The organism is Spongiactinospora rosea, assembly GCF_003315795.1.
GTDB classification, from domain to species: Bacteria; Actinomycetota; Actinomycetes; order Streptosporangiales; family Streptosporangiaceae; genus Spongiactinospora; species Spongiactinospora rosea.
On record NZ_QMEY01000001.1, the window covers coordinates 555,747 to 666,470 of the forward strand.

Sequence of the window (110,724 nt, forward strand, 5' to 3'; positions counted from 1 at the left end):
TCCTGAACGCGGACAACCTCTCCAAGACCTTCGGGGTGCCGCTCGGCCTGGAGCGCGCCCCCGACGGCCGGTGGTACGCCAGGGCCCGCCCCCAGTACTAGACGGGCCGAATCGCCGCGTACCCCACCTTCTCAGGTCGATTCGCGCGCCTAACGGGATAGTAAAGCGAAGACCACATACCATTTCGGCCAGCTTCCCTCGCACGGTTGCTCAACGGAAGGGCCGCGATGTACGTGGAGATGCTGATCGCCCTGGTGGTCGTGGTGGCCTTCGCCGGGTTCGCGCTGGCCCGCACGATCAGGATCATCCCGCAGTCGACCGCGGGCGTCGTCGAGCGGCTGGGCCGCTACCACCGCACGCTGGAGCCGGGGCTGAGCCTGGTCGTGCCGTTCATCGACCGGATCAGGAACCTGGTGGACCTGCGCGAGCAGGTGGTGGCCTTCCCGCCGCACCCGGTGAACACCGAGGGCAACCTCGTGGTGTCGGTGGACACCGTCGTCTACTACCAGGTCACCGACCCCAAGGCGGCGACCTATGAGGTGTCCGGAGTGCTGTCGGCCATGGAACAGCTCATCGTGGTCACCCTGCGCAACCTGATCGGCGGGATGGACCTGGACGACGCGCTCGGCTCGCGCGAGCGGATCGGCGCGGAGCTGCGCGGCGCGCTGTCCGGCACGGCCTCGCGCTGGGGGATCAAGGTCAACCGGATCGAGCTGAAGTCGATCGACCCGCCCGCCTCGATCCAGGAGTCGATGGAACGCCGGATGCGCGCCGACCGCGACTCCCAGTCGTCCGTGGCGGCGGCGGAGGCCCAGAAGCGGGCCGCGATCCTGGCCGCCGAGGGCGAGAACCAGGCCGCCGTGCTGCGCGCCCGGGGCGAGGCCGAGGCCGTCGTCCTGCGGGCGCAGGCCGAGGCCGAGGCCCAGTCCATGCGGGCCAAGGGCCAGGCGGAGGCCATCGCCATGGTCTTCAAGGCCGTCCACGACGGCAAGCCGGACCGCGCCCTGCTCACCTACCAGTACCTCCAGACGCTCCCCGAGATCGCCAAGGGCGACTCCAACACGGTGTGGATCGTGCCCTCCGAGATCGGCCGCCTGCTCGACGGCATCGGCGGCCTGCTCGCCCCGGAGCGGGAGGAGGAGCCCGAACCGCGCAGGCGCCCCCGCACGACGCGCAAGCCCGCCGCCGACGGGACCCCCTGACCGGATGGGGACAGGCCGCCCCCTACCATCGGGCATCGGGGCGGTTTCAGGGTGAGGGGTATGTTTTGACACCGTGGGAGGCGGTCGCGGTGTTCGCGGCCGGGGTCGCGGCGGGCGGCATCAACTCGGTCGTGGGGTCCGGATCGCTGATCACGTTCCCGACCCTGCTCGCCTTCGGCTACCCGCCGATCGTCGCGAACGTCTCCAACAACGTCGGCCTCGTCCCCGGCGGCGTCACCGGCGTGCTCGGCTACCGGGAGGAGCTGGGGGGCCAGCGCGGACTTCTGGTGCGGCTCGGCATCGCGTCGGTCATCGGGTCGGTGGCGGGCGGGCTGTTGCTGCTCAACCTGCCGGAGTCGGCGTTCAAGATCATCGTCCCGGTGCTGATCGGCCTGTCGCTGGTGCTCGTACTGGTCCAGCCGTACCTCGGCAAGTGGCTGGCGGGCCGCAGGCGCGACCGGCACCCGCACGGCGGGCCGTTGCTGTGGCTGGGCGTGCTGGGCGCGGGCGTGTACGGCGGCTACTTCGGCGCGGCCCAGGGCATCGTGCTGATCGGCCTGCTCGGCATCTTCCTGGACGAAAGCCTGCAGAAGATCAACGCCGCCAAGGTCGTGCTGGCCCTGCTGGTCAACTCCACCGCCGCGGTCCTGTTCGTGTTCGTCGCGCCGCTGGACTGGTGGGCGGTGGCGATGGTGGCGCTCGGCTCGATGGTCGGCGGCTACCTGGGCGCGCGGCTCGGGCGGCGGCTGCCCCCCGCCCTGCTGCGCGGCGTGATCGTGGTGGTCGGGATCGTCGCGATCGTCAACCTGCTGATGGACTAGCGTCGGGGTCCAGCGGCAGGAGTACGGTGAACCGCGTGTCGCCCGGCACCGAACGCACCCGGATGTCGCCGTGGTGCTTGTTGACCACGATCCGGTAGGAGATGTCCAGCCCCAGGCCGGTGCCCTCGCCGACCCCCTTGGTGGTGAAGAACGGCTCGAAGATCCGTGGCCGGATCTGCTCGGGTACGCCCACGCCCGTGTCGGCCACCTCCACCGCGAGCATGTCGCCGTCGCGCGAGGTGCGCAGGGTGAGCGTGCCCTCGCCGTCCATCGCGGCCAGCGCGTTGTCGATCAGGTTGGTCCACACCTGGTTCAGCTCGGCGGGGTGGCCCGGCACGGGCGGCACCGTGCGGTCGTACTCCCGCACCGTGCGCACCCCCGGCCCGATCTTGGCCTGCATCATCGCGAGCGTGGCGTCGAGCAGTTCGTGGACGTCCGTGGTCCGGTAGGGCGAGCGGTCCAGCTGGGAGTACTGCTTGGCCGCCGCGACCAGTCCGGAGATCCGCGTCACCGCGTCGTCGATCTCGCCCATCAGCATCTCGGTGTCGATCGTGTAGGTGATCCAGCCGATCGCCGAGGCCAGGCCGTCGTCGCCGACCGCGGCGGACACCTTTTCCAGCCACGCCGTGTCGATGCCCCCGGCGACGAGCGTCGGGGCGATGTCCCAGGAGCCGGCGATGTCGCGCTCGTCCAGCCAGTCGGCCAGCGCGTCCTCCGCGTCGGCGGTCTGCATCGCGGTCATCTGCGGCGCGGTGGCGGCGCGCTTGACCGCCGCCTCCTGCAGCTCGACCAGCTCGTGCAGCCGGCTGCCGTCCAGCCGGCCGTCCGCGATCAGGGCGAGCTTGTGCCGCATCTTGGCGACCCGGTCGCGCAGCGACGAGGTGGCCCGCACGGCCGCCGCCGCGGGGTTGTTCAGCTCGTGGGTGAGCCCGGCCGACAGCGAGCCGAGGGCCAGCAGCCGCTCCCGCTCGCCGACGATCGTCTGGCTGGCGCGCATCCCGAAGAACAGCCCTTCGAGCAGGTGCATCGCCATCGGGAACCACTCGCGCACGGCGGGCCCGAAGACGCTCGCGGGCAGGGTGAACAGCTCGCTGTCGGTGATCGCGTGCAGGCTGTTGGAGTAGACCTGGTCGATCTTGTCGCCGATGTAGCTCTGCGCGGCCCCGCCGTACACGCCGCGCTGGTCGGTACGGCTGACCTCGACGTCGTCGCCGTGGATGCGGCGGCGCAGCGAGACGGTGCCGTGCAGCAGCACGTAGAAGCAGGTGGCGGGCTCGCCCTCCAGGTAGACGGGGGTGCCCGCAGGAGATCGCTGGACGCGCCCCTGCTCGGCGAAGTGGGCGAGCTGGGCGTCGTCCAGCGCCTCGAACAGGAACAGTGTGCGCAGCTCGGCGGGGGTGAGCCGGTCGGTCGCGGTCATCGCGCCTCCAGGTACCGGTGAACGAGGGACACCGCCATCGCGCCCTCGCCGACCGCTGAGGCCACCCGCTTGACCGACGTCGCCCGCACGTCGCCCGCGGCGAAGACGCCGGGCATGCTGCTCTCCAGGTGGTAGGGGTCGCGCGGGAGCGTCCAGCCGACCGGACGCCGCCCGTCGGCGAGCAGGTCGGCCCCGGTCAGCACGAAGCCGCGCTCGTCGCGCTGCACCACGCCGGAGAGCCAGTCGGTGCGCGGCTCGGCCCCGATGAACACGAACAGCCAGGACGTCTGGACCGTGCGCTTCTCGCCGGTCGAGGCGTCGGCCAGCACCAGGCGTTCCAGGTGGTCCTCGCCCTCGCCCGAGATGACCTCGGTGCACGGGTGGACCTCGATGGCGTCGATCGCCTCGATCTGCTCGACCAGGTACTGCGACATCGACTGCCGCAGGTCGGCCCCGCGGATGAGCATGTGGACGCGGCGGGCGTACCGGGAGAAGTAGACCGCTGCCTGGCCCGCGGAGTTGGCCCCGCCGACGATGTAGACCTCGCTGCCCGCGCAGTTGGGGGCCTCGGTGGCGGCCGAGCCGTAGAAGACCCCGCGCCCGGTCAGCTCGGCCAGTCCGGGGGCGGTGAGCTTGCGGTAGGACACCCCGGTGGCCAGGACGACGGTGTGCGCGGCGATCACGCTCTCGTCGGAGATGCGCAGCACCCGGGAGGAGGAACCGCCGCCCTCCAGCCCGATCGCCTCGCAGGTGGTGATCAGCTCCGCGCCGAACTTCAGCGCCTGCCGCCTGGCCCGCTCGGTGAGCTGCGCGCCGGAGACGCCGTCGGGGAAGCCCAGGTAGTTCTCTATCCGGCTGCTCTGCCCGGCCTGGCCGCCGGTGGCGCGCTGCTCGATGAGCACCGTGCGCAGGCCCTCCGACGCCCCGTAGACCGCCGCGCCGAGCCCGGCCGGGCCCGCGCCCACCACCACCAGGTCGTAGAAGTCGGACGCCGGGGTGGTGCTCAGCCCGATGTGCGCGGCCAGGTCGCTCACCGCGGGCGTGGCCAGCGACCTGCCGTCCGGCGTGATGACCACCGGGACGGCGTCGGGGCCGAGCCCCGCGGCCGACAGCAGCCGCTCGCCCTCCGGCTCGTCGGCCAGCACCCAGCGGTAGGGGACCAGGTTGCGGGCCAGGAAGTCGCGCACCTTGTACGACGGCGCGGACCACCGGTGCCCGACCACCCGCACGTCGCCCTCGGCGGAGGCGGGCGTGGACAGCCACGCGTCGAGCAGGCCGTCCATCACCGGGTACAGCTTCTCCTCCGGCGGGTTCCACGGCTTGAGGAGGTAGTGGTCGACATCGACGATGTTGATGGCGTCGATCGCGGCGTCGGTATCGGCATAGGCGGTCAGCAGGACGCGCCGCGCGGTGGGGAAGAGGTCCATGGCGCTCTCGAGGAACTGGATGCCGTTCATCTGCGGCATCCGGTAGTCGGCGAGCATGACCGCGACCTGCTCGCCCCTCAGTTTGATCTCGCGCAGCGCCTCCATCGCGGCGGGGCCGGAGTCGGCGCGCACGATGCGGTAGCGGTCGCCGTAACGGCGGCGCACGTCTCGGGCCACCGCCCTGGAGACGGCGGGATCGTCGTCTACGGTGATGATCGCCGGATTTGCCATGGCAACACTGTAATCACCGGAGATGACTAGGCTTGTTCGGCGGGCCTGACCTGGATGATGCCGTCCCGGCGTACCCGGGTCTGGAACACCGGCTGCGGCGCGGTCGCCGGGCCGTGCACGACCTTGCCGTCCGAGAGGCGGAAGGTGCTGCCGTGCCACGGGCACACCACGCAGGTCACGCCGCCCTCGCTGGTCAGGCGGCCCTGGTGGAGCGGGCCCGCCAGGTGGCTGCAGTGGTCGGCCAGGATGGTCACCGTCTCACCGCTGCGCAGCACGAACAGGTCGATGTAGCCGAGCCTGCGGGACACCGGGCGGCCGTCGGGCAGGTCCTTCAGCTCGCAGAGGTTGTGCCAGCCGAGCGGGACCAGGTGGGTGACCTGCTCGGCGTGGTTGGCCCCGGCCGCCTGCCGGTAGGCCATGTGCCCGCCGAGCATCCCGCCCAGGCTCGCCGCGCCCAGCCCGGCGTAGCCGAGCAGCCTGCCGCCGCGTTCGCGGCCGGCCAGGCGGAGCGCCAGCGAGCCCGCGTACAGGGTGAACGCGCTGAGGTTGGCGATGGCGTGGACGAAGCCCACCCGCTGCTGCTCGATGTGCAGCACGGACCAGTCGGTGATGCCGGCCGCCGCCGCGGGGGCCGCGCCGGCCAGCCCGGTGACCAGCACGGTACGTGCGGCGCGGGGGTCGGCGCCGGTCGCGTCGAGCACGGCGGTGGCCACCCAGCACCCCAGGCTGGCGGTGGCGAGCGGCGGGTGGGCGGGCGTGCCGGTGGGCACCCCGTGCAGCAGGTCGCGCAGCCCTCCCGGGCGGAGTCTGCCCCGCACGGCCTTGGCCAGCGCCCGGATCGTACGGTCCATCGCCGTCGTGCGTTCCAGCCGGTTGGTCAGGTCGAGCTTCGGGAGCATTCCCCTCCGGGATCGAGTGCCCTTTTGGATGGTCTCCTCCACGTTTGCCCCCTTTCCGTGGTGGGTCATCTACCCGTACCACGAGGGCCGAACACCGTCCAGCCGGGCGTCCCTAGGAGGCCGCCAGATGCCCCTGGCGGACCGACTGCTCCACGAGCCCGGCGGCGTAGGCGGCCAGGCCGGGGGAGCCCTCCTCGATGATCTTCACGTTGCGCATCACCTGCGCGGCGGTCACCTTGTACAACTGCCAGGTGCCGCCCTCGGTGCGGTGGTTGGCGATCAGCGGCGCGATGCGGTCGAGCGCCTTGGCGAACCGCGCCTCCGGGGTGCGCCGCTCCTCGAACTCGTCCCACAGCGCGCGCATCGCCTTGCCCTGCTCGGCCGGGAGCAGCCCGAAGATCCGGTCGGCCGCGGCACGCTCCCGCTCGGCCTGGGTGGCGAGCATGCCGTCGTCGTAGATGAAGGTGTCACCCGCGTCGATCTCCACGATGTCGTGGACCAGCAGCATCGCCACCACGCGGTTGAGGTCGGTGCCCGGAGGGGCGTGTTCGGCGAGGGTCATCGCCAGCATGCCGAGGTACCAGGAGTGCTCGGCGTCGTTCTCCCGCCGCGAACCGTCCATCAGCGTATTGCGGCGGATGACCCGCTTCAGCTTGTCGATCTCGATGAGGAAGTCGATCTGTGCATGCAGTCGCGCGTCGCTCACACGCCCAGCCTAGTCGGACGTTGATCAACAGGTGGGGGAGTTCGCCGCCCCGACGTCATACGTTGCATCCCCGGTCACCTTGGGTCACCTTGTGTCACCTCGGGCGGCCGGTCGGTCTCCATGGGGGCGGACAGGTGCCTCCAGCCCGCTTCGACCGAGGCCCGGCAGCCGTCGGGGCGGTCGCCCGCGCCGATGAACAGCGCGGTCAGCATGGCGGCGCCGTCGTCGAGCGACCGGGGGGACAGGCAGCCGCCGGTGACCAGGGAGACCAGCCCGTGGCCGACGACCCAGCTCTGGGTGGCCAGCCGCCGCGGGTCGATGCCGGCGCGGAAGCGACCGGTGTCCCGGCCCCGCCGGGCGGCCTGGACCAGGTGCCCCAAGGTGGCGTCGACGGCCTGGTGGTCTTCGAGCTCCAGGGTCTCGTCGAACATGATCCGGTACAGGTCGGGGTGGTCCATCGCGGTGCCGATGTAGGCGGCGGTCAGCGCGGTCAGGTCGTGTACCGGGTCGGCGGACGCGCGTACCAGCGCGAACCTCTCCGCCAGCCGGGTGAAGCCCTCCTGCCGCAGGGCCTTCCACACGCCGTCCATGCCGCCGAAGTAGGTGTAGACGGCCATCGTGGACACGCCGGTCTGGGACACCAGTGAGCGCAGGGTGATGGGCTCGCGCATCCGGAGCATGTGGGCGGCCCGCTCGATGATCAGAGTGCGAATCGAGGGATCTTTCATCCTGGCCACGGCACCAGAATACATAGCATTGCATTGCTATGTATTAAGCGGGCGACCCCGGAGGACGGACCTCCGGGGTCGCCGTACCGGCCGTGTGGCGCGTCAGCCGGTCTGGGGGATCAGCAGTGTGGTCCGCGGATCAGGAGGTTCTTCCATCTCCCGCGGAGAGTGCAGGCCGGGCCCGGTGTCCCGGGAGGAGGGGATGCGCATCCACCGCCCGCCGTCCAGACCGGCGGCGGCCGGGGTGCCCGCGGGCGCGCGGCCCTCCCTGCGGACGATCTCGACGGCGACCAGGTTGGCCCGGCGGCGGTGCCGCCACACCAGCACCTGGCGGGCCAGGCAGGCCGCCTCCAGCTCGCCGGAGAAGGCCTCGAAGTCCTCGGCGCAGATGCCCGCCCTGGTGGCGATGAACGCCCGCTCGCCTTCGGCGGTGGGCGCGATCCACAGCACCAGGGGGATCCGCCCGGAGGCGGTGTGCATCGGGGTCTCCAGGCAGACCCGCTGGATGCGGTGCCGGGAGTACAGGCACCAGAGGTGCGCGGCGACCCAGCCGCGGCCGAAGCGCGTGGCGGCCGGGACCGACACCGTGCCGGTCAGCGCGACAGCGGCCCACCAGCTGCCGTTCACGACGGCGCTCACGATGAGCGCGAGGACCGCCACCGCCGCGATGAGCAGCGCGAACTCGGTGCGCCAGCGCCAGGCGCGCACCAGCGACGGTGTACGGCCGGCCGCGGGCGCCTCGCCGCGCGAGGGGTAGGGGTTGTTCCTCGGGTTACGCTGCGACATTTCCTGGCACCTCCCGCTCTTCCCGGCCGTCCCGCGCCGCGAGGGCGTGCAGGCGGTCCGCCTTGAGCCGGTCGAACCTCGGGTCGCGGTAGCACCGCGAGCCGAAGCCGGTCCGGGTCACCGTCCACCCGATACGGTGCGCGAACTCGTCCTCTTCCATGCAGAGTTCGCGGTCGGCCCGGCCGATGAGGTCCTGAACCCAAGATTTGATTCGAGCGATTCCCTTGGTACCGTGAGAGTACATAGGAGGCTTCCTTCGCTTGGACTCGATGCGGAGCTCTTGTGGACTTACCGGGTCGGTGGCCGCCGACCCGGTTTTCCTTTGCGCCGCCGTGGCAGGCGCGTCTTGTGAGCGCGGGTCGTGCAAAGTTTGATCTGGCTGACACCCCCGTGCGCCGTCCGTGGCGCGGTCCATGACCGCGTTGCGGAGTGCGAGCGGGAGATTACCCCCTTATAGAGATGGTCTCTCCGGGCCTACTATCACGCAAGTACCGCCGCAAGGTAAAAAGCAGCAAACTTCTCAAGTTCGGTGCTTCGTGCGGTGCATGTGTCGTGCAATTTGCAGGAACGCCGCCGTGCGACACATGCGGGGAAGGCCGTGCGGGGCCCGCGCGGCGTCCCGTGGAACGGGCGTGGCCACAGGGGAATCGTGATGCGCACCCCCGTCTGATGCGCACAGCGTACGATGTCCTGGCGGTTTACCCGGGAAGCCGGACTTGCAACCGTTATCGGGGGGAACTTTGACACAATCCCCGATAGATCAAATGCACCATTCTGTGCAAGTTGCATGTAGGATAGAGCCCTGCGGGGCACCGGTCAGCCGCCGGTCCCGCTGTCCTGTGGCGACACACCCAGCGATACACCACGTACGGCGTCAAAGGGGGGCCGGGCGGTGCCCGAACGAGCCAGTCCAACCGTCCGTCGGCGCAGGCTCGGTCAGGAGCTTCGCCGGTTGCGCGAGCGGGCCGGTCTCACCGGCGACCACGTCGCCGACGAGCTCGGCTGGTCGGCCTCGAAGGTCAGCCGGATCGAGACCGCCAAGACCATGCCGAAGCGGGCCGACGTCCAGGCCCTCACCGCGTTGTACGAGGCCGGGGAGGTCAAGCAGCGCGAGCTGCTGGACCTGCTGCGGGACGCGTCGAGAAAGGGCTGGTGGGAGGACTTCCAGGACGCCCTGCCCCAGGAGTACACGACACTGCTGGGGCTGGAAGAAGAGGCCGTCTTCGAGCGAAGCTGGGAACCCCAGATCGTTCCGGGTCTCTTCCAGACCGAGGAGTACGCTCGCGAGGTCATCCGCGCCACCCAGGCGATCATCAGGCTGCCGCCCGCCGATCTCCGCGCCAGGGTCGAGGCACGCCTCGCCCGCCAGCGGCTGATCAGCAAGCCGGATCCGCTGACCACCTGGGTCGTGCTCGACGAGTCGGCGCTGTTGCGCCGGTTCGGTGGCGCGACGGTGATGCGCGAGCAGATCGAAAGGCTGATCGAGGTCAGTCAACTGCCGCATGTCCGCGTGCAAGTGCTGCCTCAGGACGCTCAGCATCCGGTCAACACCAGCTCGTTCATCCACCTGAAATTCCCGGAGTTCCAGGACGTCGTCTATCTGGAGCATCTGCACAGCGCCCGGTGGGTCGAAGAGCCGCAGCAGGTCTATGGCTACGAGCTGGCCTTTGATCACCTGCGGTCCGAGGCCCTCGGTCCGGACGCTTCCAGGGAACTCATGGAGAAGGTCATCGATCGCTGGAAGTGATCTTCCGGCATGTCAGATAAGAAGGCCGAATAAAATGTACCCGGTAGACCTTTCCGGCGCTGTCTGGAAGAAGAGCGCCCGGAGCGCGGCCAGCGGAGCCTGCGTCGAGGTCGCCCAGCTTGCGAGCGGGCATGTCGGAGTGCGCGACAGCAAGAACCGATCAGGTCCCGTCCTCGTCTTCACTCCCACCGAGTGGGACGCCTTCGTCGGAGGTGTCAGGGACGGCGAGTTCGACTTGTAAGCCGATTTCGTTGAAATTGATCTGAAAAGCAGGGAAGGACCCCCGGCGTACCGGGGGTCCTTCTTGGCTTTCAGGGCCGGATCAGGCCAGGCCGAGGCCCTTGGCGACGCCCTCGCCGAGGTCCTTGTGGATGTTGGTCCAGTATTCGACGACCCGCTTCTTGGTGTCGGTGGTGACCTCCGGGGCGGAGGCGTGGCCGACGATGTTGCCCACCATGTGCGCGCGGTCGGTCTCGGAAAGGACGTTCTCCCACAGGGCGCGCGGCTGGACGTAGTCGTCGTCCTCGGCGTGCCTGCGGTAGGCGCTGCGGACGATGTCGCCGGTCAGGTGGTAGTCCTCGCCCGCGTACAGCGACGGGTCGGCGACCGGGCCGTTCAGCGAGTTGGGCGCGTACACCGGGTCGCCGCCGTTGGCGAAGCGCATCGCGCCGTCCCGGTTGTAGCCGTGCACCGGCACCTTCGGCGCGTTGACCGGGAGCTGCTGGTAGTTGGCCCCGATGCGGTAGCGGTGGGTGTCGGGGTAGGAGAACAGCCGGCCCTGCAGCATTTTGTCCGGGGAGGCTCCGATGCCGGGCACGAGGTTGGAGGGCTCGAAGCCGGACTGCTCGACCTCGGCGAAGTAGTTCACCGGGTTGCGGTTCAGGGTGAACCGGCCGATCGTGATCTCCGGGTAGTCGCTGTGCGGCCACACCTTGGTCAGGTCGAACGGGTTGAACCGGTAGTCGGCCGCCGCCTCGAACGGCATGATCTGCACGTTGACCTGCCACGACGGGTGGTCGCCGCGGGCGATGGCGGTGTGCAGGTCGCGGATGTGGTGGTCGGGGTCGGTGGCGGCGAGGGCCTTGGCCTCGGCGTCGGTGAAATTCTCGATGCCCTGCTCGGTCTTGAAGTGGTACTTCACCCAGAACTTCTCGCCCGCCGCGTTGTACCACAGGAAGGTGTGCGACCCGAAGCCGTGCATGTTGCGCCAGGTCTTCGGGGTGCCCCGGTCGGTCATCAGGAAGCTGACCTGGTGGGCCGACTCGGGGGAGAGGGTCCAGAAGTCCCACTGCATGTTGTTGTCGTGCAGGTGGTTGTCCGCGCGCCGCTTCTGGCTGTGGATGAAGTCGGAGAACTTCTGCGGGTCGCGGATGAAGAAGATCGGCGTGTTGTTGCCGACGATGTCGTAGTTGCCGTGCTCGGTGTAGAACTTGATGGCGAAACCGCGCGGGTCGCGGGCGGTGTCGGCGCTGCCCAGCTCACCGGCCACGGTGGAGAAGCGCAGGAAGAGCTCGGTCTCCTTGCCCTTCTGGAACAGGTCGGCCTTGGTGTACTGGCTCACGTCCTCGGTGATGCGCATGACGCCGTAGGCGCCACCGCCCTTGGCGTGGACGACGCGCTCGGGCACCCGCTCCCGGTTGAAGTGGGCCATCTTCTGGATCAGATAGTGGTCTTGCAGCAGCAAGGGGCCGTTCGGCCCGACGGAGAGCGAGAACTCGTCGCTCGGGGCCGGGATGCCCGCGTCCGTGGTGGAAGTCGGCCGGTTGCTCATTGAAGCGGTCCTCCGGTTGATCGCTGACGGAGTACGGCTACCGCCTGAGAACTCCGCTAATTACCTCGACATCCAGGGCAGATGCCCCAGAACGTGATGTCCGCCTCGTCGATCACGTAGCCGGCGGCGTCCACGGGGTCCAGGCAGGGCGCCTGCCCGGCCACGCAGTCGACGTCGGTCATCGCCCCGCAACGCCGGCAGACGAGGTGGTGGTGGTTGTCGCCCACCCGCCCCTCGTAGCGGGCCGGGCTGCCCATCGGCTCGATCTTGCGAACCAGCCCGGCGCCGTGCAGCGCGGCCAACGAGTCGTAGACGGCTTGCAGGGAGACCCGCCCGACGCGCTCATGGACCTGCTGATGGATGGCGTCCACATCGAGGTGGTCGCCCTCGCGCACGGTCTGCATGATCGCGAGTCGCGCCGCGGTCACCCGCAGCCCGGCGTCGCGGAGCCGGTCGGCATCGCCCATGAGCCGACCATATGTCGTAAAGCTGAATGATTCAAGTTTTTGAGTCTTCCAAGTTAGTGGCCGCCTCACGTCCGGGACCAGGGCTTATGCCTGATTGGCGCCGGATGTCGGCTAGAGGTGGCATGCTCGGTTAGTCATGAAGAGGTACCTCCTTCCCCCGGCCCTCCGGCGCGCCCGTGCCCTCGTCGCGGTCACCGCGGCGGCGGCGCTGCTGACGGCGGCGTGTTCGGCGGGCGAGCAAGAGCCGGAGGGCCGTGCTGCGGAGTCATCCGTGGAGTCGGCCCCTCAGGCGAAGACCACCGAACCGAAGCCGGAACGCCGGCCGTACACCATCTCGTTCGGCGGTGATGTGCACTTCGAAGGCGTACTGCGGGCGCGGCTCGACGCGAACCCGCGTACCGCGCTCGGGCCGATCGCCTCGGTGCTCAAGAAGGCCGACCTGGCGATGGTCAACCTGGAGACCGCGATCACCACCGGGGGCACGCCCGCGCCCGGCAAGCAGTTCACCTTCCGCGCGCCGCCCACGGCGTTCACCGCGCTCAAGGCGGCCGGGGTGGACGTGGCGTCGATGGCCAACAACCACGGCATGGACTACATGCAGAGCGGGCTGCGCGACTCGCTGGCGGCGATCAGGAAGTCGCGCTTCCCGATCGTCGGGATCGGCAGGGACGACGCCCAGGCGTACAGGCCGTACCGGACGACGGTCAACGGCAACCGCGTGTCGATCATCGGGGCCACGCAGGTGCTGGACGCGGAGTTCATCCAGCCCTGGACGGCGACGCCCGAGCAGGGCGGCCTGGCCTCGGCCAAGGACGAGGACAGGCTGATCCAGGCGGTCCGTGCGGCCAGGAAGAACTCCGACACGGTGATCGTCCACCTGCACTGGGGCACCGAGCTGGAGAAGTGCCCGAACCCGGCGCAGCGGGCACTGGCCCCGCGGCTCGTCGCGGCCGGCGCGGACGTGATCATCGGCGGGCACGCGCACATCCTGCTGGGCGGCGGCTACCTCAAGGGCGCCTACGTCAACTACGGGATGGGCAACTTCGTCTTCTACAACTCCGGCCCGGAGACCGGCAAGACCGGCGTGCTCACGCTGACCGTGCAGGGCAGGAAGGTCCTCAAGGACCAGTGGACGCCCGCCCGCATCAACGGCGGCGTTCCGGTGCCGCTCACCGGGGCGGCGCGCACGCAGGCGGTGAAGGAGTGGCGGGGGCTGCGCTCCTGCACCGGGCTGTCGGCGGGCCGGGGCGACCGATGACCGCGTACGTGGCGGACGTGGGCGTTGTCGCCATACCGGATCGGCACGCCACTCAGCGTGAGCAAATGTGCCGTTAGCCTGAACGACCAGGGGGACAGCGGGCAAGATGGAGGGCGTGTCCATCTTGCCTGTGGAAGACACCGATCTCGGCATGGAGCCCACGCCCCTCCGCCGCCGGCCCGCCCAGCGCCGCAGCGCCCGCCGGGTCGAGCGGATGCTCGACGCCTGTGCCGAGCTCCTCGACGAGATCGGCTACGAGGCGCTCTCCACCACCCGGATCGCCGAGCGCGCCGGGGTCGCGATCGGTTCGATCTATCAGTTCTTCCCCGACAAGCGGGCCATCGCCCAGGCGGTGACCAGGCGCAACGTCGAGCTGTTCGCCGCCCGCGTGGGCCGCAGGTTCCTCTCGGCGGAGTTCGAGGGCTGGTGGGACGCGGTGGACGTGATCATCGACGAGTACGTCGACATGCACCGGCGGGTGCGGGGCTTCCGGTCCCTGCACTTCGCCGACGTCATCGAGCTCAACCTGCTCGACTCGGTGGCCGACAACAACACGGTCATCGCGGGGCGGCTGCGCGGGCTGCTGCTCCAGGAGTTCGGCCTGGCCGACAGCGAGGAGCTGGACCAGGCCATGCTGGTCGCCATCGAGGCGGGCGACGCGGTGCTCAAGCTCGCCTTCCGCCGCGACCCGCAGGGCGATCCGCAGTTCGTGGCCGAGGCCAAGTCCCTGATCAGGGGCTACCTGTCCAGCCACCTGCCGCCCCGCCGCCCCTGACGGATCTCAGCTCCGGCCGGTGTGGCGGGGCCGGGGCGGGATCCTGCACACCGGCGCGGAGCCGGTGGTGTGGTCACTGAGGTCGGTGCGGGGGAGCAGGTCGGCCTCAAGTATCCGCAGGTCGCGTTCGGCGGCGCGGACGGCTTCCAGCCTGCCGGTGAGATACCCGGCGGCTCCGGGCACGGCGGCGGCGAACAGCAGCCCGAAGGACACTGCGAAGATCGTCTGCCTGGAAACGTTCATCGCGACCTCCCACCGCTCGGTCAGAGTCGTAATGCCCATTTGTCGCGATTAGCACGCCGCAGTGTAGTGAATTATGTGCCGTCCGTTACCGAAGAGTGGCGGGGCTCGCCGTACCGAGGCAACAGCGGCTAATGTTCCGGCAAATCCGGGCGGCGGTCGATAGTCTCTCGCTGTGGCACATGTGACACGTGAGCACCTTGATCGGCTGCTTGAGCAGGGGCTGCTGGCCGACGACCACGTCCCGACGGCCAAGCGACTCGACTCCCTGGCGGCGAGTTATGTGTCCGGCGACGTGTCCCGGGCGGCGATCCTCGTGCTGGCGGCGGAGGAATGGCGGCAGGCCGGGCAGCCGGCCCGCGCGCTGGAGTGTTTCCAGCGCGCGATGGAAGACGGCGGGGAGGTGAGCGTCGATCCGCGTGCGGGCATCGCCGACACGCTGTTCGAGCTGGACCGGCCCGCCGAGGGCAAGGAGATGATCGAGGCGATCCGCGCCGAGGGCGGTGTGACACCGGCGACCTGTCTCAACATCACCGAGACGCTGATCGCGTACGACGAGCTGCGCGCCGCCCACGACTGGGCCACCGAGGGCGCCCTGGCCAGCCCGGAGGGCACCGGCGAGCGATCAGCCCTCCTCCGCGCCCGCTACCGCATCCGCGTCGATCTGGGCCTCCCCGAAGACGAGCTCGACGCCCTCGTCACCTGACGTCGGTCCCTGTCACCGCATTCGGCGCAGGTCTCTGAGTACGGCATGCCCACCAGGCCCCGCCTCGCCGTTGCCGCCCGCGCCCTGGTGTCCGGTCTTTCGCGTGTGCTGTGGCTGTTCGCCGTACCTCGCACCGGGTGATGGGTGGGGCCGGGAGGGCGGCCCCGGATGGGGTCACTGTGGGGCGAGGCCGCGGGTGAGGTCGGTGAGCGGGACGTCGTTGACGCTGATCGGGATGGGGAGCGGCAGCGGGTTCGTCGCCGGGTGGTGCGTGGCGGGGCGGCGGTGCTTCGCGGCGTTCTTGATGGCGTTCCTGGCGGGGCCGCTCCTCCTCCTGGTGGTGGGCGGGTCGGCGGCGTGATCGAGGCGGGCGGCCGCGCCGCTCAGGCCGTTCAGGCCGATCGGCGCGCCCCGGCCGGTGAGGGAGCCGAGGGCGGGGGCGGTCGGAAGGTCGGGGAGCAGGCCGCCGGAGCCCCCAGGAGGGCCGCCCAGGGCGTCAGAGCGGCCGGACGGGGCCGAATGGCCGGGCGAGGTGGTGGCGGGCCGGGAGGCGGTGCGCAGGCCCGTCCTGGGCAGCCCCGGGAGGCCGAAGCCGCCGGTGCCCGCGAGCGCGCCGCCCGGGTCGGCGATGCCGGTCACCGGCGTGGCGGGCACCAGCCCGTCCAGCCCCCGCAGACCGGTGGCCTGCTTGAGCGTGTAACCGGCGTAGGCCGGGTTGATCGAGCCGGGCGAGTCGACGACCGGCACCCCCGTACCGAGCCCGCACACCGGCCGCTGACCGGCGGCGGGCTTGACCAGCGGCAGCCCGCCCCGCCCCGGGCAGTGGGCGGCGGCCGCCGGCATGACGGCCGTACAGGTGAGCCCCGCGGCCATGGTGGCCGCCGCGAGCATCGCCCCGAATTTGCGTGTGTTCGACATCCACGTCCCCCTGATCGTGTTCGGTCGACAGCGATGGCCGAAGCTATCGCCGTTCCGGACCCGGCCAGGGGGCCTTAACCCAAAGCTGGGGAACTGCTTACTGCGGCACAGGCGACCGCTGGGCCTCGATGGACAGAGTGTCGCCCGCCTCGTCCAGGTCGACCACGACCTCGTCGCCGTCCTGGATCTCGCCGGACAGCACCTTCTTGGCCAGCCGGTCGCCGATCGCCGACTGCACCAGCCGCCGCAGCGGACGCGCGCCGTACAGCGGGTCGTAGCCGGTCAGCGCCAGCCAGTCGCGGGCCGCCGGGGTGACCGTGAGGGTCAGCCTGCGGTCGGCCAGGCGGCGGGCCAGCCGCGCGGCCTGGAGGTCCACGATCCGGCTCAGCTCCTCCGAGCCCAGCGCGTCGAACAGGATGATGTCATCCAGCCGGTTGATGAACTCGGGCTTGAACGACGCGCGGACCGCGTTCATCACCGCGTCGCGCTTGGCGCCGTTCTCCAGCGTCGGATCGACCAGGTACTGCGACCCGATGTTGGAGGTCATGATCAGGATGGTGTTGCGGAAGTCGACCGTGCGGCCCTGCCCGTCGGTCAGCCGCCCGTCGTCGAGCACCTGGAGCAGGATGTCGAAGACCTCGGCGTGCGCCTTCTCCACCTCGTCCAGCAGCACGACCGTGTACGGCCTGCGGCGTACCGCCTCGGTGAGCTGGCCGCCCTCCTCATAACCCACATAACCGGGCGGCGCGCCGACCAGCCGGGCCACCGCGTGCTTTTCGGAGTACTCGCTCATGTCGATCCGGGTCATCGCCCGCTCGTCGTCGAACAGGAACTCCGCCAGCGCCTTGGCCAGCTCGGTCTTGCCCACGCCCGTCGGCCCGAGGAACAGGAACGACCCGGTGGGCCGGTCGGGGTCGGCGATGCCGGCGCGCGCCCGGCGTACCGCGTCGGACACGGCCTGCACGGCGGGGGCCTGGCCGATCAGGCGCCTGCCCAGCTCGTCCTCCATGCGCAGCAGCTTGGCGGTCTCGCCCTCCAGCAGCCGCCCGGCGGGGATGCCGGTCCACGACGAGATCACCTGGGCGATGTCGTCCGGGCCGACCTCCTCCTTGACCATGGCGTCCTCAGGCTGCGCCTGCGCCGCCGCGACCTGCAGCTCCTTCTCCAGCTTGGGCACCTCGGCGTACATCAGCCGGGACGCCGCCTCGAAGTCGCCGTCGCGCTGCGCCCGCTCGGCGGCCCCCCTGGCCTCGTCGAGCTGCTTCTTCAGGTCGCCGACGTGGTTGAGCCCGGCCTTCTCCCGCTCCCAGCGGCCGACCAGGCCGGAAAGCTCCTCCTGGCGGTCGGCGAGGTCCCTGCGCAGCTTGTCCAGCCGGGCGCGGGACGCCTCGTCGGTCTCCTTGGCGAGGGCCATCTCCTCCATCTTCATCCGGTCGACCGCACGCTGCAGCTCGTCGATCTCGACCGGACGGGAGTCGATCTCCATCCGCAGCCGGGAGGCGGCCTCGTCCACCAGGTCGATGGCCTTGTCGGGCAGGAACCTCGCGGTGATGTACCGGTCGGACAGGGCGGCGGCGGCGACCAGCGCGCTGTCGGCGATCTGCACCTGGTGGTGGGCCTCATAGCGGCCCTTGAGCCCGCGCAGGATCGCGATCGTGTCCTCCACGGTCGGCTCGCCCACGTAGACCTGCTGGAAGCGGCGTTCCAGCGCGGGGTCCTTCTCGATCCGCTCGCGGTACTCGTCGAGCGTGGTCGCCCCGATCATGCGCAGCTCGCCGCGGGCCAGCATCGGCTTGAGCATGTTGCCCGCGTCCATCGAGCCCTCGGCGGCGCCCGCGCCGACCACGGTGTGCAGCTCGTCGATGAACGTGACGACCTGCCCGTCGCTCTCCTTGATCTCGGCGAGCACGGCCTTCAGCCGTTCCTCGAACTCGCCGCGGAACTTCGCGCCCGCCACCATCGCGCTCAGGTCGAGTGAGACCAGCCGCTTGTTGCGCAGGCTCTCCGGCACGTCACCGGCCACGATGCGCTGCGCCAGGCCCTCCACGACGGCGGTCTTGCCGACGCCCGGCTCGCCGATCAGCACCGGGTTGTTCTTCGTCCGGCGGGACAGCACCTGGACCACCCGGCGGATCTCGGCGTCCCGGCCGATCACGGGGTCGAGCCGCCCGGCCCTGGCCCGCTCGGTGAGATCGACGCCGTACTTCTCCAGCGCCTGGTAGGTGTCCTCCGGGGTCTCGCTGGTGACCCTGGCGTGCCCGCGTACCTTCTCGAACGCGTCCAGCAGCGCCGCCGCCGTCGCCCCCTGCGACTTCAGCAGCTCCGCGATCGGCCCGCCGTCCGCGGCCAGGCCGACGAGCAGGTGCTCGGTCGAGACGTATTCGTCCTCAAGCTGCCTGGCCCGCGCCGCGGCGGTGTTGAGCACCACCAGCAGGGCGCGGGAGGTGGTCGGCGCGCTGACCGTCGCGCCCTGGGCCTTGGGCAGGCCCTCAAGCTGCTGCTCGGCGGCGGTGCGCAGCTTCTTCCAGTCGGCGCCGACGGCCTCCAGCAGCGGCACCGCGGTGCCGCCGGTCTGGGCGAGCAGCGCGGTGAACAGGTGGGCCGGCGCGACCTCCGGGTTGCCCTCCGCCGCCGCTCTGCGGATGGAGGTGGAGATCGCCTCCTGGCTCTTACGGGTGAGCTTGTAGTCCATTTGCCAATCCCCCCGGGAAAAATGTCACGCCGGCGGTAGTTCGTACCGGATCAGCGCACGGATCATGGACAGCTCCGCGCGCAGCCGCTCCAGCTCGGCGCGCATGCGGAGGTTGTCGTTCTCCAACTGCAGGATGCGCTTGATGCCCGCGAGGTTGATGCCCTCTTCCTGAGAGAGCCGCTGGACCTCGCGGAGCATCAGGATGTCGCGCGTGGAATAGAGGCGGCCCCGGCCCGCCGTACGGCCCGGGCTGACCAGGCCCAGCCGGTCGTACTGGCGCAGCGTCTGCGGATGCAGCCCGGAGAGCTGGGCGGCGACCGAGATCACGTAGACCGGCGTCTCGTCTGACAGGTGGAAGAAGTCGGCATCCATGAGATCACTCGCTTCTGGCCAGCTCGATCAGCTCCGCGCGCGGGTCGGCCTCGGTCGTGGCGTTCTTGAACTCGCTGAGCAGGTCGCGCGCCTTGTCGTCGAGGCGCTGCGGCACCGCGACCTCGACGGTGACCAGCATGTCGCCCTTGGTGCCGTCCTTGCGGGCCACGCCGCGCCCGCGCACCCTGAACGTCCGCCCGTTGGGCGTGCCCTCCGGGATGCGGACGGTGACCGGCATGCCCTTGAGGGTCGGCACCTTGATCTCCGCGCCGAGCGCCGCCTCCGCGAACGTCACCGGGACGGTGATGGTGAGGTTCTCGCCCGAGCGGCCGAACACCGGGTGCGGCTTGACGTGGATCTGGACGTAGAGGTCGCCCGCGGGCCCGCCGTTCTCGCCCGGGGCGCCCTTGGCCTTCAGCCGGATCCGCTGGTTGTCGCCGACGCCCGCCGGGATGCGCGCCTGGATGGTACGCGTGCTCCGGCCGCGCCCGCTGCCCTCGCAGACCGGGCAGGGGTCGTCCACCAGCAGGCCCCTGCCGCGGCAGTCGCGGCAGGGCTCGGAGAAGGCGAAGTTGCCCAGGTTGCGGCTGGCCGCGCCGGTGCCCTCGCAGGTCGGGCAGACCCGCGGGGTGGTACCGGCCTTCGCTCCGGTGCCCGAGCAGGCCGTGCACGCCGAGGAGCTGGTGAGCCGCAGCGACACCGTGCTGCCCTCCGCCGCCTCGGTGAACGACAGGGTGACCTCCGACTCGATGTCCTGGCCCCGCCGGGGGCGGGTGGTGGACGCGGTCGTCCGCCCGCCCCGGTTGAACAGGCCGCCGAAGATGTCACCGATGCGCTCGCCGGTGCCGCCCCCGGACTGCGCCCCCCCGAACAGGTCGCCGAAGTCGAACGGGAACCCGCCCCGCCCGGACCCCGCGCCCCCCTGGTAGCCGCCAAGGCCGCCCGAGCCGAACAGCGCCCGCGCGTCGTCGTACTCCTTGCGGCGCTTGGTGTCGGACAGGACGTCGTAGGCCTCCGAGACCTCCTTGAACTTGGCCTCGGTCTTGGTGTCGCCCTGGTTGGCGTCCGGGTGGTACTGCCTGGCCAGCTTGCGGTATGCCTTCTTGATCTCCTCGGCCGTGGCGGTCTTCGGCACACCAAGGACGGCGTAGTAATCCTTCTCCAAGTAGTCCTTGGTGCTCATCTATGTCGTCCTTAGCACTGGGAGGGGTTGCGCTGTCAGTTGTCGTCGGATCCGGAGCCGGGACCGCCCGCCTCCGGGCCGGCCGGGGACGCCGGAGACTCCGGAGACTCGGCCTTGGCGGCGGCCCCCTCCTCGGCTGCGGACGGCTCGGACGGCTCGGCCACCGCCACCCGGGCGGGGCGGATCACCCGCTCGCCCATCCGGTAGCCGGGCTGGAAGATCTCCACGCAGGTCGGCTCCGTGACGTCCGGCGAGTAGCTGTGCATCAGCGCCTCGTGGACGGTCGGGTCGAACGGGTCGCCCTTGGCGCCGAAGGCCGACAGCCCCAGCTTGGTGAGCACCCCTTCCAGCGACTCGGCGACCTTGGCGAAACCGCCGGTCAGCTCGCCGTGGTCGCGGGCCCGGCCGATGTCGTCGAGCACCGGCAGCAGCTCCGCCAGCGCGGCGGCGGTGGCCTGCTCGCGCACCGCGACCCTGTCGCGTTCCACCCGCTTGCGGTAGTTGGAGTATTCGGCCTGGAGCCGCTGAAGGTCCCTGGTGCGCTCGGCAAGATCGTCGGCGATGTCGCCGCCGGGTGCGGCGGCACCGTCGGCCGGTGCCGCCTGCTCGTCGGCGCCCCCCGCGGCCGTCTCGCGTGCCTTACCCGTCTCCGGGTCGATCTTGCGCTTGTCGCGGATCACCGGCTCCTGGTCGGGCCCGTTCTCACGCGTGTTCACGGATCGCTCCCCTCGCCACAGCGGCGTCACTGGTCTCGCTTCGGCTGCTGGTCCTTGGGCTCGTCATCGACGATCTCGGCCTCGACCACGTCGTCGTCGGCCTTGCCCGAGGGACCGCCCTGCGCGCCGTCCGGACCGGGCTGCGCGCCGTCGCCGCCCTGGGCCTGCTGCTGAGCGTAGATCGCCGAGCCCATCTTCTGGCTGACCGTGGCGAGCTTCTCCGCCGCGGTGCGGATCACCGCCGTGTCGGTGCCCTCAAGGGCCTTCTTCAACTCCGCCAGCGAGTCGTTGACCTCGGTCTTGACGTCGGCGGGGACCTTGTCGTCGTTCTCCCGCAGGAACTTCTCGGTCTGGTAGGCCAGCGCGTCGGCGTTGTTGCGGGTCTCGGCCTCGTCGCGGCGGGCCTTGTCCTCTTCGGCGTAGGACTCGGCCTCGCGCATCATGCGCTCGATGTCGTCCTTGGGCAGCGCGGAGCCGCCGGTGATGGTCATCGACTGGGCGCGGCCGGTGCCGAGGTCCTTCGCCGAGACGTTGACGATGCCGTTGGCGTCGATGTCGAAGGTGACCTCGATCTGCGGGATGCCGCGCGGCGCGGGCGCGATGCCGGTCAGCTCGAACGTGGCGAGCTTCTTGTTGTAGGCCGCGATCTCCCGCTCGCCCTGGTAGACCTGGATGCCCACGGACGGCTGGTTGTCCTCGGCGGTGGTGAACACCTCGGAGCGCTTGGTCGGGATCGTCGTGTTGCGCTCGATGATCTTGGTGAAGATGCCGCCCTTGGTCTCGATGCCCAGCGACAGCGGGGTGACGTCGAGCAGCAGGACGTCCTTGACCTCGCCCTTGAGCACGCCCGCCTGGAGGGCCGCGCCGATCGCGACGACCTCGTCGGGGTTGACGCCCTTGTTGGGCTCCTTGCCGCCGGTCAGCTCCTTGACCAGGTCGCTCACCGCGGGCATGCGGGTCGAGCCGCCGACCATGACCACGTGGTCGATGTCGGAGACCTTGATCCCGGCGTCCTTGATGACCTGCTGGAACGGGCCCTTGCAGCGCTCAAGGAGGTCGGTGGTCAGGCGCTGGAACTCCGCGCGGGTGAGCTTCTCGTCCAGGTGCAGCGGGCCCTCGGAGGAGGCCGTGATGTAGGGAAGGTTGATCGTGGTCTCAGACTGGCTGGACAGCTCGATCTTGGCCTTCTCGGCGGCCTCGCGCAGCCGCTGCAGGGCCATCTTGTCCTTGCCCAGGTCGACGCCGTGGGCGTTCTTGAACCGGCTCACCAGCTCGTCCACGACCCGCTGGTCCCAGTCGTCGCCGCCCAGGTGGTTGTCACCGCTGGTGGCCTTGACCTCGACGAAGCCGTGGCCGTCCTCCTGGCCGACGTCGAGCAGGGACACGTCGAAGGTGCCGCCGCCGAGGTCGAAGACCAGGATGGTCTGGTCCTTCTCCTTGTCCAGGCCGTAGGCCAGCGCGGCGGAGGTGGGCTCGTTGATGATCCGCAGGACGTTGAGCCCCGCGATCGTGCCGGCCTCCTTGGTGGCCTGGCGCTGGGCGTCGCTGAAGTAGGCCGGAACGGTGATCACCGCGTCGGTGATCTTCTCGCTGAGGTACGCCTCGGCGTCGGTCTTCAACTTCTGCAGGATGAAGGCGCTGATCTGCTGGGGCGTGAAGTTCTTGCCGTCGATCTCGATCGACCAGTCGGTGCCCATGTGGCGCTTGACCGACCGGATCGTCCGGTCGACGTTGGTGACGGCCTGCCGCTTGGCGACCTCGCCCACCAGGACTTCACCGTTCTTTGCGAACGCGACCACGGACGGGGTGGTCCGCGAGCCCTGCGCGTTGGCGATGACGGTGGGCTCACCGCCCTCAAGGATCGAGACGACGGAGTTGGTCGTCCCCAGGTCGATACCTACCGCACGTGCCATGAGTACGTCCTTGTAGTCAAAGTTGAGTCGGTTCGACTCATACTGATGCTTACGTTGGCTCTTTGTCAAACGACTTGAGCCTACCGGACTCAACTCATGTGCGCGCAGCCGCATTCCTGTCGATCAGCGGGAACGCCTCACTTGGCGCCGTCCACGACCTTCCGGTCGCCCAGCGGGGCCTTGAGCGTGACCGTGGTGGTCTTCTGCACCGCGATCTCGATGCACGCGACGTTCTGGGCGTCGCGGGCGGGCCCCTCGTAGATGGTCGCCTTCACCTCCGCCGCGCTCTCCTCGACCTCGACCCGGTCGAGCGTACGGCAGGGCTCCACGCCGGACCACCACACCAGGCGCAGGCGCTCGCCGCCCGCCTCGGGAGTGGCGCTGATCCACGGCACCGGGCGCGGATCGATCGTGTCGCCCTTGGGCTCGACCGGCTCGGGGGAGCCGGGGCTCGGGATCGACGGGGTGGTCGATGGGGTCATCGATGGGGTAGAGGTCACGGTCTGGTGGGTGGGGGTGGCGGAGTCCGTGCCCGGGGCGCGCTCGGCCCCGCAGCCGAGGGCGAACAGCACGCATCCCGCCACCATCGTCGCCGTCATCATCCGCATACCTCTTTCAACGAATCGCCGGGACCCGTGGTTCAGGTGCCACCGCGCGCCGGCGCTCTACCCTGGACAGGGCCCCCTCCACGCCTCCCGCCGAGCGACAGAGCGAGCGACAGAGCAAGCCACAGAGGAGGAGCACCGTGCTGCGTCAGGTTCTGGCCGCGCTCGCGCGCAGCGGGCGCGCCGAGGCCGCCGCGACCTCCTTCCCGCCCAGTGTCCGCGCGGCCCGCCGTCAGATCGCGGGCGACACGCCGGACGACGCCGTCCGGGTGGCGCGCGACCTGCGCGCGGCGGGTCTCGCGGTCGGTTTCGACCATCTCGGCCCCGAGGTCGCCGACGCGCGCGGCGCGGAGGCCGAGGTCCGCGCCCAGCTCGCGCTGATCGACCGGCTGGCCGGGGCGGGGCTGGCCGCCGGGGCCGACATCGTGCTGCGGCCCTCCGCGCTCGGGCTGGGCCTGCCTGGCCGCGACGCCGACCGGCGGGCCACCGGCAACGCGGCGCGCGTCTGCGCGGCGGCCTTCGGCGCGGGGGCCACGGTCACCCTCGGGGCCGAGGAGCACGCGCTGGTCGAGCCCGCCCTGGCGCTGCTGGAGGAGCTGCGCAAGGAGTACCCGGGCGTCGGCGCGACGGTCCAGTCCTACCTGCGCCGGGCACAGGACCAGTGCCGGGCTCTGGCCGGTGAGGGCTCGCGGGTACGGCTGCGCAGGGGCGGCCACGACGCGCCCGCCTCGGTGGCCTTCAAGCGTCCCAGGGAGATCGACGCCTCCTACGTGCGGTGCCTGAAGGTGCTGATGGCCGGGCAGGGCCACCCGGTGGTCGCCGTGCGGGACAGGTGCCTGATCGACATCGCCAGCGCGCTGGCCGTGGTGAACGAGCGGCGGCCGGACGGCTTCGAGTTCGAGATGCGCCACGGCGTACGTCCGGCCGAGCAGCGGCGGATGGCCCGGCTCGGGGCGGTGGTGCGGGTCCGCGTGCCGTACGGCCCGAACTGGTACCCCTACCTGGCCCGCGCGCTGGCCGAATCGGCCGGCGGCAGGTGGCGCGTCGGGCGGGGGGCGCGCTGAGCCGCGTCGGTCAGCGGGGCGCGAGCCGCCACGTCCACAGGGCCTCGCCGGTGCCTCCGGCGATCAGCGTGTCCCCCACCAGGGCGACCGCGTAGAGGGACCGCCCGGGGGCCGCGCGCTCGCCGGGGAACGGCGTGCCGATCGGGGCCAGGGTCGCCAGGTCCCAGACCCGTACCAGCCCCTCCGACCCGGCGCTCGCCACGGCGGCCCGCCCGGCGACGTGCCCGGTGGACACCGTGCTCACGTCGCCGTGCCCGCCCGCGTCCAGCACGCCGTGCGGCCCTCGCGGGGCGAGCGCGGGCGGCGCGCCGCCCGCCTCGGTGCAGGGCTTCGCCGGGCGGGTCCACACGGGCCTTTCCGGCCCGGCCCCACCGAGCAGGGCCGCGCAGAGCACGACGACCCCGGCGATTCCGGCGAATCCCCGGAATTCCATCCTCATGACCCCAGGACGGTAGCGCCCCGCGCTACGGCTCCACTGTCACGATGGCCGTGTCCGCCCCGCGGAAGGGGGCGAGGGCTTCGGCGGCGTCGTCGATGGCGGTCTTGGCCGCGGCGGACAGGGTGGTGAACGGCTCGACCCGCAGAGTCAGCCGTCCGCCCTGTTTGCGGGGCCGCCACAGGGCGGCGATCTCGCCGTCCGCCAGGACCACGCCCGGGTTGCCGACCGTGCGCCAGACCTTCCGCCGTGACGCCTGGTCCGGGATCAGGCCGGTGCGGTCCTGGGTGGCCAGGTAGGGATCGTGGGGTGGCAGCAGGCGGATCCCGGTGGCCTGGGGCGGGTCGCGCAGCAGGTCCGTGTCGGCGGAAAGGACCCAGGCGGGCGTGTCCCGGTACCGGACCTCCGTCAGCTCCCCGGCCAGCGACTCCCAGCTCCGCGACGCGTACGCGGGCGACACCCCGGACCACGCCGCGAACTCGCGCGGTGTCGCCGGGGCGTGGCAGCGCAGGTAGCGCCGCAGCAGTTCGGCGCGGGCGGTCAGAGGGTCCCAGACGGGCACCGGCGCCCCCAGCCACTGCCCGGTCAGCGCGAACCGCGCCGCGCCCTCCCCTTCCGGTACGAAGCAGACCGTGCCGTACAGCCCCGCGACGTAGAGCGCGTAGCGGACCAGGCTCTGCCCGTACGTGTTCCGGCCCAGCCCGTCCGGCTCCTCCCACGGCCCCTTACGGACGCCCGGAACGCGGGCCGCGACCTGCTCGGCCAGCGCCACGCCCAGCTCGTCCTTGGTCAGGGCGCGGCCGTCCAGGACGGGACCGAGCGCCGCGAGCGTGTGCTCCACCGCCGTGCTCGCGCTCAGGCCGAAGGCCGCCAGATGCCGCTCCGCGCCCCGGATGAAGTGGCGGCAGGAGTCCTCGTCGTTGGGCAGCAGCCCCGTGGTGAACACCCCCACGTCCGCGACGCCCATCACGTGCGGCGCGCCCCGCAGGCTCCAGACCTGCGCCAAGATCCTGTCCCGCGTCAGCGCGGCGGTGACGTGCGCGGGCGTGAGCCCGTCGAGCCGGACGTGCAACGACTGCGCCGCCGAGCCCGGCGGGCTGTGCTGGATGCCCGTGGCCCCGGCCACGTCGGGCAGCGCGCCGACCGGCGCGGGACGTACCAGCCGCTGCCGGGCCAGGCGGAACCCGCGTGCGTGCCCCTCGCCGACCCTCAGCATCACCGCACGCTACCCGATGACCGGCACCCGGATACTGTCTGTAGGCTTGCGGTCGTCATACAGCGAGGTGGAACCATGATCGCGATTCTCGGCGCGGGCAAGATGGGCGAGGCCCTGCTGTCCGGCCTCGTCCGCGCCGGTGTCCCGGCCGGTGAGCTGCTGGCGACCGTCCGCCGCCCCGAGCGCGGCGAGGCGCTGGTCCGGCAGTACGGCGTACGCGTGGCCTCCAACGCCGAGGCCGCCAAGCGCGCCGACACCCTCATCCTCGCCGTCAAGCCCCAGGACATGGCGACCCTCCTGGACGAGATCGCCCCCTACGTCCCCGCGGGCCGCCTGGTGATCTCCGCCGCGGCGGGCATCACGACGTCGTTCGTTGAGGCCAGGCTCGGCGAGGACGTCCCGGTGGTGCGGGTGATGTCCAACACGCCGGTGCTGGTGGACGAGGCCATGAGCGTCATCTCGGCGGGCGCCGGGGCCGGTGAGGAGCACCTGAAGCTGGCCGAAGACCTGCTCCGGCCGGTCGGCAAGGTGCTGCGGGTGCCCGAGTCGCAGCAGGACGCCGCGACCGCGCTGTCCGGCAGCGGCCCGGCCTACTTCTTCTACCTGGTCGAGGCCATGGTCGACGCGGGCATCCTGCTCGGCATGCCGCGCGCCGCCGCGCTCGACATGGTCACCCAGTCGATCGTCGGCGCGGCCATCATGCTGCGCGACTCCGGCGAGCACCCGGTCATCCTGCGCGAGGCGGTCACCTCGCCCGGCGGCACGACCATCGCCGCCATCGCCGAGCTTGAGCGGCACAGCGTGCGCGCGGCCTTCCTGGCCGCCATCGAGGCCGCCCGCGACCGCAGCGGCCAGCTCGCCGCCGGGTGAATACCAGCGGGTGAAGGGGGCCTGCTGGGGCGAAGGGGTCGAACCCTACCATTGATCGGGTGACGATCCGTCGCGGCATTCCCCCGCTGCTCGTCGTGCTCGCCCTCGCCGGCTGCACCGCGGAAGAGCCGTCGGGCATCCAGCTCGGCACCGCCCGGCGCGCCCCGGTGAGCGAGGTCGTCGAGGCCCCCGCCACCATCGGCGCGCGGGCCGCGGCCACCCTGCGCGCCCCCGCCACCGGCACGCTGACCAAACTGCACGTCCGTGACGGCGACACCGTCGCCAAGGGCGACGTGCTCGCCAAGATCAGTTCGCCGGAGGCCCGCGGGCGGCTGTCCCAGGCCAGGCAAGCCGAACGTCTCGCGTCCAGGCCCTCGGCCCCCCGCCCGGCGTTCGCCGCGCCGACGCTGCGCGGCTTCGACGGGCGCGCTTTCGCGGGCCTGGACCGCAAGGTGCGCAGCGACTTCGCCCAAGCCAGGTCCGCCGCCCGCAAGGTCGGCGACGCCACCGCGCGCAAGCGCCTGATCGCCGCCATCGACCTCGCCGAACGCAGGCACCGCGCCCAGCGGGCCGCGCTCGGCGCGATCACCAAGGACCTCACCCGCTCGGTCAACGGCGTGCTGTCCCAGCTCACCGGCCAGCTCAGCACCGGGCTCGGCAGCCTCACCTCCTCCATGGCCTCGCTCCAGGCGGCCTCGCGCAGCCAGGCGAAGGCGGCGGTCAAGACGGCCGAGTCGGTGGTCAAGGGGCTCACCATCAAGGCCCCGTTCGACGGGGTGGTGACGCTCGGCCGTTCGTCCGGAGGCGGCGGGGCCACGGACGCGCTCGGCGGGCTGCTCGGCCGGCTTCCCGCCGGGCTGCCCACGCAGGCCCCGCCGGACGGGGGCGGGTCCGGCGGCGGGCCGGCCGTCGCCACGGGCGTACCGGTCGCGGCGGGCGACGCCATCGTGACCGTCACCGATGTCTCCGAACTGACCATCTCGGCCGATGTGGACGAGACCGACGTCCTGCTCGTCGAGCGCGGCACCGCCGCCCGGATCGAACTCGACGCCGTGCCCGGGGCCACGTACACGGCCAAGGTCACCGGGGTCGGGGTGACGCCGATGGCGGGCACCACCGGAGGGGTCAGCTACCCGGTCAGGCTCACCCTCGGGCCGGGCCGGTTCGACGACGGCAGGAAGGCGCCCGCGCCCAAGCCCGGCATGAGCGCGGTGGCCCGGCTGACCGTCAGGGAGTCGCCGGGCGCGCTGGCCGTACCGGCCTCCGCGGTGGTCACCAGCGGGCGCGACAGCGTGGTGTGGGCGGTGCGCGGCGGCGCGGCCGAACGCCGCGTCGTACGGCTGGGCGCGCAGGGCGACGCCCTGGTGGAGGTCCTCACCGGGCTGCGCGAGGGCGAGCGCGTGGTGGTCAAGGGGGCCGACGCCGTACGGCAGGGCCAAAAACTCCCGTGACCGCGCCACCCGCCTTCGAGGGCGAGGACCTGCGCCGCTCCTACCAGGCCGACGGGGTGGCCGTCGATGCGCTGCGCGGGGTGGACCTGCGCATCGAGTCGGGGGAGTTCGTCGCGATCATCGGCCCCTCGGGCTCGGGCAAGTCCACCCTGATGCACCTGCTCGGCTGCCTCGACCGGCCGACCTCGGGCACCCTGCGGGTCGGCGGCGTGGACGTCGCCACGCTCTCCGAGGCCGGGCTCGCCGAACTCCGCAACAAGACCATCGGATTCGTCTTCCAGTCCTTCCACCTGCTGCCCCGCACCTCCGCGCTGGACAACGTGGCGCTGCCGCTGGTCTATCGCGGCGTCGGCGCGGCCGAGCGGCGTACCCGCGCCAGGGACGCCCTGACCGCGGTCGGGCTCGGCCACCGGCTGACCCACCGCCCCGCCCAGATGTCCGGCGGCGAACAGCAGCGGGTGGCCATCGCCCGCGCCCTGGTCGGCGACCCCAAGGTGGTGCTCGCCGACGAGCCCACCGGCAACCTCGACACCCGCAACGGGGCCGAAGTGATGGACATCCTGGCCGGGCTCAACGCCGAACAGGGCGTGGCCGTGGTGCTGGTCACCCACGAGCCGGAGGTCGCCGCCCGCGCGGGCAGGCGCATCCACGTCCGCGACGGCCTCATCGAACAGGACGCCGGATGAGGGCCCGCCAGGCGTTCCTGATGGCCACCGAGGCCCTGCGGGTCAACCGGCTGCGCAGCGCGCTCACCATGTTCGGGGTGATCGTCGGCGTGCTCGCCGTGGTCGTGCTGGTGGCCATCGGCACCGGCGCCAAGGACGCCGTGGAGAGCGAGATCGCCGGGCTGGGCAGCAACATCATCCTGGTCGTCCCCGGGCAGATCGGGGTCGGCGCGCTGCCCACGCAGAGCAGGCTCGGCCTGGCCGACGCCGCCCACGTACGGCGGGCCGTCGGCGACCCGTCACGCGTCACGGTTTCGGTCGCCTCGGGGGAGACCATGCGGGTCGGCCGCAACGAGGCGTTCGTCACGATCACCGGCACCGACGAGAACATCCCCAACATCTTCGACCGCCCGCTCGCCAAGGGCCGCTACCTCAGCGAGACGGACGTGGACACCCGGCGGCGGGTCGCCGTGCTCGGCTCGGAGGTCGCCGTCCGCCTGTTCGGCGACATCGACCCGATCGGACGGCAGGCGACGATCTCCGGGGCCCGGTTCCGGGTGGTCGGCGTCTACCAGACCGTGGGGGCCACCTTCGGCGTGGCCCGCGACCAGGAGGTCCACATCCCGGTCACCACCGCCCAGCGGCTGCTCGGCCTGGCGAGGATCAACGGCATCGCCGTCGGCGCGACCGGCCCCGGCGAGATCGAGCCGCTGCGCCGCCGCGTCGTGGCCGCCCTGGAGGAACGCCACCCGGGTGAGAGGTTCTCCGCCGTCACCCAGACCCAGTTGCTCGGCACCATCGGCAGCGTGCTGGGCATGCTCACCGGCGTGCTGGCCGCCATCGCGGGCATCTCGCTCCTGGTCGGCGGGGTCGGGGTGTCCAATATCATGCTGGTCAGCGTCCGTGAGCGGACCCGCGAGATCGGCCTGCGCAAGGCCCTCGGGGCCAGGCAGCGCGACGTGCTCACGCAGTTCCTCATCGAGGCGGTGCTGCTGACCACGATCGGCGGCGTGCTGGGCATCCTGGTGGGCGTCGGCGGATCTCTGCTCATCGACGCCCTCACGCCCGTCCCCGCGACCATCACGCTGTGGTCGGTGCTGCTGGCCTTCGGCGTCTCGGTGGCCGTCGGGGTCTTCTTCGGCGTGGCCCCGGCCCGGCGCGCGGCCCGGCTCGACCCGGTCGCCGCGCTGCGCGCGGAGTGACGCCGGGCGGTGCCAGATGACCTCATGTGGCCTCCGGATGCCCGCAGGGGGCGGGGCGGCGCGGGAAGTATGAGCCAGGTGACCATGGTCTGGGAACGTCTGAGGCAAGGGCGCACGTGGTTGAGCCAGGGAGCCTGGCGGCGGGCCCGGAGGGAGTTCGCCGGGGCGCTTGAGGCGGCGGTGGGGGAGCGCGAGCGCGCGCAGGCGGCCGAAGGGGTCGCCGCGGCCGCCTGGTGGCTGGACGACGACGCGGAGGTGGCCGAGGGGTACGAGCAGGCGTACCGCTCCTACCGGGCGGTGGGCGACGTACGCGGGGCGGCGCGGTCGGCGGCCTGGCTGGGCAACGGCGCCCTCCAGTTGCAGGGCAGGCACGCCGTGGCCCAGGGCTGGTTCCGGCACGGCAGGCGGCTGCTCCAGGGCGTACCGCCCGGGAAGGAGGGCGCGCTGCTCACGCTGTTCGAGGGGGTGGCGGCGCGGCTGCGCGGCGACGGCGAGACCGCGATCAAGCGCGCCGAGGAGGTGGTGGCCGCGGCCAGGGGGCTCGGGTCCTCAGACCTCGCGGTGCAGGGGATGGCGCTGTCCGGCGTCGCGCGCGTCGATCGCGGCGAGGTCGGGGAGGGCATGCGGCTGCTGGACGAGGCGGCCGGAGCCGCCCTCGCGGGGGAGACCGAGGCCGGGTCGGTCTGGATGCCGGGCTGCTACCTGCTGCAGAGCTGCGTCCAGGCGCGCGACTGGGGGCGGGCCGAGGAGTGGTCGGGGCGGGTGATGGCGTTCTGCCGCCGGATGGACCTGGGCGCGCCGTTCGCGCTCTGCCGTACGCACTACGGCACCGCCCTGCTGTGGCGGGGCCGGTGGGCGGAGGCGGAGGCGGAGCTGACCGGGGCGGTACACGCACTGTCCGGCCTGCGGCCGCAGCACGCGGCCGAGGCCGTCGCCCAGCTCGGCGAGCTGCGCCGCCGCCAGGGGCGCAGGGAGGAGGCGGCCGAGCTGTTCGGCCGCGCGGGCGCCACACCCGACGGGCGGCTGGGCCTGGCCGAACTCCGGCTCGACGCGGGCGACCCGGCCGGCGCGCTCGACCTGGCCGTACCGCTGCTCGGCGCGCTGCCCCCGGACGCGAGCCTGGAGCGCTGCCGGGCCCTGGAACTGCTCGTCCGCGCGGCCACGGCGCTCGGGCCCGCCGCGGGCGCGGGCCGGGTCCGCGAGGCCGCCCGGGAGCTTTCCGGCCTGGCCGGCACGGTCGGCACCGACGCGGTACGGGCCGCCGCGGCCTGGGCGAACGCCCTCGCGGCCCTGCACACCACCGCGGCCGAGGACCCCGCCCGCGGCCTCCAGGACGCCGCCGCGCTGTTCGAGCGGGCCGGTGACGCCTACAACGCCGCCCGCGCCCGGCTCGACCTGGCGGCGGCCCTGCTGGCCAGGGACCGCCCCCGGGCCGCGGCCGGCGAGGCGGCCACCGCCCGGGAGACCTTCGTACGCCTGGGCGCCCCCGCCGACGCCCGCCGCGCCGCCCGCCTGCTGGCCAGGGCGCACCGAAGACCCGAACCCGGCCTGACCGCGCGCCAGCGGGAGATCCTGGCCTTGGTCGCGCTGGGCCTCACCAACCGGGACATCGCCGCCCGCCTGGCGCTGAGCGAGCACACCGTCAAGCGGCACCTGGCCAACATCCTGTCCCGCCTGGACGAGCCCACCCGCAAGGCCGCGGTCGCCCACGCCTCGCGGGCCGGACTGCTGTAGCCGCAACTCAGGCGTCCCTGCGCCGCAGCAGCACCAGCGCCAGGACCATGGCCACCGCCACCCACAGGCAGTAGACGCCGAAGCCGGTCCAGGGCGGGAGTAGGCCGTCGACCTGCGGCGACATGATCCGCGCCCCGGCGGTGCTGGTGATGTACTTCACCACCTGCGCACCGGTCTCGCCGGGCAGCATGGTGGCGAGCTGCGGCAGGACCAGCAGCAGGACGACGATGGCCACGATGCCGCCCGCGGTGTGCCGGATGATGGTGCCGAGGCCCAGCCCGAACAACCCGGAGGCGGTGACGTAGAGGGCGGCGCCGGCCACGATCCGCAGGCTGTCGCCCTCGGTCAGGGCGACGCCGTGCTCACCCAGGACGAGCTGCCCGGCGAAGAACGACACCAGCGACGTCACCAGCATCGCGCCCCCCACCGCGAGGGCGAACACGATGACCTTGGCGGCCAGCATCCGGCCCCGCCGCGGCACCGCGAGCAGGCTCGTGCGGATCATCCCCGTCCGGTACTCCGCGCTGATCGCCAGCACGCCGAGCGCCGCGACCACGATGCTCGCGAGCTGGACCCCGGCCATGCTGAGCGCCGCGGGATCGCCCAGCGGCCGCTCGTCGAGCGTGGCGAGCGCGACCTTGCTCATCAGGATGGAGAAGCCGACCATCATCAGCACGACGGTGAGCATCGACCACGTGGTCGAGCGCACCGAGCGGAGCTTGGTCCATTCCGAGCGCAGCGCGTCGATCATGACGCCACCGCCGTGTACTCCGCGCTGTCCTGGGTCAGTTCCATGTAGGCGGCCTCCAGGCTGGGTTCGACCATGGTCAGTTCGTGCAGGGGGATGCCCGCCGCCGCGGCGGCCTCGCCGACCTCCTCGGTCGTCTTGCCGGGCACCCGCAGGTGGTCGCCGGAAAGGCCGGTGGCCGCGCCGTTCAGCAGGGCGGCCAGGCCGCGCAACTGCGGGGAGCGGACCCGGACGTACCGCTGCGCGCTGCGCGAGATGAACTCCGACACCGTGGTGTCGGCGATCAGCCTGCCCCTGCCGATCACGATCAGGTGGTCGGCGGTCTGGGCCATCTCGCTCATCAGGTGGCTGGAGACGAACACCGTGCGCCCTTCGGCGGCCAGCCCGCGCATCAGCGTGCGGATCCACAGGATGCCCTCGGGGTCGAGCCCGTTCACCGGCTCGTCGAAGATCAGGATCTCGGGGTCGCCGAGCAGGGCCCCGGCGATGCCGAGCCGCTGCGCCATGCCGAGCGAGAAGCCGCCCACGCGCCGCCTGGCCACCCCGGTGAGCCCGACCTTCTCCAGCACCTCGCCGACCCGGGAGGCGGGCAGGCCGTTGCTGTGGGCGAGCTGGAGCAGGTGGTCGCGCGCGGTACGGCCGCCGTGCACGGCCTTGGCGTCCAGGAGCGCGCCCACCTTGCGCAGCGGGTGGCGCAGCTCGGCGTACGGGACGCCGTCGATGCGGGCCGTGCCGCCGGTCGGGCGGTCCAGCCCCAGCATCATGCGCATGGTGGTGGATTTTCCAGCGCCGTTCGGGCCGAGGAATCCGGTCACCCGGCCGCTTTCCACGGTGAAGGACAGCCCGTCCACGGCGAGCGTGGAACCGTACCTCTTGGTGAGGTGGTCTGCGGAAATCATGGGTCAAGCGTCGCCGCGGAACGCCCGGAAATCGTCGTCCGCGGGCACGGTCCGCGGCTGGGAGCCGGGGGCGATCAGCGGGCCCGGAGTGGGAGCAGGGTCCTAGTCAGGCGCCGGCGGGGCGTACCAGGCCCGTCTCGTAGGCGACGATCACGGCCTGGGCCCGGTCGCGCACTCCGACCTTGGCGAACAGGCTGGTCACGTGGTTCTTCACGGTGGAGGGGGAGAGCCGCAGATCGGCGGCGATCTCGGTGTTGGACCGGCCGCTGCCGATCAGCGTCAGGACCTCGCGCTCGCGTTCGGTGAGCGTGCCGAGCAGGCCGTCCCGGGGGGTGGCGCGCGGGCGCGCGGCGCGGACGAACGTGCCGATCAGCCGGGTCAGCAGCCGGGGCGCGACCGCCGACTCGCCCCGGTGCACGATCCGGACGCCCTCCACCAGTTCCTCGGGGGAGATGTCCTTGGGCAGGAACCCGGACGCCCCGGCGCGGAGCATCGCGACGACGTACTCGTCCAGGTCGAACGTGCTGAGCGCGAGCACCCGGACCTCCGGATGCTCGGTGACGATGCGCTCGGTGGCGGCCACGCCGTCCATGCCCGGCATGTGGACGTCCATGAGCACCACGTCCGGGCGCAGCGCGCCGCTCAGCCGTACCGCCTCCTGGCCGTCGGCCGCCTCCCCGGCCACCGCCATGTCCGGCTGCGCGCCGACGATCATGCCGAATCCGGTCCGGACGAGGGCCTGGTCATCCGCGAGCAGCACGTTGATCAACGCTCGGTCTCCGTTCGGGGGTCGGGGCGGGGCGGGCCGCGCGGCCGGGCACCGGCATGCGGGCGTGTACCCGAAATCCTCCATGCGTGCGGCGGCCGGTCTGCAACTGCCCCCCGCACAGCGCGACCCGCTCGGCCATGCCGCTCAGGCCGTAGCCCGCGCCGGTGGCGTCCCTGCCGCCAGGCGTCCAGTTCGTGCCGTCGTCAAGGATCTCCACGACGACCGCCTCCTCCTCGTAGGCCAGGCGGACGCTCGCGCGGGCCCCGGGGGCGTGCTTGCGGGTGTTGGTCAGCGACTCCTGGACGATCCGGTAGACCGCGTGGTCCACGGCGGCGGGCAGCGGCGCGGGCTCGCCCTCGATCATGAGCGCGGCGGGGAGCCCGGCCGTGCGGGCCTGCTCGACCAGCGTGGCGACCTCGGCCGCGCCCACGCCGGAGTGGTCCTCGGGCTCCTTGTCGTCCTCTGCGCGCAGGACGTGCAGCAGCTCGCGCATCTCCGACATCGCCTCGCGGGCCGTGCGCTCGGCGGTGACCAGCACCTCCTGGGCCCGCGCGGGGTCGGTGGCCATGGTGGTGCGGCCCGCGCCGACCAGCACGTTGATCACGCTGATGTGGTGGGCCACGACGTCGTGCAACTCCCTGGCGATGCGCCGCCGCTCGGCGCGGACCGCGTTCTCCGCCGCGTGCGACTCGCGGCGCTCGCGCAGCTCGTACCTGAGCCGGAAGAAGTGCCCCACCCCGACCGCGAGCAGCAGCATGATCCCGTTGCCCACCTGGTTGGCGCTGCCCCTGGTGGCCCACATGGCGACGCCCTCGGCGACCGCGGTGGCCAGGGCGGTGAGCCAGGCGAGCCGGGCGGAGGTGTACCGGCCGAGGGTGTAGAAGGCGACCAACGAGGCCGGTTCGGCCACGCTGAACGGGGTGAACAGGGCCGATGCGATGTCGAGGACGACGGTGACGAGAGCGACCAGGAGGGGTCTGGTCCGCCGGGCGAGGAGGGCGAGCGCGCCGAGGATCATGGCCAGGGCGTCGGCCCGTACGGCGGGCGAGTCGATCCGCAGGATGAAGCTCGCGGGCAGCCCGTAGAGGCCGGGCAGGGCCACGACGAGGGCCAGCAGCCAGTCCTGGACGCGCGGGTTGCGCAGGATACGCCGAATACGCCGTACGCCCGGGATTCGCATGGTTCGACGGTACGGCACGCGCGGTGGGCGCGGGCGTGTGCGATACCGTCGGGCCAGAGGGCGGGACCCGCGCGGCTCAGCCGTACGCGCCGGGCCGCCGACGCCGGAGCCGTCGAGCGGAGCAACGCGAATGAGCAGGTCAGTGCGGGTCGTCTGGGACGACGCGCTCACTTCCTACAACTTCGGGCCCGGCCATCCGCTGGCCCCCGTGCGCGTCGAGCTGACCATGGCGCTGGCCCGCGAGCTGGGCGTCCTGGCCAACGTCGAGCAGGCCGGATGCGCGCCCGCCACCGATGACGAGCTGGCGCTGGTCCACTCCCGCGACTACATCGCGGCCGTCCGGCGGGTCTCCAGGCACGGGCGTCCCGACCTGGCGGCGGGGCTCGGCACCAGCGACAACCCGGCCTTCGCCGGGGTGCACGAGGCGTCGGCGCTGATCGCCGGGGCGAGCCTGGCCGCGGCCCGCGCGGTGTGGACCGGCGCGGCCGAGCACGCGCTCAACGTGGCCGGCGGCCTGCACCACGCGATGCCCGCAACCGCCAGCGGCTTCTGCGTCTACAACGACCCGGCCCTGGCCATCGCCTGGATGCTCGCCCAGGGCGCGACCCGGATCGCGTACGTGGACGTCGACGTCCACCACGGCGACGGTGTGCAGGCGATGTTCTACGACGACCCCCGGGTGCTGACGATCAGCCTGCACGAGAGCCCGCGCACGCTCTTCCCCGGCACCGGCTTCCCGCAGGAGACCGGGGCGGGGGAGGCGGAGGGCACCGCCGTCAACGTCCCGCTGCCCGCGGGGTGCGGCGACACTGGCTGGCTGCGCGCCTTCCACGCGGTGGTGCCGCCGCTGCTCGCGGAGTTCCGGCCGGAGATCCTTGTCACACAGCACGGCTGCGACGGCCACGCGCTCGACCCGCTGGCCCACCTGACGCTCAGCCTGGACGGCCAGCGGGCCGCCTATCAGGCGCTGCACCGGCTGGCCCACGAGACGGCGGGCGGCCGGTGGGTCGCCACCGGCGGCGGCGGATACGAGCTGGTCCAGGTGGTGCCGCGGGCCTGGACGCACCTGATCGCCGAGGCGTCCGGCCACCCGCTGGCACCGGACACCGCGACGCCGCAGGCGTGGCGCGAACTGGCCGCCGAACGTACCGGCGAGCTGCCCCCGCTGACCATGACGGATGGCCGTAATCCGGAATTTCGCGACTTCTCCGACGGTTATGATCCAGGAGACCCTGTTGACCGGGCCATTGTCGCGGCCCGGAACGCCGTGTTCCCCGCACACGGCCTTGACGTGCTGCTGTGAGTGCCCGTGGACGAGCTGACACCCCCGAGCCGGTCCGAGCTTCGTGACCATCTGATCGCCACCAGGATCGCGGGCGACGTCGCCACCAGCCGCGAGAACAACCTGGACCACTACAGGTCGCTGGCCGAGCGCGATCCCTACTACCACCTCGGCCTGACCTTCGCCCAGCCGTGGAGCTACCGCGACGTGCTGGCGCTGATGGCCAAGTCGGCCGGGGTGAGCCCGGACCCGGCGCACCGCACCGGCCAGGACACCATCGACCCCGACCGCACCATCGAGGCCCTGGACGAGATGGGCGCGCGGATCGGCGCCGCGCTGGCGGGCGGACGCCCTCGGTTGCTGTTCGCCACCGGGCACCCGACCGGGCTGCTCACGGTCCACCTGTCGCTGGCCCGGTTCGCCGTACGGCACGGCGCCAAGCTGCTCACCCCCGGTGAGGGCTGGGCCTACTCGCCCCCGTACCACGGCCGCACCCGGCGGGTCCGCTACCTGGACGGCGTGGCCATGCTGGACGACCACGGCGGGTTCGTCCACACCCACGACCCCGCGCCGATGGAGGCGATGCTCGGCAGGCTGAACGGCGAGCGGCCCGACCTGGTGATCGCCGACCACGGCTGGGCGGGCGCGGCCGGTGAGGCGGGCCATCTGACCGTCGGGTTCGCCGACTGCAACGACCCGGCGCTGTTCCTGGGCGAGGCGGAGGGCAAGATCGCGGTGGCCGTGCCGCTCGACGACAACGTCCTTCCGAGGTACTACCGGCCCCTTACGGCATATCTCATCTCAAGGGTCACGCAGGCCCTCTGAGTCCCGTTGGAGTGGATTCGGCCCTCCTTATACCAGTTTTTCGCGCCTGCATTCCGGGTCGCGCGGGTCTCGTTTGCCAACTTTTTCATGATCGTGGGCGACTCTTATGGGTAGACAGTTGTTCCGTTCCACGAGCACAGCGAGGGTGCGGCCAGCCCGCTGGCCTGCGTTTTCTGCGATTCGACTGACAGAGGGCTTCGATCACTGATGGACTGGGGGGTTTGCGCTCTCCGAGTCCCGCCTTACGCTGACGGCAGTACACGTGCGTGAGCAATGGCACCAGTGGGGATAACCCGGATACACGTGCGGAAGAGGCGTCCGATGGGTGCAGGTGAAAGACCTCTCAGCGAGGTGAAGTTCCTGACGGTGGCGGAGGTGGCCACCGTCATGCGGGTGTCCAAGATGACTGTGTACCGGCTCGTACACTCGGGCGAGCTGCCGGCCATCCGGGTCGGCCGCTCTTTCCGAGTCCCTGAGCAGGCGGTTCACGATTATCTGAGAGACGCCTACATCGAGGCGGGCTGAGACGGCCGGGCGGCGCCCGGCCTCTCATGGAGTAGCGGCGTGCTCCGGCGAGCGCGGACACGCCGCGAGTGCAGTCTCCCGGGGCTCCCCCAGGGGCGATCTACCGTGGATCGCCGGTAGGCTGTTGACTCGGTGTGCTGCTCAGCACACCGGATCGGCATCTACCAAGACCTGGGGGTCCCGTGGGCTCTGTCATCAAGAAGCGCCGTAAGCGCATGGCCAAGAAGAAGCACCGCAAGCTGCTCAAGAAGACCCGTATCCAGCGGCGTAACAAGAAGTAGCAGCGGACCTGCGAGGCGCCGATGACCCGTACCGTGCTCGTCACCGGGGTCGCCAGGCATATCGGCGCCCGAGTGGCGAGCGTTCTCGCGGCCGACCCGGGGATCTCCCGGGTGATCGGCGTGGACACCGTTCCACCGCCGACGCCGGCGCGTGACGGCGGTCCGGCGCCCGGCGGCGTACCGCTCGGCCGTACCGAGTTCGTCAAGGTCGATCTGCGCAGCCCCGACATCGCACAGGTGATCGCGGCCGCCGACATCGACACCGTGGTCCACGTTGACCTGGTGAGCGCCCCCAGGGCCCTCATGAAGGAACACAACGTGATCGGCACCATGCAGCTCCTCGGCGCCTGTCAGCGGTCCCCGCTGATCCGCCGGGTCGTGGTGCGCTCGACCACCGAGGTCTACGGCTCCTCCGCCCGCGACCCCGCCGTCTTCACCGAGGACGCGGAGCCTCCCGAGACCCCCAGTCACGGATTCGCGAAGGACGCGGTGGAGGTCGAGGGCTACGTGCGGGGCTTCGCCAGGCGGCGGCCCGACGTGACCGTCACCACGCTGCGCTTCGCCGACTTCATGGGGCCGGGGGTCGATTCTCCGCTCACCCGCTACTTCAGCCGGCCGGTGCTGCCCACCGTGCTGGGATTCGACCCCCGCCTGCAGTTCGTCCACGAGGACGACGGCGTCGAAGTGCTGCGCCGGGTCACCGTGGACGACCACCCCGGCACGTTCAACGTGGCCGGAGACGGCGTGGTGCTGCTGTCGCAGTGCGTGCGCCGCGCCGGGCGGCCCACGATGCCGCTGCCGTCCCCCGCATTCGGCGTGCTCGGCGACCTGGCCGGGCGGGTCGGCCTCGCCGACTTCTCGCCCGAGCAGATCCGGCTGATGTGCCACGGCCGCGCGGTGGACACCACCCGCCTGGCCGACGAGCTGGGCTGGAAGCCCAAGTTCACCACGGCGGCGGCGTTCGACGACTTCCTGCGCTCGCTCGGCCGCGCCGCGGGCGGCGGGCCGCTGGCCGGGCTGATCGGCAGGATCGAGGAGGAGTTCGGCCGATGAGCCACGACGAGTCCTACGCGACGGTGATCCCCATCGATTCGGCTCGCGAGCGGCGGGACGGCGTTCCGCCCGATGACGACCGGCTGGGCGAGTTCCTGGGCTTCGTGCGCAGGCGGCTCGCGGGCGAGTACGAGATCGACGAGTTCGGGTTCGACCCCGAGCTGACCGACAAGGTGCTGCTTGAGCTGCTGCGCCCGATCTACCGGCACTGGTTCAGGGTCGAGACGCTGGGCCTGGGCAACGTCCCCGCCGAGGGCGGCGCGCTGGTGGTGGCCAACCACTCCGGCACGGTCCCGCTGGACGCGCTGATGCTCCAGGTCGCCCTGCACGACGAGGCGCACCGCCCGGTACGGCTGCTCGGCGCCGACCTCGTCTATGAGCTTCCGGTCCTCGGGCACCTGTCCCGCAAGACCGGGCACACCCTCGCCTGCCGCGAGGACGCCGACCGGCTGCTGCGCAAGGGCGAGCTGGTGGGGGTCTTCCCCGAGGGCTTCAAGGGGGTCGGCAAGCCGTTCCACGACCGCTACAAGCTCCAGCGGTTCGGGCGCGGGGGGTTCGTGGCGTCGGCCATCCGGGCCGGGGTGCCGATCATTCCGTGCGCGATCGTGGGGGCGGAGGAGATCTACCCCAAGATCGGCGACCTGCGGACCCTCGCGCGGGCGCTGGGCCTGCCGTACCTCCCGGTCACGCCGCTGTTCCCGTGGCTGGGGCCGCTGGGGCTGATCCCGCTGCCGTCCAAGTGGATGATCGAGTTCGGGGAGCCGGTACGCACCGACGAGTGCGACCCTGACGCGGCCGACGACCCGGCCACGGTGTTCAACTTCACCGACCACGTACGCGAGATCGTCCAGCAGCGCCTGGACGACCTGCGGCTGCGCCGCGGCCCGGCCTTCCCACCGCTGTTCTGAGCAGCCTTCAGAAGGCTTCAGGAGCCTTTGGGAGCCTTCAGGAGCGGTAGTGGCGGCGCAGCGCGATGGCGGCGGCCACGCCGCCCGCGAGCGCGCCCGCCGCGGCGGCGATGGGCAGCCCGATCATGGTGGCCTTGCGGCCCGTGCGGTAGTCGTGGATCGTCCACCCGTGGTGCCGGGCGTGCTCGCGCAGCTCGCCGTCCGGGTTGACCGCGGAGGCGTTGCCGACCAGTGAGAGCAGCGGCAGGTCGTTGGCCGAGTCGCTGTAGGCGGAGCAGCGGGTGAGGTCGAGCCCCTCCTTGCGGGCCAGCGCGCGCACCGCCTCGGCCTTGGCGGGCCCGTGCAGCAGGTCGCCGACCAGCCTGCCGGTGTAGACGCCGTGCTCGGTCTCGGCGACCGTGCCGAGCGCGCCGGTCAGCCCGAGCCGCTGGGCGATCACGCTGGCCAGCTCCACCGGCGTCGCGGTGACCAGCCACACCCGCTGCCCGGCGTCGAGGTGGCTCTGCGCGAGCGCCCTGGTGCCCGCCCAGATGCGGTCGGCCATGACCTCGTCGTAGATCTCCTCGCCGAGCTGGACCACGTCATCGACCTTCAGCCCGGCGACGAACGCCAGCGCGGTCTCCTTGGCCTCGGTGATGTGGTCGGCGTTCTCGTTGCCGCGCACCCGGAAGATCGCCTGGCCCACCGCGAAGCGCAGCAGGTCCTTGGTGGTGAACAGGCCGCGACCGGCCAGCCCGCGGGCGAAATGGTAGATCGAGGCCCCGCGCATCATCGTGTTGTCGACGTCGAAGAACGCCGCCGCGGTGAGGTCGGGGTCGGCGACCGGCATGCTCACGGCGGCGGCCGCGGCCACCTCGCCCGCGATCCTGGGCTCCTGCCGCCGTCGTAGTAGCCGCCTCATAATCCATCAGCTTAACCGTCCTGGGAGACCATGACCGGTCCGTCGCGTTAGCGGCGTATGACACGCCGATTCCACCGCGTATACGGGCCGTCCCGGCGTGTCGGCCGAGAGGGTGTCTTCTGGGGCGCTGAACGTCCCCTCAGCGCCGCTCAGGGACGTTCAGTCGCCTGTGGTGGCGGAGGTCGTCTCGGGGGCGGCGAGGCCGTCGATGTAGTCCAGGTAGCCGCTCGCCTGGCGCTGTGTCTGCGCGTCCATCCTCTGCAGCATCGGGTCCACCACCCGGTGCTGCTTCTCGGCGAACCGGCGCAGCGTCGGCTCCTCCTTGGCCTCCTCGCGCCGGACCCTGTCCAGCTCGCACACCGCCGACCGGGTGGCCCGGTCCATGTCCCGGATGGTCTTCTTCACCAGATCGACCCGGCCGGGCGTACCGAGCAGGCTGGCGACCTCCGCGGCCCGTTCCTCGGCGGCCCGCAGCTTGCGCTGCGCCCGTTCCCGCTCGTCGGTGCTCAGCCCGACCATGGTGGACTCCACCGCCCGCTTCAGCGGGTACAGCGTGTCGCCCGGTACCGCGCGGTAGGCCACCAGCCCGGTCACGGTGAGCGTGAACGCCACGCCGACGACCGCGAGCTGCGAGAGCACCGCCACTCGCCGATACCCCCTGGACCGGCCGCCCGCCCGGCCCGCCCGGCGGCGGCGCCTGGGTCGGCGCGGACGCCCGCGCACGATGTCCGCCTGACCGGTGGTGGGCGCGATGGTCTCCGCCGGTTCGGGAAGCGGGCAGGCGGCGTCGTCGGCGTACGTCGTGAGCAGGTCCTCCCGCAGCTTGGCGCGGAACTCCGCGCGGGGACCCGCCTCCTCCTGGATGCCGATCTTCGACAATCGTTCGGCCAGGCGGTGTTGGGTACGCCGGGTGGTGGCGGGGCGCCACCACCGGGGTCGCCACTTACGCATGAACGCTCCCTGCCGCCCCCGAGCGATGATCCATCGGTGTCACTTGCCTAACGATGGGCCGGTACGACAGGTTACGTTCCGTTTCCAAAGCGCCTGCGGGGATCGCCCAGCGCAGCGGCCGGCTCTGTCAGGCGAGATCGGCCCGCAGCGCGCGGGCCAGCGCGCGGATCGCGCGAAACTGCAGGGCCTTGATCGCCCCGCTCTTCTTGCCCATCACCAGCGCCGTCTCCGCCAGTGACATGCCGTGCAGGAAGCGCAGCACCACGCACTCCTGCTGCTCCGGCTTGAGGTCCCGTACGGCGCGCAGAACCCTTTCGTTGACCATCGCCGTGACAACCGCGTTCTCCGGGATGTGCGGTCCGTCCAACGGGATGTCGAGGACTTCCGCCGTGGACACCTCCATCCGGTAACGCCCCGATTTGAAATGGTCGGTGACCAGATTGCGGGCGATCGTCACCAGCCAGGCGCCGAAGTCTCTTCCCTGCCAGGTGAAGTTCGCGATACGGCGAAGTGCCCGCAGAAACGTCTCGCTGGTGAGGTCTTCGGCGAGAGGGTGCGAGCCGACGCGGAAGTAGATGTAGCGGTAGACGAGGTCGACGTATCGGTCATAGAGCGTTCCGAAGGCATCCGCGTCCCCGGTCTTGGCACGCAGAACCAGGGCCCGGAGGTCGTCGTCCCCGGGAGCCGCCACATCCTGACGTACTGCGAACTCGCCCGTCCGTGTGCTTTGTGACATCCCTGCCCTGGGGGGCGGGGAAAGCCCGGCGAACGGCCACGTATTCGGCATCCGGTATCCCTGGGGGGAAGGGGGTCGATCCCTGGGGGGAAGGGGTCGGCTGCTCGAACACTCTAGGAATGATCGGGAAATTTCACAATCCGCTTGGTCCTGACCATGCCGATCCGGCGAGGTGCCCTGGTGGGTTCCGGATCTCCCTAGATCGTAGGTATGTGGTGGGCCATAACATCGGAGGGGGAGCGTCGCGAGATGAGCCGCCCGGCGGCTACCTTGGTGGACCGTTGCACCTGACACGGCCGCTCCCCGCTTCCGCTACCGGTTGGGGGCTAATGTCCGGCAGCATTGGAGGCACCATGGAAAACGTCGTCGCCGTAATCGGATTCGCCGGTGCTCTCCTGGCCGCCATCGCCACCGGCGCCCTGATCAGGCGGCTGCGCGACGAGCCTGCCGGCTGGCTGGGCGCCTGGACCGCCTCCACCGCGGCGCTGTGCCTGGCCCTCGGCGTGGTCGCGGCCGGGCACCTGCTCGGATTCGGCGCCACCACCTTCCGGCTCTACCAGATCACCGGCTCCCTCATCGCCCCCCTGTGGCTGGCCATCGGCGCGGTGCAACTCCTCGCCAGGCGTACCCCGCCGAAGTTCGCCGCGTGGCTGCTCGGCGGCGCGCTGACCTTCGTCAGCGCAGTGATCATGTTCGTCGACCCGGTGAACAACGGCGGGGCGTTCAGCGAGTCCCTGCCGGTGGGCAGCACCCACTGGAGCCTGTTCCCGGCCTCGCTGCTCGCCGCCGCGCACGCCGCCACGGCCGCCATCATGGTCGGCGCGATGATCGTCGCCGGGCTGCGCTGGCGCGACGGCGACGAGTACGACACGGACAACATGCACGCCGTCCTGGTCATCGCGCCGGTCGGCATCGCGCTCGTGGTCGTGCTGCGGTTCTCCTCGCTGGGCCTTTTCACCACCGCGATCCTCACGGTGGGAGCCGCCGCGACCTGGTACGTGCTGATCCGCCCGCTCGCCCCCTACGACGACGAGGAGGAGGACGAGGAGGAGGACGGCTACGAGGAGGAGACCGCAGCCGTCAAGCGGCCGGAACAGGGACGGCGGCGCGCGGTGGCCGAACACGGGGCCCAGGCCCGTGACCAGGTACGCGAGACCATCCGCGAACCGGCTCACGAGCCCGCCCGCTCCCGCACCGACCAGGCGTTCGCCGAGCAGGGCCGGATGGAGGAGCGGGGTCGCCGGGATGGACGGGGCTTCGCGGCGGAAGGCGGCATGCCGGAGGGCGGGCCACCGCAGCCCCAGCCGCAACCACAACCGCCGCCACAGCAGGGGAGGCGGCGTTCGGGGCTCGGCGATCTGGTCGCGGAGTACCGCGCGGGCGAGCAGGACGTGGACTACGCGGCGCGCATGCGGGCCGAAGAGGGCGGCTCCCCGTTCGGAGACCCGTCCTACGACGAGCCCGCCGGGGAAGGCTTCTTCGGCGGCCCCGGCGGCGGGGTCACCGGCGACTTCGAGTCGCCGCCGCGCGGCGGCCGGGGCAGGCGCGGCACCGATACGGGCACCCACGCCCGCATGGAGGGCGGCGGCGGGCGGCGGGCACGCCGCGCCGAGCAACAGGACTACAGCATGCCCGGAACCGGGGTGGTATACCCCGATACGCCCGGTAATGGCCCCAACACGGGCGGCGGAGGCGGCGGCAGGCCCTCGCCGAGCATTTATGGACTGCTCACCGTTTTCACGCTCATCGACGGCTCGGGCGACGCCTTCGACCACCTGGCCGAAGCCACGGTGGACGGCGTCCGGCAGAACGAACCTGACACGCTGGTCTACTCTTGCCACGCGGTGAAGTCGGCACCGCTCCAGCGAATCGTGTATGAGCTATACCGGGACGAGGTCGCATTCGCCGAACATCAGCGGCAACCCCACGTCCAACGCTTCGTCACGGAACGCCAGTCCCTCGTCCTCGCTACCAACGTCATCGAACTCACCGTCAACGCCGCCAAAGTCGTCCCCCTCCCAACGGCGTACATCTGACCCATTCCCCATTATCCTTCCAGCCGGGTCACTTCTTTCCGCGCTTTCGCGCCGCTCTGCCCCACCCCACAAGCCCCACCCTCCCCACCTGCCCTGCAGCGGCAAAAGGGCTGTCCCTCGCCACGCTCAGACGTTTTCGCGGTGCGTGCGCTCTGGTCTGGGTTCCCGTACGGCAAGCCACCTTCCAGCCGCCGGCGGTCGCCGGTCGGCGTTTGTGTCCGGCCTTTCGCGTGAGTCGTGGTACCTCACCGTCCCGGCACCGGCCAAAGCAGCCCATCCCAAACAATCCCGCCGTTCGCAGCCTTCTCGCCATTGCCCAACCGCCTCCAGCGGCAAGTCCGCTTCGCGGAGACGAAAAAGCTCGGCCCTCGCTGCGCTCGGTCGTTTTCCCGGTGCCGGGCTTCTCGCCCGACGTCGGCGCTGGTCGTGTGCCGTATGCTCCGGCCCTCAGTTTCTGTACGGCAGGCCACCTTCCAGCCACCGGCGGTCGTGGGTTGGCTCTTGTTCCCGGCCTTTCGCGTGAGTCGTGGTACCTCACCGTTCCGGCACCGGCCAAAGCAGCCCTTCTCGAACTATCCCGCCGTTTCGCCGCCTCTCACCGTTTCCCTGCCGCCTTCGGCGGCCCTCCGCTTCGCGGAGACGAAAAGGCTCGGCCCTCGCTGCGCTCGCACGTTTTCCCGGTGCCGGGCTTCTCGCCCGACGTCGGCGCTGGTCGTGTGCCGTATGCTCCGGCCCCCAGTTTCTGTGCGGCAAGCCACCCTCCAGCCCCTGACCCGTCACCGGTCGGCGTTTGTGTCCGGCCTTTCGTGCGAATCGTGGTACCTCACCCTCCCAGCGCCAGCTCGCAGAGCATCTCGCTGTTTTCTGTTTCCGCGGGCCTCCGCTTGGTGACGGCGAAAGGCTTGGTCCTCGCTGCGCTCGGACGTTTTCTGCTGTCGGGCTTCTCGCCCGACGCCGGTGCCGGCCTTGTGCCGTGTGTTTCCGGTCCTGGGCTGCCATACGGCAAGCCACCCTCCAGCCCGTGGCGGGATCGCGCCAGGCGGAGTGGTGGACAAACGGGCGCGGTGATTCGAGGGCTGCCTTGGCCGGTACTGGAACGGCGAGGTGACCACGACTCAGACGAAAGGCTGGATCCTCGCCTCATACTCCAGTGACGCTTCGCGATCTTGAGGCGTTGAGGTCACATGGCAGCGGCCAGCGTGTGTGTCACAATCCAGCCTTTTCCTGAGTTTCTGCTCTACAGATCCGCGGGGTTCAGTAGGCGCCAGGTCAATCACGTACGGCGCCGACGGATCCGCTCGCCACCTACGTGGTTCGTTGCTGTCCATCCAGTTCGGATCTAGAACAGAATCAGTGCTCAGACTAGTGTCCTTGGCATGGTCAGGACTCGAGCAGCCCTTATAGCAGCGGCACTGGCTCTCGTGACGAGCGGCTGCGGGTCGGCCACTCCTGAACTGCCCGCTTTCAGCGCCCCGGTGACGCCCGCCGCGACAGGTCGGCCGCCGTCGTTGCCGGGCTCCACACCAGCGGGTACGCGGCTGAAGTTCGGTGAGAAGGCGTTTGTCACCGTCTGGACAGACGAGGGCAGGTCGCTGCTGGGCCTTATTGTGACCGGCGTGGAAAAGGCGTCGTCGGACGACATGACCGTGTTACGCACTCTCCCGTCAGCCGAGGGCGGTGGTCGCTGGGCGTACTTCATTCGCGCCTTCTTGACCCGTGAGGATCACAAGAGTGCGTTCCCTGGATACAACATCCCGTATCCCGAAGCCTATTTGGAAGGCGGCGGCTTTGCGGGCTCCGTCTTTACAAACTACATCCTGTACCTGCCGACCTGCACCCAGTCCATCGGGAACTTCGCGTGGAATGCGGCAACAAATCGATTCGAAGCCTGCCGGATCATTTTCGCGATTCCGGACGCCGTCCGTATCGGCACTGACGGCGGCCACATTTCTTGGGAATGATCCGGACAGGAGTTCTTGTCGAGTTCGGCAGCGTTGTAGAAGCCGATTCCGCCATTGCGCCGGCCGGGTGGCCGATCAGCGCCGGCACCCCTCCATCGCAGACGTTCTGCGCCGGCATCGACGCCACCTGGCCACGGCTTGCCGGCGCAGATCCGATCCAGGATCGCGAAGTGTCACTGGAGTAATAAGCCACCATTCAAAGCCTGCGCAAGCCACCTTCCGGCCGTCAGCCGTCGCCACTCGACTCTCGTTTCTGGCCTTTCGCGGGAGTTCAGGTGCCTCGCCGTTCCAGCGCTGGCCAAAGCAGCCCATTCCAGACCATTGCGTCGTTTGCTGCTTTCTCACCGTTACCCATGCGGTTCACGCCTCATGAAAGGCGATGGTGGGGAAGCCGCCCAAGTCTTCTCGCTGAACCAAAGCGGGGTATCACCATGCCGCTTCTCCGAGGGCGGCATTCTCACGCGAAAGCCATTGCTCGCCCCGTGTGGTAGCCGTACAGTCACGCTAGGCGGTTGGCCGAGGCGAGGAGATCACAGCCATGAGTCCAGAGTGGGGCAAGCACGAAGACCCCAACAGCGGAGACAAGGACCCGGAGCCTCAGCCGTACAACCCTGATCAGCTGCCCGCGCAGCAGCCCACCGACAAGCCCGGCGACAAAAAGTGACCGACCCCGGCGCCTTCGCGCGGATCGAGCAGATGATCAACAGCATCACCTCTCTGATCGGTGACATACCTGAACCCGTCAGGGCGGCGTTTCGCGCCGCGCCGCGCCACTTGTTCATCCCTCCGGTGGCCTTGGTGGGGGAGGACCGCATGACCAGGGCCATCGATCGTGACGCCGCTCCGGATACCTGGTGGGACGCGGTTTACTCCGGCATGCCGATCGTCACTCAGCTCGCCGACGGCGCGATCCCCATCCGCGAGACGATCGCAGCCGACGGGACCCTGCGTCTGCCGCCCGACGCCGACTACACTTCCTCCAACTCCGCCCCCGCCACCGTCGCCGACCTCCTCGTACTCCTGGACGCAGCCCCCGGCCACCGGGTGCTGGAGGTGGGCACCGGCACCGGCTGGACCGCCGCCCTGCTGTCCCACCTCGTCGGCGAGCACAACGTCACCAGCGTCGAAGTGGACCCCGCGATCGGTGAACAGGCCGCCAAGAGCCTCGGTGACGTGGGGGTGCAGCCCCATCTGGTCATCGGGGACGGCGCGGACGGCGCACCCGCCCGCGCGCCATTCGACCGGGTGCATGTGACCTGCGGCATCCGCCGCGTGCCGTACACCTGGATCGAGCAGACCCGCTCGGGCGGCCTCATCGTCGCCCCCTGGTGCCCGAACTTCGGCGAGAACCACGCCCTGCGCCTCACCGTGACCCCGGACGGCACCGCGTACGGCCGGTTCCCCAGGTTCGCCTCATACATGATGATGCGCTCCCAGCGGCCCGCCACCACGGCCGATGACCGGCGCAGCGAGCACACCACGACGATCGATCCCCGCGCCATCGCCGACGCCCCCGCCGGAGCCAGGCTGGCCATGGCCGCCATCACCGGCCTGGGCTGCTACTCCTACCCCGAGGGCGACACCCACCGCGTCGTCGTCACCGACCCGCCCACCGGCAACTGGTCGGTCGCCACCTGGCGGTCCGGCCGCGCCGAGTACACCGTGCGGCAAGCGGGCGACCGCCCTCTGTGGGAGGAGGTCACCGACGCCTACTTCCAGTGGGTGGCATGGGGCGAGCCCCGCCGCGACCGGTTCGGGATGACCGTCACCCCGGACGGGCAACAGGTGTGGCTGGACACACCTCAGCAGCCGATCGGATAGCGACCAGAAACTTAAGCCGCCGGCAAGGTGCCGGCTACGAACGGTAGCGCCGACCCGCCCGCACTCCCTCCGTATGCGCGCGGCGGCCGGAAGACCAACGGTGTCCTCCCTCCGGCATTCAACGCCGCGTTGTGCACCGGTTGTCTCCGGTCCAGCCGGTGCACACTCCCGGGCGGGTCCGGGAAACCCCGCAGGCTCGCCCGGCCCTCCGCCATTTCTCACAAGGCGCGGCGAGCCCCCACCACCCCGCCGCGCGGGCACGGGGAACGCGGAGCCCCCTGCTCCAGGGTGTGGGCGGGCCGGGTCAAGGGTCGCCCGGCCTGCCTACACCCACCCGTCTCTGACCGGCGTACTGAGCAGCCGGCCGGCCCGTCTTAGCGTCGCTGGTCGTTCCGGTAAGGGGATGGCTTGGAGGTCGCCCGCCCCGCCATCGACGACCATGGCGCCGCGGTCCTCGGCCGCCGGCGGCGCGGGGTGACCGGCGGCTCCGGGCCGGCGCCCGTGTGCGGAAAGGGGTCTTGCGTCGTTCAGCGGGAAGCTTGGGTGCCGGGCTTCGCCGTTGCGGGGTGTGCTGGGGGCAGGGACCTTTGGAGGAGGGCGCCGACCAGCAGGATGAGGCTTGCGTTGAGGAGCTGCAGCAGGTCGAGGACGGGTCCGGAGATGACGTCGTTCAGGAACAAATTGATCGTGAGCGGCAGGGAGCCGTTGGCGGCCACGCCGATGCCGACGATGCCGAGCAGGCGCCACTTGCCGAGCGGCGGGTCCTGGTGCTTGAGGAAGACGCTGATCATCCAGGCCGAGGCGGGCAGGAACATCACGACCGCAGTGAGCAGCCCCGGGTTGTACGTGCCGGTGGCGAGGGCGAGGACGATGTGGAGGAAGCAGTTGACGATGACGATGCTGTAGAACGCGAACCCCATCATCACGTGCTTGCGGGCGAGCAGGGCGCAGATCACCGCCACGACCCAGATCAACCCGATGTTGACGAACAGGTAGAACTCTGTCGGGATCGGGCATTCCGGGTAGGCGCCCTGGTTGAGCGTGGTGCACAGGGAGTCGGGGAAGGCATGGTGGGCGCCGTCGGCGGCGATGCCGTACTCCTCGAAGTTGTGGAACAGGTACGCGACGACGGCGACCCAGCCCAGCCAGGCCGGGTCCTTCCACCGGGACAGGGTGCGGCTGCCGCGCAGCGCATCGGTCGCCAGGAGGGCGACCGTCAAGACGATCGCGGCTCCGAGGCCGATCCAGGCGAACTCGAGATCGAATGTGGAGAACATGCGCGGGATGCCTTCCAGGGGTTCTTGGCGTGGATCCGCTGCTGAGTGCGGGTCGCACATCGGGGTCCGGATCACCACACTGTATTTCAACATTTGTTGATGTCAACATTTGTTGAGGGCGGGTAGAGTGCCTGGCATGAGCGAGAAGGGCTCCGAGCGTCCTGGGCGGCCGCCCAGCGGCGATGGCCGCAACCGGGACCGCATCCTGGCCGCGGCCAGGCACGAGTTCGCGGCCAAGGGGTTCCGCGGGGCGACCATGCGGTCGATCGCCGCGGCGGCGGGGGTCGACGTCGCGCTGCTGGCCCACTACTTCGGCAACAAGGACGGCTTGTTCGCCGCCACCCTCCAACTGCCCGGCCAGGCGGTCCAGCAGGTCCAGGGCGCCTTCGACGGGCCCGTCGGCGAGCTCGGCGAGCGCCTGGCCCGCGCCTACCTGTCGCTATGGGAGGACCCCGGCCTGGCCGGGTCCCTACGCGCCACGGTGGCGTCGGCCTTGGCCCACGAAGGCGCCCGCGAACAGCTGCGCGAGCTGCTCACCGCCGCCCTGCCCGAAGACGTCCACTCCTTGCTGCCCGGCGACGACCCGGACCTGCGCCTGGGCCTGGCGCTCAACCACCTGTTCGGCATCGCGCTGGGCCGCCACCTGCTCCGGCTCCCGCCCCTGGCCGACCGCGACCTGCCCACCCTCCTCGCCGCCATCGCCCCCACCGTCCAGCACTACCTCACCGGCCCCCTGGGCCGCTCGGTCGAGCCCGCCACCACCTGAGACGCGAGCAGCCACCGCCCACGGCCCCGCCATGGAACACCCCAGAACATCATCCGTCTTCGGCCCCAGACTCCCTTCCGGCCGCCGGCACAGGCCGCCCCGCCGGGTGCCGCCCTGGTAAGGACACGCGCAGCAGCAGACGATCGGCGCGAGCGCCCCGCCGCCGATGGCGTCCCCACGAGTGGTGGAAATGCCGCCTGGCTCCGCGTTCCGGCGGACCGCCGTTGGCGGGCGCCGGGCACCGCCGTCGTGCGTCTCGCCGTTGCGGCGCCCGTGGGGGTGCGGCCGGGCGGTCATGATCCGGCGGACCACGGCCGTTCCTGCCGGTCCACCAGGTATGACCGTGATCGCTGGACTTTTACACCACTGGGTGGGACGCCATCCCGCCGCCTCCCCGCCGGCGGGGAACCGGCCGCCCACAAGGTGGCCGGTGCTGGGCTGGCGTCCCGCCAGGGGGTGGAAGTGGGAGCGTTCAAATCGGACATCGCCCAGGTCGGCCAGCCCGGGCTGTGGGGAGGTTCCATCACTCTGAGGGGCGCGGTCACCCGCCACTGCCTGGGGAAACCGGTTGCCAAAAAGCGGCCGGGCCGTCGCAGACCGCAACCCGCCGCATCGTCCCGGGTACTGCTGCACGCGTGCGGCCGGAGGGCCTTGCCATACAGACCGGAACACACGGCAGACGGCCGGCAGCGACGTCGGGCGAAGCCCGGCACCGGGAAAGCACCTGAGCGTAGCGAGGGCCGGGCCTTTCGCCTCCGCGAAGCGGGGTCCGCCCAGGGCGGTGGGGTGCAATGGCCGAGGGGCGGCAAGCGGCGCGATGGTCTGGGGTGCCACGTTCGGCCGGTGCTGGGATGGCGAGTTGCGGCGACCCACGCGAAAGGCCGGGCACAAGAGCCTGCTCGCGACGGGCCGGCGGTTGGAAGATGGCTTGCCGTACGGCGACCGAGGCCGGAGCGCACGGCATATGAGCAGCAGTGACGTCGGGCGGAGCCCCGGCACCGGGAGAACGATCGAGCGCAGCGAGGGCCGGGCCTTTCGTCTCCGCGAAGCGGAGGGCCGCTGGAGCGGAGAACGGCGCGACGGAGTTTACGCGAGCCGTTCCTGGCGGAGCCGGAGTTCGGGACGCTGGTCGGCTCGGACCTCCCGGCGGAGTTCCACGCGCTGCCGTACGCCGGGTACGACATCGCCTCGTGCGACGTCGTGCCCGCGCCCGCGACGCGGGCGTTGCGCGAGGGTGACCTGCCTTCACCGTGCTGCACCTGCCCGGGCGCACGCCCGGTGGCATCGCGCTCTGGGACGAGGAGAGCAGCGTTCTGTTCTCCGGCGACGCCATTTACGACGCGCCTCTACTGGACAACCTGCCCGGATCCGACCTTGCGGCCTACCGGGCCACCATGCTGCGGCTCCGTGACCTTCCCGTCAGGACGGTGCATCCTGGGCATGAGTCCAGCTTCGGCCGCGACCGGATGATCAAGATCATCGACGCCTGCCTTGATCCCCACGGTGGGTGACCGCGAGTGTGTGGAATCGAGGGTTCATGGCGGGCTATGTGCAGGTGCTGACGACGGTGGACGACGAGGAGAAGGGGGTCGCGCTCGCCCAGGGCATCGTGGAGGCGCGGCTGGCGGCATGTGTTCAGGTGGTCGGGCCGATCACGTCGGTGTACCGGTGGGAGGGGGCGGTGGAGCAGGCGCGGGAGTGGCAGTTGCTGATCAAGACGACGTGTGACCGCTTCGGCGAGCTGGAGGCGTACATCAAGGCGAACCACGGCTACGACACGCCGGAGATCATCGCCACCCCGATCGTCGCGGGCAGTGCCGAGTACCTGTCCTGGATCGGCGCGGAGACCCGATAGGCCCACCGGGACATGGCCCTCCTAGCATGAGGATCATGCTTTCTGTCCGGAGCGCCTTGTCCGATGACGTGGCGGCGATCGTCGCCCTGATGGCCCGGTGCAGGGAGAGGTACGAGGAGCATCAGCCCGTCTTCTGGCGGCGTGCGGCGGATGCTCGGGACCGGCACACCGAGTTCATCGCCACCCTCGTGGAGGACGAGAAGGTCATCTTCCGGGTGGCCGAGCGCGAAGGGCGGTTCGCCGGGTTCGCGGTCGGGTCGCTGGTGCCGTCGCCTCCGGTGTACGACCCGGGCGGGCCGACCTGCACGCTCGACGACTTCGCGGTGGGGGAGGACGGCGACTGGACCACGGTCGGCGTCGATCTTCTGAAGGCCGTCACGGAAGAGGCGCGCCGGCGTGGGGCCGTGCAGGTCGTGGTGGTGTGCGGGCACATGGACGAGGCGAAGCGGCAGGCCCTCCGGGCTCGCCGGGCTCTCCATCGCGTCGGAGTGGTGGACCGCCCCGATCTGACCGCCCCGATCTAGGGTGCGCTGAGGGCGGCGCGGAGGCGGGGTTCGTCGACCCGCCAGAAGTCGTGTTGCACGCCGTCGATCAGCGTCACCGGGATCATCTCCCAGTATTTCTCCTGGTCCTCGGGCGATCGGGTGATGTCCCGCTCTTCCCACGGCACCCCGAGTTCGCCCGCCACACGGGCGATGATCGCGCGGGCGTCGTCGCAGAGATGGCAGCCCGGCTTGCCGAGCAACGTGATCCGGTGGGTCATGCCCGTCAACGCTAGCCCAGTCCCGGGCCGCCGAGACTCGCTGCCTCTCACTTTGTGCATACGTTCACAAAGGGATTAACCTGGAAGACGCTGCTCATCACCATATCCACCGCGTCCGGGCTCGCGGCAGCGCCGCGCCGGAGGCCCGTCCCCTGGAGTTCCGGCACGTGACACGCCGCCTGCCCCAATCCCGCGACCGTGGCATACCCGAGGCGACCGTTGCCCGGCTGCCGCTCTACCTGCGGGCGCTCACCGGCATGGCCGAGCGCGGCGTGGCCACCGTGAGCTCGGAGGATCTCGCGCTGGCCGCGGGGGTCAACTCGGCCAAGCTCCGCAAGGACCTCTCCCATCTCGGCTCGTACGGCACGCGCGGTGTCGGCTACGACGTCGAGTACCTGATCTACCAGATCTCCCGCGAACTCGGCCTCACCCAGGACTGGGCCGTGGCCATCGTCGGAATAGGAAACCTCGGCAGGGCGCTTGCCAACTACGGTGGATTCGTGTCGCGCGGCTTCAGGGTGGCCGCGCTGTTCGACGCCAACCCCGAAGTCGTGGGCGACCACATCGCGGGGTTGAATGTCGAGCACATCGACGAGCTTGAGGCCGTGATCGAGCGGCGGGGGGTGTCGATCGTGGTGATCGCGACACCGGCTGCGGCTGCCCAGCAGATCTGCGACCGGGTCATCGCCGTCGGGGTGACCAGCATCCTGAACTTCGCCCCCACCGTGCTCTCCGTCCCAGAGGGCGTCGATGTCCGGAAGGTCGATCTGTCCATTGAACTGCAGATCCTCGCGTTTCATGAGCAGCGCAAGGGGGATCGCGAAAGTGGGGGCCCCGTGATGGCCGAGGAGTTGCAGCAGGGAGCCAGCGCATGAGCGTCCTTGCTGTCGGGTTGAGTCACCGGACGGCACCGGTGGCACTGCTGGAACGCGTGGCCGTGTCCGGCGACTCGCTGGTGAAGCTGCTGCACGACGTGCACAGGAGCGAGTGCGTGGCCGAGGCCATGGTCGTCTCCACGTGCAACCGGGTGGAGATCTACGCCGACGTGCAACGCTTCCACAGCGCGGTGAGCGCGATGAGCGAGCTGCTCGGCACCTACGCGAACGTACCGGTCGAGCAGCTCGCCCCGCACCTGTACGTGCACTACGAAGACCGTGCCGTGTCCCACCTGTTCTCGGTCACGAGCGGCCTTGAGTCCATGGTCATGGGCGAGGGCCAGATCCTCGGCCAGGTACGCCAGGCGCTGCGCCTGGCCCAGGAGGAGGGCACGCTCGGCTCCACGCTCAATGAGCTGGCCCAGCACGCGCTGCGCGTCGGCAAGCGCGTCCACACCGACACCGGCATCGACCACGCGGGCGCCTCGCTCGTGGGCGTCGGCCTGGAGCTGGCCGAGCGGGTGCTCGGGCCGATCCAGGGCAAGCGCGCCCTGGTCGTCGGGGCCGGGTCGATGAGCGCGCTGTCGGCCGCCACGCTGGCCCGCGCCGGGGTGACCGGCATCGTGGTCGCCAACCGCACCTACGAGCGCGCCGTACGGCTGGCCGAGACGGTCGGCGGCCGTCCCGCCCGGCTGGACGACCTGCCCGCCGAGCTGGCCCAGGCCGACATCGTGATCTCCTGCACCGGCGGCGGCAACCTGGTGGTCACCCCCGAGATGCTCACCGGAACGGGCCGGACCACCCCGCTGTTCCTGCTGGACCTCGCGCTGCCGCACGACATCGACCCCGGCGTCCGCGCGCTGCCCGGCGTGACGCTGGTCGACCTCGAAGCGATCCAGAACTCCGGCCTCGGCTCGGCCGCGGGCACGGACGGCGGCGACGTGGTCGAGGCGGCCAGGCGGATCGTGGCCGAGGAGGTCGCCGGCCACCTTGAGGTCGTACGCGCGGCCCGGGTCACCCCCACGGTCGTGGCGCTGCGCAGCAAGGCCGCCGGCGTGGTCGAGGCGGAGCTGGGGCGGCTGGTGTCCCGGCTGCCCGAGATGGACCAGCGGGTCAAGGACGAGGTCACCCAGACCATGCGCAGGGTCGTGGACAAGCTGCTGCACGAGCCGACCGTGCGTGTCAAGCAGCTCGCCGCCTCGCCCTCGGGCGATCATTATGCCGAGGCGCTGCGCGAGCTGTTCAACCTCGACCCGAAGGTGCCCGAGGCCGTACGCCAGACCGGGATCGACCAGACCGGGATCGACGAGGAGTCCGCCCGGCTCTCTCGGACCACCCGGCGAAAGCAGGAGCTGTGACCGAGATGACCCCACTCAAGCTGGGCACTCGCCGCAGTCTGCTCGCGACCACCCAGTCCCAGCTCGTCGCCGACCGGCTCACCGAGCTGACCGGGCGGCCGGTGGAGCTGGTCGGCGTGACCACGTTCGGCGACGTGACCAAGGCCCAGCTCAGCCAGCTGGGCGGCACCGGCGTGTTCGTGAGCGCGCTGCGCGACAAGGTGATCGACGGTGAGATCGACTTCGCGGTCCACTCGCTGAAGGATCTGCCGACCGCGCCCGATCCGCAGATCGCGCTGGTGGCGACGCCGCCGCGCGCCGACCACCGCGACGCGCTGATCGGGTCCGCCAAGCTCGCCGACATCCCTCCAGGGGGCAGGGTCGGCACCGGGTCGCCGCGCAGGGTCGCCCAGCTCCGGGCGCTCCGCCCCGACCTCGACTACGTGCCGATCCGCGGCAACGCCGACACGAGGATCGGCAAGGTCCTGTCCGGCGAGCTGGACGCGATCGTGCTCGCCGTCGCGGGGCTGTCGCGGCTCGGCCGGGAGGCAGAGATCTCCCAGATCTTTGAGATCGAAGAGATGCTTCCGGCGCCCGGACAGGGTTCCCTGGCGGTGGAGTGCCGCGCCGACAGGGACGATCTGGTCGAGCTGCTCGGAGTGCTGGACGATCCCGGCACGCGGGCGGCGGTGACCGCCGAACGGTCCCTGCTGGCCGCACTGGAGGCCGGGTGCGCCGCCCCTGTCGGGGCGTACGCGGTCGCCGATGGGCACATCCTGAACATGACCGCCGCCGTCATCGCAGTCGATGGCGCGCGCGCGGTCCGTAAGTCCGCCGCCGGACCTCTCCCGGCGGCCATGGAGATCGGCCGCGACCTCGCCGCCGCCATGGTCGCCGAGGGAGCCGGCACGTTGATGGGGGAGCAGTCCCATTGAGCTCCGCGAGTCCGACCTCACCGACACCGACCACCTCACCACCGCCCTTCGTCGAGCACCCGGGCGGCTTCGTCGCCTTCGTCGGCGCGGGTCCTGGGGATGAGAACCTGCTGACGCTGCGCGGCGCGGCGCTGCTCGGCAAGGCCGACGCGGTCGTCCTTGACCGCGCCGCGTTCGGGGCGCTGCTGCGGCACGCCCGGTCCGACGTCGAGGTGATCGACGTCACCGACGACGACCCCGCCCCGCTGGGCGCGGTCAAGGCCGCCAAGGGCGGCAGGCGCGTCGTACGGCTGTGCCCCGGCGACCCGATGTTCTTCTCCTCGATCGGCGAGGAGGTGGCCGCCTGCGCCAAGGCGGAGGTGGACTTCGAGATCGTTCCAGGGGTGCCGCCCGCCACCGCCGTGCTCACCTACGCCGGCATTCCGGCGGCGGCGTCCGGGCCGGAGTTCCGCGTCGTGGACGCGGGGCTGGTCGACGACTGGTCGGTCCACGCGGCGGCCACCGGCACGCTGGTGATCTACAACGCCGGCGGTGACGCGGTGTCGGTCGGCAAGGCGCTGGTCGCGGCCGGCCGCCCGGACACCACCCCGGTGGCGGTGACCGGCGCGGGCACGACGACCGAGCAGTTCACGGTCGTGTCCACGCTGGGCAGGCTCGGGCCCGACCTGAAGCACGCGGTGATCGACGAGCCGTCGCTGATGGTGGTCGGCGAGGCGGTGACGCTGCGCGACTCGCTGTCGTGGTTCGAGACCAAGCCGCTGTTCGGGTGGCGGGTGCTGGTGCCGCGCACCAAGGAGCAGTCGGCCCGGCTGGTGGAGCAGCTGCGCTCCTACGGCGCGGTGCCCGAGGAGGTCCCGACGATCTCGGTCGAGCCGCCGCGCACCCCGCAGCAGATGGACCGGGCGATCAAGGGCCTGGTCACCGGCCGGTACGAGTGGGTGGCCTTCACCAGCGGCAACGCCGTCAAGGCGGTGCGGGAGAAGTTCGAGGAGTACGGCCTGGACGCGCGGGCCTTCGCGGGCCTGAAGGTCGCCGCGGTGGGCGAGGCGACGGCGCGGGCGCTGGTGGAGTTCGGCGTACGGCCGGACCTCGTGCCCACCGGGCAGCAGTCCTCGGAGGGCCTGCTGGCCGAGTGGCCGCCGTACGACTCGATGCTCGACCCGATCAACCGCGTGCTGCTGCCCAGGGCCGACATCGCCACGGAAAACCTGGTGGCGGGGCTGACCGAGCTGGGCTGGGAGTGCGACGACGTCACCGCCTACCGGACGGTCAGGGCCGCGCCGCCGCCCGCGCCGATCCGTGAGGCGATCAAGGGCGGCGGGTTCGACGCGGTGCTGTTCACCTCGTCGTCCACGGTCCGCAATCTCGTGGGCATCGCCGGAAAGCCACACAACGTCACCGTTATCGCCGCGATCGGCCCGCAGACCGTGCGGACCGCCGAGGAGTTCGGGCTCAGGGTCGATGTGATGGCCGATCGTCCGTCGGCTTCGGCTCTCGCGGCGGCTCTGGCGGAGTACGGTGCCAAGCAGCGGCAGGCGGCCGTCGCCGCGGGGGAGACGCCTCGCCGGCCGTCCCAGACGCGCAGGGGCGCACGCCGCCGGGCCAAGTGAGCACAGCCAAGTGAGCACAGCTAAGTGAGCACGGCCAAGTAGCACGGCCAACTGAGGAGGGGCATTTTGAGCGCTGAGTTCCCGGTCGCGCGCCCGCGCAGGCTGCGCCGGACGGCGCCGCTGCGCCGGATGGTGGCGGGCACCCGGCTGCACCCGGGGGACCTGATCCTGCCGGTCTTCGTCAAGGAGGGCATCGCCGCGCCCAGCCCGGTGGGGTCGATGCCCGGCGTGGTCCAGCACACGCTCGACTCGGTGCGCAAGGCCGCCCACGACGCCGCGGAGGCGGGGGTGGGCGGCCTGATCCTGTTCGGCATCCCGGCCGTCAAGGACGGGCGCGGCTCTGGTGCGGACGACCCCGAGGGCATCGTGCAGCGGGCGCTCGCCGACGTGCTCGCCGAGGTCGGCGACGCGCTCGTGGTGATGACCGACACCTGCCTGGACGAGTTCACCGACCACGGGCACTGCGGCATCCTCACGGCCGACGGTGAGGTCGACAACGACGCGACGCTGGAACGGTACGCCTCGGCGGCCGTCTCCCAGGCCCGCGCGGGCTCCCAGATGATCGCGCCGAGCGGCATGATGGACGGCCAGGTGGCCGTGATCAGGGCGGCGCTCGACTCGGCCGGGTTCGCGCAGGTGCCGATCATGGGCTACTCGGTGAAGTACTCCTCGGCCTTCTACGGGCCGTTCCGGGAGGCCGCCGAGTGCGCGCCGCAGTTCGGCGACCGCAGCTCCTACCAGCAGGACCCCGCGGGTCCGGTCGGCGAGGCGCTGCGCGAGGTACGCCTGGACCTCGCCGAGGGGGCCGACGCGGTGATGGTCAAGCCCGCGCTGGCCTATCTCGACATCCTGCGCCAGATCCGCGACGCGGTGGACGTGCCGGTGGCCGCCTACCAGGTCAGCGGCGAGTACGCGATGGTCGAGGCGGCGGCGGCGAACGGCTGGATCGACCGCGAGCGGGTGATCATGGAGACGCTGACCGCGATCCGCCGCGCCGGGGCAGACCTGATCCTCACCTACTGGGCGACCGAGGTGGCCCGCCGCCTGCCGGCCTGAACGGCGCTGAACGGCGCTGACCGGCGCTCCGCGACATACGGGCGACCACCGGGAACCACCGGCAACCGGGGGGTTTCCGGTGGGTTGCCGGGGCGCGTGCGTTAAAGTGCAAGAAGGCGTAAGCACCAACGCGGATGTGTCCCACGGTGGCTTTGGCGCGCCCTTTCCGGCGCCGCCCGCCGCGGCCTTCGCGTAGGCGATCCGGCGCGCGGACGGAGGAGACCAATGGTGGGGGTACCGCTCGCTCGGCGTGCCAGGCGGCGGGCGCGGCACACGTCGCGGGTCGCCTCGGTGCTGGAGTACGCCGCGCTCGGCTGGGCCGTCTGCCCGGGGGCGCATCCGCTGCGCACCGGCTCGCGGGCCTGTTCCTGTGACCGCCTCGGGTGTCCCGACCCGGGCGCGCATCCGGTGTCCCCGGCCTGGCAGATGCAGGCCACTCTCGATGCCGCGCAGCTCGGTCGCTGGTGGGAGCGTGACCCCGAGGCCAATGTGATCCTCCCCACCGGACGCGTGTTCGACGTCTTCGACGCCCCGCTCGACGCGGGGCTCGCCGCCCTCACCCGGATGGACGCATCCGGCTCGGGCACCGGCCCGGTCGCCGCCAACGGCGACCGGGTCCTGTTTTATGTGGCCACCCGCGGCAACCCCGACGACGAGGACGAGTGGTGGTCCTGCAACCTCGACTGCGTGCCCGAGAGCGTGGACGACACGCCCGGCCTGCGCTGGCACTGCCGCGACAGCTACGTCCTGGCCCCGCCCTCGACGCTGCCCACCGGGCAGCCGGTGTCCTGGCTGCGCCCGCCCGACGGCCGCCCGCTGCCCGACCCGCTGCGCGTCCTCGACTGGCTGGCCGACTCCTTCGAGTGACCCGGGCGCACCTCGGTGACCACAGGGGGACGGTCGTAGGCTTGTGACGTGACCATTAGCGCCAAGTCCTCCCAGGAACTGTTCGACCGAGCCCGCGCCGTGATTCCGGGCGGGGTCAACTCCCCGGTCCGCGCGTTCGGCGCGGTCGGCGGTACGCCGCGGTTCATGGCCTCGGGCCAGGGTCCCTACATCACCGACGTCGACGGCAACCGCTACGTCGACCTGGTCGGTTCATGGGGTCCGATGATCCTCGGCCACCGGCATCCCTCCGTGGTCGAGGCCCTGCGCGCCGCGATCGAGCACAGCACCTCCTACGGCGCCGCCACGCCCGGCGAGGTCGAGCTGGCAGAGGAGATCGTGGCCAGGGTCGCCCCGGTGGAGAAGGTCCGGCTGGTCAACTCCGGCACCGAGGCCACCATGACGGCCGTGCGGTTGGCCCGCGGCTTCACCGGCCGCTCCAAGGTCGTGAAGTTCGCCGGGTGCTACCACGGGCACGTGGACGCCCTGCTCGCCGCGGCGGGCTCGGGGGTGGCGACGTTCGGGCTGCCGGACACTCCCGGGGTGACCGGCGCGTCGGCCGCCGACACGATCGTGCTCCCGTACAACGACGTGGCGGCGGTCGAGGAGGCGTTCCGGAGGTTCGAGATCGCCTGTGTGATCAGTGAGGCGTGCCCGGCCAACATGGGCATCGTGCCGCCGCGCGACGGCTTCAACGCCAGGCTGCGCGAGCTGTGCACGGCCAACGGCGCGCTGCTCATCCTGGACGAGGTGCTGACCGGCTTCCGCGTCTCCCGCGCCGGCTGGTACGGCCTGGACCCGGTGGACGCCGACCTGATGACCTTCGGCAAGGTGATGGGCGGCGGGCTGCCCGCCGCCGCGTTCGGCGGGCGGGCCGAGGTGATGGACCGGCTCGCCCCCGATGGGCCGGTCTACCAGGCGGGCACGCTGTCGGGCAATCCGCTGGCCTGCGCCGCCGGGCTGGCGATGCTGCGCGGATGCGATGACGGGGTGTACGAACGGCTCGACGCCGTCGCCGCGGTGATCGGCTCCGCGGCCGCCGCGGCGCTGTCCGCCGAAGGCGTCCCGCACCGCCTGCAGCGGGCGGGCAGCCTGTTCTCGATCTTCTTCACCGACGAGCCGGTGCATGACTTCGCCGGGGCCCAGCGTCAGGACACGTCCGCGTACCGGGCGTTCTTCCACTCGATGCTGGACCAGGGGGTCTATCTTCCGCCGTCGGCCTACGAGGCGTGGTTCGTGTCGGCCGCGCACGACGACGAGGCGGTGGAGCGGATCACCGGCGCCCTCCCTCTGGCGGCCAAGGCCGCCGCGCGCGGGTGAACCTGCGCCGATCGGTCGATCAGGTCGGTCAGTTGCTCTCGGCCGACTTCACCGGGCGGGGGTCGCGGCCGGTCCTGCGGGCCCGGGCGCGGCGCTCCCGCTCGGCGTTGGCGAGCTTTTCCAGGTAGGAGATCTGGCTTTCGTACTGCTTGCGTGGGGCGGTTTGTATTCTCACGCATCTATTTTCCGGTCCCGGAACCGTTCAGCACAAGCGAGTATTTCTTGGGGTTGTAGTTTAGACTTGCTTACATGTTGGACCTCAACCGGCTGAAGGCTCTGCACGCGGTGTCGGTCTACGGATCGGTGGGCGCGGCGGCGGAAGCGCTGATGGTGACCCCCTCGGCGATCTCCCAGCAGCTCGCCAAACTGGAGCGCGAGACCGGCGCGACGCTCCTGGAGCGCAACGGGCGCGGCGTGCGGCTGACCGACGCGGCCGGCCTGCTCGCCGAGCACGCCGAGCGCATCCTGGCCCTGGTGGAGACCGCCGAGGCCGACTTCGAGGCGCTGCGCGGTGCGGTGGTCGGCAAGCTGACCATGGCCGCCTTCCCCACCGCGGCGCGCGGCCTGGCCCCCGCGGCCCTCACCTCGCTGCGCGCCCGGCACCCCGACCTTGAGCTGCAGTTCTTCGAGCGCGAGCCGGACCGGCAGATCCGCGAGGTGGCCCGCGGCGAGCTGGACCTCGCGGTCGGCCAGGACTGGCTCAACCGCCCGATGGCCCTGCCGGAGGGGCTTTCCCGCGCCACGCTGTTCGACGACATCGCCGACGTGATCGTCCGTGCGGACCACCCGCTGGCCGGTAGGGCAGAGATCCGGCTCGCCGAGATGTCCGGCGAGCGGTGGATCAGCTCCTCGCCGGGCACGATCTGCCACGACTGGCTGGCGTTCACACTGCGCTCGGCCGAAGTGGAGCCGGAGATCACCTGCATGGTCGACGAGTACGCCACGCAGATCGCCCTGGTGGCGGCCGGGCACGGGTGCGCGATCGTGCCCCGGCTGGGCAGCGAGGGCCTGCCGGACACCGTGCGCGCCGTACCGATCAGGCCCCGTCCGACCCGGCGGATCTTCGCGCTGTGGCGCACCGACGCCGCCCGCCGTCCCGCCATCCGGGCCGCGGTGGAGGCGCTGCGCCGCGCCTCCGAGCCGTACATCGCCGGCGCCGAGAGCGCCCGCCCCGAACCGGTCCAGGCGTAGGCCCGTCCCGCGCCGGGTCCCTGCGCGCGTCACGCAAGGTGCGTATGGGTAGGCTGAGGCCCACCATGGCTCAAACCACCGTCGTCCACCTGCTTCGGCACGGTGAGGTGCACAACCCCGGGGGCGTCCTGTACGGCAGGCTGCCCGGCTACCACCTGTCGGACGCCGGCCGCCGGATGGCCGAGATGGTGGCCGCCGCCGTCGCCGACCGCGATGTGTCCCTGCTGGTCAGCTCCCCCATGGAGCGCGCGCAGGAGACCGCCGCGCCGCTTTCGGAAAAGCTCGGTGTGCCCATCGGCACCGACGAGCGGCTGATCGAGGCCGTCAACGTGTTCCAGGGCGTGCCGATCCGCCCCGGCGAGGGCGTGTTCCGCAACCCGCGGCACTACCGCCACTTCTGGAACCCGTTCCGTCCCTCGTGGGGCGAGCGCTACGTCGATGTGCTGGCCCGGATGCGCGCGGTGATCGACGACGCCAGGCGCGACGCCCGCGGCCACGAGGCGGTGCTGGTGAGCCACCAGCTGCCGATCTGGATCATCCGGCTGGCCGCGGAGGGCCGCCGGCTGTGGCACGACCCGCGCCGCCGCCAGTGCGGCCTGGCCAGCCTGACCTCCTTCACCTTCGAGGGCGACCGGCTGGCCAGCGTGGGCTACAGCGAGCCCGCCGGTTCGCTGGCCCGCGAGGCCAGTGACCCGCAGCGCGCGCAGCCCGGACGCCCCGACCCGGGCTGGCCCGACCCCGGCCTGACCGGCCCCCGCTGAGCGCGCCGCGCGCCGAGCGGGCACCCGGCGGGGCGGTGTGCCGGGCGACCGTGCGCGCCGGTAGAGTGACAGCTCTACTGCTTGTAGTGCAAGGAGCCTCCCTCCCGTGATCACCAGGAAATCCGCCGTGTTCCGGGCGTTCGCCTACGCGCTCGTGCCGGTTTTCGCGCTGGCCGGGTGCGCGGGTTCGCAGGGAGGCCAGCCCAGCACCGGCGACACCCGCTTCATCGCGGGCGACGGCAAGGTGGCGATCTTCCCCGCCGACGGGCGCAAGCCCGCCCCGGCCGTCGACGGGGCCGCGCTCGACGGCAGCAAGGTCGCGCTCGCCGCCGGCAAGGGCAAGGTCGTCGTGCTCAACTTCTGGGCGTCGTGGTGCGCCCCCTGCGTGGCCGAGGCCCCCGTCCTGAAGGACGTCGCGGCCAAGACCAAGGGCGACGGCGTCGAGTTCATCGGCGTCGCCTTCAAGGACGACAAGGCCGCCGCCCTGGCCTTCGAGCGCAACCACCAGCCCGGCTATCCCAGCCTGTACGACCAGCCGGGCAAGGTCGCGCTGGCCTTTCAGGGCACGGTGCCGCCCGCGGCCATCCCGTCCACTCTGATCATCGACCGGGAGGGCCGCATCGCGGCCAGGGCGCTCGGCGCGGTCAAGTACACCGACCTGCTCAACGCGGTCAAGACGGTGAGTGATGAACGAAGGTCTGGCTGACACCGTCGCGTCGGGGTCGCTGGCGCTGGCACTGCCCATCGCGCTGGCGGCCGGGCTGGTGTCGTTCCTCTCGCCGTGCGTGCTGCCGCTGGTGCCCGGCTACCTGTCGTACGTGACGGGGATGAGCGGCGACGACCCCAAGCGCGGCCGGCTGCTGCTCGGCTCGGGGCTGTTCGTGCTGGGCTTCGCGCTGGTGTTCGTGGCGGGCGGCGCGCTCGCCGGGAGCGTCGGCGCGGCCCTGCTCGGCAATTCGGAGATCATCACCAGGGTGCTCGGCGTGCTGACCGTCGTGCTCGGCCTGGCCTTCCTCGGGCTGATCCCGGGCCTGCAGCGTGACGTGCGGATCCACCGGCTGCCCAACGCGGGGCTGGCGGGCGCGCCGCTGCTCGGCGTGGTGTTCGGCCTCGGCTGGACGCCCTGCATCGGGCCGACGCTGGCGGTGGTGCTCACCCTCGGCCTGGACCAGGGCAGCGCGGGGCGGGGGGCGATCCTCGCCTTCGCCTACGCGCTCGGGCTGGGCCTGCCGTTCGTGATCGCCGGGCTCGGCTACCGCAGGCTGCTGCACGCGCTGCCGGTGGTGCGCCGCCGTTCGCGGCTCATCACCCGCATCGGGGGTGGCATGCTGGTGGCGGTCGGCGTCCTGCTGGTCACCGGACTGTGGGGCGATCTCGTCATGACCATGCAGGGCTGGATCGGAGGGTTCCGGCCGGTGATCTGATGAAGAAGACGACTACGGACGAAACGACGACAGGCGAGAGCGCCGCCGTGCCCGCAGGCCGTACCGGCCCCAAGGGGCTCGGGGTGGTGGGCTGGCTGCGCTGGTTCTGGCGCACGCTCACCGCCATGCGGACCGCGCTGGTGCTGCTGTTCCTGCTCGCGCTCGCCTCGGTGCCCGGCTCGCTGTTCCCGCAGCGCGGCGTCGAGCCGGGCGCGGTGACCCGCTACTTCAAGAGCAACCCCGGCACGGCCGAGTGGCTGGACCGGCTGTGGATGTTCGACGTGTTCCAGGCCCCCTGGTTCGCGGCGATCTATCTGCTGCTGTTCGTGTCGCTGATCGGCTGCATCCTGCCGCGTACCGGGGTCTACCTGCGCGAGCTGCGCCGTGAGCCGCCCGCCGCGCCACGCCACCTGAACCGGCTGCCGCACCACTCGACCATCGCCGGCACCGCCACGACCGAGGAACTGGCCGCCGCGCTGCGCCGCAGGCGCTTCCGGGTGGTCAGCGGCCCCGGCTGGGTGGGCGGCGAGAAGGGCTACCTGCGCGAGGCGGGCAACCTGCTCTTCCACACCGCGCTGGTCGGCATCCTGCTCGCGCTCGGCATCGGCGCCCTGTACGGCTACCGAGGCAACGTGCTGATCGTCGAGGGCAACGGCTTCGCCAACACCGTCGCCGCCTACGACCGGTACATCCCGGGCAGCCAGGTCTCCGCCGAGTCGCTGGAGCCGTTCTCCTTCCAGCTCGACGACTTCAAGGTCGACTACCAGATCACCGGCGACCGTCCCGGCCAGGTGCTGGACTACACGGCCAAGCTGTCGGTGCACGACTCGCCCGCGGCGGCCGAGCGCGCCTACACCCTCAAGGTCAACGACCCGCTCGACGTCAACGGCACGCTGACCTACCTGATCGACCACGGCTACGCGCCGACCTTCACCGTCACCGACGGGTCCGGCCAGGTCGCGTTCGAGGGGCCGGTCGCCTGCCTGCCCCAGAACAGCCGGACCTTCGCCTCCGAGTGCACCATCAAGGTCCCCGACGCCAAGCCGGACCAGCTCGGCCTGGCGATCAGGTTCCTGCCCACCGCGGCCGAGATGCAGGACGGCTCCTGGGACTCCACGTTCCCCGCCGCGATCAACCCGGTCGTCCAGGTCACCGCCTTCGCCGGCGACCTCGGCCTGCGCTCCGGCGTGCCGCAGTCGGTCTACCTGTTCGACCAGGAGCGGCTGAAGAAGATGAAGCGCCTGGTCATGATGTCCGAGCCGGTGGAGCTGGGGAAGAGCCTGGATCTTCCGGGCGGGTACGGCAAAATCACCTTCACCGGCGTCAAGGAGTGGGCCGCGCTCCAGATCGCGCACGACCCCGGCCGGCTGCCCGCCCTGGTGGCCGCCGTGGCGGCGGTGCTCGGCGTACTGCTGTCGCTGCTGATCCGCCGCCGCAGGCTGTGGGTGCGCGTCCGTGACGACGACGGCGGCGGTCAGGTGATCGAGGTCGGCGGGCTGACCCGCACCGAGAGCGGCGACGGCGGCTTCGCCGACGAGTTCGCCGACATCGTCAAGGCCCTCAAGGACGCCACGGCCTCGAAGGAGCCCGAGGGATCTGACGGGCCGGAGAGGTCCAAGGAGCCCGCGGGGCGTAAGGGCGCGCCCGGCTGATCGGCCACGCCACACCCATCACACCTTCCGGAGGTGAACATGCCCGCTGAGGTCGACACCGGTCTCGCCACGCTGAGCGACCAGCTCGTGCTGGTGACGGTGCTGCTCTACGTCTTCGCCATGATCGGTTACGCGCTGCACCTGGGCTTCGGCCGCAGCTCGGTACGGCAGGCGGCCGCGGTGCGCGAGCCCGCGCTGGTCGGCGCGGGCGCGTCCGTGTCCGTGCCCGTGTCCGAAGCCGCTCCCGCAGCCGCGCCCACAGGCGATGACACGGCGGGCCCCCGATGGCCGGCCCGTGCGGGGTTCATCGCCCTGGTGCTGACCTGGCTCGGCTGGGCCGCCAACGCCGGATGCCTGGTCACCCGGGGGCTGGCGGTGGGCCGCTGGCCGTGGGCGAACATGTACGAGTTCGTGGTGGCCATCTGCCTGGCCACGGTGACCGCGTACCTGGTGCTGCGCCACAAGTTCCCGCAACTGCGCTTCCTGGGCGCGTTCGTCGCCGTGGCCGCCGCGCTCTCGCTCGGCTTCGCCGTACGCTACCTGCACGTCCAGGCCGGTCCCGTGCAGCCGTCCCTGAACTCCTACTGGGTCGCCATCCACGTCAGCGCGGCGATCATCGCGAGCGGGCTGTTCATCGTGGGCGGCGTCGCCGGCATCCTCTACATGTTCCGCAAGGAAGGCCGCCCCTCCCGGCTGCCCACCCGCGCCGAGCTGGACCGCATCACCAACCGGGTGGTCGTGCTGGCCTTCCCGATCTGGACCTTCGCGGTCATCGCCGGGGCGATGTGGGCCGACAAGGCGTGGGGACGCTACTGGGGCTGGGACCCCAAGGAGATCTGGGCGTTCATCACCTGGATCGGCTACGCGGCCTACCTGCACGCCCGCGCCACCGGCGGATGGCGGGGCAGGGCGGCCATGGTGGTGCAGCTCGTGGCCTTCGGCTGCCTGCTGTTCAACCTGGTCGGCGTCAACATGTTCCTCGGCGGGCTGCACTCCTACGCCGACATTCCGGGCAGCCCCTGACGATCGGCCGGGGCTCAGTCCTCGTCGCGCAGGCGGCGGTCGAGGTCCTTCAGGAACTCGGGGTCGTCGTCGGGACCGCGCGGGGCCGCGGGACGGGCGGTCTCGCCCGGCCCGCCCTCCGGGCTGAGCGCGATGGGCGTCCGCGGCCGGCCGAGCAGCAGCCACAGCAGGCCGCCGACGGCGAGCAGGAGCACCACGATGAGCACCCACAGCACCTTGGGGAGATTCCTGGTCTCTTCCTCGGGCGTCGTGATGACGTCGAAGAGGCAGTAGAGCCAGAAGGCCAGCAGGGCCAGGCCGAGAACCATGGGCATGCCCGCAGCGTAAGCCATCGGCGCGGGTGGTGCGTCCATCACGGCGAGTCAGGTTGCGGACACCGTACTGCGCGGACATTTCGGATGACGGGCCGGGCCCGGCGTCGTACCGTGGATGCGCGAACCGTGGGGCGATGAAGGGGCGCGATGGCGCATTCGGGCGAGAAGGGGCGGCACCGGCGGGGCACCCGCTGGTGGCAGCGCGGGCCGTACGCCTCGCCGTACCGCGGCGAGACGGTACGCGAGGGCGAGGGGTCACGAGAGCGCCAGGAGAGCACGCGGGAACGCGCCGACCCTTGGGAGGCGATCAGGGCGTTCCCCAGCGAATATCCGGCCGGGTTCCACACCGGCCACCACAAACCGCGCGAGGTGCCCGGCGAGCAGGAGGAGGTACGCCGGGGCGGCGGCCGGTCGGTCGCCGCGGGCGGCTACCGCCCGCAGTACACCTGGCGCGACTTCGAGCTGGACGACGAGCAGCCGAGGGCCCAGCCCAACTCTCCGGAGTCGCCCGACCTTGGCGACGGGCTACAGCACTGTGGCGCCCTGGAGAGCATCCTGCACCGGCAGTGGGACTCCTGGAAGGGGGTTCCCTCCCCGGAGGCCGTACGTGCCGTTGAAAGCCTCGCGAAGCTGCCGGAGCGGCTGAAGGAGGTGCTGGCCGCCGGGCTGGACGGCATCTACGTGGGCCCCGGCGGCGTCCCCGACCTCGACGACATGGGCTACCTGCGCGGCGCGCCGCTGCCCTCGGGACGGGCGACCTGGGACATCTGCGCGGGCGCGTACGGCGACCGCAAGATCGTCGTGGGCGACCGGCCCTCGCCGACTCCCGACGTGATGATGCACGAGGTGGGCCATGCCCTCGACGACATCGACTCGCGGCCGGGGGAGTGGGTCTCCGACTGCCCCGAGTTCGTCGCACTGTACGAGGCGTGCGAGCCGCTGCTCTACTCCGCCTTCCACCGGCAGCCGGCCGGACTGGGGCGCAAGGAGTTCTTCGCCGACGCCTTCGCCGCGATCGCCTCGCGCCAGCGTCCCGCGCTGGTGGACATGCTGGGCGGCGACACGCGGATGGCCCTCAACGTCATGCTGTTCTTCAACCGGCGCTACGGAATCTAGGGGCGTGGAAAGGTCACGATCATGAACGTCATCCGGCTCGCGGACGGGACACTGCGCGTACCGCAAAGCCTGACAAGCGATGACGGTCGCCTGATCGGCAACGCTTACGTCGATCTGTCCCCTGGCGACCCCGAGTACGACCGCTGGCTGCCCGAGGCGCTGACCGAGGAGGAGTGGCATGAGCGCCGTCGTCGTTGGCAGGAGGAGAACGACGACCTCGAACGTGAGTTCCTGGCCTTCAAGGCCGAACACGAAGGATGAACGGCCCCCCGAGCCCGTCCACCTGACACGGTGACCCTGCGGCCTCCTGTTGGGTGCGCAGGGATCACCGTGCTGACGATTCGTGTCAGATCATCGTCAGACGCGCGGGGACTCGCCACTCGGCCGGTCGGCCGTGAGAACATCCTCGCCGCGAAGGAGGGCGTGCACTTCCGATTCACGGAAGCGACGGTGCCCTCCGGGGGTGCGAATGCTACTGATACGGCCGGCGGCCGCCCAGCGCGTCACCGTCTTCGGATCTACCCGGAAGAGGGCGGCAACCTCGCCGGGTGTCAGCAGACGCTCGCTGCTACTCTCCACGATCTCTCCCCCTCGCATCCCGCCTCCTGCCAGCGGGCGGACAGGTAACCAGTGTGCCGAGCGAAGCCTGTTATATCCGTGCTTTTCAGCAAAGATCACGGGTTGTTATAGGCCGACTGCCCGATTGTTATATGATAGAGCCTCTTTGGGGCTCTCATGGGTGTTTCTTTACGAAAGGCGGTGTTGGGGAAGACTAGCAGCGCTCGCGCCCGATGCGAAGTGCGCTCGCTGCGCGGGAAGAGTGACGTAACCTCGACGCTGTGCGTGCCCTACTCGTTTACACCGCGTCCAGGCTGGGTCTGTTCGCCGTGGCCTTCTGCGTGCTCTACCTGCTCGGCCTGCGCAGCTGGCCACTGCTGCTGATCATCTCGTTCGTGCTCAGCGGCCTGGCGAGCTACATCCTGCTCTCCGGGCAGCGCGACGCCGTCAGCGCCCGCCTCACGAAAGAGGGAACATCCCGACCCGCGCATGGTACTCCCGGCCAAGACGGGTCGTATCGCTCCCGACCAGCAGACCGCGAGGATGCGGAAGAAACGCCTTGACGCCGATCCCCCGGTCGCGGGTGGGGTTCCAGCGCAGGGCCTTGCCGCTGACCGGGTGGATCGCCCCGATGCCCGGCCGGGCCACGGCGCCCGTCCCGGCGTCGTTGTGACCTCGGGGGTTGTCCAGCCAGCGCTGGTGGCCGCCGACGTAGACCGCCGCGCCCGTCACCGCCACCGAATACAGCGAGTCGCCGCCGGTGTGATTGACCCACGTCGGTTTGATCGTGTCACCCCGGGAGAAAGTCTCGAATCTGGCGGCGCTGTCGCACAGTTTCCGCGACCCGCCGTACCCGCCTGTCGTGACGACCACGAAGTAGTCGCCGCGCGGTGAGAAATCCAGGCCCCGCACGTAAGTCGGAAACTGATCGTTGCAGGCGGGTTTGTAGGCCTCGCTGCGCCAGGGGGCGACGGCCGGGGCCGGGCGGCCGATGTCGATCAGCCCGAGCTGCGGCCTGGACAGGCCGTCCAGCGTGGTGAACGCGCCGTCCACGGCGAGCCGGGAGCCGGCCGCCGCCAGCGCGAGCACCTTGGTCCGGCCGCTGACCGGGTCACCCGGAGTGACCGTGAACGCCGGGTCGGGCGCGCCGGTGACCGGATCGAGGCGGGCCAGCGCGGTACGCGCGCTGCGGCCGACCCTGGTGAAGTCGCCGCCCGCGTACAGGCCGGTCTGATGGATCGCCAGCGCCAGGACCCCGCCGCCGGACACCCGGGGCCGGAAGCCGGAGAGGGCCGCGCCGTCCGACACCCTCAGCCGCGCCAGGGCCGGGCCGCCGCCACCGGCGGAAGTGAACGACCCGCCGGCGTAGACCGTGCCGTCGGGGCCGGGGACCAGCGCGTGGACCGGTCCGTTGACCATCGGCGCGAAGCCCGGCAGGACCCGGCCGCTGGCCAGGTCGAAGGCGAAGAGGTTGGAGCGGTCGAAGACCGGGCCGCGCCGGTCGGCGTCGCGCACCTCGCCGAACGAGCCGCCGACGATGACCGTGCGGCCGACCAGGGCGATGGCGTTGACGATGCCGTCGAGAACGTGCGGGGTGTGGTCGGCCGGATCGGCCGAGACGACCTTGCTGTGGGCGGTCCGCGCCGGAGGGAAGGGCGGGGGGACGGCCAGGCTCAATGCGGTGAGGACCGCTGCGGTGGGGACGAGCACTCCCTTATAGGTACCAGACCGAACGTAGCCGTGTCGCTACTTTCCGTTGGCGGCTTCCCGCCGCGTGCCGCCCAGGGCCAGGCCGTACGCTTGTCCGCATGACCCGCGCATCGTTGGACAAGCAGCCGCACGAGGTCGCCGCCATGTTCGACCGGACGGCGCGGCGCTACGACCTGGTCAACGACGTCATCTCGGCGGGGCAGGTCAGGCTGTGGCGCAAGGCCACCGCGGCTGCGGTGGACGCCGGGCCCGGCGAGCTGGTCCTCGACCTCGGCGCGGGCACCGGCACCTCGACCGACACCTTCACCAAGCTCGGCGCGCGGGCCATCGCCTGCGACTTCTCCATGGGCATGCTCGCCACCGGGGTGCGCCGGCGCGGGTCCTCCGGCCTGAACGGCGGCGGCGTGCGCGGGGTGAGCTTCGTCGCGGGCGACGCGATGCGCCTGCCGTTCGCCGACGAGACCTTCGACGCGGTCACGATCTCGGTGGCGCTGCGCAACGTGCACGACACGGTGGCCGGGCTGCGCGAGATGCTGCGCGTGACCAAGCCGGGCGGGCGGCTGGTGATCTGCGAGTTCTCCCATCCGCCGTTCAGGCCCTTCGACCTGGTCTACTCCCAGTACCTGATGCGGCTGCTGCCCCAGGTGGCCAAGGTGTTCGGCTCCAACGACGACTCCTACGAGTATCTGGCCGAGTCGATCCGCGACTGGCACGACCAGGCGGCGCTGGCCGGGCTCATCCAGAAGGCCGGGTGGCGCGAGGTCGCCTGGCGCAACCTGACGTTCGGCATCGTCGCCCTGCACCGCGCGCGCAAATCAGGGTAGGGGACCGGCTGTCACCTCTTGTGTAAAACGCGTTAGACTTCACGCCGACAAGTTTGTGAAGAGCTTCACAAAGGAACGAGGCCGCACCCAAGGCCGCCCAGCGTGTAGGACAGGACAGGTCCCGTGACCGAGCCAGCCGCCGCACAACGCAGCGCCGACATTGACGCCGACGTAATCGTCGTCGGCGCCGGGCCCGCCGGTTCCACCACGGCGTTCTACCTCGCCCAAGCCGGGCTTGAGGTTCTGTTGCTGGAAAAGACGACCTTCCCCCGGGAGAAGGTCTGTGGCGACGGCCTCACCCCGCGCGCGGTCAAGTCGTTGATCGCGATGGGCATCGACATCGACGGTCCCGGATGGAGCAGGAACAAGGGCCTCCGGGTCGTGGGCGGAGGCCGGCGCTTCGAGCTGGAGTGGCCGCAGCTCACGTCCTACCCCGACTTCGGGCTGGTCCGCGTGCGCAAGGACTTCGACGAGATCCTCGCCGCCAACGCGGTCAGAGGCGGAGCCAAGCTGCTGCAGGGGGTCAACGTCACCGGCCCGCTGCTCGACGACCGCAGCGGCCACATCGTCGGCGTCACCGCCAAGAAGGACGGCGAGCCGGTCACCTACCGATCCCGCCTGGTGGTCGGGGCCGACGGCAACTCGGCGCGGCTGGCCCTCGGCATGGGCCTGCACAAGCGCACGGACCGGCCGATCGGCGTCGCGGTGCGCACCTACTTCGAAAGCCCCCGCCACGACGACGACTTCCTGGAGATCTGGCTGGAGCTGTGGGACGGCTCGACGCTGCTGCCCGGCTACGGCTGGGTGTTCGGCGTCGGCGACGGCACCAGCAACGTCGGGCTCGGCCTGCTCAACACCAGCGACAAGTTCAAGGACGTCGACTACCGCGACCTGCTGCATCGCTGGGTCCGCAACATGCCGCCCGAGTGGGGCTTCTCCGACGACAACATGCGCGGCAAGGTGCGCGGCTCCGCGCTCCCGATGGCCTTCAACCGCCAGCCCCACTACACGCGCGGCCTCGTCCTCGTGGGCGACTCCGGCGGCATGATCAACCCGTTCAACGGCGAGGGCATCGCCTACGCCATGGAGAGCGGCGAGGTCGCCGCCCGGACGATCGCCCAGGCCCTGCCCCGGTCCACCCCTGCGCAACGAGAGCGCCTGCTGCGGGCATACCCTGGTGTGCTGAAGGAGGCCTATGGTGGCTACTTCACGATGGGCCGGCTGTTCGTCGAGGCGATCGGCAAGCCCGGGGTGATGAACTTCGCCACCCGGCACGCGCTGCCGCACCCCCGGTTGATGCGGTTCGCCTTCAAGCTGCTCGGTAATCTGACCGACCGGCGAGGAGACGCGGGAGACCGCATCATCAACGCCCTGTCGAAGGTCGTGCCGTCGGCATGATCTCCGTAACGCCCCCGCGACTGGAACGAATGACGATGATCGCCCTGCCTAGACCTGCACGACACATCACGACCGACCGCGCGCCCCGGCACGAGGAGCGGGGACACGCGGAGATGGGAGCGTAGCGATGGAGCTTTATGTGCCCATCCTGGTGCTCGCCGTGCTCGCGGCGGGGTTCGCCATCTTCTCGCTGACGATCGCGCCCTTCACCGGTCCCAAACGCTGGAACCGCGCCAAGCTCGACGCCTACGAGTGCGGCATCGAGCCGACGCCCCAGCCGGTCGGCGGCGGGCGATTCCCACTGAAGTACATGATCACGGCGATGTTGTTCATCGTCTTCGACATCGAGATCATCTTTCTCTATCCGTGGGCGGTCGCCTTCGACGCTCTCGGCGTGTTCGGGCTGATCGAGATGCTGCTGTTCATCGTGACCGTGCTTGTGGCCTACGCGTACGTGTGGCGCCGCAAGGGCCTGGATTGGGACTGACAATGGGACTTGAAGAGAAAATCCCCAGCGGATTCCTGCTCAGCACGGTTGAGGCACTGGCCGGCTGGGGCCGCAAGAACTCGGTGTGGCCGGCGACCTTCGGCCTCGCGTGCTGCGCCATGGAGCTGATGACGGCCGGCAGCCCCACCTACGACCTGGCGCGCTTCGGCATGGAGCGGGCCTCGGCGACGCCCCGGCAGGCCGACCTCATGATCGTCGCTGGTCGGCTGTCCCAGAAGATGGCGCCGGTGCTGCGCCAGATCTACGACCAGATGGCCGAGCCCAAGTGGGTCATCGCGATGGGCGTGTGCGCCTCCAGCGGCGGCATGTTCAACAACTACGCCATCGTGCAGGGCGTCGACCACGTCGTGCCCGTGGACATCTACCTGCCGGGCTGCCCGCCGCGGCCGGAGATGCTGATGGACGCGATCGTCAAGCTGCACGACAAGATCCAGAACACCAAGTTCGGAGCGCACCGCGCCAAGCAGATCGACGAGCTGGAAAAGCGCGCGCTCCGCTCGCTGCCGCTGATCCACCAGGGGGCATCGTGACCGGTAACCCGCCCGCCAACCTCCCGGGCCTGCCCGAGGAGCCGGTGGCCCGCACCGGAATGTTCGGCGCGACCGGCACCGGTGACACCTCCGGGTACGGCAAACTCGTGGTGCGCCGCGCGCCCAAGCTGTCCACCCCCCGCCCGTACGGCGGGCCGGTCGGCCCGTCCGGGCGCGGCGACTTCGACGACATCGCCGACCAGCTCGAACGCGCCCTCGGCGGCGACCTCAGCGAGGCCGTGGAGAGCGTCGTGGTCGACCGCGGCGAGCTGACCTTCCACGTCAAGCGGGAACGCCTGCTGGAGGTCTGCCGGCACCTGCGCGATGACCCGGCACTGCGCTTCGAGCTGTCGCTCGGCGTCTCCGGCGTGCACTACCCGGACGACGCCGGGGCCGAGTTGCGCGCGGTGATCCACCTGTGTTCGATCACCCACAACCGCAGGCTGCGCGTCGAGTGCGCCGCCCCCGACGCCGACCCGCACGTGCCCTCCACGGTGGAGATCTACCCCACCCACGACTGGCACGAACGCGAGGCGTACGACCTCTTCGGCCTGATCTTCGACGGGCACCCGGCGCTGACCCGGATCCAGATGCCCGACGACTGGGAGGGGCACCCGCAGCGCAAGGACTACCCGCTCGGCGGCGTCCCGGTCGAATACCGCGGCGCCGAGACCCCCGCGCCCGACGAGAGGAGGTCGTACGCATGAGCACGGCATACGACAACGCCCAGGAAGAGGCGACGGAAGGCAAGGTCTACACCGTCACCGGCCAGGACTGGGACGAGTTGGTCGCCGCGGTCGCCGGCTCCGACGAGGAGCGCCTGGTCATCAACATGGGCCCGCAGCACCCCTCCACGCACGGCGTGCTGCGGCTGGTGCTGACCCTCGACGGCGAGACGGTGATCGAGGCCCGCACGGTCATCGGTTACCTGCACACCGGGATCGAAAAGAACATGGAGTTCCGGACGTGGACGCAGGGCACCACGTTCGTGACCCGGATGGACTACCTGGCGCCGATCTTCAACGAGACGGCGTACTGCCTGGCGGTCGAGAAGCTGCTCGGGATCACCGACCGCATCCCGGAGCGGGCCGACGTGATCCGGGTGCTGATGATGGAGCTCAACCGGATCTCCTCGCACATGATGGCGATCGCCACCTTCGGCATGGAGCTGGGCGCCACCACGCCGTTCCTGTTCGGCATCCGTGAGCGGGAGATGGTGCTCGACCTGTTCGAGTACATCACCGGCCTGCGCATGAACATGGCCTACATCCGGCCGGGCGGCGTCTCGGTCGACCTGCCCGCGGGCACGGTCGACAAGATCGGCGAGTTCCTGAAGATCATGCCGAAGCGCATCTACGAGATGCGCAAGCTGCTCGACGCCAACCCGGCCTACCTGCGCCGCACCAAGGACGTCGCCTACCTCGACCTCACCGGCTGCATGGCGCTCGGGGTGACCGGGCCGATCCTGCGCTCGGCGGGCCTGCCGTGGGACCTGCGCAAGTCGCAGCCCTACTGCGGCTATGAGACCTACGACTTCGACGTGCCCACCGAGAAGACCTGCGACGTCTACGGTCGCTACCTGGTGCGGATGTCGGAGATGGAAGAGTCCCTCAAGATCATCGAGCAGTGCCTCGACCGTCTCGCGGGCCCCGATCTCAAGGGCAAGCCGGTCATGATCGAGGACAAGAAGATCGGCTGGCCCGCGCAGCTCGCGCTGGGCCCCGACGGGTTCGGCAACTCGCCCGACCACATCGCCCACATCATGGGCACCTCGATGGAGGCGCTGATCCACCACTTCAAACTGGTGACCGAGGGCTTCCGGGTGCCGGCCGGGCAGGCGTACGCGGCGGTGGAGTCGCCCCGCGGCGAGCTCGGCGCGCACGTCGTCAGCGACGGCGGCACCCGCCCCTACCGGGTGCACTTCCGCGACCCGTCGTTCACGCACCTGCAGGCCGTCCCGGCCACGTGCGAAGGCGGTATGGTCGCCGACGTCATCTCGGCGGTCGCCTCGCTCGACCCGATCATGGGAGGTGTGGACCGATGAGCCGTGGATTCTCCCCGGAGACCAGGGAACGGCTGGAGCGCGACGCGAAGGAGATCATCGGGCGTTACCCCAAGCCCCGATCAGCGCTGCTGCCGCTGCTCCACCTGGTGCAGGCCGAGGAGGGCTACGTCTCAGACCGCGGCGAGGAGTTCTGTGCCGAGATGCTGGGCCTGGCCAAGGCCGAGGTCGTCGGCGTGTCCACCTTCTACACGATGTACAAGCGCAAGCCCGTCGGCGAGTATCACGTCGGTGTGTGCATCAACACGCTGTGCGCGGTGATGGGCGGCGACCAGATCTGGGACGAGCTGAGCGAGCACACCGGCGTCGGCCACGACGAGTCGACGCCGGACGGCAAGGTCTCCCTCGAACGCATCGAGTGCAACGCGGCCTGCGACTTCGCCCCGGTGATGATGGTCAACTGGGAGTTCTTCGACAACCAGGACCCGGCCTCGGCCAAGCAGCTCGTGGACGACCTGCGGGCCGGCAAGCAGGTCACGCCGACCCGCGGGCCCAAGCGGCTGTGCACGTTCAAGGAGGCGTCGCGGGTGCTGGCCGGGTTCCCCGACGACCTCGCCGGCGACGGCCCCGCGGCGGGCGCGCCCTCCCTGGAGGGCCTGCGCATCGCCAAGGAGAACGGCTGGACGGCTCCCGCTAAGGAAGACAGCGAATGACCACCCTGACACCGGTCCTGACCCGCAACTGGGACCAGCCCGACTCCTTCACCCTGCGGGGCTACGGAGACTACGCCGGGGCCCGCAAGGCGCTCGGCATGGATCCGGACGCCGTCATCCAGGCGGTGAAGGACTCGGGCCTTCGCGGACGCGGCGGCGCGGGCTTCCCCACCGGCCTGAAGTGGGGCTTCATCCCGCAGAACGACGGCAAGCCGCACTACCTGGTGGTCAACGCCGACGAGTCCGAGCCGGGCACGTGCAAGGACATCCCGCTGATGATGGCCAACCCGCACGCGCTGGTCGAGGGCATCATCATCACCTCGTACGCGATCCGGGCCGCCCACGCGTTCATCTACGTGCGCGGCGAGGTGCTGCACGTGGTGCGCAGGCTGCGCGCCGCCGTACAGGAGGCGTACGACGCGGGCCTGCTCGGCACCGACATCCTCGGCTCCGGCTTCGACCTCGAACTCACCGTGCACACCGGCGCGGGCGCCTACATCTGCGGCGAGGAGACGGCGCTGCTCGACTCGCTGGAGGGATATCGCGGGCAACCTCGCCTCAAGCCTCCCTTCCCGGCGGTGGCGGGGCTCTACGCGTGCCCCACTGTCATCAACAACGTCGAGTCGGTGGCGAGCGTTCCCAGCATCGTGACCAACGGCCCCTCCTGGTTCTCCTCGATGGGCACCGAGAAGTCCAAGGGCTTCGGCATCTTCTCGCTGAGCGGCCACGTCACCCGGCCGGGCCAGTTCGAGGCCCCGCTGGGCATCACGCTGCGCGAACTGCTCGACATGGCGGGCGGCGTGCGGGCCGGGCACCGGCTGAAGTTCTGGACGCCGGGCGGGTCCTCCACGCCGATCTTCACCGAGGAGCACCTGGACGTGCCGCTGGACTTCGAGTCCGTCGGCGCGAAGGGCTCGCTGCTCGGCACCCGGGCCCTGCAGATCTTCGACGAGACCACCTGCGTGGTCCGCGCGGTGCTGCGGTGGACCGAGTTCTACGCGCATGAGTCCTGCGGCAAGTGCACCCCCTGCCGGGAGGGCACCTACTGGCTCAAGCACGTGCTCAAGCGGCTGGAGAGGGGCGAGGGCACCGAAGAGGACCTGAGCACCATCACCGACATCGCCGACAACATCGTGGGCCGGGCGTTCTGCGCCCTCGGCGACGGCGCCGCCGCGCCGATCCACTCGTCGATCAAGCACTTCCGCGACGAATACCTCAAGCACTTCGAAGTGGGCGGCTGTCCGTTCGATCGTGCCGCGTCCACTGTCTGGGAGAACGCATGACCATCCAGGCGACCGCAGGAGGCGCGGTCGAGCAGCCGGTAGACCTGGTCAGCCTCACCATCGACGGGTTCCAGATCAGCGTGCCCAAGGGCACCCTGGTGATCCGCGCCGCCGAGCTGCTGGGGATCCAGATCCCGCGGTTCTGTGACCACCCGCTGCTCGATCCGGTCGGCGCCTGCCGCCAGTGCCTGGTCACCGTCGAGGGCATGCCCAAGCCCGCCGCCTCCTGCACCACCACGTGCACCGAGGGCATGGTGGTGCAGACCCAGCTCACCAGCCCGGTCGCGGAGAAGGCTCAGCGCGGCGTCATGGAGATGCTGCTGATGAACCACCCGCTGGACTGCCCGGTCTGCGACAAGGGCGGCGAGTGCCCCCTGCAGAACCAGGCGATGTCCAACGGGCAGGGCGAGTCCCGGTTCCAGGAGGACAAGCGCACCTTCGAAAAGCCGATCCCGCTGTCCACCGAGGTGCTGCTGGACCGCGAGCGCTGCATCCAGTGCGCCCGCTGCATCCGCTTCTCGGACGAGATCGCGGGCGACCCGCTCATCGACTTCTTCGAGCGCGGGGCCAAGGAGCAGGTCCGGACGGCCGACGGCGAGCCGTTCCAGAGCTACTTCTCCGGCAACACCGTCCAGATCTGCCCGGTGGGCGCGCTCACCGGCGCGGCGTACCGCTTCCGGGCCAGGCCGTTCGACCTGGTGTCCACGCCGAGCGCCTGCGAGCACTGCGCGAGCGGCTGCGCGATGCGCACCGACCACCGCCGCGGCAAGGTCACCCGCCGGCTGGCCGGCGACGACCCGCAGGTCAACGAGGAATGGAACTGCGACAAGGGCCGCTGGGCCTTCGCCTACACCACCCAGCCGGACCGGCTGCGCAGCCCGCTGATCCGTGACGAGGAGGGCAACCTCGTCCCCGCGTCCTGGCCGGAGGCCCTGGCGGCCGCCGCGGCCGGGCTGTCGCGGGCCAAGGGCCGGACCGGAGTCCTGGTCGGCGGCCGGGTGACCGTCGAGGACGCCTACGCGTACAGCAAGTTCGCCCGGATCGCGCTGGCCACCAACGACATCGACTTCCGCGCCCGCCCGCACTCGGCGGAGGAGGCGCAGTTCCTCGCCCACGCCGTGGCCGGCAAGGGCATCGAGACCTCCTACGCCGACCTGGAGAACGCCCCGGTCGTGCTGCTCGTGGGCTTCGAGCCCGAGGAGGAGTCGCCGATCGTGCAGCTCCGGCTGCGCAAGGGCGTGCGCAAGCGCGGCCTTTCGGTCTACAGCGTCGCGCCGTTCGTGACGCCCGGCCTGCGCAAGCTCTCCGGCACGCTGCTCCAGGCCCTGCCCGGCGCCGAGGCCGACGTGCTCGGCGGCCTGGCCGGCGGCGACCACCCGCTCGCGGAGGCGCTGAAGCGCCCCGGCGCGGTGGTGCTGGCCGGTGAGCGCCTGGCCGCACTGCCCGGCGCGCTGTCGGCCGTGGCCCGGCTGAGCGCCGCCACCGGCGCCAAGCTCGCCTGGATCCCGCGCCGGGCCGGTGAGCGCGGCGCGCTGGAAGCGGGCGCGCTGCCCAACCTGCTGCCCATCGGGCGGCCGGTCGCCGAGGCCGAGGCCCGCGCCGAGGTCGCCCGCGCCTGGGACGTCGCCACGCTGCCCGCCACCCCGGGCCGCGCGACGGCGCAGATCCTCGCCGCCGCGCTGGACGAGCAGCTCGACGCGCTGCTGGTCGCCGGTGTCGACCCCTACGACCTGCCCGACCCCGACGCGGTGCTCGCCGCGCTGGAGAACACCCCGTTCATCGTCAGCCTCGAACAGCGGGCGAGCGCGGTCACCGACCGCGCCGACGTGGTGCTCCCGGTGGCCACCACCACCGAGAAGGCCGGGACGTTCGTCGACTGGGAGGGCCGCGGCCGCACCTTCGCGGCGGCCATCAAGACCCCCGGCGTGATGAGCGACCTCGCGGTCATCGGCGCCATCGCCGACCACATGGACGTGCATCTGGGGCTGCCCGACGAGGCCGCCGCCCGCCGCGAGCTGGGCTCGCTCGGCGCGTGGCGCGGCACTCGGGCCGCCGCGCCCACCGTCTCCGGCCGGCTCGCGGGCGAGCCGCAGGCCGGTGAGGCCGTGCTCGCCACCTGGCACCACCTGCTCGACGCGGGGCGGATGCAGGACGGCGAGCCGTACCTCGCGGGGACGGCGCGGGCCAGTGAGGCGCTGGTGTCCGCGGACACCGCGGCGGAGATCGGCGTCGCCGACGGCGGCAAGATCTCCGTGACCACCGACCAGGGCTCGATCCGGCTGCCGGTGCGCGTCGCCGACGTCCCCGGCCGGATGGTCTGGCTGCCGGCGAACTCCGCCGGCTGCTCGGTCACCCGCGATCTGCGGGCCGGGGCCGGCGACATCGTCAAGATCGGGAGCGCGTCATGAGGAGCGGTGAGCTACCGATGCGGGAGGAATCCCAGATGAGCGGAGCGGTGAGGGACCGATGAACGCGATCCGAGTGCTCGCGGCGCCCGAGCCCGCCCTGCCGAACGTGCAGAGCTTCGGCCACGACCCGCTGTGGATCACGATCATCAAGGCCGTGGCGATCTTCGTGTTCCTGCTGCTCTCCGTCATGTACGGGGTGTGGATGGAACGCAAGCTCATCTCCCGCATGCAGCACAGGTACGGCCCCAACCGGGCCGGTAAGTTCGGCCTTCTGCAGTCGATCGCCGACGCGCTGAAGATGGGCTTCAAGGAGGACCTCTACCCCAACAAGGTGGACCGGTTCCTCTACGCCATCGCGCCGGTCATCCTGGTGGTGCCCGCGTTCATGGCGTTCTCGGTGATCCCGTTCGGGCCCACCGTGTCCATGTTCGGCGAGCAGACGCCGCTGCAGCTCACCGACCTTCCCATCGCCGTGCTGTTCGTGCTGGCGATGGCCTCGATCGGCGTGTACGGCATCGTGCTCGCCGGGTGGTCCTCGCGCTCGCCGTACGCGGTGCTGGGCGGGCTGCGCTCCAGCGCGCAGGTGGTCTCCTACGAGATCGCGATGGGTCTGTCGTTCGTGGGCGTCTTCCTGTTCGCCGGGACGCTGTCCACCTCCGAGATCGTCGCCAAGCAGGCCAGTGGCGGCACCTGGGAGGTCCTCGGGCTCAGCATCCCGATGCCGTCGTGGTACGTGGTCATGCTGATCCCGTCCTTCCTGATCTACGCGATCACCATGCTGGGCGAGACCAACCGCGTGCCCTTCGACCTGCCGGAGGGCGAGGGCGAACTGGTCGGCGGCTACCAGACCGAGTACAGCTCCTCGCTGAAGTTCGCGCTGATCCAGATGGGCGAGTACGTCAACGTGTTCGTCGTCTCGGCGGTGTCCATCACGCTGTTCTTCGGCGGCTGGCGGGCTCCGTGGCCGATCTCCCTGTGGGAGGGCGCCAACGTCGGCTACTGGCCGCTGCTGTGGTTCTTCATCAAGCTGGTGCTGGTGTTCGGCGGATTCATCTGGGTGCGGGCCTCGATGCCGCGCATCCGGTACGACCAGCTCATGGCCTTCGGCTGGAAGGTGCTGATCCCGCTGAACCTGGCGTGGATCATGCTGGTGGCGACCGTCCGTGCCTTCCGCATCGAGGGCGCGGACCGCACCGCGCTGTTCACCATCGCGGCGCTCGTGGTGGTCGGCTGCCTGGTGCTGTTCTTCCGCTTCGACACCGTGCTCCAGCGCCGCCGCGAGACCAGGGCGGAAGAACTCAAGCAGGAGTTCGAGCTGCTCGAAGAGCAGCCGGCCGCGGGAGGCTATCCGGTGCCGCCGCTGGACCTGCCGCACTACCACGGCGCGGACCGCAAGGAGATCTCCAGTGGGATTCACTGATTGGTTGAACCCCGTCAAGGGCTTCGGGGTGACCTTCCACCATATGTTCAAGAAGCCCCTCACGGTGCAGTACCCGGAGGAGAAGCGGCCCACCGCGCCGCGCTTCCACGGCCGCCACCAGCTCAACCGCTGGCCGGACGGGCTGGAGAAGTGCGTCGGGTGCGAGCTGTGCGCCTGGGCGTGCCCGGCCGACGCGATCTTCGTGGAGGGCGCGGACAACACCGAGGACGCCCGGTTCTCCCCGGGGGAGCGGTACGGTCGCACGTACCAGATCAACTACCTCCGGTGCATCCTGTGCGGCCTGTGCATCGAGGCGTGCCCGACTCGCGCGCTCACCATGACGAACGAGTACGAGCTCGCCGACGACAGCCGGGAGAGCCTCATCTACACCAAGGAGATGCTGCTCGCCCCTCTCGGTCCGGGCATGGAGACCCCGCCGCACCCGATGCGCCTGGGGGACACCGAAGAGGACTACTACCGGCTTGGACGCAACAATGGGTGAGACCATCACGTTCTGGGTGCTCGCGGTCGTCTCCGTGTCCGCGGCGCTCGGGCTCGTCCTCAGCCGCAAGGCGGTCTACTGCGCGCTGATGCTCGGCGTGGTGATGGGCTCCCTGGCGGTGCTGTACGCGGTGCAGGGGGCGCCCTTCCTGGCGGCAGTGCAGATCATCGTCTACACCGGCGCGGTGATGATGCTCTTCCTGTTCGTCCTGATGCTGGTCGGCGTCGACTCGACCGACTCGCTGGTGGAGACGATCAAGGGGCAGCGCTTCTGGGCGATCGTGGCGGGCCTCGGCTTCGCCGCGCTGCTCGGCCTCGCGGTCGGCAACGTCGCCTTCGCCCCGCCGGCCGGTCTGGGCGGCGCGACCTCGCAGTACGGCGGTAACGTCCAGGGTCTCGCGCAGCTCATCTTCACCCGCCACGTGTTCGCCTTCGAGGTGGCCTCGGCCCTGCTGATCACCGCTGCGCTGGCCGCCATGGTGCTGGCCCACCGCGAGCGTGCCAAGGCCAAGCCCACCCAGAAGGACCTGGCGAGGGCTCGTTTCGCCGGACCGCACCCCACGCCGCTGCCCGGCCCTGGCGTCTACGCCAGGCACAACGCCAACGACATGCCCGCGCTGCTGCCCGACGGCACGGTCTCGGAGCTCTCGGTCAACCGGATCATCGCCCGGCACGACGTGCAGGAGGGCAGGCTTCCGGAGGACCCGAGGCTGGCCGAGGCCATCAGGCAGGCCGTCGAGGTTGAGGAGGAGAGCAAGTGACGACGCACTATCTGGTGCTGTCCGCCCTGCTGTTCGCCATCGGCGCGGTCGGCGTGCTGGTACGGCGCAACGCGATCGTGATCTTCATGTGCGTGGAGCTGATGCTCAACGCCTGCAACCTCGCGTTCGTCACCTTCGCGCGGCAGCACGGCAACCTCGACGGCCAGCTCATCGCGTTCTTCGTGATGGTGGTGGCGGCGGCCGAGGTCGTGGTCGGCTTGGCGATCATCGTGACGATCTTCCGAACCCGCAGGTCGTCGTCGGTGGACGACGCCAACCTGCTGAAGTACTAAGAGGTGCCGAGTGGAACCCGCTAAGATCGTCGAGCACGCCGGGGGAGTGATCGGGGCCTCCTGGCTGATGATCGCGCTTCCGTTGCTCGGAGCCGCGATTTTGCTGCTGGGCGGACGCCGTACCGACCGGTGGGGCCATCTGCTCGGCGTCGCCATGTCGCTGGCCTCGTTCGCCGTGGCCGTCGTCACGTTCTTCGAGCTGATCGGGCTTCCCGAGGGCGAGCGGCGCAGGGCGGTCGGCCTCTTCGAGTTCATCCCGAACCTCGTGGACATGGGCCTGTTGATCGACCCGCTGTCGATCTCGTTCGCCCTGCTGATCACCGGTGTCGGCTCGCTGATCCACATCTACTCGATCGGCTACATGTCGCACGACCCCGACCGGCGCAGGTTCTTCTCCTACCTGAACCTGTTCGTCGCGGCGATGCTGCTGCTGGTGCTCTCGCACAACTACGTCGGGCTGTACATCGGCTGGGAGGGCGTCGGCCTGGCCTCCTACCTGCTGATCGGCTTCTGGCAGTACAAGCCGTCGGCGGCGACCGCGGCCCAGAAGGCGTTCGTCGTCAACCGCGTCGGTGACTTCGGCCTGGCGATCGGCATCTTCACGATCTGGACGACCTTCGGCAGCGTGACCTTCCAGGGCGTCTTCGAGAGCGCGGTCAAGCCCGAGCAGGGCGTGCTGACCGCCATCGGCCTGCTGCTGCTGCTCGGCGCGTGCGGCAAGTCGGCCCAGGTGCCGCTGCAGTCCTGGCTCCTGGACGCGATGGAGGGCCCGACCCCGGTGTCGGCCCTCATCCACGCGGCGACCATGGTCACCGCGGGCGTCTACCTGGTCGTCCGCTCCGGCGCGATGTTCTTCCCCGAGGGTTCCACCGCGGCGCTGGTCGCGGCCATCGTCGGTACGGTGACGCTGCTGGCCGGCGCCATCATCGGTATGGCCAAGGACGACATCAAGAAGGGCCTGGCCGGCTCGACGATGTCGCAGATCGGCTACATGATGCTGGGCGCGGCCTTCGGCCCGGCGGGCTACGCCTTCGCCATCGGCCACCTGATCACGCACGGCTTCTTCAAGGCGAACCTGTTCCTGGGCGCCGGGTCGGTCATGCACGCCATGAACGACGAGGTCAACATGCGCAGGTACGGCGCGCTGCGCAAGGTGCTGCCGGTGACGTTCTACACGTTCTTCATCGGTTACCTGGCGATCATCGGCTTCCCGCTGCTGTCCGGCTACTTCACCAAGGACGGGATCATCGAGACGGTGATCCACCACAACCAGGTCCTCGGCTGGCTGGCCGTCCTCGGCGCCGGGCTGACCGGCTTCTACATGTCCCGGATGGTCTTCATGACCTTCTTCGGGGAGAAGCGCTGGGCCGATGACGCCCACCCGCACGAGTCGCCCGCGGTGATGACGATCCCGCTGATCCTGCTGTCCATCGGGTCGATCTTCCTGGGCGGCTACCTGATCCTGGGCAACACGTTCATGAAGTTCATCGGTCCTGCGGTGGGCACTCCGGACGAGCTGCCCGCCTTCCACTGGAACACCGTGCCCGGCCTGGCCACGCTGGCGCTGGTCGCGGTGGGCGCGATCATCGCCTGGCTGCGGTACGGCAGGGTCCCCGTCCCGGTCACCGCCCCGCGCGGGTCCTTCCTGACCACCTTCGCCCGGCGTGACCTGTACGGCGACGCGCTGAACGAGTCGCTGTTCATGCGGCCCGGCCAGTGGCTCACCAGGATCGCCGTGTTCTTCGACAACCGCGGGGTGGACGGCCTGGTCAACGGGCTGGCCGCGGGCATCGGCGGCACCTCGGGACGGCTGCGCAGGGTCCAGACCGGATTCGCCCGCTCGTACGCGTTGTCCATCCTCTTCGGCGCTGCCGTGGTGGCCGGCGCTCTGCTCCTCGTAGGGAACCTGTGATGCCCTGGCTTCCGATACTGATCGCCGCGCCCGTTCTGGGCGCGGTCGGCGTGGCCGCGCTGCCGAAGGGCAGCGACAAGGCCGCCAAGCAGCTCGCCCTGGCGGTGTCGCTGGTGGTCCTCGCGCTGACCCTGGCGATGGCCTTCCAGTTCCCGCTGGAGAGCGGCAAGCGCTTCGCCTTCGAGCAGACCTACTCCTGGATCCCGTCCTTCGGCGTCAACTTCGGCGTCGGGGTGGACGGCATCGCCCTGGTGATGATCGCGCTGTCCGCGGTGCTGGTGCCGATCGTGATCCTGGCCTCCTGGCACGACGCGGACGGCACCGGCGCGGAGAACCCGCCCAAGCGGTCGGTGAAGACCTACTTCTCGCTGCTGCTGGTCCTTGAGGCGATGATGATCGGCGTCTTCGCGGCGACCGACGTCTTCCTGTTCTACGTGTTCTTCGAGGCCATGCTGATCCCGATGTACTTCATGATCGGGTCCTACGGCGGCGCGCAGCGGTCCTACGCGGCGGTCAAGTTTCTGCTGTACTCGCTGTTCGGCGGGCTGCTCATGCTGGTCGCGGTGATCGCGCTGTACGTCACCGCGGGCAAGAACACGTTCATGTTCCCCGAGCTGGTCGGGGCCGTGACCGATCCGGGCGTGCAGAAGTGGCTGTTCCTCGGCTTCTTCATCGCCTTCGCGATCAAGGCGCCGCTGTGGCCGTTCCACACCTGGCTGCCCGACGCCGCCGCACAGGCCCCCGCGGGCGCGGCGGTGCTCCTGGTCGGCGTGCTGGACAAGGTCGGCACGTACGGCATGCTGCGGCTGTGCCTGGAGCTGTTCCCCGACGCGGCGAAGTCCTTCACCCCGCTGGTGATCATCCTTTCGGTGATCGGCATCGTCTACGGCGCGATCGTGGCCATCGGCCAGACCGACATGAAGCGGCTCATCGCCTACACGTCGATCTCGCACTTCGGCTTCATCGCCATGGGCGTGTTCGCGATGACCAGCAACGCCCAGGCGGGCGCGACGCTCTACATGGTCAACCACGGGTTCTCCACGGGCGCGCTGTTCCTGATCGCCGGATTCCTGATCTACCGCAGGGGCTCGGCCAGGATCGACGACTACGGCGGGGTACAGAAGATCGCCCCGGTGCTGGCGGGCACGTTCCTGGTGTCCGGCCTGTCCGGTCTGGCGCTGCCCGGCCTGTCGTCGTTCGTCAGCGAGTTCATGGTGCTGATCGGCACCTACCAGCGCGATGAGGTGCTGTTCGTCACGTCCGCGATCATCGGTACGACCGGGGTGATCCTGGCCGCGATCTACATCCTGTGGATGTACAAGCGCGTCGCCAACGGGCCCACCGCCGAGTCGGTCTCCGGGATGAAGGACCTCAACGGCAGAGAGAAACTGGTCATCGCCCCGCTGCTGGTCCTGATCATCGGCCTCGGCTTCTACCCCAAGCCGGTCCTCGACGTGATCAACCCGGCCGTGCAGCACACGCTGACCAGCGTGGGTGTGAAGGAACAGCCGCCCGTCGCGGGCGTAGGCCAGGCGAATGAGAAGGGGGCCGGCAATTGAACGGCATCCAACCGCCGACGATCGAGTACGGGCAGCTCAGCCCGCTGCTCCTGGTCTTCGGCGCGGCCATCATCGGGGTGCTGATCGAGGCGCTCGCCCCCCGCTACCTGCGTAAGTCGCTCCAGATGCCGGTCACGCTGCTCGGCCTGGTGGGCTCGTTCGCGCTGGTGCTCACGGTGGTCATGCAGGGCGTGCCCACCAAGGCCGCGGCCGAGGGCGCCATCGCGGTGGACGGCCCGGCGCTGTTCATCTGGGGAGTCATCCTGATCCTCGCGTTGATCAGCGTGCTGCTGATCAACGACGACAACGAGTTCGTCGCCTCGGCCGCCGCCGTACCTGGCACGCCCGAGGAAGAGGACGCGATAGCCGCGGGCGGCGCGCACACCGAGATCTACCCGCTGGCGCTGTTCGCGATCGGCGGCATGATGCTGTTCGCGTCGGCCAACGACCTGCTGATCATGTTCGTGGCCCTTGAGGTCATGTCGCTGCCGCTGTACCTGCTGTGCGGCCTGGCCCGCAGGCGACGCCTCCTGTCCCAGGAGGCGTCGGTCAAGTACTTCCTGCTGGGCGCGTTCTCCTCGGCCTTCTTCCTGTACGGCATGGCGCTGGTCTACGGCTTCGCCGGCACGGTCAGCCTGGCCGGGATCAACGACGCGCTCGGTTCGGTGGGCGGCCAGAACACGCTGCTGCTGATCGGCACGGGCATGCTCGGCGTCGGCCTGCTGTTCAAGATCGGCGCCGCGCCCTTCCAGGCGTGGAAGCCCGACGTCTACCAGGGCGCGCCCACCCCGATCACCGCGCTGATGGCCTCCGGCACGCTGGTCGCCGCGTTCGGCGCGGTACTGCGGGTCTTCTGGGTCGCGCTCGGCAACCTGGACTGGGACTGGCGTCCGGTCATGTGGGGCGTGGCGATCCTGACCATGGTCGCCGGGGCGGTCCTGGCGATCACCCAGACCGACATCAAGCGGATGCTCGCCTACTCCTCGATCGCGCACGCGGGCTTCCTGCTCACCGGCGTGATCGCGACCGGCGCGGAGGCCCAGAACGCGCTGTCGCTCAAGGGCATCCTGTTCTACCTGGTGGCCTACGGCATCACCACGGTGGGCGCGTTCGCGGTCGTCACCATGGTGCGCGACGCGGGCGGCGAGGCCGGGCACCTGTCTCGCTGGGCGGGTCTCGGCAAGCGGTCGCCCGCGCTGGCCGGCGTGTTCGCGTTCTTCCTGCTGGCGTTCGCGGGCATCCCGCTGACGTCGGGGTTCTTCGGGAAGTACGCGGTGTTCGCGGCGGCGGTCGCCGGTGGCGCGGTTCCGCTGGTCATCGTGGGCGTGGTCAGCTCGGCGGTGGCGGCGTTCTTCTACGTCAGAGTGATCGTCCTGATGTTCTTCAGCGAGCCCGCACCGGACGGCCCGACCATCGCCGTCCCGAGTGTCGGTACCGCGGGTGTGGTCGCCATCGCGGCAGCGGCTACCGTAGTGCTCGGGATCTACCCGGAGCCCGTGCTCCGGCTGGCGGAGGACGCCGCGTCGACATTGTTCATTCGTTAAGGGGATCAGTATGGCCGCGCCACCCGTTGTTGACCTGCCCATCGGCGACGAACGGCTGGCGCGGGACATGGCCGGGGGCCTCGCCGAGGTGGAAAAGCTGCTACGCGCCGCGGTGGAGAGCGAGGACGCCTTCATCACGGAGGCGTCCCGCCACCTCATCGAGGCCGGCGGCAAGCGGTTCCGCGCGACGCTGGTGCTCTTGGCCGCGCAGTTCGGCAACGCCGCCGCGGCGGGCGTCGTACCCGGCGCGGTGGTGATCGAGCTGACCCACCTGGCCACGCTCTACCACGACGACGTCATGGACGAGGCGCGGATGCGCCGCGGCTCGGCCTCGGCGAACGCCCGCTGGGACAACACCATCGCCATCCTCACCGGCGACTACCTGTTCGCCCAGGCGTCGATCCTGCTGGCCGACCTGGGCAACGACCTGATCCGCACCCAGGCCACCACGTTCTCCCGGCTCGTGCAGGGCCAGATCAGGGAGACCAGGGGGCCGCGCCCCGGCGATGACCCGGTCGAGCACTACATCGAGGTCCTGGCGGACAAGACGGGCTCGCTGATCGCCACCTCCGGGCGCTTCGGCGGGCTGCTCGGCGGGGCCCCGCCGCGGATCGTCGACCGGCTGGACGGCGCCTGCGAGGCCATCGGCATCGCCTGGCAGCTCAGCGACGACCTGATCGACGTGGCGGCCACTACGTCGGAGAGCGGCAAGACTCCCGGCACCGACCTGCGCGAGGGCATCCGCACGCTGCCCGTGCTGTACGTGCTGGGCTCCGACGACCCGGCGGACGCGGGGCTGCGCGAGCTGCTGTCCGGTCCGGTGCCCGAGGAGCGCCTGTCCGAGGCCCTGACCGCGCTGCGCGCCCACCGGGCGATGGACCAGGCCAGGGCGGAGCTGAACCGCTGGGCCGACCGGGCCAGGGCCGACCTGGCCGAGCTGCCGGACATCCCGGCCAGGGAGGCGTTCATGTCGCTGTGCGACTACGTGGTGGCCCGCTCCGGCTGAGGACGTACGGCCTGCGCCGCGATCCGCGACCGCCGCGCCTGGCGCAGCGCGTCCCAGGTGAAGATGCCGAGCGCGACCCACACGATGGCGAACCCGGCCCAGCGTTCCGGGGGCATCGTCTCGCGCACGATGAACACGCCGGTCAGGAACTGCAGGACCGGCGCGATGTACTGCAGCAGCCCGACCACGGTCAGCGGCACCCGGATGGCGGCGGCGGTGAACAGCAGCAGCGGTATGACCGTGACCATGCCCGAGGTCGCCAGCAGCAGGGTGTGCCCCCAGCCGTGGCCGACGAACGTCCCGGTGCCCTGGCCTTGCAGGAACAGCAGGTAGCCGAGCGCGGGGAAGAACAGCAGCAGCGACTCCACGGTCAGGCTTTCGGCCGCGCCGACGTTCGCCATCTTCTTGACCAGGCCGTAGGTGCCGAAGGACACCGACAGCACCAGCGCGATCCACGGCAGCCTGCCGTAGTCGAGGGTGAGCACCACCACGGCCACCGTGCCGAGCCCCACGGCGGCCCACTGCGCCGGGCGTAGCCGCTCGTGCAGCAGCACCACCCCGAACATCACGCTGACCAGCGGGTTGATGAAGTAGCCCAGGGCGCTTTCGACGACGTGGCCGGTGGTGACCGCGTAGATGTAGGTGCCCCAGTTGAAGGTGATCAGCACGGCGGCGAGTGCCAGCAGGCCGAGACGGCCGGGCTGCCGCAGCAGCGGCCGTACCCACGACCAGTGCCGCCTGACAGCGAGGATTCCGACGACCGCGATCAACGACCAGGCCATCCGGTGCGCGAGCATCTCCAGGGAACTGGCCGGTTCGAGCAGCGGCCAGTAGAGCGGGAACACCCCCCACAGGCCGTAGGCGGCTGCTCCGTAGAGGACTCCACGCTGTTCGTCAGGCATGAAGCCAATTTTCCCTCCTTACCGGACATTAGGGCAAATAAGCTGTTCTGTGGGTACGGTTAAGCGCTGCTTACGCAAAGGAACAACCGGGACGCGCGGATGGTTGGGGTAGGGCGAGAACGGATGAGGAGGTCCCTGATGGGCTGGCTGTTCGGCAGAGACAAGACCACCATGGTTTCCGCCCAGGACGCGCTTCCCGGCCGTCCCACCCCGATCCCGGTGCCCGACCGGCACCTCGTCCTCGGTACCCGGCTCGCCCCGCCGTACCCCGAGGGCAGCGAGATCGCCGACTTCGGCCTCGGCTGTTTCTGGGGCGCCGAGCGCGCCTTCTGGCAGATCCCCGGGGTCATCACCACGGTGGTCGGCTACCAGGGCGGCCACACGCCCAACCCGACGTACGAAGAGGTCTGTTCCGGCCTCACCGGCCACACCGAGGTGGTCCGCGTCGTCTTCGACCCGTCCAAGGTGAGCTACGAGGAGCTACTGCGGGCCTTCTGGGAGACCCACGACCCCACCCAGGGCATGCGCCAGGGCAACGACGTGGGCACCCAATACCGCTCCGCCATCTACACCCACGGCCCATCCCAGGAGAAGTCCGCCCACACCACCCGCGACACCTACCAGCAGACCCTGACCGACGCGGGCTACGGCGAGATCACCACCGAAATCGCCCCCGCCGGCCCCTTCTACTTCGCCGAGGACTACCACCAGCAATACCTCAAGGCCAACCCCAACGGCTACTGCGGCATAGGCGGCACCGGCGTCTCCTGCCCGGTGGGCATCGCCGCCGCCGGTGAGTAGACCCGTCCCGTAGGGGAGTTCCGGCCTCGTCAGCGCGGAGGGGGCGGAGGGCTCAGGCGCGGTCCAAGGCCCGCACGAGGTCCGCGGCGAGCAGGGACGTCGCCAAGGCGACCGTCTCGGGCTCGCCGATTCCCTCTTCCGCGCGTCCGGCCATCGTCGAGCCGAGCGCGTCCGGTCCCGCCGCGAACAGTGTCGCCAGATGCCCGACCGCCTGCTCGGTGACCTCGCCGCTGACGGAGTCACCGGCCAGGAGCCTGAACGTTGCGGCCAGCTCAGCGGTGTCGGCGTCGATGAGGATGCGGTACATGTCGTGCGCGTCCTTGTCGTTCAGCCGGCGGGGGACCGAGACCCGTTCCGCGATCTTGTGCAGCTTGGCCACCAGCAAGGCCGCGGCCCCGGCGACCCTGACCCGATAGACGCGGGCATCGGCCGGATCAAGGGCGCCGACGTCCATGACCGTGTTGTCGACGACAGCGGCTTCGAGACCTCGGGCGCGCCGCGTGGCACGGCGATCATGCGGCGGGATGCGGGCTCCCCGCCTGTTCCTCGTACCCGCTCCGGCAAGAGCCTCGGGCACCATCAGATCGACGGGAAGGCCCGCGGGATTCAGCCACGCTCCCGGCTGTCCGTCAAGGGGGTCACGGTAGAACCCCGCGCGGGCCATTGATCGCTCCAGGAGCGGATCGTCCTCAAGGACCCTCGGGTCGAGCGCGAGGTCGCTGTCTTTCGTCGTCTCGGCGAGTGCGACGGGACTTCCCGCCGTGCGCAGGTAGACGGCCTGTGCCCCGATCACGATCACAGCGTCGCGATGGACGTCCAACGCGGCCAATGCGTCGAGAAGCGCGGACCGGGACCGGACGAGGATGTCGCCGCTACCTACGCCAGGAGGATTCATGCCGCGCCATCCATTCGATGAGTTCTTCGGCTTCAGAGGGGCTGCGTCCGGGGCCTGTCATCAGGTCGACGGCGACTTGGGGTGGTGCTGCGACGGTGAGACCGGAAGCGTCGGTGATGGTACGGGTGAAGACGACCTCGCTTTCCGGCTCGGCCAGCATCACATTCGCTCCGGCGTCAGCAGGGCGAAGATCCCACAGACGGGCGGTGTGCTCGGCGTCCGTCGTATAGATCATGGCGGAGCGGGCCGGAGCGTAGGGGGCCCAGTTGGCCGCGGCCAAGGTCCCGGTCATGGCGTACTGGGTGGGATTGTCGGCCGCCCGCCGCACAAGGTCGGGTAGGCCCCTCGGCGCTATCCACCGGGTGACGCGACTGCTTCGTACGAACCCGTAGTCCTCGCTCCAGCGCCTCAGCAGCGCGATCCAGTCGGGAACCACGACCGCACCCGAACTGTTCCGCGTTGCCAGGCTCTCGTTTTCGAGGAACTCGATCACCCGGTAGGTCGAGCCGGTGGACACACCGGCGATGCCGGTCAGCTCACGGGCTGTCCACGATCTTTCGTGGTCCAACAGTGCACGCACGATCCTCGCCGCGGGAGCGCCCTTCAACGTTCCGCGCGGCCTTCCAGGACCACGCCACGGATCACGGTCGGCCCCGCGGTCCGCGACGTACAGGCCGGGCTGAGAGACGTTCAGGGTGATGTTCCCCGTCGCGTCTATGTAGGAGAGGCCGGCATCCGAGAGCCGCATACGCACGGGCGGCGACAGGTATCGGGAGACGACCACCCCATGGGCGCCTGGATGCTCGTCCACCGCGGCACTCAACTGCTGGAGCAGCGTGGCGGTGTCCCGTCTCTCCACCACGTGCTTGGCCTCCAGGATCAGCACGACCGACGTCCCGTCCGGCGCTGTCACCTCCCAGAGAGCATCAAAGCGAGCATCGGGCCGCCTGCGGCTCACAGGTGTGACGTCCCACCCGGCCGGCAGCCGGTCACCCAGCACGGCCAGCCCGGCCCGCAGAACTTCGGCCTTGCTCTGCGGCTGTGGCCTCGCCTCCATCGGTGCTCTCCACTCCCTCGGTGTTCGGGAAATATCCTAACTCCGCTGATGGCGGAGACCTGGGATTTCCCGAACGCCGCACTGGAGGCGGTTGCAGGCATGCCGAGTTGCGGCGCTCGACATCCAGCAGGGCGTGAGGCAGGCGAAGCCTCCGGAGCCAGCACACGGCCCGACCCGGCGAACGTCCGCTCTATGCCTTTGGCGAGGAAGGGTCATGCAAGCCTGAGAGAACCCTTGCGAGAGCCCCTTGATCGACCGCGCAACAGACCATCCCCGCCCGGCGCAGCCCATGTCGATCACATCACTTCGTCGACTGCCGAAGCCTGCGGTGAATGTCCACAGCCATGTAGAAGTCCCTGGGGTGATCAGTTCCAGGTCACCACTGATGGCAGGCCCAGGTCTCCCCTTGTCGGGCGGAGGCTCTGGGTCCGGCATCAGCGGCGACAGCCGACCATTGGCAGCGGGCGCGTCCGCCTTGCGTATGAGCAAGTAGGCAGGCCGGACCGCCTGGTATCCGCGAGCCGCTCCGACTATGGGCACGCGAAGGACCGTCACGGTCGCGGCGTGGTACGAAGCCGCACCTGTCGACACTCTGGCCGTTCATCTCCCGCGCGGTACGGTGCTGCGCCGATCCGATGCTGCAACCCGCAGGGGTGGGGTGGTGTCCCGCCGAGTGGTGTGAATGGGAACGTCCACGATCCGTTGCCGATGCTGGACGCCGCGTGCCTGGCCTGACGTGGGTGGAAACCCAACCACCGGCGCCTCTCATCACCCTTCTCCCGCGCCCATGCCGTTTCGAAGCTCCTAAGGGGTTTTCCACAGGTGGTGGCGTGGCGGGATCGGAGGTTGTCCACAGAATCGGATTCGGCGGGTGGGTGGCATGGTCGGATGGCGCATGCTGCTGTTCGTGGCGGCAATGATTACGCCGAGGTTTCTCGGCCATGCGGTGTTGGTGTCCGGGCTCGATCCCCGTGTGGTGGCGTGGGGGAAGACGGCGGCGCACCAGTGGGGGATCGATACGGCGGCGGCGAGGGCGCCCGCTGAGCCGTGGCCGATGGAGTTCATCGTGCCGCCGGGGTTCGGCGACCCGCCGGGGTGTCTGGTGCGGGAAGGGGGCGTCGCCGACTGCGATGTGGCGACCCACCTGGGGGTGCGGCTCACCGGGCGGGAGCGCACCGCGATCGACTGCGCGCTGCATCTGCCTCGCCTTGAGGCGGTGACCGTGCTCGACCAGTTCCTGCGTGCGGGGCTGACAGAAGGCCGGCTGGCCGCGCGGGCGGCCGCGTTGCGCAGGGAGGGCGACCGCCGGCGTGCCAGGAGCGTGCTGGCCCTGGCCGACGGGGGCGCGGCCTCGCCGCGTGAGACCTGGATCCGGCTGGCCCTGCTCGACGCGCGGCTTCCGGCTCCGCGCACCCAGATCCCGGTGCGCCTGCCCGGCGATGACCGCACCCGCTACCTCGATCTCGGCTGGGAGGAGTTCCGGTTGGCGACCGAATACGACGGCGAGGAGCATCACACCGCTTCCGCCGATCGGCGCCACGACGACGTCCGCCGTGCCGGGCTGCGGGAGCTGGGCTGGCGCATCATCCCCGTCCGCCGTGACGTCATCCCCGCCCGGACCGCCGACTACATCGAGAACGTCGCCAACGCCCTTCTCGAACGCGGCTGGAAACCCTCCCACGACCACCTCCTCGCGGTGATGTCCCGGGTCCGCGCCGCCCGGCGCCGCCCGCCGTGAGCGACCTGGGGCGGGGTGCCGTCCAGTCGGACATTGACCGTGGAGCTAGGGGCGATATTGGGGGATTGATGTACTTTACTCGTATACGTATACTCGTCTACGAGTAGGAGGAGTGGCCGTGGCCAGGCAGCGCAAGGTGAACAACATGCTCGGCCTGGCCGTGCTGTCGGCCCTCGTGGAAAGGCCCATGCATCCCTACGAGATGGCCGTCGTCCTGCGGGAACGCGGCAAGGACGAGGACATGCCGATCAAGTGGGGCACCCTCTACACCGTGGTGCGCAACCTGGAGAAGTACGGGTTCATCACCGTGTCGGAGAGCGTCCGGGACGGTTCGCATCCCGAGCGCACGATCTACCAGATCACCGAGGAGGGCCGGGCGGAGTTCGCCGACTGGGTGCGCGATCTGCTCGCCGAGCCCGAGCGCGAACAGCCGAAGTTCATGGCGGCCCTCTCGGTGTGGCAGATCCTCGGACCGGAGGAGGCGACGCGGCTGCTCCACCAGCGGCTCACCCTGCTCGACACGGAGATCGCCGACCGGCGAGCGGCACTGGCGGGCTACGCCGGCGACGTGCCGCGCGTCTTTCTCGTCGAGTCGGAGTACGGCCTGGCCATGCGCGAGGCCGAGGCGGCATGGATCCGATCCCTGCTCGACGAGCTCACCACGGGCTCGTTCCCCCACCTGGCCGCGTGGCGGGAGTGGTACGAAACCGGCCGGCTGCCGTCCGAGGTGCGATCCCTCGCCGAAAGGGGCGGCCAGACCGACTGAAACCGCGTTAACGGATCCGGCGGCGGTGCGGGAACACCGCCGCCGGGCCCTCGACCTCGAACCGAAACCCGTGGAACGGAAATCCGGCCGCAAGGTGGCAACCGTAAGGATAGCCGGGCTTCCGTCCCTGGGCCGGTTCGGACACCACAAGATCCGAAACCGGAGTGACCATGCGTAACACGCAACGCAAGCACACCCAGGCCGTGTCCATGGAGGGCTCGATGGCGCGGTGGTACGCGCGCCAGCGGGCCTCCGGCCCTCAACTCGCTGAGGTGCGCCGGCTCGCCACCCGCCTCGGCGACGGCCTCCCGGCCGGTGCCGCCGTCCTCGAAATCGCCCCCGGCCCCGGCTACCTGTCCATCGAGCTCGCCCGGCTCGGCTTCAAGGTGTCCGGCCTCGACCTCAGCCGGACACTCGTCGAGATCGCCACCGACAACGCCCGCCAGGCGGGCGTGCCCATCGACTTCCACCGCGGCGACGCGGCGGACCTGCCCTTCGCCGACGAAACCTTCCGGCTAACGGTGTGCGTGGCGGCGTTCAAGAACTTCGGCAGCCCCGTCCGGGCACTGAACGAGATGCACCGGGTCCTCGGCGAGGGTGGCACGGCCGTGATCCAGGACATGAACAGGGAGGCGTCCAACGCCGACATCGATGAGGAGGTGCGCGGCATGGATCTCGGCCGCGTCAACTCCCTGATGACCAAGCTCCCGCTACGCAGCCTACGACGCCGCGCCTATTCCCCCGCCGACTTCCAACGCCTCGCCGCCGAAAGCACATTCGGCACCTGCGAGGTCCACACGTACGGGATCAGCGCGGAGGTGCGTCTGACCAGACGCCCTCACCCCTGACACGCCTTTCGCCGGTGGCGTCGCATGGCCCAGGCCGGAGCGGCATCCAGCAGGAGGCTGGACTCCCACGCCGGCCGGTTCACACGCCGTAGACGCCGCCGGCACCGTCACCCGCCCGGCCCGGCAGCGACCGACCGCCTGCGGTGCGTTGCCCTGGCCACGTCGCGAAGCCCGGCCGCAGCCGGGCTTCGACCATCGGCCACAAGGCCGATTGCCGGCTGTCCCACGTCCTCGGACGTACGGGATCTGTCGGGTCGTACTGGGCCGGGGCGTTGTCGGATGCGCTGCTGTACGCCTTGCAGTTCGTCGTCAATCAGCCCCGAGGACGTCCGCCGGGGTGAGCCGACCGACGAGGTATCAAGAGTGCTCCCGGCCTGGGTGGGAAGGTCGGCATGATCTAGGCGATTGGAGCCGTCCGGCCTGCGGCAGTTTTGTTTCGGTCGGGAGCGTGATTGCCTTTTTCTTCAGTCGCTTGGATCAGATCGACCGGTGGCCTATTGGCTCCGGCTCCGGGCAGGGCCCGGCATGGTCGCTCGGCGTCTTGGTCAGGTGGGTATGACCCGTTGCCGTCGGGTGGGATCTGGCACGCAGTTGGTGCGGGGATGGAGACAGCGCTTCTGTTGTGACCAACGACAATCACCGGCTGCCGGTATGCGGTGGAACCTTTCCGCTGGGGGCTGGTCGCCCACGCAGGTGCTCAGTGCGTGCATGGTGTGGCGGTGATGGCGAATCGCCGAAGGGTGTGAATGGGAGCGTGCAGATCGACATTGCGTAGATCGGCCACTCGGCTGCTGGAAGGTTCCATCATTCCGCTGGGTGCGATCATGTGCCGGTGTTCGCTGCCAAGACCGGGGTCATCTCTGGTGGGGCGCTTTCGGTGCGGGTGACGTCCGGGTTGTTGAGTGGTGGAGTGCTGGGCGGCTGGCTGGTACGTGCCGATGGTGGGCGACCGGCCGGATGTTTCAGTCGAGAAGGGCGATCAGGCGCTTGGGGGCCTTGAGTCGCCAGGCGTCGGTCAGTAGCTCGCGCAGCTCGGCCTGGTCGACCGCTCCGAGGCGGACTCGCATCCAGTTGTAGTTATCGTCGTGACCTTGGCGGATGTAGAACTTGGTGGGCTCGGCGGCGAGTAGGTGGGTGCGCTCGGGGCGGGGGATGGCGATGCCGATAGCCTCGTCGTCGTCACCGATCGAGGCGAAGATCTTGTTTCGCACCCGGAAGGTCGGCAGGCCCCACGCGAGCTTTTCGGTGGTCTCTGGAAGGGAGAGCGCGATCGAACGGACATCATCCACGGTCGTCATGTCTCCATACTCAACCAGCTCGGTTTTCTGGCTTCCAGGTGATTCGGAACCATCCGGCTCCCGGGCACGTCTTGAAGGTAAGGAGCGACAGGGGGAGAGGTACATGCCATCGGTCGCAGAACTGGTCGAGTCGGAGGTGGCCCGGGTGTCGCAGGCGGTGCGTGCCCGGGGCGTGGAGTTGGAGCAGGAGGGCGCGGTGCAGCTCGTGCGCTACGCCCCGCTGGTGGTCACCGCCGAGGTCGACGACGCGGCGGCCCGTGTCGAACTGACCATCGTGGAGGGCTCACTGAGCTGGTTCTGCACTTGCGTTGAGGGCAGGTCGGGCGCGTTCTGTGGGCACTGCGCGGCCACCGCGCTGGCCGCCTGTCAGCGCAAGGGTTCGCTGGCACGGTCAGGGCAGAGCCCCAGGCCCTAATCGAATAGGTCGGTGACAAAAGCCCCATCCGCCCTGAGCGGCCGGGGGTGATCGCCCCATTCCGCACCAGTCGCCCGCAGGATGGACTCTGACCGAATCCCGTTGCTGGCGTCGCCACTCCTGATCGGAAAAAGGTTCCGGGGCCGGGGGCTCGGCCCCAGCCCGATGGAGACGCCTCTGATCTGGTCCAAGCGACCAGTTGAAAAAAGGTTCAGTGGTGTGTCCGCCTTCAGCGGGAACGGTCGGCGGGAGACAGCGCGTTCGCTCACATCGCGGTTTGTATCTCCGGTTCCGTGCCGCAAGATCCACTGCTGCTTTAGCATTCGCGGCCAGGGCGGCGCGCCAGCGCGCTTCTCGCCGGGGCTTGGGGGCCGGGCCCGGTACGCAGGTCGCAGGAGGCGACGAAATGCTCGACGCTGAGCCGCAGCCCGCAGGTGGGAAAGTGCTCTGGCACTTCACGATGTCACTGGCCACCGGCATCTCGGCCCGGCCGGGCCTGATCGATGAGTACGTCCAGACCACCGGCGCCGTGCTGGGCGGCCGGGACGGCTGGGATGCCTCGCCTGGCAGCCGCCCGTACGGCGGTGCCTGGAAGGGGCCGATCTTCGTGCTCACCCTCCATTCCGAGGGCGCGGTCCCTGCCGACGGCGTCATGTTGCTGAACTGCGGTCCGGCCGAGGCGGTGCGGATCGGGCTGGAGGCGGCCGGTGGCAAGAACCTCGAAACGGCTGGGATGCCTCGTCTGGCAGCCGCCCGTACGGCGGTGTCTGGAAGGGGTCGATCTTCGTGCTCACTCACCATTCCGAGGGCGCGGTCCCTGCCGACGGCGTCATGTTGCTGAACTGTGGTCCGGCCGAGGCGGTGCGGATCGAGCTGGAGGCGGCCGGTGGCAAGAACCTCGAAGTGGGCCTGATCGACGAGATCGACCCGCACATCGCACCGGTACTGCTCGGCGAGGGCATTCGGCTCTACGACAACCCGGCGGTGCGCCGATCCGTCCCCACGGGGTCGGCGACGGCGATCCGACGGCGGTCGTGAACGTACGGTACCGGCCCAGCGTGCCCACCGCCGTGGGGCCTCGCGCCTGACGGCCAGGAGCACGCCCACCCTGCCTCCGCCATTGGGCCCCTTTGGGACGAGATCCTTGACAGCTTCACCGGCCGTACGGAAGTGGGGCCACAGCTGAGCGGACCGGCGCTTTCGTCGGCTGGTGCCGGTACTCCGGCATGTGTGGTGACGGAGGTCGCGTCGATCTTCGTCACCGTAGGGGAGAGTCCGCTGAAATGGGATCGCTTCGGGGCTGGGCGACTCCGGGGCATGGGTGAAGGCGATTTCGCCTACGAGGAGGAAACGCCCGGGCGGAGCCGGGGGTGTGCGTCGCAGCCTGCGTCGGCCCTGCTTTTCGAGGGCGATCGATTCCTGGCGAGCATGGCCCTCCGCCTGTCAATGCTCTTGTTGATTTCAAGTCAACGTGGCTCATGGTTCCGGGCGGGGAGCCCGTCGTCGCAACGCCGTCAAACGGGGCGAGCGGGAGGAAAACGATTGGACGACATGTGTCTGGTTGTCAGACAATCAAGAGGTGAAGTTCAATGGGCCACTTGCCGTGGTCGGTGCCGCGATGTTGTGGGGGACGGCCGGGGCTGCGGGGGCGTTGGCGGTCCGCGGGGGTGTTGATGTGGCGCCTGTGTCGCTGGCCGCGGCCAGGCTGTTGATCGGTGGGCTGCTGCTGGCCGTCCTCACCGGTGCGCCCGCTGCGGTTGCGCTGCTGACCGGGAGGGGGCCCGCGCGTGTGCCGATGTTGCTGGCCGCGGTCGCCGCGGCCGGTTACCAGCTCGCGTTCTTCGCGGCGGTCACCCGGACCGGGGTCGCGATCGGTACGGTCGTGGCGATCGGCAGCGGGCCGATCTTCACCGGGGTGCTGGCCTGGCTGATCGACGGCGTGCGGCCGACCCCGCGCTGGGCGGCGGCCACCGCGGCGGCGGTCGCGGGGTGCGCCGTGCTGATCGCGGGCGGCGGGGTGGCGGCCGGGGGCGAGGTCCTGTCGGGCATCCTGTTCGCGCTGCTGGGGGGCTTGCTGTACGCGTTCTACGCGATCATCGCGGCCCGGGTGATCAGCGCGGGTACGCCGTCGGGGGTGGTGATGGGGGCGATGTTCGGCGGCGCGGGTGTCGTGATGCTGCCCATTCTGCTGACCTCCGACTTCACCTGGCTGGGGAGTGCGGCGGGCCTCGGTACCGCGGTGTACCTGGGGTGCGCGACCACCGCGCTGGCGTGTTTCGTGTACGGCCTGGGCCTGCGTACCACTCCGGTCGCCACCGCTGCCACGCTGACTCTCGCCGAGCCCGCTGTGGCGGCCCTGCTCGGTGTGGTCGTGCTGGGGGAGCGGCTGGCCCCCGCCTCGCTGGCGGGGCTCGGCCTGCTGGCCGCTGCCCTCGTCCTGGTGGCGCTGCCGAGCGGCGGCGTACGGCTGCTCGTACGGCGGCGCCCGGCCGTGCCGGAGAGGGCAGAATCGTCGGCGTGAGCATGCCACTGCGACCGGTCTCGACGGTCAGCGCGCTGGCCGACGCGCTGCGCGCCAGAGTGCTGTCCGGAGAGATCGAGCCGGGCACGGCGCTGCCGGAGCAGGAGATCGCGGCGGCGTACGGCGTGGCGCGTCCCACCGTGCGCGAGGCGCTGGCCGCGCTCGCGCACGAGGGCTTGCTCCGGCGCGAACGCAACCGTAGTGCGCATGTGCCGGTGGTGAGCGCGGAGGATCTGGCCGACCTGATGTTCGTACGCCGGCCCCTGGAGGAGCTGATGGCCACGGCGCTGGCCGGGCGGCGGGTGGCGGAGGCCGAGGCGGCGCTGGAGCGGATGGCGGAGTTGCCGCCGGGGTCGCCGTGGGGGCACGTCGTGGCCGAGCACATGGCGCTGCACCAGGCGCTGATCGTCGCGGTGGGCAGCCCGCGGCTGGAGCGCCTGTACGGCACGCTGGCCGCCGAGACCCGCCTGGGGCTGGTACGGCTGCGGCGCGTCTACGACGAGGACCGCGCGGCCCTGATCGCCGAGCACCGCGACCTCCTGGACGCCATCGCGGCAGGCCCTGCCGAGGCCGCCCGCGCCGCCGTACGCGCCCACCTGGACCACTCCTGGGGCGACCACACGCCAGACCACGCCGAAGGCCAGGGGGCAGGTCACGCGCCGGGTGTTCTCGCGGACCGTTCGCAAGGCCATTTCGAAGAGCACGCGTAAGGCCACGCGCCGGTCCATACACAAGGCCATCCCGAAGACCACCAGTCAGGCCACCCACGGACCATACGCCGGACTGCGAGCGGTGCGGCAGGTGCAGAGCAGGCGTGGGGGCGGGGGGTTGGTTTGGGGTGTTATGGGGGGTGCGACCCCCCGCTGTTTCGTCGTTCCCTTGCATGGGGCCCCCTGGAGTCGTAAGAATCGCGCCCATGCACGGCAACCCAGTGCCGGACTCTTACGTGTACGTCACAGAAGAAGGCGTGACCCGTCACTACGCTGACGGCAGCGTGGAAGCGCTCGCGTGGGAAGACGTCGTGGAGGTTCGGGTCGAGGGTGACGCGGACGCCGACGTTCTCTATACCCTGCTCGACCGCGACGGCCAGGGCTGTGTTGTGCCCAGGTCGGCCACCGATGCGTCGTTTCTAACCCGGCTGCGCTATTTGCCCGATTTTGATCTGGATCGGCTCGCGTCGGCGGTGGCGACCTCGAAAGAGGGATACACGGTGGTCTGGCGCAGCCCTGACCCGCCATCGCCACTGCCCGATCTCGAATACGACTAGACCCCGATCGGCCCGCGACCAGCCGCCGACCGGCCCGCGCCGAGCCTCCGCCCTCATCACCAGGCGGTACGCCGCCCCCGGGACGCCCCGCTCCTTGCTCGGTCCACACCATTTGGACCGTTCCGTCAAGGCCCTACACCCCCCGCGATTCGTCCGATTGTGGACATCCACCCTTATTCCCCTCAAGGTGGTTGATCTTTAGGATTTCCATGGGTACCCACCGCTCCTGATACATCCAGGAAATGTGTCAACCAGAGGGACGGGCCGCACGTCTCGTTTCTGCTTAGACAGAGGCAGCAGGGTGGGGTGGAATGAGGGTGGGGGTTGAGGAGCGCAGTGTGGCGCTCCTCGATGAAGTCGCGCGCACGGCTCCAAGCATCTGGACGAGGTCCTACGCTCGGATCCTGATCGCGGGCGATCTCGCTTGCGCGGTGATCGCCTGCGAAGTCGTCGTCGGCACCCGGCTGTGGCTGGGCGCCTACGTACCCGGCACCGAGGCACTTCTCGGGCTGGCACTCGCACTGGCCTGGCCTGTGGCGATGGCGCTGGGGGGCGCCTACCGCAAGCGGCTGCACGGCGAGGGCACCGAGGAGTTCCGGGTGGTCTTCAATGGCGGTCTAGCGCTCACCGCCGCGGTGGCGATCGGCGCCTACGCGACCCAGACGAGCATCGCACGCAGCTTCGTGATGGCGATGTTCCCGCTGGCGTTGTTGCTGACGGTGTTCTTCCGCTACCGGATGCGCAAAAGACTGCATCGGCTACGAAAGCAAGGCGATTACGTAAGACAGATGGTGGCTGTAGGTCATCGCGAGGCCGTTCTCGACCTGGTGATGCAGTTTCGCCGCCAGCCGCACCACGGCATGCAGATCGTCGCCGCGTGCCTGCCCGAAGGGACTCCGGACCCGGCGATGGACCCGGTGATGGATGTGGACGGTGTGCGCGTCCTCGGCGACTTCGGGAGCGTTCCGGAGGCTGTGGCACGTGCTAAAGCCGACTCCGTGGCCATCCTGGCCTGCCCCGAGCTGGACGGCGCGGCCCTGCGCCGGCTGGCCTGGAGCCTGGAGGAGGCCCGCACCGAGTTATACGTCGCCCCGGCGCTGCTGGATGTCGCGGGTCCGCGGATCAGCATCCGGCCGATGGCGGGGATGCCGCTGCTGCACCTGGAGCACCCGGAGTTCGACGGGGCCAGGCGGCTGGTGAAGAACGCCTTCGACCGGGTCGTGGCCGGGGCGGTGCTGGCCGTACTGGCCGTGCCGATGCTGGTCATCGCGGCGATCATCCGCGCGACCAGCGACGGGCCCGCGCTGTTCCGGCAGTCCAGGGTGGGCAAGGGCGGCACTGAGTTCCAGGTCTTCAAGTTCCGCACGATGGTCAACGACGCCGAACGCCGCAAGCTGGAACTGCTCGGCGACAACGAGTTCGACGGCGTGCTGTTCAAGATGCGCAAGGACCCGCGGATCACCCGCGTGGGAGGCTTCCTGCGCCGCTACTCGCTGGACGAGCTCCCGCAACTGCTCAACGTGATCCGCGGCGAGATGTCCCTCGTCGGGCCTCGCCCGCCGCTCCCCGACGAGGTGCGCAAGTACGGCGAGGACGTCCGCCGCCGCCTCGTCGTCAAGCCGGGCATGACCGGCCTGTGGCAGGTCAGCGGCCGATCCGACCTGACCTGGGAGGAGTCGGTCCGGCTGGACCTGCGCTACGTCGAGAACTGGTCGCTCGTGCTCGATCTCCAGATCCTCTGGAAGACCTGGTCCGCCGTGATAAGCGGAGAAGGAGCCTACTGACCGTGAAAGCTCTGGTGCTGGCCGGCGGGGCGGGGACACGGCTTCGGCCGATCACCCACACGTCGGCCAAGCAGCTCGTGCCGGTCGCCAACAAGCCGGTGCTGTTCTACGGTCTCGAAGCGGTCGCCGCGGCGGGCGTCAGGGAGACCGGGATCGTGGTCGGCGACACGCACGCGGAGATCGAGGCGGCCGTCGGCGACGGTTCCGCGTTCGGTCTCCAGGTCACCTACCTGCGCCAGCACGCCCCGCTCGGGCTGGCGCACGCGGTCGCGATAGCCCGCGACTTCCTCGCCGGCGACGACTTCGTCATGTACCTCGGCGACAACTTCATCGTCGGCGGGATCAACGGACTGGTGGACCGGTTCGCCCATGACCGGCCCGCCGCCCAGATCATGCTGACCCAGGTGGCCGATCCGGGGCAGTTCGGCGTCGCCGAACTCGACTCCGAGGGCCGCGTGGTCGGCCTTGAGGAGAAGCCGCGTCACCCCAAGAGCGACCTGGCCCTGGTCGGCGTCTACATGTTCACCGCCGCCATCCACGACGCGGTGGCGGAGCTGAAGCCGTCGGGGCGCGGCGAGCTGGAGATCACCGACGCGATCCAGTGGCTGATCGACGCGGGCCACCGGGTGGAGTCCACCATGGTCACCGGCTACTGGAAGGACACCGGCAACGTCACCGACATGCTGGAGGTCAACCGGCTCGTGCTGGAGTCGCTGCCCGCGCGGGTCGAGGGCACCGTCGATCCGGGCAGCGAGCTGATCGGCCGGGTGGTGGTGGAGCCGGGCGCGATGGTCACCCGTTCGCGCATCGTCGGCCCGGCCGTGATCGGCGCCGGGGCCGTGATCACCGGCAGCTACATCGGACCGTTCACCTCGATCGCGGCCGGCTGCTCGATCAGCCATAGCGAGATCGAGTACTCGATCGTGCTCCCGCGGGCGTCGATCTCCGGCGTGGGACGCATCGAGGCGTCGCTGATCGGACATGACGTCGAGGTCACGCCCGCTCCCGCCACGCCCCGAGCCCACCGGCTGGTGCTCGGCGACCACAGCAAGGTGCAGATCAGTTGCTGAACCCCCCTGGTGACCAGGGGCGTGTACTCGTGACCGGCGGCGCCGGGTTCATCGGCTCGCACTATGTGCGGGCGCTTGCCGCCGCCGGGGTCACGGTCACGGTCCTGGACAAGCTCACGTATGCCGGAAATCCCGCCAACCTGGACGGGACACGGCACGACTTCGTGCACGGCGACATCTGCGACGCGCGGCTCCTCGCCGACGTGGTCCCCGGACACGACGTGGTGGTCAACTTCGCCGCGGAGTCCCATGTGGACCGATCTATCGACGGGGCCGCCGACTTCGTGCGGACCAACGTGCTCGGCACCCAGACGCTCATGCAGGCGTGCCTGGACGCCGGTACGCCGCGCGTGGTCCAGGTGTCCACCGACGAGGTCTACGGGTCGATCGAGTCCGGCTCGTGGGCCGAGGACGCCCCGCTCGCGCCGCGCTCGCCGTACTCGGCGGCCAAGGCGGGCGGCGACCTGATCGCCCGCGCGTACGCGGTGACCCACGGCCTGCCGGTGTCGATCACCCGATGCGGCAACAACTACGGGCCCAACCAGTACCCGGAGAAGGTCATCCCGCTGTTCGTCACCAACCTGCTCCAGGGCCGCAAGGTCCCGCTGTACGGCGACGGCGGCAACGTCCGCGACTGGATCCACGTCGAGGACCACTGCGCGGGCATCCGCCTGGTGGCCGAGCGCGGCGAGCCCGGCGAGATCTACCACATCGCCGGTACGGCGGAGCTGACCAACGTCGAGCTGACCGGCAGGTTGCTGGCCGCCTGCGGCGCGGACTGGGACATGGTCCAGCGGGTCCCCGACCGCAAGGGCCACGACCGGCGCTACTCCCTGGACGACGCCAAGCTGCGCGCGCTCGGCTACACCCCGCGGATCGGCTTCGAGGACGGCCTGGCCGCCACCGTGCGCTGGTACGCGGAGAACCCCGCCTGGTGGAAACCCCTGAAGGAGGGCACGCCGTGAGGTGGCTGGTGACCGGTGGTCAGGGCATGCTGGGCACCGACGTGGTGGCGGCGCTGCGCCGCGGGCCGGTGCCCGAGACGGTGGCCGCGCCCGGCCACGCCGAGCTGGACGTACGCGACCCGCGCGCCGTGGCCGCGGCCATGGAGGAGCACAAGCCCGACGTGGTGGTCAACTGCGCCGGATGGACCGCCGTGGACGCCGCCGAGGAGCACGAGGCCCAGGCCACGGAGGTCAACGGCGCGGCCGTGGAGTCGCTGGCGGCGCTGTGCGCCGGGTACGGCGCGCGGCTGGTCCAGATCTCCACGGACTACGTGTTCGACGGGACCGCCCGCGAGCCGTACGCCGAGGACCACCCGGTGAACCCGGTCAACGCCTACGGGCGCGGCAAGCTCGCCGGGGAGACGGCCGCGCTCGCGTACGGCCACCTGGTCGTGCGGACCGCCTGGCTCTACGGCCCGCGCGGCCGCAACTTCGTGCGGACCATGATCCGGCTGGCCGCCGAGCGGGACACCGTCGCGGTCGTGGACGACCAGACCGGCCAGCCCACCTGGACCGGCGACCTCGCGGCGCAGGTGCTCCGGCTGGCCCGTACCGAGGCCCCCAGCGGCGTCTACCACGGCACCAACGCGGGCCGCACGACCTGGCACGGCTTCGCCAGGGAGATCTTCACCGCGCTCGGCGCGGACCCGGGACGGGTGACCCCCATCCCGACCGCGCGCTACCCGCTGCCCGCCAGGCGGCCCGCCTACAGCGTGCTCGCGCACGAGGGCTGGGCGAGGGCCGGGCTGTCCCCCATGCGCGACTGGCGCACGGCGTTTCGCGACGCCTGGCCCTCGATGCTCGGGACGGTTCAGTGACTCTTCAGCTTGTCGTAGTAGGCGAGGCAGGTCTGGTAGTCGGGAAGGAGGCCGCTCGCCAGAGCCTCGCTCAACGAGGGGGCGGCGGCGTCCTTTTCGGACAGCACCGGCGTGATGCCGGCGGGCCATTCGATGCCGAGCTCCGGGTCCAGCGGATCGACGCCGTGCTCGCGCTGCGGCGCGTACCCCTCCGAGCAGAGGTACACCACCGTGGCCTGCTCGGACAGGGCCATGAACCCGTGTCCGAGCCCTTCGGACACGTACAGGCAGCGCCGCGACTCATCGTCCAGGCGCACCGCCTCCCATCGCCCGAACCCGGGCGAACCCACGCGCAGGTCCACCACCACGTCGAGCACCGCCCCGGACACGCAGGTGACGTACTTGGCCTGCCCGGGCGGCACGTCGGCGAAGTGGATGCCGCGAAGGACGCCGCGCCGCGACACCGAGCAGTTGGCCTGCGCGAGGCGCAGCCCGTGCCCGGCCGCCGCCCGCAGCACGGGCTCCGAGAAGGTCTCCATGAACCGGCCGCGGTCGTCGGCGTGGATGCGCGGGGTGTGGCACCACGCGCCTTCGATGCTGAGGGGATCCATGGGGCTGAGCATGCCACGCCGAGGCGGCGAAAGGCGTCATCGAGAAGTGTGCTGTAACGCGTACGTCGGATCCAGCGAACTAGCTGTCGGCCAGCACGGCCATAAGGGAGATATCCAATGAAAACCTGCCGCCTGTGCGGCTCGGCGACCCTTGCCTCCGTCGTCGATCTCGGCGCCACGCCGCCTTGCGAGCGGATCCTCACCGAGGCCGAGCTGGACGCCCCCGAACCCGCCTACCCCCTGCACCTGCGCGTGTGCACGTCGTGCTGGCTGGCGCAGATCCCGCCGCTGATCACGCCGGAGGAGACGTTCACCGAGTACGCCTACTTCTCCTCCTACTCGACCTCCTGGGTGGAGCACGCCCGCAGGTTCGTGGACGGGCTCGCGCTGGACCGTGACGCTTTCGTGGTGGAGGTCGCCAGCAACGACGGCTACCTGCTCCAGCACGTCGTGGAGCGGGGGGTGCGCTGCCTGGGCGTCGAGCCGTCGGAGAACGTCGGCAAGGCCGCCAGGGAGCGCGGAGTGCCGACGCGGACGGCGTTCCTGACGCCGGAGACCGGGGCCGCCGTACGGGCCGAGCACGGACCCGCCTCGGTGGTCGTGGCCAACAACGTCTACGCGCACATCCCGGACATCGTCGGGTTCACCCAGGGCCTGCGGGCGCTGGTCGCCGACGACGGCAGGGTGTCCATCGAGGTGCAGCACCTGCTCACGCTCATCGAGCTGAACCAGTACGACACGATCTACCATGAGCACTTCCAGTACTACTCGGTCGCCGCGGCGCAGCGGGCGCTGGCCACCGGAGGGCTCGCGCTGGTGGACGTCGAACTGCTGCCGACCCACGGTGGATCGATCCGGCTGTGGGCCGCCCCGGCCGAGCACGCGGGCGAGCCGTCGCAGGCCGTACTGGACGTACTGGGCCGCGAGAAGGCCGCCGGGCTCACCGAACTGTCCGGCTACGCGGAGTTCGCCGCGCGGGTCGGCAAGGTGCGTCGGGACCTGCTGCGGTTCCTGATCGACGCCGCCGACCAGGGCAAGAAGGTCGTGGGCTACGGCGCCCCCGGCAAGGGCAACACGCTGCTCAACCACTGCGGCATCCGCCCCGACCTGCTGCCCTACACCGTGGACATGAACCCCTACAAGCACGGCAAGTACACCCCGGGAGCCCGCATCCCGATCCTGCCGCCGGAGCGGATCGCCGAAGACCGCCCCGACTACGTGCTGATCCTCCCGTGGAACCTGCGGGAGGAGCTGACCGCCCAGCTTTCCTACGTCCACGAGTGGGGAGGCCGCCTGGTCTTCCCGATCCCGACCCTGGAGATGGTCTAGTGAAGGTCGTACTGTTCTGCGGCGGGTACGGCACGCGCATGCGCAGCGGGACGCCCGGCGACGTGCCCAAGCCCATGCAGCTCGTCGGACCACGCCCGCTGATCTGGCATGTGATGCGGTACTACGCGCACTTCGGCCACACCGACTTCGTGTTATGTCTCGGCTACGGCGCGCACCACATCAAGGAGTTCTTCCTCAACTACCAGGAGACGACCTCCAACGACTTCGTGCTGCGCGGCGGCCAGGTGGAACTGCTGTCCACCGACATCTCCGACTGGTCGATCACCTTCGTGCAGACCGGCATCGAGTCGCCGATCGGCGAACGGCTGCGCCGGGTCCGTGAGCACCTGGAGGGCGAGGAGGTCTTCCTGGCCAACTACGCCGACGTGCTGACCGACGCCCCGCTGCCGGACATCATCGACCGGTTCCACGGCGGCGACGTGGGCGCCTCGATGATGGTGGTCCCGCCGCCCGCGACCTTCCACTGCATCGAGGTGGGGGAGAACGGCAGGGTCGGCGGCGTGACGCCGGTCAGCGACATGCCGCTGTGGGTCAACGGCGGCTACTTCGTGCTGCGTCAGGAGATCTTCGACCACATCCCGCCCGGCGGCGACCTGGTCGCCGACGGCTGCTTCGCGCTGGCCAAGAGCGGGCGGCTGCTGGCCTACCCGCACCGCGGCTACTGGCGGCCCACCGACACCGTCAAGGAACGGCTGGCACTGGACGAGGCGTACTCGCGCGGCGACCGTCCCTGGGCGGTATGGGAGCGTTCCGCGTGATCGGACTGCTGCCCACCGGGGCCGACCGGATCGTGGCGCTGGCCGCCCACTGCGACGACATCCCGATCGGCGCCGGCGGCACGCTGCTCACCATCTGCTCGGCCCGCCCCGGTGTGCGGGTGGACGTCCTGGTGCTGTCCGGCGGCGGCACGCCCCGCGAGGACGAGGAGCGGGCCGCGCTCGCCGACTTCTGCCCGGGGGCCGACCTGCGGGTCAAGGTGCTCAAGCTGCCCGACGGGCGGCTGCCCGCGCACTGGGACGAGGCCAAGGACGCCCTGGAGGGGCTGCGCGCCGAGACCGAGCCGCACCTGCTCATCGCGCCCAGCCCGCACGACGCCCACCAGGACCACTGCGGCCTGGCCCAGCTGGTCCCCACGGCCTTCCGCGACCACCTGGTGCTCGGCTACGAGATCGTCAAGTGGGACGGCGACATGGGGCGGCCCTCGGTCTACCAGCCGCTCACCTCGGCCGTGGCCGCCGCCAAGGTGGCCCTGCTGATGCGTCACTACCCCTCGCAGTGGGGGCGTCCCTGGTACGACCGAGAGGCGTTCCTGGGCCTGGCCCGCATCCGCGGGATCGAGTGCCACGAGCGCTACGCGGAGGCTTTCCACGTGAACAAACTGACCTTGAATCTGGCTGGAGGCTGAGATTCGGA

General features: G+C 70.6%; 115 protein-coding genes and 1 pseudogene (2 of these 116 running past the window's edge). 79 read left to right on the forward strand and 37 right to left on the reverse strand.

Features of this window, described 5'->3' with window-relative positions; translation table 11 throughout:
* From DP939_RS02905 to DP939_RS02915, 3 genes are all read left to right on the forward strand, one after another.
* Window positions 1-101 carry the 3' portion of an ABC transporter ATP-binding protein gene (locus DP939_RS02905; RefSeq protein WP_113978539.1) on the forward strand. Its footprint begins 697 nt before the window's first position, so the window shows 101 of its 798 coding nt (coding positions 698-798); its start codon lies beyond the left edge, outside the window; the stop codon is at window positions 99-101.
* A gap of 105 nt (window positions 102-206) precedes the next feature.
* Window positions 207-1,202, forward strand: coding sequence for an SPFH domain-containing protein (locus tag DP939_RS02910; protein WP_225878012.1), 996 nt, complete (start codon window positions 207-209; stop codon window positions 1,200-1,202).
* Between the two features lie 65 nt (window positions 1,203-1,267).
* Window positions 1,268-2,023, forward strand: coding sequence for a sulfite exporter TauE/SafE family protein (locus DP939_RS02915; protein ID WP_113978542.1), 756 nt, complete (start codon window positions 1,268-1,270; stop codon window positions 2,021-2,023).
* Here DP939_RS02915 and DP939_RS02920 read toward each other — a convergent pair.
* From DP939_RS02920 to DP939_RS02950, 7 genes are all read right to left on the reverse strand, one after another.
* The gene (locus DP939_RS02920) at window positions 2,004-3,443 is read right to left on the reverse strand and encodes an ATP-binding protein (protein ID WP_113978545.1); all 1,440 of its coding nucleotides are present in this window, start codon (window positions 3,441-3,443) and stop codon (window positions 2,004-2,006) included. The two genes, DP939_RS02915 and DP939_RS02920, sit on opposite strands and share 20 nt — an antisense overlap.
* Window positions 3,440-5,101 (reverse strand): FAD-dependent oxidoreductase, encoded by a 1,662-nt coding sequence (locus DP939_RS02925; RefSeq protein ID WP_113978548.1) that lies wholly within the window; start codon window positions 5,099-5,101, stop codon window positions 3,440-3,442. Before DP939_RS02925 ends, DP939_RS02920 begins: the two co-directional genes overlap by 4 nt.
* Before the next feature lie 26 nt (window positions 5,102-5,127).
* Window positions 5,128-6,000 (reverse strand): Rieske 2Fe-2S domain-containing protein, encoded by an 873-nt coding sequence (locus tag DP939_RS02930; RefSeq protein ID WP_199564905.1) that lies wholly within the window; start codon window positions 5,998-6,000, stop codon window positions 5,128-5,130.
* 112 nt (window positions 6,001-6,112) lie between these two features.
* The gene (locus DP939_RS02935; RefSeq protein WP_158578443.1) at window positions 6,113-6,706 is read right to left on the reverse strand and encodes an HD domain-containing protein; all 594 of its coding nucleotides are present in this window, start codon (window positions 6,704-6,706) and stop codon (window positions 6,113-6,115) included.
* Between the two features lie 74 nt (window positions 6,707-6,780).
* A complete protein-coding gene (locus tag DP939_RS02940; protein ID WP_225878062.1) occupies window positions 6,781-7,434 on the reverse strand; it encodes a TetR/AcrR family transcriptional regulator in 654 nt (217 codons plus the stop codon).
* A gap of 102 nt (window positions 7,435-7,536) precedes the next feature.
* The gene (locus DP939_RS02945; protein WP_113978556.1) at window positions 7,537-8,220 is read right to left on the reverse strand and encodes a hypothetical protein; all 684 of its coding nucleotides are present in this window, start codon (window positions 8,218-8,220) and stop codon (window positions 7,537-7,539) included.
* Window positions 8,207-8,464 carry a hypothetical protein gene (locus DP939_RS02950; protein ID WP_113978559.1) on the reverse strand — a complete coding sequence of 86 codons (258 nt, stop codon included), beginning with the start codon at window positions 8,462-8,464 and terminating at the stop codon, window positions 8,207-8,209. Before DP939_RS02950 ends, DP939_RS02945 begins: the two co-directional genes overlap by 14 nt.
* Window positions 8,465-9,112: 648 nt before the next feature.
* Here DP939_RS02950 and DP939_RS02955 point away from each other — a divergent pair.
* Window positions 9,113-9,967, forward strand: a complete 855-nt coding sequence (locus tag DP939_RS02955) for a helix-turn-helix domain-containing protein (RefSeq protein ID WP_113978561.1) — start codon at window positions 9,113-9,115, stop codon at window positions 9,965-9,967.
* Window positions 9,968-10,001: 34 nt separating this feature from the next.
* Window positions 10,002-10,208: a DUF397 domain-containing protein gene (locus DP939_RS02960; RefSeq protein ID WP_113978563.1), complete on the forward strand. Its 207-nt coding sequence runs from the start codon at window positions 10,002-10,004 to the stop codon at window positions 10,206-10,208.
* 81 nt (window positions 10,209-10,289) lie between these two features.
* Here DP939_RS02960 and DP939_RS02965 read toward each other — a convergent pair whose 3' ends face one another.
* Together DP939_RS02965 and DP939_RS02970 are read right to left on the reverse strand one after the other, a co-directional pair.
* A complete protein-coding gene (locus tag DP939_RS02965) occupies window positions 10,290-11,738 on the reverse strand; it encodes a catalase (protein ID WP_113978566.1) in 1,449 nt (482 codons plus the stop codon).
* 56 nt (window positions 11,739-11,794) lie between these two features.
* Window positions 11,795-12,205, reverse strand: coding sequence for a Fur family transcriptional regulator (locus tag DP939_RS02970; RefSeq protein ID WP_113978568.1), 411 nt, complete (start codon window positions 12,203-12,205; stop codon window positions 11,795-11,797).
* Between the two features lie 136 nt (window positions 12,206-12,341).
* On the opposite strand from DP939_RS02970, the gene DP939_RS02975 reads away from it, so the two are divergent.
* Both DP939_RS02975 and DP939_RS02980 read left to right on the forward strand, forming a co-directional pair.
* Entirely contained in the window at window positions 12,342-13,463 is a 1,122-nt protein-coding gene (locus DP939_RS02975; RefSeq protein WP_113978571.1) for a CapA family protein, read from the forward strand.
* 106 nt (window positions 13,464-13,569) lie between these two features.
* A complete protein-coding gene (locus tag DP939_RS02980; protein WP_113978573.1) occupies window positions 13,570-14,238 on the forward strand; it encodes a TetR family transcriptional regulator in 669 nt (222 codons plus the stop codon).
* A gap of 6 nt (window positions 14,239-14,244) precedes the next feature.
* On the opposite strand, the gene DP939_RS02985 is transcribed toward DP939_RS02980, so the two are convergent.
* Window positions 14,245-14,481 (reverse strand): hypothetical protein, encoded by a 237-nt coding sequence (locus DP939_RS02985; protein WP_113978576.1) that lies wholly within the window; start codon window positions 14,479-14,481, stop codon window positions 14,245-14,247.
* Between the two features lie 172 nt (window positions 14,482-14,653).
* Between DP939_RS02985 and DP939_RS02990 the strand changes: the two genes are divergently transcribed.
* On the forward strand, window positions 14,654-15,184 hold the full coding sequence (locus tag DP939_RS02990) for a hypothetical protein (RefSeq protein WP_113978578.1): 531 nt from the start codon (window positions 14,654-14,656) through the stop codon (window positions 15,182-15,184).
* Window positions 15,185-15,358: 174 nt separating this feature from the next.
* Here DP939_RS02990 and DP939_RS02995 read toward each other — a convergent pair whose 3' ends face one another.
* The 7 genes and pseudogenes from DP939_RS02995 to DP939_RS03025 form a co-directional block, all read right to left on the reverse strand.
* Window positions 15,359-16,102 carry a hypothetical protein gene (locus DP939_RS02995; protein WP_113978581.1) on the reverse strand — a complete coding sequence of 248 codons (744 nt, stop codon included), beginning with the start codon at window positions 16,100-16,102 and terminating at the stop codon, window positions 15,359-15,361.
* A gap of 97 nt (window positions 16,103-16,199) precedes the next feature.
* Window positions 16,200-18,794 (reverse strand): ATP-dependent chaperone ClpB, encoded by a 2,595-nt coding sequence (clpB, locus tag DP939_RS03000; protein WP_113978583.1) that lies wholly within the window; start codon window positions 18,792-18,794, stop codon window positions 16,200-16,202.
* Between the two features lie 122 nt (window positions 18,795-18,916).
* A pseudogene (locus tag DP939_RS03005) lies at window positions 18,917-19,166 on the reverse strand (heat shock protein transcriptional repressor HspR); the annotation flags it as partial.
* Window positions 19,167-19,170: 4 nt separating this feature from the next.
* Window positions 19,171-20,349 carry a molecular chaperone DnaJ gene (gene dnaJ, locus DP939_RS03010; protein ID WP_113978586.1) on the reverse strand — a complete coding sequence of 393 codons (1,179 nt, stop codon included), beginning with the start codon at window positions 20,347-20,349 and terminating at the stop codon, window positions 19,171-19,173.
* A gap of 35 nt (window positions 20,350-20,384) precedes the next feature.
* Complete coding sequence (grpE, locus tag DP939_RS03015; RefSeq protein WP_113979473.1) at window positions 20,385-21,065, reverse strand: nucleotide exchange factor GrpE; 681 nt, start codon at window positions 21,063-21,065, stop codon at window positions 20,385-20,387.
* Between the two features lie 26 nt (window positions 21,066-21,091).
* The gene (gene dnaK, locus DP939_RS03020) at window positions 21,092-22,978 is read right to left on the reverse strand and encodes a molecular chaperone DnaK (protein ID WP_113978588.1); all 1,887 of its coding nucleotides are present in this window, start codon (window positions 22,976-22,978) and stop codon (window positions 21,092-21,094) included.
* A 137-nt stretch (window positions 22,979-23,115) separates the two neighbouring features.
* Window positions 23,116-23,580 (reverse strand): hypothetical protein, encoded by a 465-nt coding sequence (locus tag DP939_RS03025; RefSeq protein ID WP_225878013.1) that lies wholly within the window; start codon window positions 23,578-23,580, stop codon window positions 23,116-23,118.
* A 143-nt stretch (window positions 23,581-23,723) separates the two neighbouring features.
* On the opposite strand from DP939_RS03025, the gene DP939_RS03030 reads away from it, so the two are divergent.
* On the forward strand, window positions 23,724-24,647 hold the full coding sequence (locus DP939_RS03030; RefSeq protein ID WP_113978591.1) for a proline dehydrogenase family protein: 924 nt from the start codon (window positions 23,724-23,726) through the stop codon (window positions 24,645-24,647).
* Window positions 24,648-24,657: 10 nt separating this feature from the next.
* On the opposite strand, the gene DP939_RS03035 is transcribed toward DP939_RS03030, so the two are convergent.
* Entirely contained in the window at window positions 24,658-25,086 is a 429-nt protein-coding gene (locus DP939_RS03035; protein WP_147267848.1) for a hypothetical protein, read from the reverse strand.
* Window positions 25,087-25,111: 25 nt separating this feature from the next.
* Window positions 25,112-26,299, reverse strand: a complete 1,188-nt coding sequence (locus tag DP939_RS03040) for a winged helix DNA-binding domain-containing protein (protein WP_113978596.1) — start codon at window positions 26,297-26,299, stop codon at window positions 25,112-25,114.
* A gap of 75 nt (window positions 26,300-26,374) precedes the next feature.
* On the opposite strand from DP939_RS03040, the gene proC reads away from it, so the two are divergent.
* The 5 genes from proC to DP939_RS03065 all read left to right on the forward strand — a co-directional run bounded on the left by proC (window position 26,375) and on the right by DP939_RS03065 (window position 32,221).
* Entirely contained in the window at window positions 26,375-27,169 is a 795-nt protein-coding gene (proC, locus tag DP939_RS03045; RefSeq protein ID WP_113978598.1) for a pyrroline-5-carboxylate reductase, read from the forward strand.
* 59 nt (window positions 27,170-27,228) lie between these two features.
* The gene (locus tag DP939_RS03050) at window positions 27,229-28,620 is read left to right on the forward strand and encodes an efflux RND transporter periplasmic adaptor subunit (protein ID WP_113978601.1); all 1,392 of its coding nucleotides are present in this window, start codon (window positions 27,229-27,231) and stop codon (window positions 28,618-28,620) included.
* Window positions 28,617-29,306: an ABC transporter ATP-binding protein gene (locus tag DP939_RS03055; RefSeq protein WP_113978603.1), complete on the forward strand. Its 690-nt coding sequence runs from the start codon at window positions 28,617-28,619 to the stop codon at window positions 29,304-29,306. Before DP939_RS03050 ends, DP939_RS03055 begins: the two co-directional genes overlap by 4 nt.
* Entirely contained in the window at window positions 29,303-30,487 is a 1,185-nt protein-coding gene (locus DP939_RS03060) for an ABC transporter permease (RefSeq protein ID WP_113978606.1), read from the forward strand. Before DP939_RS03055 ends, DP939_RS03060 begins: the two co-directional genes overlap by 4 nt.
* 120 nt (window positions 30,488-30,607) lie before the next feature.
* A complete protein-coding gene (locus DP939_RS03065; RefSeq protein WP_113978613.1) occupies window positions 30,608-32,221 on the forward strand; it encodes a helix-turn-helix domain-containing protein in 1,614 nt (537 codons plus the stop codon).
* Window positions 32,222-32,228: 7 nt separating this feature from the next.
* Here the strand turns inward: DP939_RS03065 and DP939_RS03070 are convergent, their stop codons facing one another.
* The 4 genes from DP939_RS03070 to DP939_RS03085 all read right to left on the reverse strand — a co-directional run bounded on the left by DP939_RS03070 (window position 32,229) and on the right by DP939_RS03085 (window position 35,817).
* The gene (locus DP939_RS03070) at window positions 32,229-32,972 is read right to left on the reverse strand and encodes an ABC transporter permease subunit (RefSeq protein ID WP_113978615.1); all 744 of its coding nucleotides are present in this window, start codon (window positions 32,970-32,972) and stop codon (window positions 32,229-32,231) included.
* Window positions 32,969-33,868 (reverse strand): ABC transporter ATP-binding protein, encoded by a 900-nt coding sequence (locus tag DP939_RS03075; RefSeq protein WP_113978618.1) that lies wholly within the window; start codon window positions 33,866-33,868, stop codon window positions 32,969-32,971. The genes DP939_RS03070 and DP939_RS03075 overlap by 4 nt, the downstream gene beginning before the upstream one ends.
* Before the next feature lie 106 nt (window positions 33,869-33,974).
* Window positions 33,975-34,637 carry a response regulator gene (locus DP939_RS03080; RefSeq protein ID WP_199564907.1) on the reverse strand — a complete coding sequence of 221 codons (663 nt, stop codon included), beginning with the start codon at window positions 34,635-34,637 and terminating at the stop codon, window positions 33,975-33,977.
* A complete protein-coding gene (locus DP939_RS03085; RefSeq protein ID WP_113978623.1) occupies window positions 34,612-35,817 on the reverse strand; it encodes a sensor histidine kinase in 1,206 nt (401 codons plus the stop codon). Before DP939_RS03085 ends, DP939_RS03080 begins: the two co-directional genes overlap by 26 nt.
* A 130-nt stretch (window positions 35,818-35,947) precedes the next feature.
* Here DP939_RS03085 and DP939_RS03090 point away from each other — a divergent pair, with 130 nt between their 5' ends.
* The 6 genes from DP939_RS03090 (at window position 35,948) to DP939_RS03115 (ending at window position 40,691) form a co-directional block, all read left to right on the forward strand.
* A complete protein-coding gene (locus DP939_RS03090; protein ID WP_113978625.1) occupies window positions 35,948-37,120 on the forward strand; it encodes an acetoin utilization protein AcuC in 1,173 nt (390 codons plus the stop codon).
* 15 nt (window positions 37,121-37,135) lie between these two features.
* Window positions 37,136-37,924 (forward strand): phosphatase, encoded by a 789-nt coding sequence (locus tag DP939_RS03095; RefSeq protein WP_199564951.1) that lies wholly within the window; start codon window positions 37,136-37,138, stop codon window positions 37,922-37,924.
* Window positions 37,925-38,245: 321 nt separating this feature from the next.
* The gene (locus DP939_RS03100) at window positions 38,246-38,449 is read left to right on the forward strand and encodes a helix-turn-helix domain-containing protein (RefSeq protein ID WP_012887307.1); all 204 of its coding nucleotides are present in this window, start codon (window positions 38,246-38,248) and stop codon (window positions 38,447-38,449) included.
* Window positions 38,450-38,631: 182 nt separating this feature from the next.
* Window positions 38,632-38,730: a 30S ribosomal protein bS22 gene (locus DP939_RS03105; protein ID WP_018654693.1), complete on the forward strand. Its 99-nt coding sequence runs from the start codon at window positions 38,632-38,634 to the stop codon at window positions 38,728-38,730.
* Window positions 38,731-38,751: 21 nt separating this feature from the next.
* Window positions 38,752-39,783 (forward strand): NAD-dependent epimerase/dehydratase family protein, encoded by a 1,032-nt coding sequence (locus DP939_RS03110; RefSeq protein ID WP_113978631.1) that lies wholly within the window; start codon window positions 38,752-38,754, stop codon window positions 39,781-39,783.
* The gene (locus DP939_RS03115) at window positions 39,780-40,691 is read left to right on the forward strand and encodes a lysophospholipid acyltransferase family protein (protein ID WP_113978634.1); all 912 of its coding nucleotides are present in this window, start codon (window positions 39,780-39,782) and stop codon (window positions 40,689-40,691) included. Before DP939_RS03110 ends, DP939_RS03115 begins: the two co-directional genes overlap by 4 nt.
* A gap of 37 nt (window positions 40,692-40,728) precedes the next feature.
* Here DP939_RS03115 and DP939_RS03120 read toward each other — a convergent pair whose 3' ends face one another.
* The 3 genes from DP939_RS03120 to DP939_RS03130 all read right to left on the reverse strand — a co-directional run bounded on the left by DP939_RS03120 (window position 40,729) and on the right by DP939_RS03130 (window position 43,234).
* Window positions 40,729-41,592 (reverse strand): HAD family hydrolase, encoded by an 864-nt coding sequence (locus tag DP939_RS03120; RefSeq protein WP_113978637.1) that lies wholly within the window; start codon window positions 41,590-41,592, stop codon window positions 40,729-40,731.
* 159 nt (window positions 41,593-41,751) lie between these two features.
* Window positions 41,752-42,543 (reverse strand): DUF5667 domain-containing protein, encoded by a 792-nt coding sequence (locus tag DP939_RS03125; RefSeq protein ID WP_147267849.1) that lies wholly within the window; start codon window positions 42,541-42,543, stop codon window positions 41,752-41,754.
* A gap of 127 nt (window positions 42,544-42,670) precedes the next feature.
* On the reverse strand, window positions 42,671-43,234 hold the full coding sequence (locus DP939_RS03130; protein WP_225878014.1) for a sigma-70 family RNA polymerase sigma factor: 564 nt from the start codon (window positions 43,232-43,234) through the stop codon (window positions 42,671-42,673).
* Window positions 43,235-43,632: 398 nt separating this feature from the next.
* Between DP939_RS03130 and DP939_RS03135 the strand changes: the two genes are divergently transcribed.
* From DP939_RS03135 to DP939_RS03145, 4 genes are all read left to right on the forward strand, one after another.
* The gene (locus DP939_RS03135; RefSeq protein ID WP_113978646.1) at window positions 43,633-45,315 is read left to right on the forward strand and encodes a putative quinol monooxygenase; all 1,683 of its coding nucleotides are present in this window, start codon (window positions 43,633-43,635) and stop codon (window positions 45,313-45,315) included.
* Window positions 45,316-46,691: 1,376 nt separating this feature from the next.
* Window positions 46,692-47,276: a hypothetical protein gene (locus DP939_RS03140; RefSeq protein WP_147267850.1), complete on the forward strand. Its 585-nt coding sequence runs from the start codon at window positions 46,692-46,694 to the stop codon at window positions 47,274-47,276.
* 538 nt (window positions 47,277-47,814) lie between these two features.
* A complete protein-coding gene (locus DP939_RS48600; RefSeq protein ID WP_263972289.1) occupies window positions 47,815-47,940 on the forward strand; it encodes a hypothetical protein in 126 nt (41 codons plus the stop codon).
* Window positions 47,941-48,089: 149 nt separating this feature from the next.
* Window positions 48,090-49,097: a methyltransferase domain-containing protein gene (locus tag DP939_RS03145; protein WP_158578444.1), complete on the forward strand. Its 1,008-nt coding sequence runs from the start codon at window positions 48,090-48,092 to the stop codon at window positions 49,095-49,097.
* Between the two features lie 527 nt (window positions 49,098-49,624).
* Here DP939_RS03145 and DP939_RS03150 read toward each other — a convergent pair.
* On the reverse strand, window positions 49,625-50,374 hold the full coding sequence (locus DP939_RS03150; RefSeq protein ID WP_158578445.1) for an HXXEE domain-containing protein: 750 nt from the start codon (window positions 50,372-50,374) through the stop codon (window positions 49,625-49,627).
* 136 nt (window positions 50,375-50,510) lie between these two features.
* Between DP939_RS03150 and DP939_RS03155 the strand changes: the two genes are divergently transcribed.
* The 4 genes from DP939_RS03155 (at window position 50,511) to DP939_RS03170 (ending at window position 53,519) form a co-directional block, all read left to right on the forward strand.
* Complete coding sequence (locus DP939_RS03155; RefSeq protein WP_113978658.1) at window positions 50,511-51,140, forward strand: TetR/AcrR family transcriptional regulator; 630 nt, start codon at window positions 50,511-50,513, stop codon at window positions 51,138-51,140.
* 1,250 nt (window positions 51,141-52,390) lie between these two features.
* Complete coding sequence (locus DP939_RS03160; RefSeq protein WP_113978660.1) at window positions 52,391-52,651, forward strand: MBL fold metallo-hydrolase; 261 nt, start codon at window positions 52,391-52,393, stop codon at window positions 52,649-52,651.
* A 26-nt stretch (window positions 52,652-52,677) separates the two neighbouring features.
* Window positions 52,678-52,995, forward strand: coding sequence for a divalent-cation tolerance protein CutA (gene cutA, locus DP939_RS03165; protein ID WP_113978663.1), 318 nt, complete (start codon window positions 52,678-52,680; stop codon window positions 52,993-52,995).
* Window positions 52,996-53,030: 35 nt separating this feature from the next.
* Window positions 53,031-53,519, forward strand: a complete 489-nt coding sequence (locus DP939_RS03170; protein WP_158578446.1) for a GNAT family N-acetyltransferase — start codon at window positions 53,031-53,033, stop codon at window positions 53,517-53,519.
* Here the strand turns inward: DP939_RS03170 and DP939_RS03175 are convergent.
* The gene (locus DP939_RS03175; protein ID WP_113978666.1) at window positions 53,516-53,758 is read right to left on the reverse strand and encodes a glutaredoxin family protein; all 243 of its coding nucleotides are present in this window, start codon (window positions 53,756-53,758) and stop codon (window positions 53,516-53,518) included. The two genes, DP939_RS03170 and DP939_RS03175, sit on opposite strands and share 4 nt — an antisense overlap.
* 167 nt (window positions 53,759-53,925) lie before the next feature.
* Here DP939_RS03175 and DP939_RS03180 point away from each other — a divergent pair, with 167 nt between their 5' ends.
* From DP939_RS03180 to hemL, 7 genes are all read left to right on the forward strand, one after another.
* Window positions 53,926-54,633: a redox-sensing transcriptional repressor Rex gene (locus DP939_RS03180; RefSeq protein WP_113978668.1), complete on the forward strand. Its 708-nt coding sequence runs from the start codon at window positions 53,926-53,928 to the stop codon at window positions 54,631-54,633.
* The gene (locus DP939_RS03185) at window positions 54,630-55,991 is read left to right on the forward strand and encodes a glutamyl-tRNA reductase (RefSeq protein ID WP_113978669.1); all 1,362 of its coding nucleotides are present in this window, start codon (window positions 54,630-54,632) and stop codon (window positions 55,989-55,991) included. The genes DP939_RS03180 and DP939_RS03185 overlap by 4 nt, the downstream gene beginning before the upstream one ends.
* Window positions 55,992-55,996: 5 nt before the next feature.
* Window positions 55,997-56,905, forward strand: coding sequence for a hydroxymethylbilane synthase (gene hemC, locus DP939_RS03190; protein WP_113979475.1), 909 nt, complete (start codon window positions 55,997-55,999; stop codon window positions 56,903-56,905).
* Window positions 56,902-58,515, forward strand: a complete 1,614-nt coding sequence (locus DP939_RS03195) for a bifunctional uroporphyrinogen-III C-methyltransferase/uroporphyrinogen-III synthase (RefSeq protein WP_113978670.1) — start codon at window positions 56,902-56,904, stop codon at window positions 58,513-58,515. The genes hemC and DP939_RS03195 overlap by 4 nt, the downstream gene beginning before the upstream one ends.
* Before the next feature lie 66 nt (window positions 58,516-58,581).
* Window positions 58,582-59,571, forward strand: coding sequence for a porphobilinogen synthase (gene hemB / locus DP939_RS03200; RefSeq protein ID WP_113978671.1), 990 nt, complete (start codon window positions 58,582-58,584; stop codon window positions 59,569-59,571).
* Between the two features lie 225 nt (window positions 59,572-59,796).
* Window positions 59,797-60,438: a bifunctional DNA primase/polymerase gene (locus DP939_RS03205; protein WP_113978672.1), complete on the forward strand. Its 642-nt coding sequence runs from the start codon at window positions 59,797-59,799 to the stop codon at window positions 60,436-60,438.
* A 54-nt stretch (window positions 60,439-60,492) separates the two neighbouring features.
* Window positions 60,493-61,776: a glutamate-1-semialdehyde 2,1-aminomutase gene (gene hemL / locus DP939_RS03210; protein ID WP_113979476.1), complete on the forward strand. Its 1,284-nt coding sequence runs from the start codon at window positions 60,493-60,495 to the stop codon at window positions 61,774-61,776.
* Between the two features lie 28 nt (window positions 61,777-61,804).
* On the opposite strand, the gene DP939_RS45980 is transcribed toward hemL, so the two are convergent.
* Window positions 61,805-61,951 (reverse strand): hypothetical protein, encoded by a 147-nt coding sequence (locus DP939_RS45980; protein WP_158578447.1) that lies wholly within the window; start codon window positions 61,949-61,951, stop codon window positions 61,805-61,807.
* Window positions 61,952-62,025: 74 nt separating this feature from the next.
* Here DP939_RS45980 and DP939_RS03215 point away from each other — a divergent pair, with 74 nt between their 5' ends.
* The 6 genes from DP939_RS03215 to ccsB all read left to right on the forward strand — a co-directional run bounded on the left by DP939_RS03215 (window position 62,026) and on the right by ccsB (window position 67,827).
* Window positions 62,026-62,967 carry a LysR family transcriptional regulator gene (locus tag DP939_RS03215; RefSeq protein ID WP_113978673.1) on the forward strand — a complete coding sequence of 314 codons (942 nt, stop codon included), beginning with the start codon at window positions 62,026-62,028 and terminating at the stop codon, window positions 62,965-62,967.
* 65 nt (window positions 62,968-63,032) lie between these two features.
* Window positions 63,033-63,728, forward strand: coding sequence for a histidine phosphatase family protein (locus DP939_RS03220; protein WP_113978674.1), 696 nt, complete (start codon window positions 63,033-63,035; stop codon window positions 63,726-63,728).
* A 106-nt stretch (window positions 63,729-63,834) separates the two neighbouring features.
* Entirely contained in the window at window positions 63,835-64,434 is a 600-nt protein-coding gene (locus tag DP939_RS03225; RefSeq protein ID WP_225878015.1) for a TlpA family protein disulfide reductase, read from the forward strand.
* Complete coding sequence (locus DP939_RS03230; protein WP_113978675.1) at window positions 64,415-65,152, forward strand: cytochrome c biogenesis CcdA family protein; 738 nt, start codon at window positions 64,415-64,417, stop codon at window positions 65,150-65,152. The genes DP939_RS03225 and DP939_RS03230 overlap by 20 nt, the downstream gene beginning before the upstream one ends.
* Window positions 65,152-66,804, forward strand: coding sequence for a cytochrome c biogenesis protein ResB (gene resB, locus DP939_RS03235; RefSeq protein ID WP_113978676.1), 1,653 nt, complete (start codon window positions 65,152-65,154; stop codon window positions 66,802-66,804). Before DP939_RS03230 ends, resB begins: the two co-directional genes overlap by 1 nt.
* 39 nt (window positions 66,805-66,843) lie before the next feature.
* Window positions 66,844-67,827: a c-type cytochrome biogenesis protein CcsB gene (ccsB, locus tag DP939_RS03240; RefSeq protein ID WP_113978677.1), complete on the forward strand. Its 984-nt coding sequence runs from the start codon at window positions 66,844-66,846 to the stop codon at window positions 67,825-67,827.
* A 14-nt stretch (window positions 67,828-67,841) separates the two neighbouring features.
* On the opposite strand, the gene DP939_RS03245 is transcribed toward ccsB, so the two are convergent.
* Window positions 67,842-68,141 (reverse strand): PLDc N-terminal domain-containing protein, encoded by a 300-nt coding sequence (locus DP939_RS03245; RefSeq protein WP_225878016.1) that lies wholly within the window; start codon window positions 68,139-68,141, stop codon window positions 67,842-67,844.
* Between the two features lie 147 nt (window positions 68,142-68,288).
* Here DP939_RS03245 and DP939_RS03250 point away from each other — a divergent pair, with 147 nt between their 5' ends.
* Window positions 68,289-69,257, forward strand: a complete 969-nt coding sequence (locus DP939_RS03250) for a hypothetical protein (RefSeq protein WP_113978679.1) — start codon at window positions 68,289-68,291, stop codon at window positions 69,255-69,257.
* A 21-nt stretch (window positions 69,258-69,278) separates the two neighbouring features.
* On the forward strand, window positions 69,279-69,518 hold the full coding sequence (locus tag DP939_RS03255; protein ID WP_113978680.1) for a hypothetical protein: 240 nt from the start codon (window positions 69,279-69,281) through the stop codon (window positions 69,516-69,518).
* 96 nt (window positions 69,519-69,614) lie between these two features.
* On the opposite strand, the gene DP939_RS03260 is transcribed toward DP939_RS03255, so the two are convergent.
* A complete protein-coding gene (locus DP939_RS03260; protein ID WP_111165463.1) occupies window positions 69,615-69,854 on the reverse strand; it encodes a BldC family transcriptional regulator in 240 nt (79 codons plus the stop codon).
* Between the two features lie 302 nt (window positions 69,855-70,156).
* Between DP939_RS03260 and DP939_RS03265 the strand changes: the two genes are divergently transcribed.
* Window positions 70,157-70,378 carry a hypothetical protein gene (locus DP939_RS03265; RefSeq protein ID WP_263972295.1) on the forward strand — a complete coding sequence of 74 codons (222 nt, stop codon included), beginning with the start codon at window positions 70,157-70,159 and terminating at the stop codon, window positions 70,376-70,378.
* On the opposite strand, the gene DP939_RS03270 is transcribed toward DP939_RS03265, so the two are convergent.
* Window positions 70,275-71,525 carry a hypothetical protein gene (locus tag DP939_RS03270; RefSeq protein ID WP_225878017.1) on the reverse strand — a complete coding sequence of 417 codons (1,251 nt, stop codon included), beginning with the start codon at window positions 71,523-71,525 and terminating at the stop codon, window positions 70,275-70,277. The genes DP939_RS03265 and DP939_RS03270 overlap by 104 nt on opposite strands.
* 98 nt (window positions 71,526-71,623) lie before the next feature.
* Between DP939_RS03270 and DP939_RS03275 the strand changes: the two genes are divergently transcribed.
* The 17 genes from DP939_RS03275 to DP939_RS03355 all read left to right on the forward strand — a co-directional run bounded on the left by DP939_RS03275 (window position 71,624) and on the right by DP939_RS03355 (window position 90,187).
* Window positions 71,624-72,349: a demethylmenaquinone methyltransferase gene (locus DP939_RS03275; RefSeq protein WP_113978682.1), complete on the forward strand. Its 726-nt coding sequence runs from the start codon at window positions 71,624-71,626 to the stop codon at window positions 72,347-72,349.
* Window positions 72,350-72,472: 123 nt separating this feature from the next.
* Entirely contained in the window at window positions 72,473-73,747 is a 1,275-nt protein-coding gene (locus DP939_RS03280) for a geranylgeranyl reductase family protein (RefSeq protein WP_113978683.1), read from the forward strand.
* 127 nt (window positions 73,748-73,874) lie between these two features.
* Window positions 73,875-74,234 (forward strand): NADH-quinone oxidoreductase subunit A, encoded by a 360-nt coding sequence (locus tag DP939_RS03285; protein ID WP_111165459.1) that lies wholly within the window; start codon window positions 73,875-73,877, stop codon window positions 74,232-74,234.
* A gap of 2 nt (window positions 74,235-74,236) precedes the next feature.
* Window positions 74,237-74,785 (forward strand): NuoB/complex I 20 kDa subunit family protein, encoded by a 549-nt coding sequence (locus DP939_RS03290; protein ID WP_113978684.1) that lies wholly within the window; start codon window positions 74,237-74,239, stop codon window positions 74,783-74,785.
* A 59-nt stretch (window positions 74,786-74,844) separates the two neighbouring features.
* On the forward strand, window positions 74,845-75,492 hold the full coding sequence (locus DP939_RS03295) for an NADH-quinone oxidoreductase subunit C (protein ID WP_199564953.1): 648 nt from the start codon (window positions 74,845-74,847) through the stop codon (window positions 75,490-75,492).
* A complete protein-coding gene (locus tag DP939_RS03300; protein WP_113978685.1) occupies window positions 75,489-76,829 on the forward strand; it encodes an NADH-quinone oxidoreductase subunit D in 1,341 nt (446 codons plus the stop codon). The genes DP939_RS03295 and DP939_RS03300 overlap by 4 nt, the downstream gene beginning before the upstream one ends.
* Window positions 76,826-77,500: an NADH-quinone oxidoreductase subunit NuoE gene (nuoE, locus tag DP939_RS03305; RefSeq protein WP_113978686.1), complete on the forward strand. Its 675-nt coding sequence runs from the start codon at window positions 76,826-76,828 to the stop codon at window positions 77,498-77,500. Before DP939_RS03300 ends, nuoE begins: the two co-directional genes overlap by 4 nt.
* The gene (gene nuoF, locus DP939_RS03310) at window positions 77,497-78,783 is read left to right on the forward strand and encodes an NADH-quinone oxidoreductase subunit NuoF (RefSeq protein WP_113978687.1); all 1,287 of its coding nucleotides are present in this window, start codon (window positions 77,497-77,499) and stop codon (window positions 78,781-78,783) included. The genes nuoE and nuoF overlap by 4 nt, the downstream gene beginning before the upstream one ends.
* A complete protein-coding gene (locus tag DP939_RS03315) occupies window positions 78,780-81,191 on the forward strand; it encodes an NADH-quinone oxidoreductase subunit G (RefSeq protein WP_113978688.1) in 2,412 nt (803 codons plus the stop codon). Before nuoF ends, DP939_RS03315 begins: the two co-directional genes overlap by 4 nt.
* Before the next feature lie 58 nt (window positions 81,192-81,249).
* Window positions 81,250-82,611 (forward strand): NADH-quinone oxidoreductase subunit NuoH, encoded by a 1,362-nt coding sequence (gene nuoH, locus DP939_RS03320; RefSeq protein WP_113978689.1) that lies wholly within the window; start codon window positions 81,250-81,252, stop codon window positions 82,609-82,611.
* Window positions 82,598-83,113 carry an NADH-quinone oxidoreductase subunit NuoI gene (gene nuoI / locus DP939_RS03325; RefSeq protein WP_113978690.1) on the forward strand — a complete coding sequence of 172 codons (516 nt, stop codon included), beginning with the start codon at window positions 82,598-82,600 and terminating at the stop codon, window positions 83,111-83,113. The genes nuoH and nuoI overlap by 14 nt, the downstream gene beginning before the upstream one ends.
* On the forward strand, window positions 83,106-83,873 hold the full coding sequence (locus tag DP939_RS03330; RefSeq protein WP_113978691.1) for an NADH-quinone oxidoreductase subunit J: 768 nt from the start codon (window positions 83,106-83,108) through the stop codon (window positions 83,871-83,873). The genes nuoI and DP939_RS03330 overlap by 8 nt, the downstream gene beginning before the upstream one ends.
* Window positions 83,870-84,166 (forward strand): NADH-quinone oxidoreductase subunit NuoK, encoded by a 297-nt coding sequence (gene nuoK / locus DP939_RS03335; protein WP_113978692.1) that lies wholly within the window; start codon window positions 83,870-83,872, stop codon window positions 84,164-84,166. Before DP939_RS03330 ends, nuoK begins: the two co-directional genes overlap by 4 nt.
* A 67-nt stretch (window positions 84,167-84,233) precedes the next feature.
* Window positions 84,234-86,078 carry an NADH-quinone oxidoreductase subunit L gene (gene nuoL / locus DP939_RS03340; RefSeq protein WP_199564954.1) on the forward strand — a complete coding sequence of 615 codons (1,845 nt, stop codon included), beginning with the start codon at window positions 84,234-84,236 and terminating at the stop codon, window positions 86,076-86,078.
* The gene (locus DP939_RS03345) at window positions 86,078-87,637 is read left to right on the forward strand and encodes an NADH-quinone oxidoreductase subunit M (RefSeq protein WP_113978694.1); all 1,560 of its coding nucleotides are present in this window, start codon (window positions 86,078-86,080) and stop codon (window positions 87,635-87,637) included. The genes nuoL and DP939_RS03345 overlap by 1 nt, the downstream gene beginning before the upstream one ends.
* Entirely contained in the window at window positions 87,634-89,181 is a 1,548-nt protein-coding gene (gene nuoN / locus DP939_RS03350) for an NADH-quinone oxidoreductase subunit NuoN (protein ID WP_113978695.1), read from the forward strand. Before DP939_RS03345 ends, nuoN begins: the two co-directional genes overlap by 4 nt.
* A 4-nt stretch (window positions 89,182-89,185) precedes the next feature.
* Complete coding sequence (locus tag DP939_RS03355) at window positions 89,186-90,187, forward strand: polyprenyl synthetase family protein (RefSeq protein ID WP_404828575.1); 1,002 nt, start codon at window positions 89,186-89,188, stop codon at window positions 90,185-90,187.
* Here DP939_RS03355 and rarD read toward each other — a convergent pair.
* Window positions 90,163-91,089 carry an EamA family transporter RarD gene (gene rarD / locus DP939_RS03360; protein ID WP_113978699.1) on the reverse strand — a complete coding sequence of 309 codons (927 nt, stop codon included), beginning with the start codon at window positions 91,087-91,089 and terminating at the stop codon, window positions 90,163-90,165. The genes DP939_RS03355 and rarD overlap by 25 nt on opposite strands.
* Before the next feature lie 138 nt (window positions 91,090-91,227).
* Here rarD and msrA point away from each other — a divergent pair, with 138 nt between their 5' ends.
* Window positions 91,228-91,890 carry a peptide-methionine (S)-S-oxide reductase MsrA gene (gene msrA / locus DP939_RS03365; protein ID WP_113978702.1) on the forward strand — a complete coding sequence of 221 codons (663 nt, stop codon included), beginning with the start codon at window positions 91,228-91,230 and terminating at the stop codon, window positions 91,888-91,890.
* Window positions 91,891-91,942: 52 nt separating this feature from the next.
* Here msrA and DP939_RS03370 read toward each other — a convergent pair whose 3' ends face one another.
* Together DP939_RS03370 and DP939_RS03375 are read right to left on the reverse strand one after the other, a co-directional pair.
* On the reverse strand, window positions 91,943-92,683 hold the full coding sequence (locus DP939_RS03370) for a hypothetical protein (protein ID WP_225878019.1): 741 nt from the start codon (window positions 92,681-92,683) through the stop codon (window positions 91,943-91,945).
* A gap of 79 nt (window positions 92,684-92,762) precedes the next feature.
* Complete coding sequence (locus DP939_RS03375) at window positions 92,763-93,842, reverse strand: hypothetical protein (RefSeq protein WP_225878020.1); 1,080 nt, start codon at window positions 93,840-93,842, stop codon at window positions 92,763-92,765.
* Between the two features lie 880 nt (window positions 93,843-94,722).
* Here DP939_RS03375 and DP939_RS03380 point away from each other — a divergent pair.
* The 3 genes from DP939_RS03380 (at window position 94,723) to DP939_RS03390 (ending at window position 97,194) form a co-directional block, all read left to right on the forward strand.
* Entirely contained in the window at window positions 94,723-95,580 is an 858-nt protein-coding gene (locus DP939_RS03380) for a hypothetical protein (RefSeq protein WP_113978706.1), read from the forward strand.
* A gap of 118 nt (window positions 95,581-95,698) precedes the next feature.
* Window positions 95,699-96,346: a PadR family transcriptional regulator gene (locus DP939_RS03385; protein WP_113979481.1), complete on the forward strand. Its 648-nt coding sequence runs from the start codon at window positions 95,699-95,701 to the stop codon at window positions 96,344-96,346.
* Between the two features lie 170 nt (window positions 96,347-96,516).
* Window positions 96,517-97,194 carry a class I SAM-dependent methyltransferase gene (locus tag DP939_RS03390; RefSeq protein ID WP_113979482.1) on the forward strand — a complete coding sequence of 226 codons (678 nt, stop codon included), beginning with the start codon at window positions 96,517-96,519 and terminating at the stop codon, window positions 97,192-97,194.
* A gap of 962 nt (window positions 97,195-98,156) precedes the next feature.
* Here the strand turns inward: DP939_RS03390 and DP939_RS03395 are convergent.
* The gene (locus DP939_RS03395; RefSeq protein ID WP_113978709.1) at window positions 98,157-98,492 is read right to left on the reverse strand and encodes an MmcQ/YjbR family DNA-binding protein; all 336 of its coding nucleotides are present in this window, start codon (window positions 98,490-98,492) and stop codon (window positions 98,157-98,159) included.
* Window positions 98,493-98,595: 103 nt separating this feature from the next.
* Between DP939_RS03395 and DP939_RS03400 the strand changes: the two genes are divergently transcribed.
* The 10 genes from DP939_RS03400 to rfbD all read left to right on the forward strand — a co-directional run bounded on the left by DP939_RS03400 (window position 98,596) and on the right by rfbD (window position 107,371).
* Window positions 98,596-98,907: a hypothetical protein gene (locus tag DP939_RS03400; RefSeq protein WP_113978712.1), complete on the forward strand. Its 312-nt coding sequence runs from the start codon at window positions 98,596-98,598 to the stop codon at window positions 98,905-98,907.
* A gap of 406 nt (window positions 98,908-99,313) precedes the next feature.
* On the forward strand, window positions 99,314-99,748 hold the full coding sequence (locus tag DP939_RS03405; protein WP_199564908.1) for a hypothetical protein: 435 nt from the start codon (window positions 99,314-99,316) through the stop codon (window positions 99,746-99,748).
* Window positions 99,739-99,945 (forward strand): hypothetical protein, encoded by a 207-nt coding sequence (locus DP939_RS46705; protein ID WP_199564909.1) that lies wholly within the window; start codon window positions 99,739-99,741, stop codon window positions 99,943-99,945. Before DP939_RS03405 ends, DP939_RS46705 begins: the two co-directional genes overlap by 10 nt.
* Before the next feature lie 580 nt (window positions 99,946-100,525).
* The gene (locus DP939_RS03415) at window positions 100,526-101,428 is read left to right on the forward strand and encodes a DMT family transporter (protein WP_113979483.1); all 903 of its coding nucleotides are present in this window, start codon (window positions 100,526-100,528) and stop codon (window positions 101,426-101,428) included.
* Window positions 101,429-101,430: 2 nt separating this feature from the next.
* Window positions 101,431-102,138: a GntR family transcriptional regulator gene (locus tag DP939_RS03420; RefSeq protein ID WP_225878065.1), complete on the forward strand. Its 708-nt coding sequence runs from the start codon at window positions 101,431-101,433 to the stop codon at window positions 102,136-102,138.
* A 206-nt stretch (window positions 102,139-102,344) separates the two neighbouring features.
* Window positions 102,345-102,695, forward strand: a complete 351-nt coding sequence (locus tag DP939_RS03425; protein ID WP_113978718.1) for a hypothetical protein — start codon at window positions 102,345-102,347, stop codon at window positions 102,693-102,695.
* A gap of 311 nt (window positions 102,696-103,006) precedes the next feature.
* The gene (locus DP939_RS03430; protein WP_113978720.1) at window positions 103,007-104,479 is read left to right on the forward strand and encodes a sugar transferase; all 1,473 of its coding nucleotides are present in this window, start codon (window positions 103,007-103,009) and stop codon (window positions 104,477-104,479) included.
* Between the two features lie 2 nt (window positions 104,480-104,481).
* The gene (locus DP939_RS03435) at window positions 104,482-105,549 is read left to right on the forward strand and encodes a glucose-1-phosphate thymidylyltransferase (protein WP_113978722.1); all 1,068 of its coding nucleotides are present in this window, start codon (window positions 104,482-104,484) and stop codon (window positions 105,547-105,549) included.
* Window positions 105,543-106,514 (forward strand): dTDP-glucose 4,6-dehydratase, encoded by a 972-nt coding sequence (gene rfbB, locus DP939_RS03440; RefSeq protein ID WP_225878021.1) that lies wholly within the window; start codon window positions 105,543-105,545, stop codon window positions 106,512-106,514. Before DP939_RS03435 ends, rfbB begins: the two co-directional genes overlap by 7 nt.
* On the forward strand, window positions 106,511-107,371 hold the full coding sequence (gene rfbD / locus DP939_RS03445) for a dTDP-4-dehydrorhamnose reductase (RefSeq protein WP_113978727.1): 861 nt from the start codon (window positions 106,511-106,513) through the stop codon (window positions 107,369-107,371). The genes rfbB and rfbD overlap by 4 nt, the downstream gene beginning before the upstream one ends.
* Here rfbD and rfbC read toward each other — a convergent pair.
* On the reverse strand, window positions 107,365-107,961 hold the full coding sequence (rfbC, locus tag DP939_RS03450) for a dTDP-4-dehydrorhamnose 3,5-epimerase (RefSeq protein ID WP_113979484.1): 597 nt from the start codon (window positions 107,959-107,961) through the stop codon (window positions 107,365-107,367). The genes rfbD and rfbC overlap by 7 nt on opposite strands.
* Before the next feature lie 117 nt (window positions 107,962-108,078).
* On the opposite strand from rfbC, the gene DP939_RS03455 reads away from it, so the two are divergent.
* The 4 genes in view from DP939_RS03455 to DP939_RS03470 are tightly spaced (at most 7 nt apart) and all read left to right on the forward strand, a layout consistent with a single transcriptional unit that may run on beyond the window.
* Entirely contained in the window at window positions 108,079-109,290 is a 1,212-nt protein-coding gene (locus DP939_RS03455) for a class I SAM-dependent methyltransferase (protein WP_113978730.1), read from the forward strand.
* Complete coding sequence (locus tag DP939_RS03460) at window positions 109,290-110,069, forward strand: glycosyltransferase family protein (protein ID WP_113978733.1); 780 nt, start codon at window positions 109,290-109,292, stop codon at window positions 110,067-110,069. The genes DP939_RS03455 and DP939_RS03460 overlap by 1 nt, the downstream gene beginning before the upstream one ends.
* Window positions 110,066-110,716: a PIG-L deacetylase family protein gene (locus DP939_RS03465; protein ID WP_225878022.1), complete on the forward strand. Its 651-nt coding sequence runs from the start codon at window positions 110,066-110,068 to the stop codon at window positions 110,714-110,716. Before DP939_RS03460 ends, DP939_RS03465 begins: the two co-directional genes overlap by 4 nt.
* 7 nt (window positions 110,717-110,723) lie before the next feature.
* Window position 110,724: a 1-nt sliver of an NAD-dependent epimerase/dehydratase family protein gene (locus DP939_RS03470; protein ID WP_113978738.1), read on the forward strand. It continues 1,064 nt past the right edge of the window; only 1 of the gene's 1,065 nt is visible here; its start codon straddles the right edge of the window (only 1 of its three bases is visible, at window position 110,724); its stop codon lies beyond the right edge, outside the window.

Excerpts from the sequence above, each read along its gene's own strand:
- DP939_RS03125 (WP_147267849.1), bottom strand. The coding sequence starts at position 42,543 with ATGCGTAAGTGGCGACCCCGGTGGTGGCGCCCCGCCACCACCCGGCGT.
- rfbC (WP_113979484.1), bottom strand. The coding sequence starts at position 107,961 with ATGGATCCCCTCAGCATCGAAGGCGCGTGGTGCCACACCCCGCGCATC.
- DP939_RS03290 (WP_113978684.1), top strand. The coding sequence starts at position 74,237 with ATGGGACTTGAAGAGAAAATCCCCAGCGGATTCCTGCTCAGCACGGTT.
- hemC (WP_113979475.1), top strand. The coding sequence starts at position 55,997 with ATGACCCCACTCAAGCTGGGCACTCGCCGCAGTCTGCTCGCGACCACC.
- DP939_RS02930 (WP_199564905.1), bottom strand. The coding sequence starts at position 6,000 with ATGCTCCCGAAGCTCGACCTGACCAACCGGCTGGAACGCACGACGGCG.
- proC (WP_113978598.1), top strand. The coding sequence starts at position 26,375 with ATGATCGCGATTCTCGGCGCGGGCAAGATGGGCGAGGCCCTGCTGTCC.
- DP939_RS03230 (WP_113978675.1), top strand. The coding sequence starts at position 64,415 with ATGAACGAAGGTCTGGCTGACACCGTCGCGTCGGGGTCGCTGGCGCTG.
- DP939_RS02945 (WP_113978556.1), bottom strand. The coding sequence starts at position 8,220 with ATGTCGCAGCGTAACCCGAGGAACAACCCCTACCCCTCGCGCGGCGAG.
- DP939_RS03380 (WP_113978706.1), top strand. The coding sequence starts at position 94,723 with ATGGTCGGATGGCGCATGCTGCTGTTCGTGGCGGCAATGATTACGCCG.
- DP939_RS03025 (WP_225878013.1), bottom strand. The coding sequence starts at position 23,580 with ATGATGACGGCGACGATGGTGGCGGGATGCGTGCTGTTCGCCCTCGGC.
- DP939_RS03060 (WP_113978606.1), top strand. The coding sequence starts at position 29,303 with ATGAGGGCCCGCCAGGCGTTCCTGATGGCCACCGAGGCCCTGCGGGTC.
- clpB (WP_113978583.1), bottom strand. The coding sequence starts at position 18,794 with ATGGACTACAAGCTCACCCGTAAGAGCCAGGAGGCGATCTCCACCTCC.
- DP939_RS03250 (WP_113978679.1), top strand. The coding sequence starts at position 68,289 with ATGGCGCATTCGGGCGAGAAGGGGCGGCACCGGCGGGGCACCCGCTGG.
- DP939_RS48600 (WP_263972289.1), top strand. The coding sequence starts at position 47,815 with ATGAGTCCAGAGTGGGGCAAGCACGAAGACCCCAACAGCGGAGACAAG.
- DP939_RS03035 (WP_147267848.1), bottom strand. The coding sequence starts at position 25,086 with ATGAGGATGGAATTCCGGGGATTCGCCGGAATCGCCGGGGTCGTCGTG.
- DP939_RS03155 (WP_113978658.1), top strand. The coding sequence starts at position 50,511 with ATGAGCGAGAAGGGCTCCGAGCGTCCTGGGCGGCCGCCCAGCGGCGAT.
- DP939_RS03145 (WP_158578444.1), top strand. The coding sequence starts at position 48,090 with ATGACCAGGGCCATCGATCGTGACGCCGCTCCGGATACCTGGTGGGAC.
- DP939_RS03100 (WP_012887307.1), top strand. The coding sequence starts at position 38,246 with ATGGGTGCAGGTGAAAGACCTCTCAGCGAGGTGAAGTTCCTGACGGTG.
- DP939_RS03425 (WP_113978718.1), top strand. The coding sequence starts at position 102,345 with ATGCACGGCAACCCAGTGCCGGACTCTTACGTGTACGTCACAGAAGAA.
- DP939_RS03220 (WP_113978674.1), top strand. The coding sequence starts at position 63,033 with ATGGCTCAAACCACCGTCGTCCACCTGCTTCGGCACGGTGAGGTGCAC.
- DP939_RS03295 (WP_199564953.1), top strand. The coding sequence starts at position 74,845 with ATGTTCGGCGCGACCGGCACCGGTGACACCTCCGGGTACGGCAAACTC.
- DP939_RS03140 (WP_147267850.1), top strand. The coding sequence starts at position 46,692 with ATGGTCAGGACTCGAGCAGCCCTTATAGCAGCGGCACTGGCTCTCGTG.
- DP939_RS03085 (WP_113978623.1), bottom strand. The coding sequence starts at position 35,817 with ATGCGAATCCCGGGCGTACGGCGTATTCGGCGTATCCTGCGCAACCCG.
- DP939_RS02960 (WP_113978563.1), top strand. The coding sequence starts at position 10,002 with ATGTACCCGGTAGACCTTTCCGGCGCTGTCTGGAAGAAGAGCGCCCGG.
- DP939_RS03430 (WP_113978720.1), top strand. The coding sequence starts at position 103,007 with ATGAGGGTGGGGGTTGAGGAGCGCAGTGTGGCGCTCCTCGATGAAGTC.
- DP939_RS03135 (WP_113978646.1), top strand. The coding sequence starts at position 43,633 with ATGGAAAACGTCGTCGCCGTAATCGGATTCGCCGGTGCTCTCCTGGCC.
- DP939_RS02950 (WP_113978559.1), bottom strand. The coding sequence starts at position 8,464 with ATGTACTCTCACGGTACCAAGGGAATCGCTCGAATCAAATCTTGGGTT.
- DP939_RS02975 (WP_113978571.1), top strand. The coding sequence starts at position 12,342 with ATGAAGAGGTACCTCCTTCCCCCGGCCCTCCGGCGCGCCCGTGCCCTC.
- DP939_RS02995 (WP_113978581.1), bottom strand. The coding sequence starts at position 16,102 with ATGTCGAACACACGCAAATTCGGGGCGATGCTCGCGGCGGCCACCATG.
- DP939_RS03115 (WP_113978634.1), top strand. The coding sequence starts at position 39,780 with ATGAGCCACGACGAGTCCTACGCGACGGTGATCCCCATCGATTCGGCT.
- DP939_RS03395 (WP_113978709.1), bottom strand. The coding sequence starts at position 98,492 with ATGACGACCGTGGATGATGTCCGTTCGATCGCGCTCTCCCTTCCAGAG.
- DP939_RS03150 (WP_158578445.1), bottom strand. The coding sequence starts at position 50,374 with ATGTTCTCCACATTCGATCTCGAGTTCGCCTGGATCGGCCTCGGAGCC.
- DP939_RS03175 (WP_113978666.1), bottom strand. The coding sequence starts at position 53,758 with ATGACCCACCGGATCACGTTGCTCGGCAAGCCGGGCTGCCATCTCTGC.
- cutA (WP_113978663.1), top strand. The coding sequence starts at position 52,678 with ATGGCGGGCTATGTGCAGGTGCTGACGACGGTGGACGACGAGGAGAAG.
- DP939_RS46705 (WP_199564909.1), top strand. The coding sequence starts at position 99,739 with ATGTTGCTGAACTGTGGTCCGGCCGAGGCGGTGCGGATCGAGCTGGAG.
- rarD (WP_113978699.1), bottom strand. The coding sequence starts at position 91,089 with ATGCCTGACGAACAGCGTGGAGTCCTCTACGGAGCAGCCGCCTACGGC.
- resB (WP_113978676.1), top strand. The coding sequence starts at position 65,152 with ATGAAGAAGACGACTACGGACGAAACGACGACAGGCGAGAGCGCCGCC.
- DP939_RS03090 (WP_113978625.1), top strand. The coding sequence starts at position 35,948 with ATGAGCAGGTCAGTGCGGGTCGTCTGGGACGACGCGCTCACTTCCTAC.
- DP939_RS03205 (WP_113978672.1), top strand. The coding sequence starts at position 59,797 with ATGGTGGGGGTACCGCTCGCTCGGCGTGCCAGGCGGCGGGCGCGGCAC.
- DP939_RS03420 (WP_225878065.1), top strand. The coding sequence starts at position 101,431 with ATGCCACTGCGACCGGTCTCGACGGTCAGCGCGCTGGCCGACGCGCTG.
- DP939_RS03185 (WP_113978669.1), top strand. The coding sequence starts at position 54,630 with ATGAGCGTCCTTGCTGTCGGGTTGAGTCACCGGACGGCACCGGTGGCA.
- dnaJ (WP_113978586.1), bottom strand. The coding sequence starts at position 20,349 with ATGAGCACCAAGGACTACTTGGAGAAGGATTACTACGCCGTCCTTGGT.
- ccsB (WP_113978677.1), top strand. The coding sequence starts at position 66,844 with ATGCCCGCTGAGGTCGACACCGGTCTCGCCACGCTGAGCGACCAGCTC.
- DP939_RS03075 (WP_113978618.1), bottom strand. The coding sequence starts at position 33,868 with ATGATTTCCGCAGACCACCTCACCAAGAGGTACGGTTCCACGCTCGCC.
- DP939_RS03260 (WP_111165463.1), bottom strand. The coding sequence starts at position 69,854 with ATGCGAGGGGGAGAGATCGTGGAGAGTAGCAGCGAGCGTCTGCTGACA.
- nuoL (WP_199564954.1), top strand. The coding sequence starts at position 84,234 with ATGATCGCGCTTCCGTTGCTCGGAGCCGCGATTTTGCTGCTGGGCGGA.
- DP939_RS03255 (WP_113978680.1), top strand. The coding sequence starts at position 69,279 with ATGAACGTCATCCGGCTCGCGGACGGGACACTGCGCGTACCGCAAAGC.
- nuoE (WP_113978686.1), top strand. The coding sequence starts at position 76,826 with ATGAGCCGTGGATTCTCCCCGGAGACCAGGGAACGGCTGGAGCGCGAC.
- DP939_RS03345 (WP_113978694.1), top strand. The coding sequence starts at position 86,078 with ATGCCCTGGCTTCCGATACTGATCGCCGCGCCCGTTCTGGGCGCGGTC.
- DP939_RS03315 (WP_113978688.1), top strand. The coding sequence starts at position 78,780 with ATGACCATCCAGGCGACCGCAGGAGGCGCGGTCGAGCAGCCGGTAGAC.
- DP939_RS03110 (WP_113978631.1), top strand. The coding sequence starts at position 38,752 with ATGACCCGTACCGTGCTCGTCACCGGGGTCGCCAGGCATATCGGCGCC.
- DP939_RS03070 (WP_113978615.1), bottom strand. The coding sequence starts at position 32,972 with ATGATCGACGCGCTGCGCTCGGAATGGACCAAGCTCCGCTCGGTGCGC.
- DP939_RS03040 (WP_113978596.1), bottom strand. The coding sequence starts at position 26,299 with ATGCTGAGGGTCGGCGAGGGGCACGCACGCGGGTTCCGCCTGGCCCGG.
- DP939_RS03170 (WP_158578446.1), top strand. The coding sequence starts at position 53,031 with ATGCTTTCTGTCCGGAGCGCCTTGTCCGATGACGTGGCGGCGATCGTC.
- DP939_RS03215 (WP_113978673.1), top strand. The coding sequence starts at position 62,026 with ATGTTGGACCTCAACCGGCTGAAGGCTCTGCACGCGGTGTCGGTCTAC.
- nuoH (WP_113978689.1), top strand. The coding sequence starts at position 81,250 with ATGAACGCGATCCGAGTGCTCGCGGCGCCCGAGCCCGCCCTGCCGAAC.
- nuoF (WP_113978687.1), top strand. The coding sequence starts at position 77,497 with ATGACCACCCTGACACCGGTCCTGACCCGCAACTGGGACCAGCCCGAC.
- DP939_RS03120 (WP_113978637.1), bottom strand. The coding sequence starts at position 41,592 with ATGAGGCGGCTACTACGACGGCGGCAGGAGCCCAGGATCGCGGGCGAG.
- dnaK (WP_113978588.1), bottom strand. The coding sequence starts at position 22,978 with ATGGCACGTGCGGTAGGTATCGACCTGGGGACGACCAACTCCGTCGTC.
- msrA (WP_113978702.1), top strand. The coding sequence starts at position 91,228 with ATGGGCTGGCTGTTCGGCAGAGACAAGACCACCATGGTTTCCGCCCAG.
- DP939_RS03375 (WP_225878020.1), bottom strand. The coding sequence starts at position 93,842 with ATGGAGGCGAGGCCACAGCCGCAGAGCAAGGCCGAAGTTCTGCGGGCC.
- DP939_RS02980 (WP_113978573.1), top strand. The coding sequence starts at position 13,570 with ATGGAGGGCGTGTCCATCTTGCCTGTGGAAGACACCGATCTCGGCATG.
- DP939_RS03455 (WP_113978730.1), top strand. The coding sequence starts at position 108,079 with ATGAAAACCTGCCGCCTGTGCGGCTCGGCGACCCTTGCCTCCGTCGTC.
- DP939_RS02920 (WP_113978545.1), bottom strand. The coding sequence starts at position 3,443 with ATGACCGCGACCGACCGGCTCACCCCCGCCGAGCTGCGCACACTGTTC.
- DP939_RS03390 (WP_113979482.1), top strand. The coding sequence starts at position 96,517 with ATGCGTAACACGCAACGCAAGCACACCCAGGCCGTGTCCATGGAGGGC.
- DP939_RS03330 (WP_113978691.1), top strand. The coding sequence starts at position 83,106 with ATGGGTGAGACCATCACGTTCTGGGTGCTCGCGGTCGTCTCCGTGTCC.
- DP939_RS03300 (WP_113978685.1), top strand. The coding sequence starts at position 75,489 with ATGAGCACGGCATACGACAACGCCCAGGAAGAGGCGACGGAAGGCAAG.
- DP939_RS03245 (WP_225878016.1), bottom strand. The coding sequence starts at position 68,141 with ATGCCCATGGTTCTCGGCCTGGCCCTGCTGGCCTTCTGGCTCTACTGC.
- DP939_RS02940 (WP_225878062.1), bottom strand. The coding sequence starts at position 7,434 with ATGAAAGATCCCTCGATTCGCACTCTGATCATCGAGCGGGCCGCCCAC.
- DP939_RS02970 (WP_113978568.1), bottom strand. The coding sequence starts at position 12,205 with ATGGGCGATGCCGACCGGCTCCGCGACGCCGGGCTGCGGGTGACCGCG.
- DP939_RS03400 (WP_113978712.1), top strand. The coding sequence starts at position 98,596 with ATGCCATCGGTCGCAGAACTGGTCGAGTCGGAGGTGGCCCGGGTGTCG.
- DP939_RS02965 (WP_113978566.1), bottom strand. The coding sequence starts at position 11,738 with ATGAGCAACCGGCCGACTTCCACCACGGACGCGGGCATCCCGGCCCCG.
- DP939_RS03285 (WP_111165459.1), top strand. The coding sequence starts at position 73,875 with ATGGAGCTTTATGTGCCCATCCTGGTGCTCGCCGTGCTCGCGGCGGGG.
- DP939_RS02985 (WP_113978576.1), bottom strand. The coding sequence starts at position 14,481 with ATGAACGTTTCCAGGCAGACGATCTTCGCAGTGTCCTTCGGGCTGCTG.
- DP939_RS03415 (WP_113979483.1), top strand. The coding sequence starts at position 100,526 with ATGTTGTGGGGGACGGCCGGGGCTGCGGGGGCGTTGGCGGTCCGCGGG.
- DP939_RS03275 (WP_113978682.1), top strand. The coding sequence starts at position 71,624 with ATGACCCGCGCATCGTTGGACAAGCAGCCGCACGAGGTCGCCGCCATG.
- DP939_RS03405 (WP_199564908.1), top strand. The coding sequence starts at position 99,314 with ATGCTCGACGCTGAGCCGCAGCCCGCAGGTGGGAAAGTGCTCTGGCAC.
- DP939_RS02925 (WP_113978548.1), bottom strand. The coding sequence starts at position 5,101 with ATGGCAAATCCGGCGATCATCACCGTAGACGACGATCCCGCCGTCTCC.